A 115,343-nucleotide genomic window follows, 5' to 3' on the forward strand; every position below is an offset into this window, starting at 1 on the left:
TTGCTCGATCTGGAAGAACTGGAAGATCACGATCTCGAGCGACTGCGGAACGACTACGAGGATCTCGCCGCGGAAGCGCGGAAAGACTTGGCCGCCGGCAAGTCTGACGGCGAGATTCGCCAAATGAAATCGCGGCAAACCGACTGCGATGAGGAAGGACGTTTGAAATGACTCAACTCCCGCGTGCATTCGAGACGCTGCCGCGTCTCTCGTTGGCGAAATTGCCGACGCCGATCGACGAACTCGCCAAGCTCTCGCAAGCGCTCGGCGGGCCACGGTTGCTCGTGAAGCGGGACGATCTCACCGGTCTCGCCACCGGCGGTAACAAAACGCGGAAGCTGGAGTTCCTCATTGCCGACGCATTGAGCAAAAATGCCGACTGCGTCATCACCGCCGGCGGGCCGCAGTCGAATCACTGCCGGCAGACGGCGGCCGCGGCAGCGATCGCGGGGCTCGATTGCCACCTCGTGCTCGGCGGTTCGCCGCAGCCGCCGATTGGCAATCTGCTGCTCGATCAGTTGCTCGGCGCCACTGTCCACTGGGCTCCGCGGCCGCACCGCAACTCCCGCATGAGCGAACTCGCCGCCGCAATGGAAGCCGACAATCGACGCCCCTACGTGATCCCCGTCGGCGGATCGAACTCCGTCGGCGCCCTCGGCTACTTCGCCGCGATGTTCGAGTTTGTTGCCCAGCTGGCGGAGCAGGGGAGGCGCGTCGATCGCATCTTCTTCGCCACCAGTTCCGGCGGCACCCAGGCGGGGCTCGTGCTGGGCGCTCGGCTCGCCGGCTTCACTGGGCGCATTACCGCGATCAGCATCGACCAAACGCCCGACGAATCATCCGACGAGAAGTTTCTCGCTGAGGTCTGCCGCGTTGCGAACGGCGTCGCGGAACTGCTGGGCGTCGATGCTCGTCTCACGGTCGATGACTTCGATACCAACTACGGCTACCTCGGCGACGGCTACGGCGTCGTCGGCGAATTGGAGCGCGAGACGATCAAACTCGTGGCGCGGACGGAGGGGCTACTCGTCGGCCCCGTTTACACGGCCCGCGCGCTGGGGGCGATGCTCGATCAGATTCACCGCGCGGCGTTCGCAGCAAACGAAACGTGGCTCTTCTGGCACACCGGCGACGAAACGGCGCTCCACGCTTATGCGGAAGCGCTGACGGTCTAAACGTCTCGCCAGAATGCACTACATCGACACCACGTCGGCCGGATCGCGCAACCGGTAGCCAATGCCGCGCACTGTCTGCACCAGATCAGCGTAGCGTCCCATCTTCTTCCGCAAGGCGCGGATGTGAACGTCGATCGTCCGCTCCAATACGATGGCGTCGTCACCGAGCGCCACGTCGATCAGCTCCGCCCGGCTAAACGCCCGCCCCGGTTGCCGTACAAGCGCGGTGAGCAATCCAAACTCGCTCGGCGTGAGATCCAGCGGCCGATCGCCCGCGGTCGCCCGATGGCGGCGGCGATCGATCATGATCCCTTGGCTCACGATCACGTCGCGGTCGCCGGTTCCTTGCTCCTTACGGCGAAGCAGGGCGTTGATCCGCTGCAGGAGCACCTTCACGCTGAACGGCTTGCTGACGTAATCGTCGGCGCCGACCGAGAAGCCAATCAGTTCGTCCGACTCTTCCGAACGAGCGGTCAGCATCAGCACCAGCAATCCCGCGGTGGCGGGATCGGCGCGAAGCAGCCGACAGACCTCGAGCCCCTCGATCATCGGGAGCATCAGGTCGAGCACGACCAGGTCGGGGCAGCGAAGTCGAATCTCCCGCAGCCCTTGCTGTCCGTCGCGGGCGACCTGCACGTCGTACCCTTCCTGGCTGAGATTGTACTCCAGAACTTCCGCCAACGAGGCGTCGTCCTCGACGATCAAAATGCGAGCTTTGGCCATGCTGCGAGAGCTGTAACCTGCCGGCCGCGCAAGCGCCGTGAAGTCGGTCGGCAACGAACGTTCGTTGCTAGGCGACCAGTGGCGCGGGCGAACCGTTTCAGTAGGGAATGCCGTCATGGCGGTGTCGGGCGATGTCCCCGTCCACGAGGTAAATCACGTCCTCGGCGATGTTCGTCGCGTGATCAGCGATCCGCTCAACGTGTCGCGAGGCAGAATAAAAGTGAAACGCCGGTTCGATGTCGCTGGGATTCGACTCGATGAGCGCTTGCACGTCGGAGATGACTTGGCGGTTGAGTTCGTCGACGACGTCGTCGCGATTGCAGACGTCGCGAGCGAGCTCAACGTCTAGCCGCACGAACGAATCGAGCGCGTCGCGGACCATCGAGATCGCCGACTCGGCCATTTTGTCGAGATTGGCCGGCATCTGGAAATCGGGGTACAGCGACAGGCTGTGGGTCCGCTCGCCGATGTTCACCGCCAGGTCGGCGATCCGCTCGAGGTCGCCGTTGATCTTCAGCACCGTTGCCACGCGCCGCAGGTCGACGGCCACGGGCTGATGGAGCGCCAGAATCTTCAGGCACTCTTCTTCGATTTCGACTTCGCGGTAGTTGACCGTCTCTTCGCTGGCGAGCACCTCTTGCACGATATCGACGCGCAGTTCACGCAGCGACTGGCACGCGCGGAACACCATCTGCTCGACGACCGACGATTGATTGAGCAGATTCTGCTCAAGAGACTCAAGATCACGCTGCAGATGCATCGACATACGAACAATCCCGAAAACGCGCCGCCAGACTAGATTATGAACAACGATGCGGACATTTCAACGATCAACCAAACCGACCCGTGATATATTCTTCCGTCTGCTTCTGCCGCGGCTTCGTGAAGAGGTCGGTCGTGGCGCCTGCCTCAACGAGCCGGCCTTCGTAGAAGAAAGCCGTTTGGTCGGAGACGCGGGCCGCTTGCTGCATGTTGTGCGTGACGATGACGATCGTGTAGGTGTCTTTCAGCTCGAAGATGAGATCTTCGATGCGAGCCGTGCTCTTCGGATCGAGAGCCGACGCCGGTTCGTCCATCAGCAGCACGTCGGGATCGGTAGCGAGCGCCCGGGCAATGCAGAGACGCTGCTGCTGGCCGCCGGAGAGCCGCAAGGCCGACTGGTCAAGGCGGTCTGACACTTCTTCCCACAGCGCCGAGCGGCGCAACGACTGCTCGACGATGCCGTCCAAGATGCTGCGCTGCTTGACCCCCGCCACGCGCGGGCCGTAGGCGACGTTTTCGTAAATCGACTTGGGGAACGGGTTCGATTTTTGGAAGACCATGCCGACCCGCTTCCGCAACTCGACGACGTCGGTGCGGGGGCGATAGATGTCGATGTCTTCGAGCAGGATGGTCCCCTCGACGCGGGTCCCTTCGATCATGTCATTCATGCGATTGAGGCATCGCAAGAACGTACTCTTGCCGCAGCCTGACGGACCGATGAGGGCCGTCACGCAGTTTTGCGGCATGCGCAGCGAAATGTCGTGGAGCGCCTGGTGGCTGCCGTAGTAGAAGTTGACGTTGGTCGCGACCACCTTCTGCGGTCGCTCCAGAAAATCGTCGGCCGGGCGCATGTCTGCCACCGTGTTGAGGCGCGGCGTCACAAGACGCGTATTGCGGGCGGGAGGGCTGGCTTCCGTCATCATCGCTATCTCGCCTGAGGGCATCGGCGGGCGCGTCCTCACGCCGTCGATGATCTGTTTCGTGCGGCCGAATCCGACGGCCGACGAGATTTCAATTCCAAACTTCTAAAAACTCAACGTTACCAATGAATCCGCTTGCTGAACCGATACCGCAGATAGACCGCGGTGGCGTTCAGGCAAATCAGCAGCGCTAACAATACGATGATCCCCGCCGCGGCGACGTGGATGCGAAAGTCATCGTTGGCGTTCTCGGTCCAATTATAAATCTGCAGCGGCAAGGCGGTGAAACTGTCGTTCAGCCCCTGCGGCGTAAACATCACGAACCCGGCGGCCCCGATCGCCACCAACGGAGCAGCTTCGCCCAGGGCCCGCGACAGCGCCAGGATGACGCCGGTCATGATGCCCGGTAAAGCGGCCGGCAGCAGCTGATGCCACACGGTTTGCCACCGCGTCGCCCCCAATGCATACGACGCTTGGCGAATCGTGTTGGGCACGGCCCGCAGCGCCTCTTGGGAAGCCAGGATCACGATTGGCAGCACCACTAGCGTAAGGGTGAGCGCCCCGGCCAGGACGCCGGCGCCCATTTGCATACCGCGGACGAACAGGCCCAAGCCCAGGATGCCGTACACGATCGACGGAACGCCCGCGAGGTTGGCGATATTGGTCTGCACTATGCCCCGCCATCGACTCCGCTGGGCGTACTCCTCAAGGTAAACCGCGGCCCCCACTCCGATCGGAACGGCAAACAGCGTGGTCAATCCGATCAGATAAAGACTGCCGACCAGCGCGGCTTTGACGCCTGCTTTGTGAGGCGACAACTGCGAATCGAAACTGGTGAGAAACTGCCAGTCGAGCCAGCCCCAAGCGAAGCTCAGCATCTGCCACATCAGCAGCCCGAGGATCGCCACGCTTGAGAAAGCACACGCTGCGCACGCATAGGCGAACAGTTGCGAGGCAAGCTTGGCGTAAGGGCGGCCGTTGCGAGGAAGACTGCTCATTCGTACTGCTCCCGCATCCGCTTGAGAATCCACTGAGCGAGAACGTTGAGGGCCAGCGTCAGCAGGAACAACGTCAGGCCGACGGCGAAAATTGTTTGGTACCCGAGCGTGCCTTGCGGGTTGTCGCCCTTGCTCGTTTCGACGATGTAAGCGGTCATCGTTTGGATGCTGTCGAGCGGGTTGAGCGTCATTTGCGGACGCTTGCCGGCGGCGAGCGCTACGGCCATCGTTTCACCGACGGCGCGGGCGATCGCCAGGATGAACGACGCCATGATGCCCGAAAGAGCCGCGGGCAGAATGACGCCGATCGTCACGTCGAGCTTGGTCGCCCCCAGTGCGTAGGCTCCTTCGCGCAACGACCGCGGCACCGAACGCAGCGTATCTTCGCTCAGCGAGACAATCATCGGCAGGATCATGATCGCGACGACAATGCTCGCGTTGAGGGCGTTGAAGATGTCGGCGCTCGGGAAGATCGTGCGAACGATTGGCGAGACGAACACGATGGCCAAGTAACCGAACACGACCGACGGAATCCCGGCGAGAATCTCCAGGATCGGCTTCAAAATGTCGCGCATCCGCGGCGAGGCGTACTCGCTCAGATAGATCGCAGCGCCGAGACCGAGCGGAATCGCGATGATCGCCGAACCGCCCGCGACGAGCACCGTGCCGCAGAAAAGCGGCAAGATGCCGAACTGCGGCGGGTTTGAGTGAGGCGTCCAGGTCGTCCCGGTGAGAAATTCAACGATCGACACGTCGCCGAAAAACTGCAGCGACTCGACGAGCAGAATCAACACGATTCCAACCGTCGTGAACACCGAAGCCGCCGCGCACAGCCATAGGGCCGTGTGCATGACGAGCTCCATCCAACGACGCTGCCCCTTCGGAGCAGTCAAATCAGCGGCGTGAGTGACGACGACGGCCATGTGCTAGTCGATGGGAACTCGCGGTGGATGCGTTACTTTGCTGCGACGGCTTGGGGAGCGGCGGCGTCGAGCGTCTCGACGTTCTGCTTCATGATCTCGTCCGTCACCGGCACGTAGCCGACCTGCGGCGAAACTTTGTTCGTTTCGTCGAGGTAGTAGCGGAGGTACTTCACGACGCCGGGGTTCTCCAGCGCGTCTTTGCGAACGTAAACGTAGAGGGGGCGAGCCAGCGGCTTGTACGAGCCGTCGCGTACCGTCTCGGCCGTCGGCGCCACGGGTCCGTCGCCCGAATCAACAGGCAGCAGCTTGAGCTTGTCAGTATTGGCTGCGTAGTACCCTAGGCCAAAGTAACCGAGCGAGCCTTTGTCGCCAGTCACGCCCTGCACGAGGGCGTTATCGCTCTCACTCGGCGAGTAATCTTGCCGCGAGCTTTTCGCTTCGCCGTTGATCACTTCCGTGAAGTAGTCGTAGGTGCCCGAATCGGTGCCGGGGCCGTAGAGTTCCAACTCCACGTCGGGCCAGTCGGGGTTCACGTCGCTCCACTTCATCACCGACGTCGCCGCCTCGGCCCGCCAGATCGTCTTCAACTGTTCGGTGGTAATCGAGTCGCACCAGTCGTTTGCCGGGTTCACGACGACGGCGAGGCCGTCGAAGGCAACCTCCAGCTTGATGAACTCGATGCCGTTCTTCTTGCAGGCGGCCGCCTCGGCTTCGGTGATCGGCCGCGAGGCGTCGCAAATGTGGATCTCGCCCGCGGCGAACTTCTTGAACCCGCCGCCCGTGCCAGCCTGGCTGACCACGACCTTCACGTCAGGGTTCACTGCGTTGAACTCCTCGGCAATCGCCGCCGAGAGGAGGAAAACAGTGCTCGAGCCGTCGATGCTAACGACGTTCGTGCGGCCGCAACCGCAGGAGGCCAGCAGGGCCAAACAGAGGGGGATCAGCGGCATCCGCTTGGCCGCCGAACTGAGGGAGTTTCGAACCGTTTGATTCATGCTATCGCCGCCAGGACGCGATCGGCGAGTCGCCAATCGCAGGTCTGAGCAGTCTAACGGTCGAAAATGAAGGAAATGTGAAGATCGCGCTAACATGCCCCATCTGGAGGGTGCGGTTAGCCGTTGGCGGCGGGCAGCCTTACCGTAAAGGTGCTCCCCATACCGACTTGGCTCGACACCTCGATGCTGCCCCCCATCGCCTGGGTGAGGTGTTTGACGATCGCCAAACCCAGCCCAGTCCCCCCAAGCTCGCGTGAGCGGGCTTTGTCGACCCGGTAGAACCGCTCGAACAGCCGGCTGTGGTGCTCGGCCGGAATTCCGGGGCCTGTATCGGTGACCTCGCACAGAACCACCGCGTCGTCGACTCGTCCCGAGACGGTCACGCGGCCGCCGGCAGGCGTGTATTTCACCGCATTGTCAATCAGGTTGTTGAGGATCTGCCGCAGGGCCTCCTCGTCGGCCCGCACCATTACCGCGGAATCGGTGAACCGGTTCTCCAGGATCACCTCCTTCGAGGCGGCTTGGCGTTCGTGGTCGACGACGGTCCGCTGGACGACGCGCGCCAGCGGCACGTTCGTCAGTTCGAGGGGCGCCTGGCTCGACTCGATCCGAGCGAGGCTGAGCATGTCCATGATGAGCTGATGCAGCCGGCTCGCCTGCTCGTCGATCCGTTCCAAGAATCGCTGACCATGGACCGGGTCTTTCAGCGCCCCGCCGAGGAGCGTTTCGGTATACGCCTTGATCGAACTGAGCGGCGTCTTCAACTCGTGCGAGACGTTGGCGATGAACTGCTGCCGCATCTGCTCTAACCGCTTTACTTCGCTAACGTCGCGGAGCACGACAACGACGCCGGGCAGCGGATCGCCGGGCAGGGGGGTGGCGAGCACGTCGAAGATTCGCTGCGATTTGCCGCGCCATGTGATCTCGCCGCTGCTCGGCCGGCGGCTGCGGAGCGCTTGCTGAACCACCGCCCGCAACTCGTGGCTGCGCACTGCCTCGAGCAGTGGATGCCCTTCGACGCGGGACGCATCGAAACCAAGCGCGCGAGCCGCCGAGGCGTTCGCGAATAGCACCTTCTCGGAACGGTCGACGGCGATGACGCTCTCGGTCATCGCTTCCAATACCGTCGTCTGCGTTTGGCTTGTGCTGCGGAGCTGCACTTCGCGTTGCGCGAGACGGCGGCCGACTTCGTTCAGCGACGCCGCGAGCTTCGTCAATTCGTCATGTTTGCCCGCGGGCATCGGCATTCGCTGTTCGTAACGACCCGCCGCCAGGGACTCGGCCGTCTGTGCCAGCGAGCGCAGCGGATCGGTCAGCCGTGCGGCTACCCAGTAGGCAACGACCGCGGCGGCGACGGCGAGCAGCCCGCCAATCGTCCAAACCCAGCGGTTCAAGCCATCAACCTCGGCCAACATCGGCGCCGTCGGAATCGCAGCGCGGACGACGCCGATCGGCTCGCCGTCGCGGTCGACCCGTTTGGCGTAGTACCGATAGCGAGCGCCAATCGTGGGGCTCGTCCGCCGCGCGATCCCATCGCCATTCTTGAGCGCCGCGACGATCTCGGTCCGATCGGCGTGGTTCTCCAACGCCTCGACCGCGGGAACGTCCTTGAGTTCCGAATCGGCCAGCACGACGCCGTCGGGCGCGACGAGCGTCAGCCGCACCCCGGTCGCGGCGCCGAGGCGCCGCAATTCCGCTTGAATCGTCGCGTCGGGAGCAGTCGGCCAGCGCGGCGCCAACAGCTCGGCCGCGGCCGTGGCGGACGATTCAATCCGCTCCGATTGCTCGCGTTCGAGGAGCGCTTCGTAAGCGTTCGAGAAGAGCCACGTCAGCAGCAAGATGGCCGTGACGCTCAGCAGGGCGAAGGCGAGCAGCAGCTTCCAAAACAGCCCCGAACGCGGGAACGGCGGCTGAACTTCGCGTTGAGGGCTGGTCGGTTCCAATCGAGATGCGCGCCGGGCGGGGTCAATGTGACGAACATTCCGCGGCCCGTCGCCGCAGATTCGTGACATTGTGAATCATCGCCCCGAATAAGCAATGCCGGCTTTAGGTGTAGCGCACGTCGCGGAATTGGGGTTCGAAGAAGGCGGGCAGCAGGCCGTCGACCCGCAGCAGCCCCGCGCGGGTCAAATCGACGCGGTTCTCGCTAAGGACTGCGTAGCCGTCGCCGACGTACTCGTTCCAGGCGTCACGCCACTCGTCGAAAATGTCGACGCCGTACTTCTGCTGGAAGTACGCCCCGTCGAGGTAGCCCTTCTTCAACTGCAGAATCAGCTCACGGATGAGCGCCTGCCGCGGTGAGATCCGCAGGGCGCGATTAAGCGGCAACTTCCCTTCTTCGAGCGAACCGCAATACTGCTCCCACTCGGCGAGATTCTGATAGTGGACGCCCGAGATATGACCGAAGCTGGCGATACCCGTTGCCAGCAGATCGCTGCCGCGCCACAGGTTATCGCGGTAGCTGAAGTTCACCCGCTCGGGATGTTTGACCAGCGTGTAGGCGCTGGAGACCGAGTAGCCCGCCGCCATGAATTGGTCGAAGGCGTAATCGACCCAGCCGCGCTTCGTCGGCCAATCGGCGACCGGCGTCTCGATCTGATTGCCCAAAATGTCCTTCGAGTAAACCGTGTTGAACGGCAACTCCATCTGGTAGATCGTGACGCTGTCGGGTTCGAGTTCGAGCGCCTTGCTCACCGTCTCGCGCCACGTCTCGTCGCTATCGCCGACCATGCCGGAGATGAGGTCGATGTTTACATTCGGGAAACCGGCCGCCTTGATCCACGGCCACGCGCGGTAGATCTCATGCGACTCGTGGGCGCGCCCATTCTCGCGGAGGATCGCGTCGTCGAAATGTTCCACGCCGAGACTCAAACGCGTCACGCCGAGTTCCCGCAATGCGTGAACCTTCGGCTCGCTGAGCGTGCCGGGCTCGCACTCGAAGGTGACCTCTTCCGCTTTGTCCCAACGAATGTTCGCTTGCAGGCGATCGACCAACCGCCGGAGTTGCTTTTCACTGAGGAACGAGGGCGTGCCGCCGCCGAAGTAGACGAAGCGGAACGGCCGGTCGCCCATCGCGGGGACTTTGCTGACGAGCTCGATCTCGCGCGACAGGGCGGAGACGTAACGCTCGATTTGGTCGGCGTGCTTGTCGGTGAAGACCTTGAAGTAGCAGAACTTGCACCGCTTCCGGCAGAACGGAATGTGCAAGTAAAGTCCTAGCGGCACATCTGCCGGAGGGGCCTCAAGCGCAGCCCGCACCTCGCCCACTTGGTCGGTCGACCATTGCGAGAAGGGTGGGTAGTTGCTGATGAAGTAGCTGCCGACTTCGGTCTTGGTGGCTTCAGCGGTCATTGAATTATTGTAGCAGGGTTCGGGCGGAGGCGAGGGAGCGTCAGTTGTCAGTGGTCCGTTGTCAGTTGCTAAAAAAGTGGGAAACCGAACGAGCGGCAGCAGCAACTGACTGCTGACAACGGACCACTGACGCACTCATTCAACCCCACCAATACAGTAGAGGGTGCCGTCATCGTTGCCGATGACGAGTTTTCCATCGCTCACAGCGGGCGAGGCCGTAAAACGGCCGCCGACTTCGGCATTCCAAACTTCCTTGCCGCTCGACAGTTCGACGGCCTGCAGGCGGCCGCGAACGGTTCCGAAGAACACAACATCGCCCGCGATGATTGGCGAACTTTCGGCGCGGCTCTTCAGCGGCACGTCCCACTGCGGCTTTCCGGTGGCGGGGTCGAGCGCGACCATTCGTTTGTCGTGCGTGCCGAGGACGATCGATTTGTCGGTCGCCGCGGCCGCGTGGATCTCTTCGCCTTGCCCTTTATGGCCGTATGTCCACAGGCTTTCGAGCGGCTTGATCGTCATCCCATGAAAGACGCCGCCCGCGGTACAGAAGAAGACGCGATCGCCAACGACCGCCGGCATTCCGTCCGCTGGACCGCCGATGTCGATGTTATCCACTCCTTCACCGCTGTTGACGTCGACGAGATGGAGCTTGCCGTCGCAGCCAGCCACAAGGACGCGCTCCGCGACGACCGTTGGCCAACAGCGCAGCGGCTGGTCGATGGTAAACCGCCAACGGACTTCGCCGTTCACTGCATCGACTGCGATCAGCTCGCCCGAGTCGCCGGCAATCAGCACCAAGCCCTTATAGACATTTGGCGCCGCGTAGAGCGAGGTGTCGCTGTTGAACTCCCAGACTTGCGAGCCATCTTCGATCTTCAAACAGCGGACGATGCCGTTGTAGTCGACGCAGTAGATCTTGCCGTCGACCACCGCGGAGCCGGCCACGAAGCCGGTGTCTTCAAACTTCTTTTTCCAGACGCTGGAGCCGTCGCTCAGCTTCACCGCGTGGAACATTCCGTCGACATCGCCGACATAAACGACGCCGTCGACAATCGACGCGGTGGCTTCGAATCCCGAATCCTCAGCGTTGTAAGTCCAGGCAACGTCAAATTTAGAGGGCAGGGGAGTGGCCGATACGCCTGTGGCCTGCGCGTCGCCGCGGATGAGCGGCCAATCGGCGTGCGTCTTTTCCGCTCCCCACGTGAGCAGCGTCAGCAGTACCGCCGACATTGCCCGCCGGGTGTGCGTCACGCACTGCTGTTCAATACGCTTGCTCATACAACCGCCTAAAATCGTCGGTCGACATCGCGACGGGATTGAACGTGCCGGTCCACTGCTTCGTCGCATCGGCGGCGAGTTCGGGCAGCCGGCTGAAGTCGACGCCTTGGTCTTGCAGTCGCGTCGCCAGACCCGCCTGCGCCGCCGCATCGGCGAGGAACAGCGCGAGGCCGTCGGCCCCGGCCCGTTGGTCGGGCGTGTTCCGATCGAATGCCGTGGCCAACACGAGATCGTGATACTGCGGCTCGACCTCGGGATCGGCGCCATTGTGCCGCACCACATGCGGCAACATTAGCGCCACCGCATCGCCGTGCGTCACGCCGTACTCAGCGGTGAGCGGATTCGCGAGTGCGTGAGCGGCGCCGAGCATCGAGTTCTCGATCGCGAGTCCCGCCAGGCAGGCGCCGAGTTGCATCTCGCCGCGAGCTTCAAGGTTGTCGGGTTCTGAGATTGTGCGCAGAAAGTTGGGCGCCAAGTGCCGCCAAGCTTCACGGCTAAACGCCTGCGACAGCGGCGTGCGAACCTTGGTGACGGCCGTTTCGACGGCGTGGGCGAGGGCGTCGAAGCCGGTGAGCGCCGTCACGCGCGACGGTTGAGTCGTGGTGAGCGAAGGATCAAGCAGCGCGATCCGAAACGCCGCCCGTTTATCACCGCACGCCATCTTCACGTGCGTCTCGGCGTCGGAAATGAGGGCGAACGATTGCGTTTCGCTGCCCGTCCCCGCGGTGGTCGGCACGGCGATCATCGGCAGAAGCGGGCTGGTCGCTTTGCCGACGCCCCAATAATCTTGCATCCGCCCGCCGCACGAGTAGATGAAGTTGATCCCCTTGGCGCAGTCCATGCTGCTGCCGCCGCCGAGGCCGATGATGCAATTGGGCTTGAACTGCTGCGCGATTGCTACGCCGTCCGCAACATGGTTGGTGTTCGGGTTCTCCGCGAAACCTTCGAAGACGCACGTCTGCAAGCCGGCCGCATGGAGCGCGTCGACGCCGCGTTGGGTATGGCCGGCGCTGACGACGCCGGGATCGCTGACGACCAGCACGCGCGACGCCGCGAGCGACTTGGTCAACTCGCCCAGCTCGTCGATGCGACCAGCGCCAAAGACGATCCGCGTCGGCAGGCGGAAATCAAACGGCGTCATGAACTAACCACACGGGTGGGAGCGGACTAGCGAACTTGCAACGCGCGGTTGCGGTACAAGAACTCCACGAGGTTCCCCTCGTGAGGTTGCAGCCAGTCGACTTGCGGGGTGGGAATCGGGCCGAGGTTCAAGCGATCGATGTGCGTGGCAGCCATCAGATCGCTGCGGAATTGTTCGTTCTTCGTGATTGCGGTACAAACGAGCGTCGGCCCGATTTCGGCGAGCATCCGCTCTTGCGGGCAATCGACGACGCTAACCGCGGGGAACATATATTCCTTGTTGGCGCCGGGACACTCCGTCGATTGGCAATGCCAAACCGTGGGCCGCAAGTAGGCGCACGTTTCCTGTTCGACGAGCCGCGGGCCGTAGTCGGCAGTAGCGTGCGTAGTGCGCGAGTCGGCCAGGTCGCGTTCGATGGCGCCCCAAATCGCTGCGGCGGCGCCGGGGGTGGTGAACGCCGCGAGACCTGCTTTCGGATCGTCGGGCGGCAGCGCCTCAATAGGGCCGAGCCGTTCTGCGAGCGCCGCGGCGATCTCTTTGCCATGCCGCGGCGTGTAGATGCTTGAGGCGTTGATGCAGCTACGGCCGCCGTTGCGGTAAACGCTTTCGACCATCAGATCGAGGTACTCGCGCCAGTTATCGGCCTCGTCGTCGCCAAGCAGGATCTTGCTGTAGCCGGGCCCGTGCACTTGGACGCGCTCGTTGCCGGCGTACTGCTGAATCGTTTGCGGGCCGCCAAAGATCATTGCGCGGCGGTAGTTAGAAAGAATCGAACCGCCGATGTCGCCACCAGCGCCGGGGTAGATTGAAATTGCCTCAACGGGGATGCCGGCTTCTTTCATCGCGGCCGCCACACGATACGGCGTCCACGGCTCTTGCGAACCAGGCTTCAGCGCGAGACCGATTTGCATCGCGACCACCGGCAGCCACAGCGTGTGAACGCCAGGCGAGTTCGACGGCAGCACGGCGCCGAGGACGTCGGTCTGCGCCTGATAGCTCACCGTGACGCCGCGGCCTTCGTCGCCGTAGCCACGGGCGAGAATGTTGAGATCGAGCCCGCGGGTGAGGCAGTCGAGAATCTTGTCGATGTTCTTCAGCACGAACGCGTTCTTCACCACGTTCGCCTTGCACATCGCCACCGGCATGCCGGTGGTGGCGGAGGTTTGCTCGGCGAAATCGGTCGCTGATTGCTGCGCGTCGCCGACGGCAAGCGTCCCCGACTCGAACAACTCACCCGCCCGCTTGTAGGCGTCGATCAGTTGCGCGGGCGTCATCGACTGCAGCGCCTGCCGCGCTCGCCGCGACTTCTTCGCATCGCGAGCCACGATGCCGGAACCAACGGTGTTCACCCGCGCCACCGGCTCGCCGGTGAGGAAGTGCTTGATTTCATCAACTTCTAGCGATTCGTAAGGCTCGCCCCAACGAATGGCAGGTAATGTGATCATCGCAGTCGTCAGCTCGCAGTAATCGGTCTAGTAAACGCCCACCGTCGTCGCGTCGGCCAGTTCGTGGAATGGTCGCACGCCGCTGACGCCGTCCCAGGGGTACTTGGCAAACGGTTGCTCGCGTTCGCCTTCGTCGCGTTCGAGGAAGCCGGGGACGAAGAACTCCTTCGTCAACGTCGTCAGCTTCACGCGGCCGGTGCCGCCGTAGGGAACAACTTGGTTGTAGTCATCAAACTCCACAACTTCGACAACGGCTCGCGGCTGCGGGGCGTAATAGCTGATTTTGTAGCCGTCGTCCTTCGTGACTGGCTTCGAGCAGGCGAGCCCCATCAGCGTGTTGCCGTAGGTGGGGGTCATGTAGATGCCGCTCTTTTCGGGCGAGCCGCCGAAGAGTTCCTCAACGCAGAAGCGGGTCCACTGCGGCGTGAACTCGGTGCCGCCGGAGAAGATGCCGGTGATCCCTTGCTCGGCGAGGCTCGTGCCGCGCTCTTCGAGTTCCAGGCAGAGCGCTTCGATCAACTTCGGCGTGCCGAACATGCACTTCACGTCGTGTCCGGCGCCGAGGATCGTGATCGCCTGCTCGATGCAGTGCTTCTTGTACGCTTCGAGGTGTTCCATCCACCCCTTTTTGATGAGCTTGATCACCCAGCGGGGATCGAGGTCGATGCAGAAGCAGATGCCGCCGCGATGTTGGGCGAGGTGCTCGACCGCCAATCGCAGGCGCCGCGGGCCGCTCGGGCCGAGCATCAGCCAGTTCGAGCCCTTCGGAAAATACTTGTCGGGCAGCGTGTCGCTGAAGTTCGAATAGTCCGTGCGAAAGTCGTCGATCGCGATGCGGCTCTTCGGCACGCCCGTGGTGCCGCCGGTCTCGAAGACATAGACCGGTTGATCAGCCAAGCCCTTCGGTACCCAACGCCGCACTGGTCCGCCGCGGAGCCATTCGTCTTCGAACGCGGGGAACTTCTTGAGGTCGTCGTACGACTTGACCTCGGTGAGCGGATCGAACTTCAGCTCGCGTTTCTTATCGAGCCAGAACGGGCAACCCGTCGACTCGTGGAAGTGCCACGCCACGGTTTCGACCGTGTGGGCGTCGAGCGCCTCGCGTGCAGCGCTCGCTGCGGCCGAGAGTTCTCCGTCGGATGCCATGCTCGTCAGACTCCAAGATCGTTCGGCTGGTCACTCGCTCGCTGCACGCATCGCCCGTCGAACGGGGGCGATGTGCTAGCGGGATTCATCTGACCATACCGGAACGATGTTGGCGCGACAACCGGCTACGCATGCCGGGCGACCTGCGGAAGTCCGCGGGCGCAGCAACGAACTGCGTAAGCGCTACGCGGAATCAGGCTTAGCCCTAGTTCCCTTGCGGGCTGCTGCCCAACTGGGCCAGCACCTGGATCACGCCGTTGAGATGGGCCAGACGCGGCCCGTACTTGTCAACGAATTCGTTCATGACAAATTCGCCGTAAGCCATTTCTTCGCCCGATTCGTTGACCTCGTCGGTCAGCCGTTCGAGATACTCGACCTGCACGCGGCTGAGCGACTCGGCCGCTTCACGGCACGAGTGAGCGAGACGCGGGTTCGCCGTCTTCCACTGATGCAACTCTTGCTGACGCTGCTTGTGCGAGGTCGCGAGCAGGTTGCACAACTCTTCGAGGATCTCGTTGGTGCGATCCTGCGCGGCCAACACTTCACGCAACAGTTCGGTCTGCTCGGTCGCCGTGTGAGCTGCGGAACGCGAATGATTCGCAGCCGCAGTGACGTCAACCTGAGTATAGATCGCTGGCGCAGAAGAATGGCTGTTCGACATCGTCGAGTTGTTTCCTTTCTGGACGCCGACCTGAGACGAGCGGCGTCGAGTGAATCATCCTGACAAGACGGGGAGTTCTTGGCGCCGGCACACCCTCCGCTGCCGACGCGATCGCTCTTCCGAACGATCCCTACAGTGTAATGGGACTTAAATATTTTTCTAGCGATCGGCGCCACTTACCAGACAAAATGCGCGGCCTAAAGTCACCCCCGTGCCAATCCCGATGGGTTAGTTACCTTGATTGACCGCTTGGCCACTAGGCCACGGCCGCCGCATGGATGCCGGCCGAATTGACGCCCGCCCCCGCCTGCCCGCCCTCGGACCCGCCCGGCATGGATGCCGCTTCCACCAAAGCGTTGGCCGCTTTTGGGTTTTTGACGGTGCTGGAAAGCCCCGATCATGGACTCTTTGGCGGGTACCTCGTGCTATCGCCCCAGGGGCGACCGCTCGAGTTCCGTTGCAGCACCCCGGTGACTGCAAGTCGTGCGCAAGAGATACTGTATGGGCCGACTTTGCGGCCGTACCTTTTCGCCGAGGTAATCGGCCGCGCTTTGATTGCTGGCGCCGAGCTGCACGCTACGGCGATCCTCACCGACCAGCGCGACATGCTGCCGCTGTCGCTGCTGCGTCCTGAAGAAATTTTGCTGGTGCGATCGTTGACCTCCGAGAGCGCGTTGCCGGAGATCGCGACGACGCTGTCGATCTCGGCTAAGTATCCGCTTCCCGAGGATGGAGCCGTTTCCGTTTCGCCGAGCGCGTCGGGAGCGGCGGCGGGATTAATCATCAACGGTTGTGAGATCATTGCTTCCTCCACATCGTCGCGCACGGTAGACGAACTCGCGCGGATGTTGGAGCCGCTCGCCTGCAACGTGTTTCTCGCTGAACCGTTCCAGCGCATCCGCGCTGCATTGACGGAAGCGCAACTTGCCTCGCACGACGCCGCGGAGTATCCCCATGACCGCGCCGCTGCGTAACGTCGCCATCGAGGTCTTGCGATTCCCGCTCGACGCGATCGAGATTCCCGCGACGGCCGGCATCGAGTGCGAGCCGGCCGACGCCGATGCGTTTGCGTTGCCGCTGGCGCCGTTGAAGGTCCGCACCTTTGGCCGCGTGCTGCCGGAAGGGAGTGACGTGCGCCGGCACGGCGGAATCTTTGGCGCCGCGCGGCCGATGGCATCTGCAGCTGCAGCGACGCGATCGCCGATTGTTGGCAGCGTAGCGCCGCGACTGCCGCAACCGACTGCGACGCGAATTCGCCCGCCGCGCGACGTGGTGAAACTCGAAGACCGCCTCGCGTACCTGCTGCAACCGCCGCTGGAGAATTTGCTCGCGTCGGAAGCGCTCGACTTCCCATTCAAGCCGTTCCCCTATCAGCTCGACGGCATCGCCTACCTCTACCCGCGGCACGAAGCGGTCCTCGCGGACGAGATGGGGCTCGGCAAGACGATGCAAACCGTGGTCACGCTGCGGCTGCTAGCTCATCAGGGTCTCGTACGCCGCGCACTGCTTGTCTGCCCGAAGCCGCTGGTGACGAACTGGCGGCGGGAGTTCACGCAATGGGCGCCCGAACTGCCGGTCACGATTGTCGAGGGTTCGCAAACGCAGCGGCAGTGGATTTGGAATCGGGCGGAGCAGGGGGTGCTGATCGCGAACTACGAAGTCGTCGTGCGTGATCGCGAACTGGCGCTCAACGTACCGACGCCGTTTGACCTCATGATTGTCGACGAAGCTCAGCGGATTAAGAACCGCGCCGGCGCCACACACGAGTCGGTCTGTGCGATCCCACGCTCGCGGAGTTGGGCGCTTACCGGCACGCCGATCGAAAACAGCGCCGACGATCTGGTCGGCATCTTCGAGTTCGTTTCGCCCGGCCGGTTGCGGCCGCAAATGAAGACGGGGCAGATTCGCTCCGCCGTTGGCGATCATGTGCTGCGCCGCACCAAAGATAACGTCCTCACGCAGTTGCCGCCGAAGCTGATCCGCGACGCCGACGTGCAACTCACGCCGGAACAGTGGTCGACCTATCAACGCGCTGAGGCGGATGGCGTGGTGAGGCTCAACGACATCGGCGCCGAGCTGACGATTCAGCATGTGTTCGAGCTCGTGCTGCGACTGAAGCAGATCTGCAACTTCGACCCGGCGACCGGTTCGAGCGCGAAGCTCGATCGACTCGAGGCCGATCTCGAAGAATGCACCGCTAGCGGGCGGAAGGCGATCGTCTTCAGCCAGTGGGTCAATTCGATCGACAAGCTGCGCGAGCCGCTCAGCCGGTTTGGTCCGCTCGAATATCATGGTCGCATCCCCTCCCATCGCCGCGACGGCGTCATCGAACAGTTCCGCAACGATCCGCGTAGCAACGTCCTGCTGATGAGCTACGGCGCTGGCAGCGTCGGGCTCAACCTGCAGTTCGCGAGCTACGTGTTTCTATTCGACCGCTGGTGGAATCCGGCGGTCGAAGATCAGGCGATCAACCGCGCCCACCGCATCGGCGCCGCTGGTCCGGTGACCGTGACGCGATTCCTGGCGAGCGGCACGATCGAGGAACGGATCGACCGGGTGCTGGCCGAGAAACGCGATCTTTTCAATGCCGTGTTCGATGAAGAACACGCGACGCGCAAGCTACGGCTGTCGCGCGACGAAATCTTTGGACTGTTTAATTTGCGGTTTCCGGAGCCGAAGGCTGAATCTGCTGCGGCTTAGTTGCTGCTGTTTTCTCTTATCTGAAAAGAGAATTGAACCACGACGGCACTACGGGCACGACGATGAGGGTCGTACTGCAAAGTGAGTTGTCGCAGGTGTCGCATTTCGCGTTTTTGGCGACACTAATCGTAAGTTGTTGTTTGGCTGAGTCTTAACCAGCGACACTAGCGCAATGCAGTGTCGCCTAGCGGTGTGAATCGAACTCACATGCGTCGCTTCTTGCGACCGCGCCGTCCCAAATCGAGACCTGATACCCGTCTCGCGGCTCAGTTTGTCATTTCTGTCGCTTGTCATTTTTGTCGCGTCAACGCGTTTTTGGCGACAGAATTCGCAAGTCTCTACGTCGTTGCGACTTGAGACGCGACGCAACTGACGCTTCTCATTTCACGACGACTGGCAGGTAGTCGAGAAGCGTCGACATGGTCAATCACTGCGTAACATTTATCGCTTGCAGCATGCTCGCGCCCTCGGGCGAGAGCATGCCGCCCGACGCAATGCAGAGCGGCCCATCGCCGCGATGGCGAGCGCTCGCCATTGCGTTTTCATAAATTCAGACTAGCAAATTGAGCGGCAGTTTTGGAGTAGGGATTTTCTGCCACCTGGCGACCTGTTGCAGCCCCGACCTAGCTAGGTCGGGGCTAGAGGGTGCTTGGGAATGCAGCGCGACGGATGGCTGTTGTCGCGAAGCGTCGACTTACTCCTCTTCGCCGTCACCGTCATTGAAAACGGCGACGTAAAGAAACGTTCCTTGAGTGATGTTCACTTCCAGCGAGTGATGAAGCCGCTTGCTGGACGTGGGAAACTCCGTCATCGTGTCCCCGCTGCGTTGGAATAAATGAGGAAGACCGACGCGCTTAAGTAAGGCTTCGTCTTTGAACCAGGCGTCGTAAGCCTTATCGCTATCCGCTTGCCATGTCTCCCAATGAGGCGGGTAATGCTGCTTCGTCCAAACATCAAAAGCGGCGGGATCAACCCTCCCGGCCAACACACGCTTTCCAAACCTTAAGACATAAGTGCGGCAGGCGATCGGTCCGTTCGTCGGGAAGTCTGGAAAAGCGTTCTCCATGCCGCTGGAGTCGTCAGCGAATGACGTTAGCACTTCGTACTTGCCGACTGCACCAGCCCATAGCAGCCACGCGAGCGCGACGAAGAGTACAGCGAAGAATAAGCACCCGATTTGGCAGCCATTCCGTTTGGGCATGCAGGCACTTCGATGGGATTGCATTTTGGTCGTTGAGCAGGCGTGACTATACCAGACGGGGGCATCATTTTGGTCCAACTCAATTGAAACTCTGAGGAGAACCTAACGCACTGCACGAGCTTCGTACTTGCCAGGATCTCTGGCAATTTGGTCGGCAAGCGTACCGACGAATTCTTCTCCTTCGTCGCGATACCCTGCAACTTCCGTCGCGTTAAGTCGTACTCGCATTTCGTACATCGCGATTCCACCGACCATCACGCTTAATACGTAGGCGCCGCCATCTTCAAATAAGATGTACATTCCGCCACAATTGCGTAAGACTTCTTTCATAGTCCGATTGCCACATGCTATTATGCCCCTCCGTCAGCGGAAATTTGGGATAGAGGCTTGAAGGGCCAATATAACGAATCGGTCCTTCGTTCAACGGCGGAGCCGCTGGCCTTTATTAATCTTGCTACCACTCGCTCTTAAGGGTCGCCGCCTTCACTGAGAATCTCGAATCACCTCAATACGAAACGCTTGAGCAACGCATCGCCGCGGAACTGTGGCGGTGGCGAGCGCTGCCAGACGCCGAGCGGGCGATTGTTGGCTCTAACCAGTCGGCGCTGGCAGGCGCGATCGAGTTCTATCTTTGTCGACTGTTCGAGCTCAAGAACTCATCGGCCTCGTCGAGTTGGTGGTGCGATGGAGTCTTCGAACTCGATGTGAGCCAGCGGGCCGAGCGGCAGTTCCTTCTCTTCGGGGCGGCGTACTGGGCTGAGAAGGGCGCGGGGCCGTTCTATTTGGCGCCATTTGAGCTTGAGTTCGAATTCGCCGTAGACGAATCGCGAACCGCGACGCGGATCGTGGCGAGATTTGGGCGGTTGGACGAGCGTGATCGCATTGGGAAGACGCCGAGATCGGCGGGACCTGGGTCATTGGTCGCACGACGTCCGACTCGCGATAAAGATTGGGCGTTTGCAGTGGAGCTGTCGTAGCTCGGCAAACGGCAAGCGACGTGTCGTCGCTGGGCGAGAGCATACCGCCCTGGAGCGTCACTCGACTTTCGGCTCTCAAAACTTCTCCTGTGGCCAAATGCATCTGCTTCGGCCAGAATGCGGCCTTCTCCGCCGGAGGCGTTCGCTGCCGGCGTCTAAGGAGTCAATTCGATGTCCAAATCTTCCGCATCGCCCAATGCGCCGGGGTTCGCCAAGACGTTCGTCTACCCGGCGCTGTTGATCTTCGCCGTGCCATTGGGTTCGCTGCTGTTCTTTCTGCACGTCCAAGCAAGCTTCGACGCTGACTTGCTCGCTTCGATCACGCAGCAGATTAACCAAGACGCGGAGATGCCTGCGGCGGAGAAGGCCGAGGCGATTCAGTTCTTTACCGATCATCCGGCGTCGGAGTTGGTCGCGAGCGGGGACGCCGATCTGGGGCTCACCCCCGAGGCGACGGGCTACTACGCGATGTTCCGTTGGTTGATTCGGCTGTCGCTCTGGTCGTTGCTGGCGGGGTTGGCTGTGCTGGCGCTCGTGGGGGCTTGCATTCCGATTTCGATGCGATCGCATCACGCTCAGTATTTGTGTCTGTCGATCGGCTGGCATGTGTTGCGAATTTACGGCGCGCTGCAAACGATCGTGATCGGCGTGTTGCTCGTGGCGCTGTCGTTTTGGGTGACGGCTTTTTGGTTCGAAATCTATTTCGTCAAGCTGATCTTTATCGCTGGCGCCATGGCGCTGCTGGGGATTGCCGCCGTATTGAAGGGCATCTTCAAGAGCACGCCGAACGAGAATCATATCGTCGGCGAACCTGCCGATCCCGTCGCCAACGCTGCGCTGTTCAACCGTTTGAAGGAGATTTGCGCGAAAGTGGGGACGACTCCTCCCGACAACGTCATCCTGGGCATCGACAACAATTTCTTCGTGACCGAGATGCCGGTGATTGTGAAGGGGAAGCAGTATACGGGTCGTACGTTGTTCGTCAGCCTGTCGCTGTTGAAGCAGTTGCATGAAGAGGAGGCCGACGCGATCTTGGCGCACGAAATGGCGCATTTCAGCGGCCAAGACACGCTCTACTCAAAGAAAATTTCTCCGCTGCTCACTCGCTATGGCCATTACCTGGGGGCGTTGCAGGAGGGAGGGGCGTCGCTGCCGGTGTTCTACTTTATGAACTTCTTTCGGGCGCTGTTTGAGTTGTCGCTCTCGAAGCTGCGGCGCGAGCGGGAGTTCCGCGCCGATCAAATTGCCAAGCAGACGACCTCGACGCCGGCGATGGCGGGAGCGCTGTCGCGGGTGATCGCCTACAGCGCCTACCGCGAGGAGGTCCAGCGGCAACTATTCAGCGAAGAGGTGGCCCTGGAGCAGGCGAACGTTGCGGAGCGCGTTGAGCAAGGATTCCCGGAATATGCCGCGACGTTTTTCTCGCAACCCGACGTCGGCGAGTTGGAGTCGGCGCATCCGTTCGACTCGCACCCTCCGCTGGCGCATCGGCTGGAGGCGGTTGGCCTGCGCATTGAACTGCCGGAAATGCAGGCGCTGCTCGCCCAAACGGGCAACGGCCGGTGGTACGAGCGAATTGCCGACGCCGCCGGTTTGGAGCGGGCGCAGTGGGATGAGTTTGAAGCGGAGTTTCGCCAGTACCACGAGCAATCGCTGCCGTACCGGTATCTGCCCGCGACGGATCAGGAGCGGGAAGTGGTCGTGCGACATTTTCCCGGCGTCTCGTTCACCGGCAAAGAAGGGGAGCTGCGGATTGATTTCGAGAAGATGGCCTTCACCAAATGGGAGGAGCCGATTTACTTCCGCGAAATTTTGCAGCTGCAAATGACCGAGGGGGGCGAGTTGCAGATTAAGTTGCAGCGCGGCAGCGCGAAGCAGAAGGCTTCGATCAAGCTGCAGAAGTTTCCCAATCAGCAGGAAGTGCTCGACGCGCTGAATAGGTTTTGGGGAAGATATCAAACCGCCGTCGCTTACCAAAGCGAGCGAGCGGAGAAGACCAGCTAGAAGACGACGGCTGTTAGGTTCTCGCTGCAAGCGTGGCTGGGGTTGCTTCGCCCCAGAGAAGATACAGGCAGTCGCTCGCAAGCAGCGATCGTGACGGTTTCACCCGAGAGATGAAGCGAATCCCCTAAGACACCGACGCCTTTTGCCTCGGTTTATCGCCAATTCTCGCATGCTGCGACGTTGGCGTGTAACTTATCTCGTGCGTACCGCCGACAGCGGACCTTTGCACGCCCGTCCGTCGCTATGGACCGTTGCACGCTGTGAATTTGGAGGACTACCGCCGTGGCAGACAGCGAACCTGAATCGGAATCGTCATCTGGCAAGCCGGTGGGAATCGGCGTCCTCGTGGTCATTTTGTTGATTGGCGCGAAGGCATTTTTTAGGGCGCAGCCGCACTTGGAGAAGGCGGAGCAGAAGCGCGCAGCTAGCCAAGCACGCGCCGATGCCGCCGCGGCGTTGACGAAGCCCGATCTCGACGCCTATCTGGAGCAGCAGGAAGACTACAACGCAGTCGCCGACTTGCAGCGGGAGTTTCAGCTAAGCGACGAGGAGTTTGAAGACGTTCTTCGCACCGCGTGGTCGTCGAATCATCCCGATGCCGCGATGAATCCCTGGCAGATCCGGATCGGCAACATCAGCGATCCCTACTGGTGGCGGGCACAGCAGAAATGGGAGTTGGAGGAAATTCGCAACGCCTGCCAGCGACGCACCGCTGCGGTTGATTCAGCGGTTGATGCAACGGCAACGCCTGCGGCGCCGGAGCAGAACTGAATGGCTGCTCGCGCGGGCACTTGCAAGCCGCCGCCTATTTCCTCCGTGCAACGCGCCACGACTGTCGGTTCGCGCAGCTGGCTTGTCGATTTTTTCGCCGATCGCTTGCTTTTGGTTCTCACGACTCGCCAGAATGCATGACGGCAGCATGCGGCGCCGCATGACGGAGTCGCATCGCTTGCCTCTCTCCCCGGAACAGAACTCAAGCCACCGCCGTCGCGTGATGCGAACCAACGCAGCCGCCGTCGACTCTGCGCGCCCCGAGCGAGCCTCGGTATTTGATTTGGAGCTGGTTCCGCCGTGGTTGGCGTCGCTCGTCATCCACATGTGTCTCACACTGGTGATGGGGCTGCTCGTGCAGCGGGCGGTCACCGAACCGGGGCTCGACATTACGCTGAGCAGCGGCGGCGATTTGGGGCTGTCAGAATTTGACGCGGGCGGCGGCGGGAGCGGCGATCCGTTGGGCGATTCAACCGGCTTGCCGGCGATCGACGATCCGCTGACGACGGCAAATGCGGCCGCAGCGGCTCCACTCGAAGGGATCATTGAAGAGAGCATCGACGGCGTCGCGACTGGCGAGGCTACGGAGTATGCGTTCGCCGAGGAAGCGGCGGCGCTGTTCGCCGCGAGCACGACGACTGGCAGTTCGGCCCGCAGTGCGGGTGACGGCGGCGCCGGTTCCGGATCGGGCGGCGGCGACGGCGCTGGCGCGGGGACGGGCCGCGGCAATGGTCGCGGGCCGGGTCAGGCGATTACCAGCATGTTCGGACTGGCGGGCGAAGGGGGCGACTTCGTCTATGTGTTCGATCGCTCGGACAGCATGAACTACGTCTACACGCTGGGAGCAGACGACGGGATCACGATGACAGTGACGCCGCTTGAAGCGGCGAAGAAGGAACTGCAGCGAAGTCTCGGCGATTTGAAAGCAGACTGTCGATTTCAGGTCGTGTTTTACAACGACGGCGCGGTGGCGTTCGATAACTCTTCGGAGTTGTTCGGGGCGACGCCCGCCAACATCGGCCGCGTGCGCGACTTCATTCGCAACATGACGGCCGATTCCGGGACGAATCATCTGTCGGGGCTGGAGCAGGCGATCAAAACTAGGCCGCAGGTGATTTTCGTGCTCACCGACGCCGAACAGAAGGACGATCCGCCGATGGAGGAGATTCGCCGACTTGCCGTCGAATGCAAACGGGCGAAGATTCAGATCAATATCGTCCATTTTTGCTCGCAGGCCCGCAGCGACAGCACGCTGCGGCAGTTGGCGCGGCTCACCAAGGGGCAGCATCGGTTCATCACGTTGCGCGAACTGGCGATTGCGAAGTTAAAAGCGAACTATGGGGGCGATCGACGACGGCTGCGGCAGGCAATCTCGGCGCTCGATTAGCGAGCTAATTCCGCTTCACTGCGCGAGTGAGTTGCTTGGCGGCGGCAGCCTTGATTTTGGCGCTGGCCCCGACCTAGCTAGGTCGGGGTTATTGCGGTGCGTGCACGCAAGCGTTTCGCGCGGCGATCACTTGGGGAGCCGTTCAAAGCGGCGCAGGACGTTGTCGAGCGATTGATCGAGCGCCGACGCGAGATCTGGCGGCAGTTCCCAGACGGGCGAGCCGTCGCTGGCGTCGACAAAGCCTCCCCACTGCAGGCGGATCGGCCAGGCGGCGAGTTCGGCGGTTTGGTTGATGCGCTGCATCACGCGCAAGGCCCAAAAGGAACCCCAATGGTCTCGAAAGGCGAGCCAGCGGGCCGCCTGCGCCTCGTGCGGCGCTGAGCAGCGCGGACGACGGGCAATTTCTCCGGCGAGCCATGCGGCGTGGAACAATGCGAGAGCGATGGCGACGCTCGTCGCGGCGTCGAGTTGCTGGAACTGGTTCGTCGTCTGGCTGAAGAGGACGATCTGCCCGGCGGCGACGAGGAACGCCGAGAGGGCGAAGCGGGTCGGCAGGTAATTCAGCAGCCCCATCGCGGCGAGTCCCCACAGAAGGAGTCGCCAGGCGCCGAATAGTTCGAGCCGATGGCCGGTTGGCGCCGCGAGGGCTTGGCCTGCGGGGGCGAGCAGGACTAGCCACAAGGCGACGACGACCCATTGCCAACCGCGGTCTTGGGGCCGTTTGGCGCCTAGGACGGCGATGAGCGGGCAGAAGCTTCCGACGGCGGCCGCGTACCGCCACAGGGAACCGCCGAGCGAGGCGGGGGCGAGGCGCCCCGTGGCCACGGCGGCTTCGACTGCGGCGAGCGCAAGGGCGGCGGCAATCCACCAGAGGGTAGGGGCCGTGAGGGTTGTGCCGCGGACGCGGCGGAGGAGTGCGACGCCGGCAAGCGCGAGGGCGACGGCGAGTGCGGAGGCGAGCCACCCTGGAGAACCATCGAGCGTGGCGGCGGCAATCAGCGTCACTTGCGGCGGCTTCTTAGGGCTTGCTGGCGGGGCAACGCGCAATTTGCGTGGTGAGCGAAATCGGCGTCGGAGACGACTCCCACAATCCTAGTGGGCTCGCACCTTACTGGACGAGCCGCAAATCGCGGGGATTTTGGCCTCGGTCCGATTGTAGCGGTCGGGCAGAGCTGAAAGCATCGGCAAACTTGCCGGTTCAAGTTGCCGGCGCCGCTGGCGTAACGCATGATTCGGCAGCGAAAGATCACCGACGAATCGCCCCCAGCGACGCGGAATCTTGTTCGCTGTGACCGCACATTTGAATGCTTCGGACGCGACGGCGCCAACTGGGGAGTGAGGCGTAGCCGCGGTCGGGGCAAAAGCGAGGGTGGGCGGGGCTCGGCAACGAGCCTCGCCCGCTCTTTTTGCGTTTCTAGCCCGGGCTTCGCCCGGGGGTGGCAGTCCGCGCGACGACGCCAATCGGAATGGTTGCCGGCCCCCGGGCGGAGCCCGGGGCTAGATCAAGGCGGCGATCAGCTGTCAGCCGAACGCTGGCGGTGAAGGCGTCGATTGGCGGCTTACAATCGTTACGACGTAGCGGTCGTGAATCTCTCCCCTAGCCCGTCTCTTCGCGGGAGGGGAATCTTTCGCCAGAATCGGCTTCAGGCGATCTACCGGCTTCGCCGATACATTCAGTATCAAGAGACGGGAGGGCGAAACACTAGTTGTGTTTTGCTTCAGGATAAAGGTAGCGGCAAGTCGACGGATCGACTTGCCGCTACCTTTTTTCATTGTGCTCAGGTTACGCCGCTCAATCAACGGCGGCAAGCTTACTTAGGGGCGCTGGGCGTTGCCACGGGCAACGTCGTTCCCGTCCCGGCCGCGGGAGCGGCAGCCGGCGCCGTACCGCCGGCTGCGGGCGTCGCGGCGCCTGGAGCTCCAGCAGCCGGCAACGTGCCGCCGAGTTCTTTGACGAGCGCTTCGGCTTCTTTGCGGTACATAAACATGCCGTTGCCCGCTTGTTCCAGGACCTGCTCAAGCGCCTTCAGCGCGTTGTCCTTCTGGCCCTTCTGTACCAGGATCTTGGCGACGAGGTAGGCCGAATCGGCGTTGAGCTGACCGCCTTGCACCGCCTTTTGCAGGAACTGGTCGGCGTCGGCCGAGCGGCCGAGCTTCTGTAGGATCCACGCGAGCGTGATGTTCGCTTGCGAGTTGTTGCCGAAGCGTTCGGCGTTCATCTGAGCGTAGCGCAGAGCCTTCTCTTGCTGAGCGAGGTTCGGGCTTTCCGACAGGATGAGCGCGAGGAGGTTGATCGCACCGGCGTTCGACGGGTTGATGCTAAGGACTTGCGTGAGGGCCTCTTCGGCGCCGGCGGCGTCGTTGCGCATCTTGGCGACGAGGCCGTCGAGCATCAACGCGTTTTCCGACGTCGGGGCGTTCTTGCGCATTTCCTCGGCAACGACTTGCGCCTTGTCGAGTTGATCTTGCTGGATCAACCATTCGGCGTAGGCGCGGGCCGTGGCTTCGTTCTTGCCATCTTCCTTAAAAGCTTGCTCGAACGCCTTACGAGCTTCGTCGATCTTGTTGTCTTGGGTGAAGAGCTGACCGAGGACGATGTACGGGTGGCTCGACTGTGTGTTGAGTTCACGGGCCTTCTTGAATTCGTTGAAGGCGTCGGCCGGCTTCTTTAGGCGGAACATCGTTTCGCCGAGGCGGGTGTGAGCGGCAGCGCTATCGGGATCGAGCTCGACCCACTTCACGAGGAGCGCGTTGGCCGGCTCCCACTGCTGACGGCGTTGGTGCACCGCGGCGAGTCCGGCTAGCACGCGGATTTGGAAGTTCTGCTGACGCTTCGCGTTGTCGCTGAACTTGTCGACAAGCGACTTCGCCTTCTCGAACAGGGCATGCGACTCGGTCGTGCGGCCTTCGGCAAACGCGAGGTCGGCAAGCAGCAGGTAGGCTTCCGGGTCGTCGGGGTAGTTGGTGACGGTCGATTCAAGGGCGGCGCGGGCTTGTTCGCCGTTGCGAGCAAACACGAACAACTTCGCCAGCATCAGGTCGACCGGGGGCAGCTTCGGGTACTTTTGCTTCGCGAGCTCAAGATATTCCTTGGCGCCTTTGACGTCGCCGTTTTTGAACCGTTGCAGCGCGCTGTCGATTTCTGGGTAAGACTGGTTGGAGAGCGAAACCGAATCGCCGATCAGGTTCTCGACGGTGAAGGGATCTTGCGGAGCGGCAACGCCGCCAGGAGCGGCAGCCGGGGCGCCAGGAGCGCCGGCGGCCGGAGCCGCGGGCGTGGTTGCCTGGGCGTGAGCGTCCCCTGGCTGAATGCCGATCACCGCGGCGACCAGAGCGGCGGAGCTCAGGCCAAGAGCGCCGCGAAACGTGCGCGAAGTCATGATCAACCTTTCTGAGTAGTTGCCCTCCGACGCGCGGTCATCGCGCGTCGAAGTTTGAATTGTTGTGCTTTGCCTGGGCAGGGAGGGACGCCGCTGACGGCGCTTCCCAGCATTCTAGACGAAGTCGACGGGTCGGCGACACTAGATTCTAGGGACTCCGGGCTCCGGGACCATGGGTGAGGGACGAGTTGCAGAACTGTAGCGATCGTACTGATTGGGCGACTTTCCGCGGGAGTCGCGGGGCCAGCCGTGACGGGAGCTCGGCGGGGCTTTGAGAGGTCGTCAGGAAACGAAGCCAAGCGGCGGCGGAGGTCGCTTGCTCGACTCTGCGGGCCCCTCCGCCTATATTGAGGTTCTTCCAGGCGGTCTGCGGTGCGTTCTAGAGGACTGGAACGCAGCTCGCCCGCCGTCTCTGTCGCTTCCGCGAAGGAACCTCAAGCTTTGTTGGTCGGGCCCGTCTTTACCCGAGAGTTGGCGACGGCCCCGCGGTCTTGGCGGCTCTACCTCTCGCGAGCCATCTATATCGCCGCCCTCTTTGGGCTGGTTTGTACGGCGTGGCTGATCCTGTTCGGGTCGCAGCCGGTTCGAACGCTCGGCGATTTGTCTCGCTTCGGCGCCGCCGTGTTCGCCCTGTTGGCGCCGGTGCAGCTCGCGATGGCGATTGGCTTCTCGGCGCTGCTCACGGCGGCGGCGGTCGCCCAGGAAAAAGATCGTCGTACGCTCGACCTGCTGCTGATGACGCGGATGACCAACTCGGAATTGGTCGTGGGCAAGCTGCTGGCGAGCATGCTGACGGTGCTCGTGCTGATTCTTGCCGCCGTACCGTTGTTTATGCTGCTCGCGTTGTTGGGAGGCGTGTCGCACGCGCAGATCTTGCGCGTGATGGGCGTGACGCTCGCCGCCGCCGCAGCCGCGGGAAGTCTCGGTTCGACGATCGCGCTGTGGCGTGAGAAAACGTTCCAAACCCTCGCGATGACGGCGCTCGCGCTGATGTTGTGGCTGCTGGCGGGCGAGGGAATCGCGGCCATGGCGAGCGACGAGCCGCTGGCGCTCGGCGTTGATGCATCGCACTGGGCGATCGCCGTCAGTCCGTTGCGGGCGATCTTCGCGGCGGCGGCGCCGCGGACGGAGTTTACGCCGATGTTCGCCGACGCGCCGTGGCTGGGGGCGTCGTCCGATGTGTTCACGATCGCCGCTGCGGGGATGGCGCTCGCGCTCAACCTGCTGGCGATTCTGCTGGTGCGGGTTTGGAATCCGACGCGCGAAGCGCGTCCGCAAACGGCCGACGAAACGCACAACGAAATCGACGAGTCGGCCGCGCCGCGCGACGTGCATGCCGCGCCTGGGCGGACGAAGGAAGTGTGGGACAACCCGATTTTGTGGCGGGAGGTCTGCACCTGGGCCTACGGCAAGAAGGTCGTCGTCGTGCGGCTCGCGTACCTCGCCATCTTCGCGGCGTGCGCTTGGGGCGTGTACGGCATTTTGAAAACAGAGCCCGTGAACGCCGCCGGCGGCGCGATGCCCGACGCTTCACGGCCGCTCGTGCCGCTACTGGTGCTCGGCCTTGTGCTGGTCAACGCGCTGGCAGTGACGTCGATCACCAACGAGCGCGACTCGGGGGCGCTCGACCTGCTGTTGGTGACCGACCTCACGCCGAAGGAAATCATCTTCGGCAAGTTGTGGGGCGTGCTGTTCAACGCGAAAGAGATGATCGTGCTGCCGGCGCTATTGTGCGTCGTCTGCTGGTGGTACGAACGGATTTCGACCGAGAACCTGCTGTTCATGCTGGGCAGCCTGGCGGTGCTCAACGCGTTTGTCGCCATGCTGGGCGTGCACTCGGGGATGACTTATCCGAACTCGCGGTCGGCCGTCGGGGTGAGCATCGGCACGCTGTTGTTCTTGCTGCTGGGCGTCGCGGTGTGCATGCGGATGATGGTGGCGTTCCAGGCGAACTTTGAGAATCAGCTGCTGTCGTTTGTGGCATTCATGCTCGGCGGCGGGGCGGGGTTGTTCTTCGCGCTGGGGCGGCGGAATCCGTCGCCGGCGATTTGGTGGGCGTCGATGCTCGCGCCGTTCGCGACGTTTTACGTGATCTCGACGTTCTTACAGCTGAGCTACGGCGCTGCGGCGCTCGTGACCATTTTGATGTACGGCTTCGCGACCGCGACGCTGCTGATTCCCGCCATCTTTGAATTCGACGTCGCCACCGGGCGAACTACGGCGCGAGATATTTAGCTGCCCGCTCACGCGGCATGGCGCGCTATGATCCAAGAATTCGGCTTCCACTTTATCGCGATGCTCGTGCTGACGGCCCTCTCGGCCTTCTGCTCCTGCTCGGAGGCCGCCATCTTCTCGCTGCAGCCCGACGACCGTCGGAGGCTGCAAAAGGGAAACGCGGCGCAGCGAACTGCGGTGGAGCTACTCGGCCGGCCTGATCGGCTGCTGACGGCGATCTTGTTTTGGAATCTGCTGTTCAGCTTTGGATTCTTCGTTGTCGGCGCCGACGTCGAGCATCGCCTCAGCGCGAGCAACCGCACGACGGAAAATAGCGTGCTGATGGTCGGATCGTTGCTCGCGATGATCGTCTTCGGCGAAATGCTTCCGAAGACGATCGGCGTCCAGCAGCCGCGCGTCTTCGCGAGCCTGTGCAGTTTGCCGCTCGCGGCGATGGTCCGCGTCATCGACCCGATGATGCCGGTCTTCGCCGCCGCGAACAACCTGCTGCAGCGGGTGTTTCTGCCGAACTTCGAGCGCGAGCCGTATCTTGAAATCAGCGATCTGGAGCGTGCGATCGAACTGTCGACGAGCGACGCGCAGTTGGCGGCGCTCGAGCAATCGGCGCTGCGCAACATCGTGCTCCTCTCGGAACTACCGGCCGAGGAACTGATGCGGCCGCGGAATCAGTATCAGTCTTACGCGGCGCCGGTGCACTTGGAGCATTTGCAGGGCGAACTGCCGCCGGCGGGCTACTTGCTGATTACCGAGGATGAAAGCGACGACGTCACGGCGGCGATTCCGCTGAAGCAACTCTCGACGATCCCGCGGCATCACCTCGAAAAGTTCGCCCAACCGGTCGTCTACGTGCCATGGTGCGCGACGGTCGCGGCGATTCTGGATGAACTGCGTCGGCAGCAGCGCGACGTCGCCGTCGTCGTCAACGAGTATGGCGAAACGATTGGCATCGTCACGATCGAAGACGTGCTGGAAACGATCTTTGAAGAGCAGTCGAGCCGCAGCGCGCGGTTGCTGGCGACTTCTTCGATCGTGCCGGTGGCGCCCGATCGCTGGCACGTGACCGGCATGACGAACCTGCGGCGGTTGAGTCGCCACTTTGACGTGCCGCTGGAGGCGAGCCGCAGCGTGACGGTGGCGGGCGTCATGCAGGAGGAGTTGCAGCGCATTCCGGTGGAAGGGGACGAGCTCGTGTGGAGCGGGTTCCACTTTCGCGTCCTCGAAGCGGGCGACGCCGGCGATGTGAAGATCGAACTGCAAATCCCGCCAGCTGGAGGGCCGTTGCCATGATCGCAGCCCTCGCGCTGTTCGTCGCCGCGCTGGCGATGAACGCCTTTTTTAGCGGCACGGAAACAGGCTTTTTTCGCCTCAGCCGACTGCGGCTGGTGATGGAAGGCGTTGCCGGCGACCGGATGTCGCGGATTCTGTTGTGGTTCGCGAATCAGCCGTCGATCTTCGTCGCAACGGCGCTCGTCGGCAACAACCTGGCGAACGACCTCACCTCGCAAGCGGTGATCCTGGCGACGACGTCGTTATGGCCCGCAGGCGGAATCTTGGCGAAGCTGCTGCCGCCGCTCATCGTGACGCCGTTCATGTTCATCTGCGGCGACTTGCTGCCGAAGAACGTCTTTTTTAACGCACCGAATCGCTTGATGCGACGCTCGACGCCGCTGGTGGTCGTCGCCGCGGTGATCTTCGCGCCGATCACTTTCGTGCTGTGGCTGCTGAGCCTTGTGCTGCAGTTGTTCACGAGCGAACGGCCGGAAGAACTGCGGCTGTCGCTCGCGCGGCGCGAGCTGACGGCGATGCTCGTCGAAGGGCACGAAGCGGGGCTGCTGCGACCGGTGCAGCGGACGCTGGCCCAAGCGATGCTGGCGGTCGCGGCGCAGCCGGTGAAGAACTACGCCACGCCAGTGAGCCGCATGGTGCGGGTGACGACGACGATGAGCCGCAGCGAGATGCTACGCTTGGCTCAGCGCTACAACCGCACATTGCTGCCGGTGGAAGACTTTCACCAGAAGCGACGGCTGATCGGCTTCATTCGCACGATCGATCTGTTTCTCGATGCGCCGGCGAGCGAACTGCATCCGGAGCCGTTCGTCGAGCTCAACGAGAACGAAACATTTTTGTCGGCGCTCGGGAAGTTGAGCGTGGCCGAGGATGCGCTCGGTCACGTGACCGGCGCTGGCGGCAAGACGGTCGGGTTTGTGACCGGTCGCGAGCTGCGGCAGGCGATGCTGCGCGAGCAATGATCTCGCCCCTACATCCCTCTGGCTCCCTCCCCCTTGAGGGGAGGGCTGGGGAGGGGGTAACGAATCCTGGTACCCGCTTCAGTCACCCCTCCCTAACCCTCCCCCTCAAGGGGAGGGGACCTCAGGGGTGGTCTTATGCGTTAGCGCGAGTAGCCGAGCGACTTGAAGATCGACAGCATCTCTTCGAAGTTGATGAACCGCCGGCGGTGACTCAGCTTGTAGGTGTCGATCGCGCGAGCCAGCTCGGCGGCGTCGGGCGACAGCTCGGTGTAGCTATTGGAGAATTGCCGGCGCTCGCGTCCTGGGCCATCGGCTTCCGAGAGCGGATTGCGACGGTCGATGAATGCCGGTTGCTCGGTGACCAAGGTGCTCGACATGACGGAACTCCGGTAGGGGAGGGGGTTGGCGGGCGACGGCCGTCGCCCAGGCGGGAGGAAGCCGCCGCAGCGAACTTCCGCGTAAATTTACCTCACATGGTGCGCGCCGCGGCTGGCCGAGGGTTTCGGCCGGGGATTCCGCATAGCCGGCGGGCGGTCGGCGCCGGTCGTACCGGTTGTGCGGGGCTAGCGGCGAATCGGCACGTCCACGCCGGGTACGCCCGCGCCCTCGAGCTGGGCCAGGAGCGCCTTGCTTTCCGGGTGTTCGGCGTTGAGCGCGAGCGCTTGCCGGACGGTTGTCGTCGCTTCGCCAGCGCGGCCGGCGTTGCTTTGCGCTAACGCCAGTTGGTAGAGAAGTTCCGGCGGCGGATTACCCTTCTGGCTGGCCGCGTAGAGATTCGAAACCGCCTCGTCGGGCCGGCCAACCGTACCGTAGGCCATCCCGGCAAGCCACAAGGCTTCCCGCGGCTCTTCGCCGGGGGGAGCAGCTTCGAACAAGTGGTGCAGCGTCGTCAGACAACGCTGCGGATGACCGGTCTGGTACTGTAGCTCGGCAGTAATCTGTAGCACGTTGCCGTTGTTGGGAGCGTAACGCAACGCCTGATGCATGTCAGCGAGCGCCTGATCGAACTCGCCGCGATGGCGATAGACGCGGCCGCGGAGTTCCCAGGCGCCAGCGAGCGTCGGGTCGAGCGCGATCGCTTCTTCAGCCTTGATCAACGCGCGATCCGCAAAGCCGAGACCGAGGAGCATTTCGCCGCAGCGGACGACCGTCGGAGCATGTTGCGAATCGAGGCCGACGGCGGCCTGCATTTGGATCGCCGCCTCTTCGCGTTCGCCCTTCTTCCACAGTATTTCCGAGTACTGGCGGCGAGCGTCGATGTCGCGGGGGCTGGCGGCGACGGCGTGCTCCAGCAGGCTGATGGCTTTCTCGGTGTCGCCCTGCTCGGCGGCGGCGACCGCGTCGACAGATAGCTGGCGGCAGGTCGCGACTGAATCGGGGACGATCTTCTGGCGGCCTCGCCACGACGCACACCCCGCGGAAGTTGCGAACAATCCCCAACCAACGCACCCGATGGCAGCCCACCGAGTCGTCTGTCGCGAGATTTGCTCGAACCGTCGGGGGTTGGGTTTCATCAAGCGCAAGCGCTCTCGCCAACGATGAGTTCGGCCACGCGGACGCAAAAATTGTCATTCAGCACCAGCACTTCGCCGCGGGCGATGAGCCGCCCGTTGACGTAAATATCGGCCGGATCGCCGGCCAGCTTGTCGAGCGGCACGACGGTCCCTTGGCGGAGTTTGAGGATCTCCTCGAGGTGCATGTGCGTGCGGCCGAGTTCGATCGTGAGATCGAGCTGCACGTCGCGCATCAGTTCGAGCGTCGCCGCTTCGGCGGTCGGCGGCGCGCCGGCGAACTCGTTGAATTTGAACGTCTGGATGCCGGCCGGCATCGTGTTGACGGGCTCGTCGACCGAAGCAAGCGCCATCTCCGCCTTGCGAAGCAGCAACTCGATGTCGTCTTGCGAGATCGAGTTGTCGGCCGAGGCGGCTGCGGGTTTTGGTTTTGCGGCGGCCGGCGGTGCGGCTGCTGGAGCCGACGGAGCGGCGGCGCTCGGCGGCGGACCTGCCGCGGCCATTCCCTCTTGAGCCTGCCTCAGCAGTTGCTCAATCTCATCCTGTTCGACTTGATGAGACTCTTCGGCCATGGCATCCATCCTTGGAAAAGTTCGGCGATGCGAGCGGATCCTTCCGCCAGCGTTGTCCGCCTATGTGTATCCATCGAACGTCGCCCAGACCGCGCTTCAGCGGCATCGGGCCTATCGCTCGATAAAGGCAAACTCGCTGAACACCGCCTCGCGCACCAGCGGCTTGCCTAGAGCGCGGTTGACTTTCTCCAAAACGACCCGTTTGATCAAGCCCAACCCTGGGTCGGTGAAGTCGGCCGACTCCATACCGCGGATGGCGATCGTCACCTGCTCGTTTAACCGCTTGGAATGGAGCCCGAAGCGTTCGCTGAACTCAGCTTCGTCGGCAGCTAGCACGACGCCGAAGAGTTCGAAGTCGACGCTCATGCTGGCGCCGGTGGCAGGGTTGAAGGCGATGACATGGTACAGCCCCATGCTCTGCTCAACCGTTGGTTGGTGAGCGGCTTCGGCATGGTCGCTGGGATCGGCGTGGACGCTTTCCTCGGCGGCTTCGGCCGATTCTGCGACAGCCCCGCGAGCAGCGGCGTTGAGTTGGACGCCGGTTTGGCGCGTGTCCTCAGCCGACGGCAGCAGGGCCGTAGCGGCAGCGACTTCGATCAGCACGATCACTGAAATGAACGCCAACGCTTTGATCAGCGTCATCACCCCCGGCCCGCGCTTGACGGGGGCTTCGGCGGGAGCGGCGGCGGCGTGATTAGCGGCGGACATGGCGGCGTTTCCTGGCGAATCGTCTGCGGCAAGCCGTACGTCGGCGCCGAGAAGTCGCGCAAGTGTAGCTCACAAAGTCCGCCTGGAGCGGCCTTACAATCGGCGCAGCCGGCTTTTAGCTCCGGGCTCCGCCCGGGGGTAGCATCACGCAGGGCGTACCCTTCCGGAATAGACGCCTACCCCCGGGCGGAGCCCGGGGCTTTAAAGCGCCTTACCAAGCCGCGAACCGTCTTACCGCCGCAGGGCGAGCAATTCGTCGAGCAGTTCTTGCACCGCGGTGATCACACGGGCGCCGCCGCGGTATTGCGTCGAGGCGAGGATCAGCTCGATGAGGTTCTGCCCGATGTCTGTGTTGGAGAGCTCGACGGCGCCCGTGCTGACGGCGCCCATGCCGCCGCCGCCCGGGTTGCCTTCGATCGGCAAGCCCGAGTTGACGCCGGCCGCGAACATATTGTCGCCGACTTGCTGCAGACCGCCATTGTTGGCGAAGCGGGCCATCCGCAATTGGCCAAGGTCGCGCGAGCTACCGTTGCTGAACACGCCCTGAATGCGGCCCGACTCGGTGATGATGAAGCTGGTGAGCGTACCGGAGGGAAAGCCGTCCTGCGACGCGGCGGCGAGCGTGTTGGTGTTCTCCGCGAGACCTGTCACTTGGTTGAAGTCGAGCTTAAATTCCAACGGCGAGTTGGCGGGCGACTGGCCGCGGCCGATGGCGATGCGGTCGTCGGTCGCCGAAACGAACTTGCCGTCGCCGTCGGTGGTGATGACGCCGGTGCCGACTTCGATGCTCACGCCGCTCTCTTCGGCGTTCTGCGGCGAGCTGGCAATCCAGCGGAAGCGGGCGCCGGTGGCGTCGATTGACTCGAGCACCGTCGTCACGCGAACGTTAATCGGGGTACCCAGGCTGTCGTAGACGACGAAGTCGGCCGTAGCGCCCTCGCCGTTGGCTTCTTGGATGGTCGAGAAGGGCATTTGCACGACTTCCGCCACGCCGTTGGCGGGTTTGAATTTGAACGCCGATAAGTCGATGCTCAGGGCGTTCTCGATGCCCATGTTGGAAGTGAACTGGAGACGGCTATCGACGATCGTGCCGCCGTACGCCACGGTGTCGGGGAAGGTCGTCTCGGGCGCCGACTTCAGCACGCCCATCGACTCGTCCATGAAGGTGAGCAAGTCCTGAACAGTCGTATTGGCGGTGATGTTGAGCGTGCGTTCCGCGAGTTGCCGGCCGCCTTTGTCGCCGGAGAAGGTCAACTCGCCGATGCCGAACAAGTTGTTGTAATCGGCGCCGTTGCGCGAGACGACATCGACCAGCTTCATGCCGAAGTTGATCGACGGGCCGTCCAGGTTGATCGTCGGATTGCCGACGATGTCGGCGTCGGGAACCGAGTCGATGAACGACTCGTTCTGATTGATCTCCGCGACTTCGTAGAACTGCGTCGGATTGTTGGCGACGTTGCGGTAGATCTTGATCTTGTCGTACTCGCCGCTGCCCGACGGTTGCGGGATGTCGTCGAGCCGAATGCGCGGCTGCGTGATCGAGTCGGCCGTCACCGGGCCGAAGCGGGCGGTGGGCCGGCTTTCGGCGCCGGTCGACGAATTGACGAACGTCACATAGTAGCTGTAACTATTGTTGCCGAGGACGTCGTCTTGCAGCAGGGCCGCCGACGCATTGGCGACCGGCGTCATGTTGTCGCTGTAAGTCGCCGCCGGGCCGCCGGGATTGGATGCAAACTGGGTGACCAGGCGATACTCGTTGTTCGTCGCCGGGTTGTTGCGATAGATGCGGATCTGAGTGAAGTCGGGGTTCGAAGGCTGAGCGATGCCGCTCAAGTCGATCGAGCCGACGCCGCCGATCAACCCGATGTCGGCAAGATTCGACGCCGGACCTTCGTTGCCCGAGCTATCGACGTAGGCGATACGGTACTGGTAGGTGCCAGCCGGGATGTTGGCGCCAGCCGTCGTTCCGAAGACAAGCGCGTCGCTGGGACGAGCCAGCGAGAGCGCTTCGGGAACGCCGGTCGGATGTTCGCGCGAACCATCGCTCAAAATACCGGACTGAATCACCTCCGGAATCGTACCGACGGTGCTGTTCGGGTTGAGGGCGCCTTTGAGCGTGACGTTCTCCGTCGCCTGGGCGACTGCCGCGGCGCCGAGCGGAATCTGAATGGGCGACAAGCCCGTGGGCTGAATCGTGAAGTTCGCGTCGACGCTGTAGCCCAGCACGCGATGGCCGGTGAGCGTGACGATTTCGTTGTTGCCGTTCGTTTTGAACTGGCCGTTACGGGTGTAGAGCTGTTCGCCCTGCGAGCCTTGCACGATGAAGAAGCCGTCGCCCTGAATCGCCAGGTCGAGCGGATTCGAGCTGATTTCGATCGTGCCCGAGGTGAAGTCGGGGGTGATTTCCGCCACTTTGGAGCCAAGGCCGATCTGGCGGGGGTTGGTACCGCCGCGGCTCGTCGTCGGTGCCGAACCGATACTTTGCGTCTGCAGAAACTGCGTCGCGAAGTTGACCGACGATTCCTTGAAGCCGACGGTGTTCGCGTTGGCGACGTTGTTGCCGGCGACGTCGATCGTCGTTTCGGCGGCCGTCATGCCGGTCAACGCGGTCGCGAGTGCTGATTGAAGACCCATGGTTCACTCTCCCCTAATATGGACGTGCGTCCCGATATGCAAACTGAGTCGCGGTTGGCGTCGGTCGCCCTGGGGCGGCGTGATGACGCGTCGGCGGTAAAAATTTGATCGCGGCGTTCCTACATGCTTGGCGGACGAATCTCGCCGACGTTCTTCAAACTGACGGTGAAGCTGCGCTTCGGTTCCATCATCTGCGGCGTCCCCGAGAGGACGAGGTTGGACAAATCGTCGGTCGCCAACGAATCGACGAACGTCGACACCGAGGGATCGGTGAGCTGACCGACGAGATTGAAATCGGTGGCCCCGACTTCGCGACGGAAGATTTGCTTTGTCGTTGTGGTCTCGGGGAGGTTGCTCAGCAAGACCGAGCTCTGGTCTTCCTCGACTTTTAGCTTTTTGCCGGCGGCAGCGGCGAGCGGATCGACGGCGAAGGTGCTGCCGTTCTCCTGCCACACGACGCGGTACTCGTATTCGCCAGCCTCAACTCCGCCTTCCACGTCGGAAACCGTCGCTTTCGGATTGAGGTCGAGATGCAGCTTGGGTTGCCCGTCGGCGACGCTCACGCGCTCGACGACGCCGGTAACGCGTTGGAGGTCGTCGGAAAGTGCGTCGATTTCGGCGCCAATCAAGCTCGTCGCGCTGGAGATATTCTGCCCCAACAGCACGGAGTCGAGCGTCGTGGTCATCTTGTCGGTCGCGGCGACGGACCTCATTTGGCTGATTTGAGAGATCAGCTCTGAATTGTCCATCGGATCCATCGGATCTTGATTCTGCAACTCCGCGATCATCATGTCCATGAAGTCCGACATGTCGAGGTCGTTGTAAGCATTGCCGACCTGCGCATTTTTCGCGCTGTTGCCAACGCTGCCGGTGCTGGGGATTGATGACATGGGACGACTCGTGATTAAATGTTGCGTGGAGTGAATCCGTTAGACGCGAACGTCCAGCCCAGCGGCGGCTGAGCTTCCCGTCGACAACGCGCGAGCCACGACGGGCGTGGCCGGGACGCGGCTATTGCCGGCGGGGCGGGGGCGATTTTGCTGCCGTTCGCCCGACTGATCAGCCGTCCGATCGTCGGTTTGGTTGCTGCCGGCGTTGCCCCCTTCTTGGCGGACGTCGACGTCGAACTTTTCAATGCGAATGTCTTGCTGCGCCAATTGGTCGCGAAGGGCGGGCAGGCTGTCGAGCAAGATATTGCGAGCGGCAGGCGTTTCGGCTTCGAGCTTCGCTGACAGCACGCCGTTCTGCATCGCTAGTTCGATCTTCACCGAACCAAGTTCCGGCGGGCTGAGCCGCACATGAATCTTCCCGTCGCGCTGATGCGCGGCTTTCATGGCGCCTTCGACCCGCTGCACGAAGCGAGCGCGGTCGACGCTCGGCATGCCGTTGGAGTCATTCGACTCGTTGGCCGCCTTGAGCGACCGGCTGCCCAACAAGCGATCGATCGCCTTCGTGCTGCGCGACGCTGAGTCGGCGCCCGCCGCCGCAACGTCGGACGTTGGGGCCGGGGCGTTGGCGGCGTCGCTCGCGGATGCCTCGCTGTCGCTGGCGGCATTAGCGCTTGCTGCCGCCGCCGTCTCCTCGGCGACCGCCTCCACCTTTGCCTCCGCAGTGACGCTCTGATCCGCCGACTCCGCCTCTTCTTCCGAAGCGTCGTCGTCGGAGCGTTCTTCCTGCGGCGACTCGGCTTGTTCCACGGCGACAAGCTTCTCGCCGCCCGGCTGCTCGGCGGTCGTCGCTGGAGCGTCCTCGGCGACCAGAACGACCGGTTGCTCGGGGTTCTCCACCGCAGTAGGTTTGACTTCCGCAGTTGCGACGACTTGGGCAGTGGAAGATTCTTGTTGAGACGGTTCCGTCTGCGCGTTGTCGAGGATCGCGAATTCGATCTCGGCTGAGGCAGCTTGCTCGCCGGCCTCGGCATCGCCTTCCTCGCCGGGAGACCCGCCAGTCTTTTCCGTCGCCGGCGCCTGAGGCGCGGCGACCGCGACGACTTGTTCGACCTTTTCGCCTTCGACGGCAATTGGCGTCGTCACCGGCTCAGCGGCGGGCGCCTCTTGCAGCGCGAGCATCGCAGCGGCGGCTTCGGCGGAGATCTCGGCCGCATCTTCGTCGTCGGTCGTTTCCTCGACGGCGACCTCGGCGGCCTCGGACGCGTCGCTGGCCGGCTGGCTGTTCGCGGCGGCCTGATCGGCCGGTTGTTTGGATTCGCGTTTCTCGCCTGTCGTCGGCGACTTCTCGGCAGGCTTCCGCTCCGCTGGCGCCGGCGCTGCTGGCTTCTGGGGCGCTTCGGCCTTGTCCTTGTAGGCGTGTTCGAGCGCAGGCTGGAACGGGCTGCCGTTCTCGGTGCGGGGCGCCGCATCGGCCGTGCGTTTGGGCGCGGCTTTCGGCATGATGGCGTCGATTGGCGAAAATGGCATCCGTGCGTCTCCCGCGTCTGCTTCCGGCTAGTTTTGCTGAGCTTTCAACTGCTCAAGCGCCTGCAACTGGGCATCGATAAACGGCTTGGCCGGTTCGCCGGCGAGCATCTTTCGCTGAATCCGGTACAGCATCTCCAGGTCTTCTTCCGAGTCGAAGGTCCGCAAGATCGCTTCCTGATCTCGCGGCTTCATGCTCCCCAGCAGCATGATCACGTCGTCGATGCGTTCGTCTTGGATGTACTTGATTAGGATCGGCTTTGCTTGCTTCTTCGGGATGAGAGATTCCAGTTGCTTTCGCACTTTTTGCATCTCTTCGCTGAGGAGCAAGTTGCCTTGCTGGACAAGATACTCCTCCACCTCCGCACGTAGCCGCGAGAACTGCTCCGTCGCCGCGCTGAGCCGCTTCAGTTGGTAGTCGAAATCGACGAGCGAGTCCGACAGTTGCTTCTCTTTCACGTCGAACTGCAGCGAGATCGTTTGATACTGCTTTCGCTGCTGTTCGTAGGAAGGTTCTTCGGGCGGCGTCCCGGGCTCTTCCGCGACTTCGCTTTCCTTCTCGATCTCTTCGAGATCGACGTCTTGGAGTATCGCAGTGATCCGGAAGATCTTCTCGTCGTCCAGTTTTCCGCTTTTCAGCAGATAGCCGTAGGCGATCGCCCCCGAGATCACGGTGGCGACGCAGAAGTAGCCGATCAGCGGGAACAGGATGCGAATGAGAGCTCCCATCAGTCATTCGCCTCCCAACGCACCGACGCCACTTCGTCGAGTTGTTTTGTTTCGGCCAAGGTCGCCGCGGCGCGATGGTTGGCTCGCTGGCGTTCTTCGAGCTTATCAAGCACGCGGACTTCTCGATCGGCCTCGACGAGCGCCACGCGGCGACGTTCGACTTCTTCCGCGAGTTTGGCCGCTTGCTCCGCAAGGACTTTGGCTTGTGCTTCGAGCGCTAGCTGATAGCGCTGCGTCGTGAGGAGCCAGGTGACGTCGACCGCGCCTTCGCGCATTGCTGCGCGTTGGCTCTCTAAGTGGTGGGCCGCCTCTGATGCAAGTTCGTCACGCTGTTGCTGCAAGATTCGTTCGGCTTCGAACGCGGTCGCGAGACGCCCGCGCTGCTCGTCGCGATGAATCTCGCGGAGGCGGCGTAGCGTCTTCAGTCGGAACTTGAATCTGGCCATGCTTGTTGCGCTGCTCCCCTCCCTGCTAGGGAGGGGCTATTGGCGTGCGTGTTTTTCTTTCTACTTACTCACTTAAACACTTACTCACTTCTTAATGACCGGTCCTTGCTGCCGCGGCGGTTGCATCGGCGGCATTTGCTGCTGCCCGCCCATGGCCGGCGCCGGGGCGTTCATGCGGGCGAGGCACTTCGCGGCAAGAGCGATAAGATCCTGCCGCACCTGGGCGATCTCGACCTTTTCTTCGACCTGCTGCTTCAGGAGGCGATGGATTTCTTCGCGCATCTCCACCGCTGCATCGAGCGTCTTGTTCGCGCCTTTGCGGTAGGCGCCGATCGTGATCAGGTCCTCGTTCTCGGAGTAGGCCGCCAAGAGTTCGCGGATGATTTGCCTCGCCTTTTTTTCGTCGGGCGTCGACAGCTCGTTCGCCAATCGGCTGATGCTGCGAAGGACGTCGATCGCCGGGTAGTGCCCCTTCTCGGCAATGCGGCGCGAGAGCCAAACGTGGCCGTCGAGTAAGCCGCGGACACAGTCGGCGATCGGCTCGTTTTCGTCGTCGCCTTCGACGAGCACCGAGTAGAAAGCGGTAATGCTGCCTTGCTCGGTGCGGCCGGCACGTTCGACGAGTCGCGGCAGCAGCGCAAACGTCGACGGCGGAAAGCCGCGGGTCGTCGGCGGTTCGCCGGCGGCGAGGCCGATCTCGCGTTGCGCGAGGGCGAACCGCGTGAGCGAGTCCATGACGAGCAGCACGTTCTTGCCGGCGTCGCGGAAGTACTCGGCGATGGTCGTCGCGGTGTAGGCGGCTTGCACCCGTAGCAGGGCCGGCTCGTTGCTCGTGGCGACGACGACTACGCTCCGGGCGAGACCTGTCGGCCCCAACTCGCGGTGAATAAATTCGTTGACTTCGCGGCCACGCTCGCCGATGAGGGCGATCACCGTGACGTCGGCTTCAGTGTAACGGGCCATCATCCCCATCACGACGCTCTTGCCGACGCCCGAGCCGGCGAAGATGCCCAAGCGTTGCCCGCGGCCGCACATCAGCATGCTGTCGATGCAGCGAACGCCGGTGCCGAGCGGCAGGTCGATGCGGGGGCGCTCGGTAGCGGTAACGCCGTCGTTTTGGATGCGGAAGCGATCGCGCACCATCGGCTGCGGGCGATTGTCGATGCAACGGCCACGCGCATCGACGACTCGACCGAGAAGCGCGGGCCCGACTTTGAGCATGCGGGAGGTGCGAATCAGCCGCACCGGGCTGCCGCGGCGGACGCCGTCGAGATCGGCGAGCGGCATCACCAACGTGCGATGATCGCGGAAGCCGATCACTTCAGCTTCGACTTCGCCGCCACCTTGACGGGCAATGCCGACCACGGCGCCGACCGGCGCAGGCATGCCGGCGACGGCGACGGTAAGGCCGGTCGTCTGCACAACGCTGCCGGTGATTCCGGCAGTCATCGCTTGCTCAAGTTGGGGGGCGTACGTCGACATGAAATCCTGCGTGAAATCGCTTGCGTGCGTATCGAACTACGCGAGCTCTTCCTTAATACGGGCGAGCTGCGTTTCAATTTGCTGATCGATCACGCCGAACTCGGTCACGAGTCGGCAGCCGCCGGGGGCAATCGCGGGGCTGGCCGTGACGGTGACGTTGGCGAGCGGCGCGAACACCGCGGCAATTTGCTGAACTTGTTTCTTGAGCGTCGATTGGTCGGCCGGCGACAGCTGAATCGACATGTCGCCGGTACCGGCGGCGAGTTGCAGCGACTCGCGAACCCACTCCAGCGTGATTTCCGGGCGCCGCGCGAGTTCACCGCGGATGATCCGCTCGGCCATCGCAGCGGCGAGTTCGATCGCGGTCCGCTCCCAATGCCGCAGCCACTCTTGCTTTGCGTCTTCGACCTGCTTCGCCGCCGCCTGCAGGGCAGGGGTGAGCGACCGCATTTGCTGGGCGACTTTTTCGTCGAGGATCCGCTCGATCGCCGCTTCCGCCGCTTGCTTACCGGCGGCCTCGGCCTGTTGCTTGACGGCGGCCGCTTCCTGGCGGGCCTGCTCGACGATCTTCACCGCCTCGGCGCGAATTTGCGCGAGGTACTGGTCGGCCTGAGCCGTCATATCGGTCAGATCGTACGCAGCGCTACGCAACGTCGGGCCCGACGCGCTCTGACCGCCATGTGTTTTGATGATCGTAGCCATTCGATTCCGTTACTCGCTTACGCTGCGACCTTGTGAGCCGTTTGCGCGGCGAGGTGGAGCAATTCGTGTTGTGCCGCCCGTAGTTCGATCAGCCGCGTCGGACCGATCGAGCGAACCGCCATCCGCAACCGAGCGGCCGCGGCCCGCGGCAACTTGGCCGCAACGCGGCGGAGGAACTTTTCGCTCGAACAGGCCAGCGCGAGTTGCACGGTCCGTTCGTCGGCGGCTTGCAGGGCTCGCAGCAATGCGGCGTCGTTCAGGCGTTCCAGATCGCGGGAGCGATCTTCGAGGAGCGCAGGGTCGAACGCGACTTCGGTTTCTTCGCCGTATTCGGGGCCGTCGGTCCAGGCTTCGAAGCCGCCTTCTTCGCCTTGGAGGTCGTCTTGAGCGGCGACTAGTTCGCGGGCTTGTTGGATTGCAAGCTCCAACTCACGCGTCTGCTGGACGCTCAGTGCGGGCGTTGCTCCGTTCGCAGCTACTGCCGTGTGAGCTGCGATATTAAGTGTCGAATCGCTCGGCGAGATTCTCGCGAGCAGCGAATCGCGCTGGCCTGGCGCCGTCTTGGCGACGATGCGGCGAGCCATTTCGGCGCCCGCGGCCGCTCGGTCGCGGCGTTGACGTTGCAGTTCGATGCGTTGCTGCAGTTCCGATTCAAGCTCGGTAACGGCCGACTCGTCGGTAACCTGCAGGTTGGCGAGGCGTTCGAAGACCTCGCCTTGCAGCGTCGGCAGCAATTGTGCGAAGACGGCGGCGCCACGGTCATGGGCCATTCGCGATAAGGCGACGGCGATGGTTTGCGGATGCTCGGCGTTGAGCAACTCGGCGACCAGCGCGGCTTCGGCCGCCGCGGCCGCTTCTTCGGCTGGCGTCGGCAGCGGCGCGACAGGCGGCGCTGGTTCAACGTTCACCGATGCTTGCGGCGCGGAATAGGTAAATTCGACGCCGCTGCTCGCTTCGGCTTCACGCCGGCCCGCGCGGCGGAACTCGGCCAGCACGTCTCGCTGCTCTTCAGGATCGATTTCGCCCAGGCGATCGTACTCGGCGAGAATCTTGGTCGCTTCCGACGGCGGCAGGCTGTCGAGCATCTGTTCGGCCAACGACTCGTCGATGCTGGCGACCAGGATCGCAGCGCGGCGGATTCGTTCGTTTTGGTCGTAGTTCATAGCATTCATGCGGCGTTACGTTGAGCGGCTATCAGCCGCTTCGCGAGCGAGACCAAAATCAACCGGCGTTTCCAATCCAAGTCCGCAGAATCGCCGCGGCGCCGTCGGGATCTTCCTTCACGAGCTCCGAAAGATCTTCCTTCAGCGACGGCCCGCGCTTCAGGCGTAGCTTCGGTCGGCCCGCTTCCGTCTCGCCTCCCTTGCCGCCCGCCTTCGCCGTTTCATTCTTCTTCGGCAAGATGTCGGGAAGCGAGAAGTCGACGCCTTTGTCGTTGGTGGGGATCGACTTGATCATCGAGCGGAGCATCAAGAGGCTCATCACCGCCATGCCGGCGATGATCAGCGAGCTGGTATTTTGCTGGGCCCAAACAACGCTCTCGCTGGCGACCGAGGGCTCGGGCGTCGGCGCCGGGGTAAGCGATTGGAAGATCGTGACTTCCACCTTCGAAAGTTGATCTTCGGCGATCTCCTTTGGGAACAGCTGCCCGACCGCCGCCTTGATCTTCGTCTTCACCTGATCTTCGATGTTCTGCAGCATCGCGGTGTCGGGGCGATCTTCCGGCTTCGCATCGGGCGTCGTTTCCCGCCAAACGCGGATCAAATACTCGCTCGGCACGGCGATCGCCGCGCGGACGTGCTTCGGCAACAGGCCGCTTTGCTTGCGAACTTCTTCAACATGCGGCACGAAATTGTCGGTCTGCGTTCGCTCGCTGGTTTGCGTGTTCTCGTTGCGGGCGACGGCGGCGTCGACGTTGTTGCGGCCGGGACCTTGAGCGCGGAGGCCGACGGCGCCGCGATCTTCGGTTTGGCGATTGACGCTTTCTTCGGTGTCTTTGCTTTCGCGAATCGGCGCCAGTTCGCCGTCAGGGCGAATGCTGCGCGACTCGGCGCTGAGCGTGTCGTCGAGTTCGGCGGTCACCTGCACTTGGACGTTAGGGCGAATGTTGCTGAGGAGCTGCTCGATCCGCGCCCGGGTCTGCTGTTCGTAGAGGGTCTTCGTACGGAAGTAGGGATCGTCATAGGCGTCGGCAATCACTTCGCCGCCGTTGCCGCCGAACTGGCCGCCGTTGCTACGATCGACGACCATCACCTTGTCGGACGTGAGTCCCGCAATCGAACGGGCGACCGCTTCGCGAATCAGCCGCATCCGCTGCGGATCGAGGACGGCGCCCGGCGAGGGCATGACGCTGACCGTGGCGGTAATTTCTTCCTTGCCGAACGCTCGCGGTTCGCGGATGTCGTAGAGCACCTTGGCGTCTTCCACCCCTTCCATCTCGCTGATCATCATCGAGAGCTGGCGTTCGCGAGCCGCCTTCCAGCGTTGGTCGCGCATCTTGCCGCTTTCGAAGATGCCAGTCTCAAGCGAATCTTCCAGCAGCATGTGGAAGTTGGCGGGCAGGGCGCCGGCGTTGGCGATCGCGGCCAGGTAGACCGCCTTCTTACCGCGAGGAACCATGACGCGGCCTTGCTCGAGCGGCAGCATCTCAAGGCCGGCCTGGCCGAGGGCGGTTTCGATGCGTTGCGTTTCGTGCGGCTGGAGTAGGGCGCCGCCGAACAGAGGTTCAGCGGAAGTGTTTTGAAAGCCTTGGAACAGGTAGCCCAGGCTGCAGACGATGACGCCGAGCAGCAGCGCCGAAGTGACCCGCGCCGCGGGGGTCATCGACGCGAAGAGTTCGCGGATCTGTGCGAGAGTTTGGTTTAGAAATCCCATCCCTGGTCCTCAGCTAGACGACGCATCCTTGCGTCGACGATGGCTCAAACGCCGCCCGACTCGATCGGCCGCTAAATCCGAATGTCTTTCACTTCTTGGTAAACCTGCATCATCTTGTTCCGCATCTGCATCATCATGCGGAAGGCGAGGTCGGCCTTTTGCACTGCCGTGAGCACCGCGGCCGGATCGGCGTCGCCGCCGGTCATTAGCGTTTCGACCGCTTTGTCGGCGTCCATTTGCATCGAGTTGACGTCGTCGATCGACTTCAGCAGCGCCGATTTGAACGAACCATTGGCCTCGCCGGCAGTCGGCGAGTTCATCGACGGCGACAGCAGCGGCGTGAACGATTGCGTGGTGCTTTGGATGCTTGTCATGGGACTTACTCGCTGAAGGCAGGCTTCGCTTCAGGTTTTCTTAAATCGCTCTAGGCCACGATTTGCAACGAACGGTTCGTTAAATCTTTGGTGATTTCGAGCACGCCGATGTTGGCTTCGTAGGCTCGCGTCGCTTCGAGGGCATCGACGAATTCGGTGGTCATGTCGACGTTCGGGTAAGCGACGTAGCCGTCGGCGTTCGCATCGGGGTGGCCCGGTTCGTACTTCATTAGCGGCGCTTCGTTCGAATATTCGACCGAGCCGACCTTCACGCCCATCCCGCCGCCGTTAGTGTGCAGATCTGCATCCGCCTGGAAGGTGACGTACCGCGGCGTGTAGGCCTCGGGTTGCCCGGCTTCGTTCCGCGTCGTCGAAATATTCGCAATGTTCGAGGAGATGGCATTCAGTCGCGTCCGCTGCGCCACCAACCCGCTCGTGCTCACATCGAAGATTGGAAACATGGGAAACTCCTGTCATCACTTGTCGATTAAAAGCCACCGGCTCTGCCGGTGGACGAACTAACGACTCGCTTTGCTTGCACTTCGTCCACCGGCAGAGCCGGTGGCTTCTATGAATTTCTCTTGCCTACGCTCGTTCGGTAATGGCCGATCTCAACAACCGGAATTGGGCGTTCATCAAGCTGAGCGCCATGTTGTGGACCTGTTGATTCTTCGTGATCTCGCTGATCTGCTCTTCCATGCTCGAGTTGTTGTCATCGTGTCGCAGCATGCCGTGAAAGTCGTCGCTGATTGCTGACATTTCACGCTCATGTCGCGTGGGGGAGTTTGCCGAAGAGGTAGACATGACCGGCGGCGACGCCGGGGTATACGGATACGGCGCTGGGGCCGCGGGCCGTCTCCGCTCATCAATCGCTTCTTGCAAACGACCTTGAAACGCCTCCGATGACAGATCTCGCGTCCGATAGCCGGGGGTATCGAGGTTGGCAATGTTGCCGGCCAAGACGCCATGCCGCGCTTCGGTGAAGTTGACGACCTGCTCAAGCAGGGGCAACGTCGACGCGTCGAACATCGAAGACATCATGGCGGATCAACCTTTCCGTTAGCGCGAAGCCGTGCGTCGCTGCCCACCATGGCAAGCGACGTGCCGTTGGCAAGCTGGGCGCTTGCCGCGACGTGGTCGCCGCCAACGCGGTCGACTTCAATCGCGTGAAAACGCCGTGCTCGACCGAAACGTCGGTGCGCACGCTTTCGCGAGAGACTGATTACGCAGTCTTGAGAGATTGATCAACGGCAATATTGGCCGGACCGATCGGCGGAAACTGCCGATGACTCGTCAGTCCCCCGGTTTCGCCAAATTCGCGCGTCCGCGGGGCGAAGCCGTAAGAGCGGAGCTTGCCGCTGAGCGTACGGACGCCGATGCCGAGAGCGGCGGCCGTTTGGCCCCGATTGCCGCCGAATCGCTGGAGGGTGGCGACGATCATCGCCCGCTCCATGTCGTCGAGATTTCCTGCCGCGGGCGTGGCTTCAGGAAACGACGGGAGTGTGGTCGCTGCGACGCCGCTCGCCGCGGCGTGGAGCCGAATGCCTTCAGGCTGCTGCAGCCAGGGGCGGATATCGCAGGCCGCGATCGGCGCCCCGCCGCTCAGCACGCAGGCTCGCGTGATGATGTTCTCCAATTCCCGCACATTGCCGGGCCAGTGATACGCGGCCAGCAGGTTGCGGCAATCTTCGGTCAGCTCCAACCGCGGGCGGCCAAGTCGCTTCGCGGCGCGATCGAGAAAGTGATCGGCCAGTAGTTGCACGTCGTCGCCGCGACTCCGGAGCGGCGGTAGCTCAAGCGGCACCACCGCGAGGCGGTAGTAAAGGTCTTCGCGAAAGCGGCCGCCGGCGATCTCCACCATCAGATCGCGATTGGTGCTGGCGATCACCCGTACGTCGGCTTGCCGCGTTTCGCTGGCGCCAACGAGTTCGAACGTCCGCTCCTGCAACACGCGCAGGAGCTTCGCCTGCAGCGGCAGGTCGATTTCAGTGATTTCGTCGAGGAGGATCGCGCCACCCTTGGCAAGCTCGAATCGGCCGACGCGATCGACGTCGGCCCCGGTGAACGCGCCGCGACGGTGGCCGAAGAGTTCGCTCTCCGCGAGCTGCGGCGACAGGCTAGGGCAGTTCAGGCTCACCAGCGGGCCCGCAGCGCGGCGGCTCACCGTGTGGACTGCCCGGGCGACCAGTTCCTTACCGGTGCCGCTTTCGCCGCAGATGAGGACTGTCTCGTCGGTCGGGCCCACCTGGCGGATCCGCTCCCGCAGCAGCCGCATGGCGGGGCTGTCGCCAATCATGCCCATTGCTTCGAGCGAATCGCTGCTGGATGAACGTGACGCTGTCACTCTCGCAGGCGTTACTGGCTCGCTATCGAGTGACGCGGAGGCGTCGTCGCCGCAGATCCGGCGGCGATCCATCGCTCGCGCGACCAATTCTTCCAAGCGCGTGACGTCGAACGGCTTTTCCAAATAATCGAACGCCCCGAACCGCATCGCTTCGACCGCCGAGGCGATTGTCGCGTGAGCGGTGATCATGATCACTTGCGTCGGCAGCCGCCGCAGCGACATCTGCCGAATAAACTCGAGCCCATCCATCGCCGGCATTTGCAGGTCGGTAACGACGACGTCGAACGCCGCTCGTTCCAACAGCGGCAGCGCTTCGACGGCGCTCGCCAAACCGCTCACCTCGTAACCGGCTTGGCGCAGCACGTCGATCACCGATTCCCGCACGGCGGCGTGGTCGTCGACGACCAACACCCGTCCGCGCGACTCCGGTTCGCCCTTCGCCGATGAATCTGGCTTCGTTCGCATGCTAGGCGGCCATCCCCATCGCACGACGCGGCGGTAGTTCGATCGTGAACGCGGCGCCACCCTCAGGGCAGTTCATCGCGGTGACGCGGCCGCCGTGGGCCTCGACGATGCGATTGACGATCGAGAGACCCAGGCCAGTGCCGGTCGCCTTGGTCGTGAAGAACGGGTCGAAAATTTTCCCCTGATTGTCTTCGGGGAGCCCCGGCCCGCTGTCGGCGATTTCGAGTTCTAACCCGCCGCGACGCAAGTACGAGGTGACTACGAGATCACCGCCGCGCGGCATCGCATCGACTGAGTTGAGCACCAAATTGAGAATCGCCCGCCGCATCATCTCGCGATCGGCCGTGACCAAGGTATTCGGCGGCACGTCGACGGAAGTTTCAATCCGCTGGGCGTCGAGCTGCGGCGCCAGGGAATCGAGCACCTCTTCCACCAAATCTTGCAAGATGAAGGAGCGCCACTGCGGTTCGCGATGGGCGGTGAAACTGAGGAGATCGTTCACGGTTGAATCCAGGGCCGTAAACCCTGCCTCCACTTTGGCCAATACATCGAGGCTGCCGGAGTCGTCCGACAACCTTCTTCTGAGCAAACTCATGTACAAGTTCACGGGTACTAAGCTGTTGCGCACCTCGTGAGCGACGTGCGACGCCATCCGGCCCAAGTCGGCCAGCCTCGTCTGCCGTGCGAGCTCTTGATCTTTCTTCGCCAACTCGTCGGTCAGCCGCGCGACTTCGCCTTGTAGCGTTTCGTGGGTTTGCTGCAACCTCAACGTGGCGTCGTTCCACGCTTCGAGGATTACGGCGAGACTTGGCTCTTCGGCGGATTCGGCGGCATTGTTGCTAGGCGAATCGTAGCGAGCGGAGTCGTCCGGCTCGTCGTCTTCGATGTGGAGTTTTAGGTTTGTCATCGTTGGGCTTCGGCTTTTTTTGAGCTGCTCCGGCCGGTCGTTGACCGGCGGCTACCTGGGGCGTGTTTTTTCAGCGAGATTGGGCTTGGTAGGCGTCGCGGACGCGGCTTCCTGTCGCGGCGGTTCGCAGTTGCGCGGCGACGAGGTCGCGGCGTTCGACCATTTGCTGTTCGCCGGCTTGTTCCATCGCCATCACTTCTTGAATCAGTATGCGGCATGCCTCGGCGTCGGCCGCGCAACGGGCGCGGGCCTCGCTCGATTCCCACTGCCGGCTCTCCGGGGCTTCCGCATGAAACGGTTGCAGTTGCTGCTCGATCGCCTGCAATGCGACGATCAGCTGCTGCTTGGCCGCTACCAGCCGCAGCAAGTCGGCCATTTCGCCAGCGGCGATCATTTGCATCTGCCGCGTCCCCAACTCGCGCAACTGCGTTAAGCATTTGCGACGCTTGGAGACCAAGTCGGCCAGCAGTTTTGTGGAATTGTTATGCATTGCAGCACGTCGACCGCTTAACGGTTTTTCTGTCGTTTGTCAGTGGTCCGTAGTCAGTTGTCAGTTGCGAAAGACCAGCAACTGACAACTGACCACGGACAACTGACGCCCCCTACCACAGACTCATCTGGTTCAACAAATATTCCCACTGCGTTCGCGTGAAGTTGGTTGCCGTGCGGAAGTCGGTCGTCGGCGGCATCTCTTTCAATACGAGCTTCGCCTGGTCAAGCGTCACGCGGGCTTTCACAGGTTGATCGAGCCGACGCCAGCACGCCGCCGCTTGGAGAAAGCTCTCCATCGCGATCGGGTCGCTTTGGTACGAAGTGATCACGTTGCCGTACGCCTTCAGTGCTTCCTCGAATCGCCGCAACTCGAACAATACCGAGCCTTGCAGCATGTAGCAGTTTCGCAACAGCGTCTGCTGCATCGGGTCGCTCGCGTCGCCGCCGCCGAGGGTGAGCGTTCGCTGCACGTTCAGATAGTTTTCGTGCGCCTTGATCAGCAGTTCGGTCATCTGCGTCCTGGCGTTCAGTCGCTCATTTTCCGTCTTCGACTCCGCCAACCGCTTCGCCGGCTCTTCGGCCGCGGCGTGGTATGCGCGGCCGATCGTGTAGCGCGCGAGCAGCGTCTCCTTCGAGTCGGGATAGCGTTTCACGGCTTCGTCGAGACGCTTGATCGATTCGTCGTAGCGCTTTTGCTGGTAGAGCAGCGTGCCCAATTCGAATAGCGAGTCGCGCCACTCGGGGCTCGCTGGCGTGAGCACGTCCTCCACAAGGTTAGTCACCAGCATCTTTTCAGCTTCGGCAGGCTTGTCGAGCTTCTCGTAAGCCCGCGCCGCCTCCAGACGAGCCTGGTAGGCGACCGGGTCGAGCGGATACATCTCGACGCATTCGCTGAGCGCTTCGACGGCCAAGTCGAACTTCCGCGCCGCCAGTTCCGATTGCCCCAGCCGCAGCAACGCCAGTGGATTGCGACGACGCGACTCGTGATGGAGGTACTCCGCGTAGACCCGTGCCGCATTCGTGTAGCTTTGGCCGTTGAAGTAACTCTCGGCCGCGTTCCACAAATCATCGACGAATTGCCGCGAGGCGAACCGCAACCGAGCCAGCGCTTCGTACGCGCGGCCGGCCTCGCGGAGTTGCTTGCGGCCTTCTTGCCGCAGCGTTTCTGTGCCGAGCGGATCTGCCGCCGCTTGCTCAAGTTGCCGCTGGCCCCACTGATCGTGCGTGCGGGCCCGCATTTCGGTCGTCAGCGTTTCGCCGAACACGGCGTGGAACAAATCGACCAGCGTCAGCGCCTCGGAGTAGAGCCGCTGCTCGATGCACTGATCGAACGCTTCTTTCATCCGGTCGCGGAGGTCTTCGAGCGGCAGCAGCGAATCGTCGTACCCCTCTTGAGAGTCGATTGCGTGGAGGACGAGCTTGTAATCGACGAGCGCCTTTTCCAGGCGACCGTTGCGGCGGTGGTAGTCGGCCGCGGCGAGCGCCGCCGTCAGTCCGGCTGCGGTGTCGGGGTAAACTTTGGCGACCTTCGCATACTCGGCTGCGGCGGCGTCGTGCTCGTTGCTGAGTTCGAAGTAGCGGGCGATCCAGAGCGCCGCCTGCCGCGTGGGCACGTCGTGGCTCACATCAAGCTGCGGCACTTGTTGCAGCTGCCGCTGGGCTCGCTGCAGCAAATCATTGCGATCTTGCGAAGCGACGGGAAGATCTTCGGCGTCGTCTAAGTCGATGCGAGCGAGCGTCAGCACGCGATTCGCCTCTTCGACGCCGTTGGCTTTGAGTTTCTGCAGCAGTTCACGCGCCGCGGAGCGACGGCCGAGCCGTAACATCGCCTCGGCGCTCACGAGCGTCGCATGCTGGCGCTTCTCGTCGCTAAGTTTTGGATCGGCGAGAACCTGCTCATTGTGGCGGAGAGCTGCAGGAAAGTCAGGCTCTTTACCGTCCAGGTGCGCGGTGACCAACAATGCGTGGATCTCGACGGTCGGCTGCTTCGGATCAAGCAGCGATTCCTCCAAGATGCGAACGGCGTCTTTCGTTTGGCCGCTGCGGACGAGGCTGCGTCCCAATAAGAAGTTCGCCTGGCCGTGGCGAGATTCGTCGAGGTCAAGTTTCAACGCCTTTTTCAAATAGCGCGCGGCAATCTCGTGCATCGCACGGCGACGGCTCGCGGCCGCTTCGAGGTCGGCCTCGTTCGCCTTCACGACGCCGAGCACGAAGAGAGCTGACGCGAGTTGCCGCGGACTGGCCGGCTGTTGCTGCATTCGGCCGATCATCGACTTCGCGTCGGCATACTTGCCTTCGTCGAGCGATTTGAGCGCGAGCTGCACGTAGTCGCGTTCGACGACTTCCTCGGCCCACTGCTCGAACAGACTAAACGCCGCGACGGAGCCGCCGAGCAACGTGAAGATCGTGAGCGCGGCGATCGCCTTTCGCAACTTCGAACCGGTCGCCCAGTGAAGCATGCGCGTGAGCCGACCTTCCGACGAGGCATGCTCATCGGCCGGCGGCGGCGTTGCGGCGTGTCCGTGCGGGGCTTCCATGCCAGGCTCGTGACGTGAGCGCGAAGGCGTCGCAGCGCGCAGCAGCGACGGTCCTTCGGCGAAACTTGAACGAAAATGCCGAGGGCTTGTACAGAAATCGTCGAATCGCTGTCAACCGACGTTCCGCTAGCAACGATTTCCGCTCACGCTGCGGAGCGGGATGATCCGATCCGAATTTGAGGGGCCCGACGGAAAGGAGGTTGTCGATGCGCACCACCATCATCACTCGCCGCGAAGCGCTGCTGGCATCGCTAGCGGCGGCTAGCGCCTTGCCTTGCGCACGGGCTCTCAGCCAAGAGCTGCTGCCGCCCGCCAACGCGGCTGCCTCGACTCGGCTCCTCTTCTACAACACCCACTTGCTGCCGACGATCGCCCAGAAAGTGGCTGGCCACCGCGGGCAGGACGACTATCGCACCGCGGCAATCGCCGCGAAGCTTTATCGCTACGACCTCGTCGGCCTGTGCGAAGTGTTTGAATCGCGCCGCCGCAAGGAAATCATCGAGGTCGTGCAGAGGGACTCGCGTGACGCCTTTCAGGTGATCGAGCAGCCGAAGCCGTGGGGCCGGCACCTGATCGGCAGCGGCCTAATGCTGCTGTCACGCTACCCGATCATTGGCGAGCCCCACTTCATCACCTATCGCCATGCGTCGCGCGTGGTGACGAACGGCTGGAAGGCCGACGGATTCGCAGCGAAAGGAGCGATTCACGCCCAACTGCGGGTGCGCGAGCAGCCGACCGCGCAGATCGACTGCTTTCTCACGCACCTGGAGAGCGTCTCGGCGAAGGCCCGCGGCGAACAGATTGCGGAACTGGCTACCTTCATTGCCAAGCACGCTAGCCCTGAACGGCCTGCAATTCTCATCGGCGACCTGAACGTCGCCGCCGACGCTCCCGGGATTCCGGCCGCAGAAGACTCGGAGTATCGACTGCTGACAAGCAAGCTTGCGTTTGGCGAACACCGCTTCGTCGACCTCTGGCCGGCGTTCCACGATACTACTGGCGGAACGAGCGACGCCCTCGCAAAGGAGCATTGCCGCCGCATCGATTATGCGTTCATCTCGCCGCCGCAACCGGTCGGGCTGACGCTTGAACCCACGGCGATTCGCGTCGAACCGTTTCTCGATGCGAAGGTTGAGCAGGGGTCGCTCTCCGACCACGCGGCCCTGGAATGCAACTTCGTGTTGCGCTAGCAGCAGTAGCCGCGGCTCAACGAGTTGTTTGTCGCGAGTACGCGAGCCGCCGGAGCGGTTCACGACAGGCATTGCGACTCATCAACAGCGCTATTGGCAATGTTACAAGAACGCTGCGAGCGACTGGCTCTGCAATCGATCTGGCGGCTCCAACGCACACCGCTCCGGCGGGGGCGTTGCCCCGCGGCTACCCTTAGGAAACCTTGGCGCCGGCGGTGGAAATCCGCTCCATGATCCAGCGGTCCATGTCTGCCAGCATCGCGGTGGTCAGTTCGTCGTCGCCGGGATACTGCCGCAGCGCGAGCGAGAAGCCGGCCGAGTGGAGCAACCGCAAATCGCTCACGACTTCCGCTTGTGGATAGACGTCGCTGTCGCGGCAGCTAGCAAGCAAGATCGGCAGGCCGCGAGCTTCCTTGACGCGATTCAGCGGGGCGTTGCTGCGAGGCATGGCGCCGCCGATCGAGATCACGCCGGCGAATTGCTCTGGATAGCGGAGAGCCAACCGCAGTGCCATTGTGCCGCCGCTACCCTGGCCGGCGATGAAGACGCGATTCGAGTGGACATTGAAGCGACGCTTGGCGGCTTCGATGCATTCGGTAACGCGTTCGGCGGCTTCACAAGTCGAATCCGCACAATGTTCCCAGGTGTGACCGTGGCGACCGGTGTCGGCGCCAACGCCGCGAGCCGCTGCGGCGACGTAGTTACGCACGCTCACATGCGGCATCAACTGGCGCAGTTCACGCTCGCTGCCGCCGTCGTCGTGCAGCCAGATGAGCAACGGGTAAGCGTAGCCGCGCTCGTAATGGAGCGGGGCGAACAACGCATAATGGGGAGCCGCTGCACGATCGCGTCGCCGCGGGGCGACCTTGGTCGACGTGCTGGGCTGATTGAAGTTGAGGTGGGTCTCGAACGGAGAGGAAAGCTGAAAACTCGACGCCTTGGAGGTTTGCAGGCGATTCATAAATCTCTGTCGTCGGGGTCTGGCTGGGACCGTATCGCGGCGAGGTTCCGATGAACGTCGCGGCCACACGACCAGGGTTTGTAAACGACCGGGCGGCGCGTGTCAATTCCGCCAATATCCGGCCAACGGCAAACCACGCGTGCTAGCGTGATTGATTCGGACTCGCGCGAATAGTTACTCGCACCGATGTGGTGCGAACAGACCATTCGCCATTCGAAGTCGAATCCTTCGACAGATAAATTCGACCTGAGAATCCTGGCCATTTTTGGCCGGGAAGGTAGATCATTCCGAGCGCAGCGAGGAATCTAGCGAGCCAGCTCAAGACGCTAAATTCTTCGCTACGCTCGGAAATGACAACCGTGTCGTTGCAACCGCGCGACTACACCAAGCCCGCCATCACCGTGACGAGCTCTTTCACCGCGTCGACGCTCTTTTGGAACGCCGCCTTCTCGGTTTCTTCGAGCTTCAGCTCCACAATCTTCTCGACGCCATTGGTGCCGAGGATCACCGGCACGCCGACGTAGTAGCCGCCGACGCCGTATTCCTTGTCGCAGTAGGCGGCGCAAGGAATGAGCCGCTTCTTGTCGCGGACGATCGCTTCGACCATCTGCGTCGTCGCAGCGGCCGGTGCGTAGTAAGCGCTGCCGGTCTTCAGCAGGCTGACGATTTCAGCGCCACCCTTGGCGGTCCGCTCGATGATTTCCTTCAAACGCTCTGGCTTGATGAGCTGCGTGACGGGGATGCCGCCGACGCTCGTGCAGCTCGGCAGTGGCACCATCGTGTCGCCGTGGCCACCCATCAGCAGGGCCGAGACGTCTTCGACGCTGACGCCGAGCTCCATCGCCAAGAAGGTGCGATAGCGAGCCGTGTCGAGGACGCCGGCCTGACCGACGACGCGCGACGGCGGGAAGCCGGTCACTTGCAGCGCCCGCTGCACCATCGCGTCGAGCGGGTTGCTGACGACGATGACGACGGCGTTGGGGCTCGTCTTTTTGATTTCGTTGCAGACAGCGGTCATGATCTTGGCGTTCGTGCCAAGCAGGTCGTCGCGGCTCATGCCTGGCTTGCGCGGCAGGCCGGCGGTGATGACGACGACGTCGCTGTCTTTGGTCGCTTCGTAGCTGGTCGTGCCGACGACGTTCGCATCGAACATCATCACAGGGGACGACTGCATCAGGTCAAGAGCCTTGCCCTTGGGCATATCTTCGGTTTGCGAAACATCGACCAGGACGATGTCGCCCAGTTCGGCCGCCGCACACCAGTGAGCCGTGGTGGCGCCGACGTTTCCGGCCCCGATGATGCTGATCTTCGCCCGTCGCATGACTCGAACTCCCCCAGTTTCACTAACTTGTGATGGCAATGAGCGGGGCAGCGTCGAAACGCCAACCGCCGACGCAAAGTATCGCGCCGCCAGCGTTTAGCCGCAAGGGGGCGAGGCGGGGAGCCGCGGGGCAACAAATTTTTTGTCGCGAGTACGCGAGCCGCCGGAGCGGAGATAAGTCGAATGCTGAAGGATGAATGCGGAATGCAGAGCTGGGAATTTGGGCGTAACTTCGCCGCGAAAAATGCTCCTTCAGCATTCCTCCTTCAGCATTCAGCATTTCCGGTCTCCGCTCCGGCCGGTCGTTGACCGGCGGCTACTTGCGCGGCTACCGGCGGAGGGGCTGCTCGAGCAGGGCGTAGCGCTGGAGGGCCGCTTGCAGCGAGTGGGCCAGGGCGGGGGCTTCTTGCCAGCCGGTGAGGCGGCCTAGCGACGATCCGGCCGGCGAAATGATCTCCAGCGTCGGGTAGCCGGCCAGCTGGAGCCGCTGGCAAAGCTGCGGCTCCTCGTCGGCGTCAACCAGCACGCAAATAAATTGCGTTGCCAGCTGGGCGACCGCTGGGTCGGTGAAGGTCGTCCCCTCCATCTTCCGGCAATAGGTGCACCAGTGGGCCGTGAAGAAAACGAGGCACGGCTTGCCCCGCTCCGCCGCCACTCGGCGACCCAGACCCCAACCCTTCACGAAGGTGATGGCCCCGCGCTGCGTCAGCATGCTGGCATCGAGCTGGATCGGCGCGGGCGCCGATTCGCCGCCGCTGCCGGAGCCGCCGATCGTTTCGATGCATCCCGCCGAGGTGCAAAGAATCGCCGCGGCCAGCCACCAGTGCGAACGTTGGGAACGAATCACAGCGTGCGGGATCCACGGGGCAGGGGAGGGGGTGATAGCAACGTGTATCGCCCTGGCGGGGTGGCGGGCATCAGCGCGGTGCTGGTCGTTCGTTTTGTGACGTGATGGGTGGCGTTGGGGTTTTGCTGATTGATATATGTTCGCGCGACGACGGTTGGCCGGAATGCCGCGACCGCCGGTCGCGGCTTTTTTTGGGGAGATTGGGCAATGCGGTTGCAGTCGCGCGGAACATTAACGTTTCTCAACGATCTGGACAGTTTCTGCACAGATTTCTACTCTCCGCCCCGCGACATCGCTGTGCCAGCATGGTCGCGACTCACACTCTGCGCGAAACGTAACCCCACGCATGGCCTCCGGACCGCTCGCCGCTGTTGACTGGCTGCATCGCCGGCAAGATCTCATCTTGCCGCTCGCGATCATCGCCAGCGTGTTGGTGATCCTGGTTCCGCTCCCGCCCGCGCTGCTCGACGTGTTGCTGTCGGCCAACATCGCCCTTTCGGTGATGGTGCTGCTGACGACCATCTACGTTCGCACGCCGCTCGAATTCAGCATCTTCCCGACCGTGCTGCTCGCGACAACGCTTGCACGGCTCGTGCTTAACATCGCCACGACGCGCCTCATCCTCACCCACGCCGCGACGCAAAAAGAAGACGCAGCCGGCGAGGTAATTATGGCGTTCGCCAACTTCGTCGCCGGCGAAGGTAGCATCGTCGTCGGCATTATCATCTTCATTATCATCGTCGTTATTCAGTTCGTCGTGATCACGAAAGGCGCCACGCGTATCAGCGAAGTCGGCGCCCGATTCGCGTTGGACGGTATGCCGGGCAAACAGATGGCGATCGACGCCGATCTGAACGCCGGCACGATCGACGAAAAAGAAGCCCAACGCCGGCGCGAAGAAATCACCCAGCAAGCCGACTTTTACGGCTCGATGGACGGCGCCAGTAAGTTCGTCCGCGGCGACGCCATCGCCGGCATTCTCATCACGCTGATCAATATCTTCGGCGGTCTCGCGATCGGCGTGCTGCAGTACGGCATGCCGTTCAGCGAAGCCGCCACGCTGTTCACGCGGCTAACGATCGGCGACGGCCTCGTGAGCCAAGTGCCGGCGTTCTTGATCTCGCTCGCCGCTGGTTTGCTCACGACTCGTAGCACGCAGAAGTCGAACCTGCCTGAGCTGTTTATCACGCAGCTCTTTTCGCGACCACAGGCGCTCGCCATTACCGGCGGCTTCTTGTTGATCTTGATCGTCACCGATCTGCCGCGAATGCCGCTCCTCATTCTCGCCGGGTCGTGCATCGGCATCGCGCGGATGATGACGCAAACGGAATCTCGCAACAAAGTCGCCGCCGCCCATACCGCCGCCACCGCCCCGAAGCCTGCCGCCGAAGAGCGGATCGAAGACTATCTCACGATCGACCCGATGGAGATCGAAGTCGGCGTCGGCCTCATCCGGCTCGCCGACCCGAAGCGCGGCGGCGATTTGCTCGAACGGATCCAACGCGTCCGCCAAAGCGTCGCTAGCGAAATTGGCATCATCATGCCGAAGGTTCGCATCCGCGATAACATGCGGCTAGATCCGAACGAATACCGCATCAAGATCGCCGACATGACGGTCGCGAACGATCGCGTCGAGCCGAACCAATACCTGGCGATCGACTCCGGCCTTACCACTGGCCCGATCGAAGGGATCGCCACGCGCGATCCGGCCTTCGGCGCCGACGCCCGTTGGATTCATCCGTCGCGCAAAGACGAAGCCGAAATGCGCGGCTACACGGTCGTCGAACCAGGCGCCGTCGTCGCGACCCACATGACCGAGGTCTGCCGCCGCCACGCCGACGAAATCCTCACCCGCGACGCGACGAAGCACCTCATCGACGAACTGAAGTCAACGCACCCGACAGTCGTCAGCGAACTGATCCCGGGCGCCATGTCGCTGGCCGAAGTCCAGTCGGTGCTCCACCATCTGCTCCGCGAGCAAGTGCCGATCCGGCAGCTCGGCCTCATTCTCGAAACGCTCGGCGACTACGCGACGCGGACGAAGGATCCGATTTTGCTTTCGGAATACGTTCGCCATCGTCTGGCTCGCCAGATTTGCACCCGCTATCGCAATGCCGAAGGGAAGCTCCACGTCATCGCGCTCGACCCGGCGATGGAAGAGCGGATTCGCGCCGGCTTCGATCACAACGAACGAGGCATGTTCATTCGCATGGCGCCGCAAGCGATCGAAGCGACGTGCCAAGCGATCGGCGCCCAGCTGCAAAAGCTGACCGTCGCGGGGCACACGCCGATCGTACTCGTCAGCCCGCAAATCAGAGCCGCCTTGAAACAAATCACGGAAAACCATATTCCCCAGCTCGTCGTCCTCAGCTTCAACGAAATCACCCGCGACACGCAGGTGATGACGCTGGGCCTCGCGTCCGACCACGCATGAAAGAAGGAGTGATCGGTGATCAGTGACTGGTGATCGGAAGAAAGCGAGATGCTTCCGACACTCCATTACGCTCACTAAGCACTCCCCCGATCACCGATCCCAGATCACCGATCACTAAATCGCCATGGACATCAAAACCTTCCGCGCGAAAACGATGCCGCAAGCGCTCGACCTGGTTCGCCAAGAACTTGGTCCCGAGGCGATGGTGCTCCACACGCGCGAGCGGCATGCAAGCTTGCTCGGCCGGCTCTTCATCGGTCGCAGCTACGAGATCGCCGCGACGCACGTGGAGCGCGAAACTTCCCCTCCCTCGCAGGGAGGGGCCAGGGGAGGTATTGCCGAAGCCACCACTCTCAAAGCATTTACAACCACTCGCCGCGAAGCCTCAGACACCTACGACCGCCCGCACTCCACTTCCTTCGACGCCGGCCTCGACCTCTCCGCCGGCCCCTCGCCACTACTCCATCCGCCGACCGCATCGCCGCAAATCGCCGAGCTCGAATCGCTCCTCACGCAACTCCGCGCCCGCCAAGGCCAGGCGCCGCGGCGGCAATCGCCTCCGGCATTGTTCAACTTGTTCACCGATCTGATCGAAGCCGAAGTCGAAGAGTCGGTCGCCCGTGAATTGGTCGATGGCCTCCGCAACGAACCGGCGTTCGAGCACGCCGACTCGCGGACTGCTCGCCATCGTCTCGCTCAACTTCTGCAAAGCGATCTCCGCGTGACGGGCCCAATCGATGCGTCGAGCGGATCCGGCCGCGTCGTGGCGCTCGTCGGCCCCACTGGCGTCGGCAAGACGACGACGATCGCGAAACTGGCGGCGAACTACCGCTTGAAAGAAGGACATCGCGTCGGGCTGATCACGGTCGACACCTACCGTATCGCCGCCGTCGAGCAGCTCCGCACCTACGCTGAAATCATCGACTTGCCGATGGAGGTGGTCAGCACGCCGCGCGAGATGCGCGAAGCTGTCGCGAAGATGCGCGACTTTGACCTCGTGCTGATGGATACCGCCGGCCGCAGCCCGCGCGACGAGGTGCGCATCCGTGAACTGCGGACGATGCTTGCCGAAGCGGAGCCCGATGAAGTTCACCTCGTGCTGAGCGCCGCCTCAAGCGCCCGCAGCCTCGTTGCGGCTGCGGAGAAGTTTATTCCGGTCGGCGTCACGGCGGCGATCGTCACGAAGATCGACGAGGCAACCGCGCTCGGCAACGTGCTGTCGCTCGCCCGACGCTGTGATCTGCCGTTCAGCTACCTCACCGACGGGCAAAACGTGCCGGACGACATTAGCGTGGCGGAAGCGCGGACGCTGGCGAACTTGATTTTGAATGTGCCGGCTGCGGCGTGACGCTGGCCCCCGGTTTGAAGAACCGGGGGCTAAAAATTTTGCAACTGACGACTGACCACGGACAACTGACTCCTTCTTAAATGCCTGACCAAGCCGCTCAACTTCGCAAGCTCGTTCGCGTTGCCGCGCAGGCCGATCCGTCGCTGGCGCCGGGCGGTCCGATCGTGGCGCTCACCGGCAGTCGCGGCGAGATGGGAGTCACCACGGTCGCTTGCCAACTTGCACGTGAACTCGCGCGGCTCGGCAAGCAGGTCGTTGTCATCGACGCCAACCTCATCGCTCCGGCAGTCGCACACCACTTCGGCGCCGATCCGCGGCCCGACCGCACGATCGACGCGCTGCTACGAGGTTCGCGCCGCGCCGCCGAAATTTTGCTCGACGTCGAAGAAAATATCCGCTTACTTCCCGGCGTTGCTCTCGGCGAACTTGCCCCGCCGCTCGATCGAACAGCCGTCGACCACTTCGCGAGCGAACTGTTGGCCTTGAGCCAACAGTCCGACGCGATCCTTATCGACGCCGGCAGCGGCATGAACCCCTGGGTCGATCGCCTCTGGCAACTCGCTCGGCAAGTGCTGCTCATCGCCACCCCCGAATCCGAAGCGTTCCTCGACGCCTACGCCGCGGTGAAGCTCTCGCAACATCATCGCCACAACGACAAGGTGCGACTGCTGCTCAACCGCACGGTCGACGACTGGGAACTCGGCCCGCTAGCAACGCGGTTCGAAGATACGTGCACGAAGTTCTTGCGGATCACCCCCAAACCAGCCATCGCACTGCCCGAGTTTCTCCGCAGCCGCAAGCAGCCGCCGGTCAACGACCGGCCGGAGCGAACCGAGCAAGACCACGCCCCCGCACTTCCAGACGAACCATTCCGCCGCGCCACGCGTTTATTAGCAGCAGACTTGGCGGCCGACTTCCGCGTCGCTGCGTTGCGATTGGTACGGCCCAAGCAGCAAGCTGCTAGCTCGTCGTTGTTTACAGACGGAAAAGGTCTCTCGCAAAGGCGCTGAGACGCAAAGACACGCAAAGAAGACGAGCAAAAAGAACTCAGCGATATTCCTCTTCCACAGAATCAACCAACATCCGTATTCTTCGCGACCGCTCCGCACTTTCGCGCCCCTGCGAGAGACAACTCAGAGACGCTGAAAGCACTCATCTTAAAATTCTTTTCTCGAAAACTAAACTCGAACGCTCCCCATGCCGATAACACCTGACAGTCGTCCTGACGGCAACCGCCTGTTAATTTGGCGCGATTGCACCGGCTTTAACGCCACCAGGAGCTTATCGAGTGGCTCGCAAATACGCCTGCATCATGGCCAGCTTGGGGATGACGATCGTCCTCATCCGCTGCCTCCGAGCAGGCGGCGCCTTTGAAACGGCGATCCTGTCAGCCATGTTTTGGACATTCGTCTACGGTTTTGTCGGCTACGTCATCGGATCCATCGCTCGCAACACGATCGACGAATCGGTCCGCCAGAAACTCGAACGCGAAATTACCGCGTACAAAAAACAACATGCGAAGGCGTAACGCCATGTAATACCGCGACCGCCGGTCGCGGCTTTACCGCAAAAACACCGAAAAAAGCCGCGACCGGTGGTCGCGCACGACACAAACAGCAACACGAGAACGGATTTCTCGCCCACAAATTAAGACTGACGCGGAAGTCGCCCTATCGAGGTGCGTCCCGCCCAAGTCATCACGGAGGATGGCATGTCGACGATGATGCTGACCGCGAAGAAGTGCGCCCCTGAGGATATCGCGGATCTATGGGACCAGTTCAAGAAAGATCCGGGCCGCAAGGAACTTCGCAATCGGCTCATTGAAAACTACCTGCCCCTCGTCAAGTACAACGGCGAACGCATCTGGCAGCGCCTGCCTGACGGCGTCGAGCTCGACGACCTGATCTCCGCCGGCGTCTTCGGCCTGATGGACGCGATCAACGCGTTCGACATGGGCCGCGGCGTCAAGTTCGAAACCTACTGCGTGCCTCGTATTCGCGGCGCCATGCTCGACGAGCTCCGCAGCATGGACTGGGTGCCGCGGCTGGTTCGCTCGAAGGCCAGCAAGCTGAACGAGTGCCTGAAGACCCTCGAAGCTTCCCTCGGCCGCGCTCCGAACGAAAACGAAATCGCCGAATACATGCAGCTCTCGCTGCAAGAAGTTGAGAAGCTGATCTCCGACGCCAACGCCGTCGGCCTCATCAGCCTCAACAAGAAGTGGTACGAAACCGACAGCTACAAGGACGTCCGCGAGATCGACATTCTCGAGGACAAGAAGGGCGAAGACCCGACCCGCCGCATCCAGAAGTCCGACCTGATGCGTCTCGTCACCAAGGGCCTCAACCGCAACGAGCGGCTGATCATCATCCTCTACTACTATGAGGAGATGACGATGAAGGAAATTGGCGCCACGCTCGATCTGAGCGAAAGCCGCGTCAGCCAAATGCACAGCGCCATCGTGCAGCGTCTGCAGGGCCAACTCGGCCGTCGCCGCCCTGAATTCGGCACCTAGCAAAAAAGCCGCGACCGGCGGTCGCGGTCCCATCCGCAAGACATCAAGCGGCGTGCGGAGCAATTCCGTACGCCGCTATTCTGCGTAACGGGCTAAACCATTGACGCCAGGCAGACGGAACGTGTGCCCGGCCACCATGCCGCCGAACGAAATGCCGTACTGGTCGTAGAGCTGGCTGTTGGTCTTGTTGAGCAATTCGTTCGGGATCATTCCCGCGGCGACGCTCGACGGGAATGGCACGAAGTTGGGCAGCTGCTCTTCATAGTACAAGTCGTACGCGATGCCGCCGGTGACGAGCCGCACGGAATCGTCGTCGTACAACGAAGTCACTCGTCTTAGCAAGAAGTCGTTGAAGTCGTACTTCCCGGACATGTAGACCGCGGTCGCCGTTCGACCTTGCAATTGCGAGGCGCTCAAGGCGCCAAAGTTGACGTTCACGATGGCTACGGACCGATCCGAGTCGTGCCCCTTTTCCACGAACACGCCTTGCACGGCGGCAATATAGCCGCCGTAAATGACCGTCGAGCGGCGTACGGGCGCATCGACGCCAATCTCAAATCCCGAGATGTAATTGTTGATCAGGGTCAGGTCGTGCACCATTGAGTTGGTCTGCACGCCCACGCCCGAGGCATTCGGCAAGAAGCCGAGCAGCTTCGAGTTGCTGACGGTGATTTGTCCGCTGTAGTGGATGTCGATGCCGGCATCGATGATGTTCCAAGCAGTGAAGTCATCGATCAGCGAAACGCCGTCCGTCATCTGCGCTTGAAGATGCCAAATTTCGAGCCCCACGCGCGCTGCAAAGGCCGTGTTGCCGGAGAACAGGCGAATCGGCGCCGCTCCGACCGGGATGGCGGCGCTACCGCCGGCAAGATTCGGATCAATCAGGTGCTCAGCTTCGATCAAGGCCTTCGAGGAAGCCGTGAAGTAGACGAACGCCGCGCCGCGACTACCCGCGGAAATGTTGTCGACGACCTCCACGTTCGGGCCCTGGAACCAGAAGCCATGCCCGCCGAAACCAAAATCGTGGATCTCCTTGCGTGCGAACGTTCCGCCCAGCGCTCCCGCCGCGTTGATCGACAGGTTGCGGCGCATGGCGCCCCGTTCGTTGCCGTCTTCCGTCACAAAGGACGCACCGTAGACGCCGAACGCAACGTTGTCTTCCATCACCACGTTGCTTTGATGATTGACGAAACCCCAGCCAGGGCTACCGACGACGACGCTGCCAGTGACGACCGCGGGCGCAACGCCGCTAGCTACGCCCGTGTGATGAAAGTGGAGAGCGTAACGCGCCCGTGGGTTCGTCCCTGTGCCTGGCTGGAGGACGCCGTTGATCACGACCGGATCGTTGATCGGTACGCTCTTGTCCGTCCGCCCGAACTCGTAGACGCCGATGTTGTGCAGTTCGACGTTTGGGTTGCTGGCGAACATGAGGTGGGGACGCTCGGCGATCACCGACGGGTCTTCGGCGACGAGAGCGACGTTGCGAGTGACGTTCGCCACGTAGACCGACATCCCCGCGCCGGCAGGCGTGCGGTGATCGACCCACAGGGGCGCCACCGTGACGACCGATCCGTTGATGGCCAGGATCGTCACCTCGTCCGTGAAGAAGTTCACGTAGGTCGCATTGGTCCCCGTGATCTTCAACTGATCGCCGACGCGCCAGTTGGTCGGGGGCGCGGACAAGTACAGCTTCGTGTCGCCGGCCGAAGGCTCGATGGCGAAGGTCGTATACTCCGTCTTCGCGGCGCCGACCATCTTGACTTCGCCCATGCTGATCAGCCCGCGGCTGAGGGCGTAGGGATCCCAGACTCTGTCGATGGGGCCGTTGTCGGCGATGAGGATTCGCGCCGTGAAATTGGCGCCGATCGGCGCCGCCGTGGTGCCGACGTGCAAGACGCCGGTCCCGGAGACGACGATCGTATCAGCCTTCAACTGCGTGTTGCGATTCGTCACGAAGGTGAGCTTGCCGTCGATTCGCAGCGTTTTAATCGCTTGCGTCATCGTCGCGTCGAATTGCACCGTGGTTCCCGCGGCGATCTGCACCTTGGCGCCCGCCGTCGGCACGACGCCATTGCGCCAGATCTTCGGATCGCTCCACAGTCCGCTGGCGATGGTCGAGTGGGTCACGGTGGACAGCGGGACCAACGCGAGGGCGCGCTGCGCCTCCGTCTCCATCCCACTGTGGTTTCCGCGATCCAACCACTCGTCCACGTCGGGCGGAGTCAGCGCCCCCCCGCTGAGCGTATACTCGGCCCAGTACACGGTCGGCATGCCGAGCAACTGCTCGCGAGTGAGCGCAGCCTGAGACTCGTTCGAGAGACTCCACAAGAAGGAGCCCGACGGAATCGACTGGATCTGAGCCACCGTCAACAACGGAATCTGTTCGGGCAGCAAGTAGACGAAGCTGTTGTAAGTCAACGACTGGACTTGCGCGTCCGACAGCCACGCGAGCTGCTGCGTCGTCAAGCGGGCGATCCACGTGTTCTGGACGTTCAGCGCCCGAACCTGCGTCGGAGTCAAGGCCGCGATGTTCGCCGCGCTCCAGCGTTCCAGCGAGCCGGCGTCAGGAATGCTGGCGATCTGAGCGGCGGTGAGCAGCGGCACTTGAGCCGGCGACAGCCGCTCGAACTCGTAGAACTTCAGCAGTTGAACCTGCCCCGTCGTGAGGTACGTCACCTGCGCCGGAGTCAGCAGAGCGACGCCCATCTTGCCGACGTTCAGCCATTGGACCTGCGTTTTGTTGAGCGCCGCACGCGTGGCCGCCGGCCACATCGAGAAGTAGTTGAAGCTTCCCTCGCTGATCAACGCGATTTGAGTCGTCGACAGGTAGGGAACTTGCACCGGCTGCAAGAAGCGGAAGTCGCGATCGTTCAGCGTCAGAATTTGGGCCGGCGTCAACCAGCCGACCTGTGCGTAGGTGAGCCGATGGATCCACACGTTTCGGACGTTCAACGCCTGAACCTGCGGCTGCGTCAGCGCGGCGACGTCCGCGTCGCTCCACCGCTCCAGTGCGCCGGGGTCGGGAATCGTGGCGATCTGCGCGGGCGTGAGCCACGGCACCTGCGCGGGCGTGAGCCGCGGAAAGTCGTAGAACTTGAGTTGCTGAACTTGCGAAGGAGCCAGCCAACTCACTTGAGTTTCAGTCAGCAAAGCCACGGTGATCTTGTCGACGTTCAGCACTTGGACTTGCATACGAGTGAGCGCCGCGCGATTGGCCGCGGGCCACATCGAGAAGTAATTCGCGGAGCCTTCCTTGATCGCAGCGGCTTGCAACAAGCTCAGAAACTGAACCTGATTCGTCAGCAAGAAGCGGAAGTCCGGGTCGTTGAGCGACTGAATCTGCGGGACCGTCAACCAGCCGACCTGATTCGGCGATAGGCGATTGATCCACACGTTTCGCACGTTCAACGCCTGGACCTGCGGCACCGTCAACGCGGCGACGTTCACGGCGCTCCACCGCTCCAACGAACCGGGGTCCGGAATCGTGGCGATTTGCGCAGGAGTCAACCAGGGGACTTGGCCCGGGGTCAGCCGTTCGAATTCGTAGAATTTCAGTTGCTGGACCTGCGGCTGCGTCAGCCAACTGACTTGCGTGTTCGTCAGCAGCCCGATGCCGACCTTGCTGATGTTGAGCGCCTGAACCTGCGTCTGCGTCATCGCCGCACGGGCGGCGGCAGAGATCGCCACAAACGACGCGACGTCGGGAATCGAGGCGACTTGTGCGGTCGACAAGTACGGCATCGTCTCTGGCGTGAGCAGGCCGAATTGCTCGTAGGTCAGCGTCGGCAGCCACGGCGGGACGACCACGGCCAGCAGCGCCGGAGCGGTGGCGACCGTCTCGCTGCCGTCGTATTCGTCGGTGGGAAGGATCGACGCCGCGCTCATCACCACGCGGCTCTCAAGCTGTTCGATCGTCGACTTGCGCGAAAATCCGAACTGCTTCTTCCCGTTAAAACTACCTCTGCCCATCATCGGCCGAACCTTTAGATCTATCGCCAAGCGACGTGTTGCTATGCATAGACGGCGGAATCATTCCACAGTTGTCTCGGTGCGAGCCGATGCGGGCGCACGACGAGACCGGTAGCCCGGACCGCGCGAAACCTGAATCGACTCGAACGCGTTCCCGTGCGTTCTGTTTAAACAGCTAGACCCAACGCAACGCGGCACGATCATCCGATCGCTGCCACGAACCGTAGGCGCCTGCGAGTGAGATGGAATGGCTCCAGGCATCCCCTAGCCTGGATACGATCTGCCAAAGCGAACGTGCTGCCAGTTGCCGACGACGCAATCGCTGCCTGGGTCCGTCCGTTGGCGCGAGATGAGAAGCGTGTCTGCTGGCGAGCGTTTTTTACTCGACTGCGTAACTATTTCCAAGCAAATTCCGCGAGGCAATACCTTTTTCGCGGTTTGCGGCAATTACGCCGATTTTAACTTAGACCTCCCCCTTTTTCTGGGATCGGCCGGAGGGGGCGTGAGGCTCCAGGAAAATGCTGGGCGACGGCCGGCTGGGGGGTGTGATGGGGTGAATCTGTGGAGGGCCGCAGGTCCGTTGTCGGTGGTCAGTTGTCAGTTGTCAGTTGTCAGTTGCTGGGGAGTGCCTTGGGGCTGGAGCCTGGGATGGAGCCGATGGTTTCCGCAACTGACTACTGACCATTGACCACGGACAATCCCTCCAATTTTGCTCCGGCGGCTCGTTAAGCCGCGGCTGCGGGGCGAGCGGGAGAGCGCAGTAAGTCAGCCTCTTTCTTGACTTTTTGCGCATTTCACGGTGCAATGGTGATAGCGAAAGCCGCATTTTTCAGGGGTCCGCGGTCTGTTCGCTACCGGTACAGAGCACCCGCATGACCAATCTTTTCGATCGCTTTCCGCTCAAACTGCGCGCGCTCCTCAGCCGCGGGTCAACGACCCGCCGGAGCGGTGATCGGCACACGCCCCTCGGAAGTCGCCCCGGCGGCTCGTTGAGCCGCGGCTACTTGCGCGGTCTGACCCTCATTGAAATGCTTGTCGCCCTGGCGGTGACGCTGGTGATGATGGCGGCGGTGGTCAACCTGTTCGCCAACATCAGCGGCAGCATCCGCAACCGCCGGGCGGCGATCGAAACTGGCGCCCAGCTCCGGCAAGTCCGGCAACGGCTGGCGATGGACCTCAACGGCGCCACCTGCCGCGGCACGACCTGGCAGCGGCCGGAGGCGAACCAGGGGTATATCGAGATTATCGAGGGGCAGTGGAACGATAAGAATCCGAGCATCCTCATCGACGGCAACACAGGCAACGGCGAACTCGACTACGCCGTTTCGATGGTGCCGAGCAGCCAGGGCTTCGACTCGGATACGGGCAATTCGGCTGATGGGCGAGCCCTAGGAGTCGGCGCCATCACCGACGCTCGGGCGCTTGGCGACTGGGACGATGTCTTAGCGCTCACGACGCAAGACGAGCGCAATCCATTTACTGGCAAGATTCCCTATCTCAATCCAACGACGAACGCGTGGGAAGCGCGGTTTGACGACTCGCCTCAGGCCGAGGTCATCTGGTTTGCGGAGCAAAATGGCCTCGGCGGCGGCGGGAACGCTGAACCCGGCATGCGGCGAATCTACCGCCGGGCCCTCCTTGTGAGACCGAGCACGCAATTCCCGCCGCTCAGCGCGTTTACCGGCACAACCAATCGCCAACTCTTAAACGACTACTACACCAAATACGACGTCTCCGCTCGGATCGAAGACGGCCGTTTGGTGGGCAACACGCTGAGTGATCTCACGAAGAGAGAGTATCGTTTCAATCACGCATTCGATCCAACGGTAGCACTCAGCGACTTTCCGCACGCGATGCTGAACTTGCCGAACGGCCAGCCCGACTGGCTCGTGCTGAACAATGCGTTGGCATTCGATCTTCGCATCTTCGATCCAGGAGCGCCTTTAGTCGGGTCTGCCGGAGCCGTGCTAGAGCCAAGCGACTTAGGCTGGGAAGCAGTGGTTAACGTCACCAATCCGCCTGTCGTTGGGTACGGCGCTTACTGCGACCTGGGTTGGGGAAAGAGACTCACTGCAGCCGGCTACGCCTACCCGCAAAACGCAGTGCCGGCACTTCCTCTCGGCGTCGCGCCCGCGGCGTGGTCGCCGATTGTTCCGCAGCCGACCTTGCATATGCCTCATCGAGTCGGCTGGCACCCCAATCCCAACACCCCGGCGACGTTCGTTGATTACCCCGCAGTCTACGATACGTGGTCCTACCACTACGAGAACGACGGCCTCAATCAGGACGCCTCAGCAACCGATGCTTGGCGTGCGAACACCTTCGACCAAGGGGCCAACGGCCTGGATGACGACGGCGCCAATGGCGTCGACGATCGTGGCGAACGCGAAACCTCGCCGCCGTACGACGTGCCGTTGCGGGGCATCAAGGCGATCCTCCGCGTCTACGAGCCCGATGCCCGCCAAGTCCGCGAGTCGTCGGTAACGCACAGCTTCCAGCAGTAGCCGCGTTCCCGCCAGTAGCCGCGGCTCAACGAGCCGCCGGAGCGAGTTCGGTTTGGCGCTGGCATTCTCTTGCGCAAGTTTGTGCGCAATTGAGTTGCGGCGTCAGTTGTCGGTTGTCAGTTGTCCGTGGCAGAATGCAGCAACTGACTACTGACCACTGACATTCCTCTGATTCGCTCCGGCGGGTCGTTGACCCGCGGCTACCTCCATGTTTCTTGCCCACTCCATTCGGCTGCGCGATCCCTGGCAATGTGCGGCGACGGAGCAGGGAGGAGTTTGCTGGTCGCGGCGGTTTCATCGGCCGACGGGGCTGGAGGCGGACGACCAGTTGCTGCTCGTCGTCAGCGGGCTGCCGGCTGGCGCGGCGGTTCGGGTGAATGGTTGCACTTTTAGCGGTCAGCAGTCAGCAATCAGCGATCAGCCAGAGAAAGTTGGCGATGGGCAGTTAGTCGCACCGCAGTTTGATCTCACGTCGATTCTGGCCGATGCGAATGAGATTGAGATCGAGATTCCTCACGATCCGCTCCGGCGGCTCGTTGAGCCACGGCTGGGGAACTCCTTTCCGTACGACGCGCGGTTGGCGGTGATGGGAAATTCTTAGCCGCCGGTCAACGACCGGCCGGAGCGAATACCGTTCGACGGCGGCGTCCGTTGTCAGTTGCTGGTTTTTGCGACCGACGACGGACAACGGACGACTGACATTCTTCTGTAATCGCTCCGGCGGCTCGTTGAGCCGCGGCTGCTGTCGCTTTGTGTCGCTTTTTCGATTTTTCGCGACACTAAGCGTAAGTGGTTGTCATGGTTTTGGTTACGCGCCGTTAGTTGGCGACATAATGTCGCGACTAAACGTGTGCTTCAAGATGACCGCTTCACATGGCGCGGAGCGGGGGCGCCAATCATTGCACGTTAGCATGAGTTCGGAACCGCGCGCAGTCGCGATTTTCGGCCACCCCCTCTACGGGTGATGCTCGCGCGAGAGACCAGCGGAGGAGCCCTCTTCCCTAGCCCCGGGCTTCGCCCGGGGGTTGCACCACGCGCGATGATGCGTGGCGGAATGGTTACTCACCCCCGGGCAGAGCCCGGGGCTAGGGATGGGGGCGAGACGTTCTTGCACTTCGTCCACCGGCGGAGCCGGTGGCTTTTCTTTTGGTGCAGCATTTCCGCGCTGCTTGGCCAGCGGCCAAGTTCAACGTAGCCTAGGGCAACGCCTTGGGTCTTTGCCGGCCATTCGATCGCTTTGGCTGAAGGCCATACTCACTCTCATCCATCCCCTCCGCTGTCCACTTGGACCAGAGCTTTCGATGACCTCTCCGAATTACGCTCGCCAAATCGTCGTGCTCGTCTTGCTGCTCGTTGCTCCATCGCTGACAGCCGCGGCGGAGAACTCCAAGTCGAATCAGCTGACGCCGCAGCAGATCGCCGAGGGGTGGATCAGCCTGTTCGACGGCGAGACGCTGTTCGGGTGGACGCCGACAGGCAAGGCGGATTGGAAGGTCGACGATGGCGCGATCGCGGTGGGCGAGGGGGACGAAGGGTTCCTCATGACGAACAGCGAGTTTGGGGACTACGAACTGCATGTGGAGTTCAAGGCGCCGGCGACGACCAATAGCGGCGTGTTCTTGCGGACGCCGTTGAAGCCGACCGATCCGACGAAGGATTGCATCGAGTTGAACATTGCTCCCAAAGACAACCCATTTCCGACGGCGTCGCTGGTAGGACGCTTGAAGGTGAGCACCGAGCCCGAGAGCTACCGCGTCGACGATCCCAATCAGACGGTCAAACGCCTCGGCGGACCGGGACGGGCCGTCGATCCCTGGAGCGACGGTTGGCATGCGTTCGATTTGGTTGTTGAAGGAAACAACGTGCAAATCAAACTCGACGGTGTGCTGCTGACGACTTACATCGCCAACAACGACTCTGTGCCGCCGCGCGGCCGCATCGGCCTACAGTTCCGCGAGGGGCCGGTCGCGTTCCGCAACGTTCGGTTGAAGCCGCTCGGGCTGAAGCCGATGCTCAACGGCAAAGATCTCGCCGGGTGGAATGACGATCAGAAGAAGACTAGTAAGTTTGAAATCGTCTCAGCGCAAGCTTCCTCTGGCTCCCTCCCCCTTGAGGGGAGGGCTGGGGAGGGGGGCGAAGCTGGTACACGCTCCACTCCCCCCTCCCTAACCCTCCCCTCCGGGGGGAGGGGACCAGAAGGGAACATCGAGGGCGATTTCGAACTCCGCGTCACCAATGGCAGCGGCCAGCTTGAGAGCGACGCGACCTACGCCGACTTCACGATGCAGTTCGACACCCGCGTCGACGGCGACGGGCTCAACTCGGGCGTCTTCTTTCGCTGCATCCCGCGCGAGTACATGAACGGCTACGAATGCCAGATCAATAACGTGATGAAGGAGGGCGATCCGACGAAGCCGAGCGACTTTGGCACCGGAGCCATCTACCGCCGCATCCCGGCCCGGCGGGTGAACGCCCGCGACCACGAGTGGTTCACGACGACGATCGTCGCCACCGGCCCCCATATCGCCGTGTGGGTGAACGGCCTGCAAGTGACTGACTGGACCGACCCCCGCCCGCCGCACGACAACCCCCGCAACGGCCTGCGGACAGCCGCGGGAACCATCTCGCTCCAGGGGCATGACCCGACGACCGATATCCGCTTCCGGAACATGCGGATCGGCGAATTGCCGGGAAATACGAACCACGACGGCACGAAGGACACGACGGAAGAAAAGGCGAAATGAGGGTAATTCGTCGTGCTCGTCGTGCCGTCGTGGTTCAATTCATTAATGCGGGTGAGTAGATCAAACAGGGGTCGGGCAATTACAATCGAACCCTTGGATTTCCTCGGTGCCCCCTTAGCGCCTTGGCGCCTTCGTGGTCAGCCCCCCCTCCCGAACCCTGAACCCCATACCCTGAACCCTCCTATGCCCAGTTGCGTGTTGGCTTACTCCGGCGGTCTCGATACCTCTGTCATTCTCGGTTGGCTTCAGGACGAGGGGTACGACGTCCATGCCGTGTACGTCGATCTCGGCCAGCCGTGCGAGGATCGCGAGGCGATTCTGAAGAAGGCCCGCGACAACGGGGCGAAGTCTTCGCGGCTGATCGACGTTCGTGAGGAACTGTGCCGCGACTTTGCGTTCCCGGTGCTGCAGTGGCAGGCGAAGTACGAGGGGATTTATCTGCTTGGCACGTCGATCGCCCGGCCGCTCATCTCGAAGGTCTGCTTGCAGGTCGCTCGCGAAGTCGGCGCCGAGGCCTACGCTCACGGCGCAACCGGCAAGGGCAACGACCAGTGCCGGTTCCAACTCGCCGCTGAAGCGCTCGATCCCAACGTAAAAATCATCGCGCCGTGGCGGATCAAGAAGTTCCAGGACCTGTTCGCAGGTCGCAGCGACATGATCGCCTACTGCGAGAAGAAGGGGATCCCGGTGAAGGCGTCGATCGCCAAGCCGTACAGCAGCGACGAGAACTGCCTCCACATCAGCTACGAAGCGGGCAACCTGGAAGACCCGACGGTCGACGGCGTGTCGATCATCGACTTCGGCATGACGGTGTCGCCGCAAGAAGCCCCCGATAAGATCGAGACGGTGAAGATCGGTTTCGAGTCGGGCGTGCCGGTAACGATCAACGGCGTGAAGAAGTCGCCGCTGCAAATGGTCGAGGAGCTGAACAAGATCGCTGGCCGGAACGGCGTGGGGCGGATCGACATCGTCGAGAACCGCTTCGTTGGCATGAAGAGCCGTGGCGTGTACGAGTCGCCCGGCATGACGACGCTGTACGCGGCGCACTTGGCGCTCGAGCAACTGACGATCGACCGCGAGACGGTCCACCTCCGCGATCGCATCAGCCCCGAAGTCGCCGAGATGGTGTACTACGGCTTCTGGTACGTGCCGAAGATGGACGCGCTCATGGCGTTCATGCGTGAGGTGCAGAAGCCGGTGACGGGCGAAGTGACCGTCGGCCTCTACAAGGGCAACGTCATGATTCAAAGCCGGACGAGCCCGTATAGCCTGTACGACGCGGCGATCGCCAGCATGGACGAGGCGGGCAACTACGACCAGACCGATGCGGAAGGGTTCCTGCGGATCCAGGGGCTGCCAAGCCGGGTGATGGGGCAGGTACGGCCGCGGAAGTACTAAGAGAGATTGCGAGTAGCGGGTTTCGAGTTGCGAGTTGGGTACGGGGAAAAATGCCGTGGCTAGTTATCGCGATTTGAAAGTTTGGCAGTTGGGCGTTGATATCGCTCTGGAGGTCTACCGAATAACTGGTAACTTTCCCAAAAGCGAGCAGTACGGCCTCACTAGCCAACTCCGCCGGGCGGCTGTGTCGATTGCTTCCAACATCGCGGAAGGGCACGCGCGCAAGACGCAAAAGGAACTGCACCGGTTCTGCAACATCGCGAAGGGATCGCTTGCGGAAACTTGAAACGCAGTTGATCATTGCTCGCGAGCTCGGCTTCGCAGACGGCAAGTCGATGGAAAGTTTGTTTTCCATGACCGACCAAGAAAGCAAAATGCTGAGCGGCTTGATGCGAACAGTAAAAGACACGCTGTAGTTCTTCCCGCATTTCACTCGCAACTCGCGACCCGAAACTCGCAACTCCCCATGCTCTTCCGCGAAAACCCCGTTCTGCAACGCGAGCTGATTTCGAATCTCCGCATGACGCGGGGGTTCTTGCTGTTGTTTGCGTACGTCGCCGGGCTGGGGATGCTCGTTTACGCGGCGTGGCCGGCGAATCAGACGCTTGATTTGGCTCGGCCGGAGGAAGCGCAGAAGCTCGTCAATCTGTTCTTCTTCGGGCAGTACATTCTCGTCTCGCTAATGACTCCGAGTTTTGCCGCGGGGGCGATCACCGGCGAACGGGAGCGCGAGAGTTACGAGATGCTGCTCGCCAGCCCGCTGCGGCCGGGATCGATTGTGCTCGGCAAGCTGCTGGCGTCGCTGACGCCGCTCGCGGAGTTGATGATTTGCTCGCTGCCGATCGTGATGCTGTGCCTGCCGCTGGGGGGCGTCTCGCTTTACGAAGTCCTCGTCGCTTACGTGGCGATGATCTGCTCGGTGGGGCTGTTCGGGATGATCAGCCTCTGGTGCAGCAGTTTCTTTCAGCGGACGAGCGCGTCGCTGGTGGCGTCGTACATGCTGATCTTGCCACTGGCGATGGCGGGGGTGCTGGTATGGCGGGCGCTGCAGCAGGCAGCCGAGCTGCGGATCATGGTCGTGCTGGCGATCGTGCCGATTGCGTGCCTTTCAGTCGGGGCGCTGCTGTGGGCGGACGTTTGCCGGCGGTTGATCAAGCCGCCCGACCTGGGGAGCGGCGGCAAGCAGGCGATCGATCTAGAGACCGAAGCGAAGGAAGCGGTCGGGCTGTACATCGAACGCGATCAGTTTCCCGATAAGCTGTTCGCCCCGCCGAAGCGAACGACGTTCCTCGATGACGACGCCAATCCGATCTACGACAAGGAGATGCGGAGCGAGATCTTCAGCCAGGGAACTCTCATGCTGCGACTGGTCATCCAGATCAGCATGGGCCTGGCCCTCCCCGTGATGGCGGTCTGCCTGTTCATGCAGCGGCAGTTGGCGCCGTGGTACATCGCCTACGTGCTGCTGTTCAATCTGTTGGTGGGGCCGGTCTTCTCGGCCGATAGTCTGACGAGCGAACGCGAGCGGTCGACGCTCGACCTCTTGCTGACAACGCTCATCACGCCGTGGCAGATGCTGTGGGGCAAATTGCTCTCGGGGCTGCGAGTGTCGAGCGTGCTGACGTCGTTCTTGCTGTGGCCGGTGTTTCTCGCGTGCCTGATGCCGGTAGGCTATTGGCCGAATTTGCTGACGATGGGGGGCTACTTTCTCATCGTGGGGATCACGGCGACGACGACGGCAATCACGGCACTGTTCTGCTCGACGGTGTTCAAGAAATCGTCGAGCAGCCTGATGTGCAGCTACCTGGTGCTCGCGACGCTGTTCCTGGCGCCGGTGGCGGCAAATGTGTTCGTACAGACATTCGCGGCGGCATCGAACGCGGCGGGCGTCGTGGCGGTGGCGCAGGCGACGAGCCCCTTCGCGGCAGCGTTCAACCTGCCGCTGACGCTCGACGAGTGGACGAACGTTGAACGAATCAACACGAACATCTTCTGGGGCTATCTCGGCTTCTCGGCGCTCTACGGCGGCGTTTTGCTGCTGGCGATGACGCAGTTGTTCAAGGTTCGTTGGCGGGTTTCTGAGTAACCAATTTTGGCCAAGCGATTTGGGACGAGGGTTCGAGGGAGAGAACGACGACGCGATGCTGATTTTGATTTCGCCGGCTAAGACGCTCGATTTTTCGCCGCAGCCCGCCCACGCCGCCACGAAGCCGCAGTTTCTCACGCAGGCCAATCGGCTCGCCAAGCACGCCCAGTCGCTCACGCCGGCGAAACTCGGCCGGTTGATGAGCATCAGCCCGAAGCTGGCCGAGACGGCCCGCGGTTACTTCGCCGCCTGGAAGGCGAAGTACGACGCCAAGGGAACCAAGGAGGCGGTGTTCGCGTTTCACGGCGACGTCTATATCGGACTCGACGCCGATACGCTCTCGACGGACGACCTCCAGTTCGCGCAGGAGCATCTCCGCATTCTGTCGGGCTTGTATGGCGTGCTGCGGCCGCTGGATCTCATTCAACCCTACCGACTGGAGATGAGCATCCGGCTCGCCGGCGACTACGGCAAGGATTTGTACGCTCACTGGGGCGATGCGGTCGCGAAGTCGCTGACGAAGGAAGCGAAGCAGGCGGGGGAGGGGGTGATCGTCAACTTGGCGTCGCAGGAGTATTTCGCCGTCGCCGATCGGCCGACGCTGAAGGGGCGGGTAATTACGCCAACGTTCCGCGAAAAGCACAACGGCAAGTATTCGGTGATCAGCTTTTTCGCCAAGAAAGCCCGCGGGATGATGGCCCGGCATCTCATCGAATCGCGGGCCGATTCGCCGGCGGCGATTCTCAAGTTTCGCGCAGGCGGGTATCGGTTCAACGCGGAGCTTTCTACCGAGGATGAACCAGTGTTCACGCGCGACAAACCGCCGGCAATGAAGGGGTGAGTTTTGTCGTCGAAACAAAACGCTACTTGTGTGGGAGGGGTCTCCGACCCCGACGCCGCGCTGCAAGGTGAAGCGGCCTGGAATGGTAAGCGAAATCGGCGTCGGAGACGCCTCCCACAATTGTCACTCGTGAGTCATTCAATCGACGGGCGCAGGGAGTCGCTTGACGCTCCTCCGATCGGTATGCGATGATCGTCGTTTATGCCCGACGACGCACCGATGACGCCCCCGCCGACGCAGGACGAACTCGACCTGCTTCATTACCAATCTCGCTTCGACCGGCCCATTCCGATGAAGGCGCCGGAGTTCAGCCGCGACGAGCGGCTGCGGCATGTCCTGTTCAGTCGGCAATTCTCCGTCGACATGCTGGAAGACCTCGCCGGCACGGCCGACATGATCCGCGATCTGTCGAAGGCCCGCTCGGGACAGGACTTCCTGATCAACCTACTGCATCACAAGCGGGCGATGCTGTACTTCACGCAGCCGTCGACGCGGACGTTCCTCAGCTTCATGGCCGCGTGCCAGATTCTGGGGATCACCTGCAACGAAGTGCGCGACGCCTCGACCTCGTCGGAAACGAAGGGCGAGACGCGGTTCGATTCAATCCGCATGTTTAGCAGCTACTTCGACCTGATCATCATGCGGAGCCCGGTCGCGCGGCTGGCTGAAGCGTGCGCCTACGTGATGAACGACTTGGCGGCGACGGGGAACCGGAGCGTACCGATCATCAACGCCGGATCGGGCGCCGACCAGCATCCGACGCAGGCGCTGCTCGACATTTACACGCTGCAGCGGTCGTTTCAGTTCGTCAGCCCTAAGGATTCGCCGCTCGGGACGCGCTACGAAGAAATCCGCCGCGAACATCCGTCGCTCACGCGCGGGCTGTCGCACAAAGTGTACGGATTCTGCGGAGACATCGGTCGCGGCCGCACGGTGCGTTCGCTGGCGGAGTTGCTGGCCGGGTACGAAGGCGTGACGCTGGCGTTTGTTGCGCCCGATCATCCAACGCTTTCCCTTGGCGACGACTTGCGCGAACGGCTGCTGGCCCGCGGCGTGCGGATCTTTGAAGTCGATTCGCTCGAGGCGCCGATCGACGGCAAGCCGCTCATCGAGCAAGTCGACGCGCTCTACATGACGCGGATTCAAAAAGAGCACAACGTCGCGGCCGACGTCGAGTCGTTCGCCAAGATCGACTTTGATCGGTACAAGCTCAACCGCGGCCTCGTCGCGCGGATGAAGAGCTACGCGCCGATTTTGCACCCATTCCCGCGCGATCAGCACTTTGGCGAGATTCCGCCGGAGATCGACGCCGACCCGCGGGCGATGTACTTCCGCCAGGCTCGCAACGGGATGTGGATTCGGGCGGCGCTGCTCGCGCATGTGTTCAACGTCGATCACCAGATCTCACGGTTTTATCACGAGCAGTTTGGGGCTTGGAAGCCGACTGGGCTGCAGCGGGTCTAACGTGGCTCCGTGGAATTGCACCACGACGACACGAAGGACGCGACGAAGGGTTCAGGTGTTAGGGTTCAGGGTTCAGAAGAATTGCTGAACCCCGAACCCTGAACCCTTTTTGCCTTACCCAGCGTTCATCGGCGGTTCCTTCTGTTTTCGTCGTGATCGTTGTGTCGTCGTGGTTCAATTCCTAGTACAGTAGCCGTCATGGCCCTGCTCATTGACGGCTACAACCTGCTCCATGTGACCGCGATTGTCGGGCATGGGGGGTTGCGCGGCTCGCGGGAGGGGTTGCTGCGGTTTTTGGCGTCTGCGATCGATCCACGGGAACGGCCGCAGACGACGATCGTGTTCGATGCGGCCGAAGCCCCGCCGAATTTGCCGCGGACGATCGTCTTCGAAGAAATGACGATTCACTTCTCGTCGGAGTACGACAACGCCGACGAGTTGATCGAAGAGTTGATCGAAGCCCACAGCGTGCCCAAGTCGCTGCTGGTGGTTTCGAGCGATCACCGCCTGCAGCGGGCGGCGCGGCGGCGGAAGGCGCCGTTCGTCGATAGCGACGTGTGGTTCGCCGAGGCGCTGCGGCGTCGCGCGGCGATGAAGGCGCCGGCGCCGATCATTGCGAAGCCGGCCGGGCCGTTGAGTAGTGATGAGATTTCCTACTGGCTCGCGGAGTTCGGCGACGTCGAAGAGCTGGAGATTTTACCACCTCCCGCGCGAAGACGACCGGTTCCCAAACCGCGTGCGACCGGCGATGCGAAACGAACGCCGGCTCAGCTGGCCGGGGAAGCAAAGCCGGCGAAGAAGAAGGCCACCCCGAAGCGGAAACGGCCGTCGCGCAAGCCGCCGCATGAGAAGGGGAATCTCGCGAATCCTTTCCCGCCGGGGTATGGGGAGGATTTGTTGGAGGGTGGTTCGTGACTGGCGCTCACGAGATGGGAACAGGTTCGGGTTTCGCTCCGGCGGGTCGTTGACCCGCGGCTACTGGGGGAGCGTCATCGTGAACGTCGCTCCGCCTGTCGGGGGAGAGTCGGCTGCGAGCGTGCCGTTGTGGAGTGCGACGATTCGCCAGGCTTTCGAGAGGCCGAAGCCGAGGCCGCGGCCCGCTTCTCGGCCCGAGTAAAACGGGTCGAAGATGTGGGGGCGGATTTCCGGCGCGATGCCGGGGCCGGTGTCGGCGATTACTAGTTGCGTGGCTCCTTCAGTCGAAGACCACGTCACAACGATCGCGCCGTCGCGGCCGATCGCATCGAGGGCGTTGTCGAGGAGTGCGCGAACGGCGACCTGCAAGTGCGTGGCGTCGGCTTCCACCACAGGCAGGGAAGTTGCGCTGTCGAAGCGGAGGGCGACGTTGCGGCGTGCAAGTTCGGGCGCTAAGCCGCGAGCTGCTTCGCTGACGACTTCGGCGAGATTCGTAAGTGCGAGCACCAACTGCGGCGGCCGCGCGAAGAGCATGAGATCAGAGATCATTTCATGCGCACGAAGCGCTTGCTGATTGATCGCCTCGATCGTCCGCCGCCGCTCGGGATCTCGCTCGTCGCGCAGCAGCGACTGCGCACGAGCGGAGATATTGGCGAGCGGGTTGTTGATCTCGTGGCTGGCGCCATAGGCCAGTTCCTTCATCGCATCGAGCTTCGCTTGCTCGAGGCGTGAATCAAAACTGGCGTCGGATGCGGTCATACGTACCTAGCCCCTGGCTCCGCCAGGGGGTGGCGTTACGCGCGACGACGCCAACCGGCATGGAAGCCCACCCCCGGGCAGAGCCCGAGGCTATAAACGCGGCGACGCCGTGAGCGCAACCTACTTCACGCCGATCGATTCCACGTCCAGCAACTGGCAAACGCGGGTCACGAGTTGATCCACGTCGAACGGCTTCTTCATGAACTCGTCGGCGCCAGCGTCGCGGAGTTCTTGAATCTTCTCCTGCTCGACCATGCCCGAGATGCAGATGATCCGGACGTCGTCCATCGTCGCGTCGCTGCGGACGAGGTTGCAGACTTCCTTGCCGTTGATATCTGGCAGCATCACGTCGAGAACGACCAGATCGGGGCGGAACTCCTTGATCAACATGCCGGCGCCGAAGCCGTTGTTGACGCTGCGGACGTCGAAGCGGCCGTCGGCGTTCAGGGCGTCGACGATCAGTTCGACCAACGATTCGTCGTCGTCGACGACCAAGATCTTCCGCTTGCCGCTATCGAGGGCGTCGGTCGGAATGCCATTGTCCCGCATGAAGGCGTACAGCTGGTCGCGCGGAATGCGGCGGAAGCGGCTGCCGGGGACGCGGAAGCCTTTGAGCTGTCCTGAGTCGAAGCAGCGGATGATCGTCTGCTGGCTGACCTTACAAATCTTCGCGGCTTCGCCGGTCGTGAATACGGTCTTCATGGTCGAACCACCTCTCTCCTTAGCCGTGGTTGTGCCGCGACCCGAGGGCCGTGACTTTATTGAAGGCGAGCGCGAACGGACGGTTACGCTTGAGTTAGCTCCGTCGAGCGTCCTTGCCGGTCCTTGTGTGTCTGGTAGGAAACCCTCTGCGATGCCCCCCGAAGTCCCCGTGTGCCCGGAGTCCCCAGTGATGCGTAGTCGCCTGAAGTTCCGGCCACCTACTTAAAGGTGCAAGGCTGTTTAGACGGCAACGTCATCCATGCCTGCCGAAGCTTCCTGGTTTGCCAACTGGGGGAATTATAACGGTCCGGCAAACTGAGTCAACATTGATTGAATTGACGCAAAATAAATTGGCACAACAACTTACGTCGTTGTGGCCGGAAACGAGGTTTCGTCCGTTGCCAGTAGTCCGTGGTCAGTTGCGGGACGATGGAGAGCCGTTTTCAACGACTGGCGACTGACTTTTAGACCACAGATAACCTCGCTAGCGGCTCCCTTTGCCTTCGAGGTGAACCATCACCAGCGCGATGTCGGCGGGGGTGATGCCGCTCACACGGCTCGCTTGCGAGAGATCGACCGGACGGATGCGTCCGAGCTTCTCGCGAGCTTCCGCTCGCAGTTGCGAAATGCGGCCGTAGTCGAAGCTGGCGGGGATCCGCTTCGCGGCGAGGCGGCGTTGCCGATCGACTTCGACTTCCTGCCGCGCGACATAGCCCGCGTACTTCAAGTCGACGAGCACCTGGCTGGCGACGTCTTCAGAAGTCGCGGCAAGTTCGGGCAGCCGCGCGACAATGTCTGGCCACTCGACTTCCGGCCGCCGCAACCGCTGGGCGAGCGATTGCCCCTCCTGCCGCGTCGTTTCGAGGAGTTGGGTAATCCGCGAAATCTCGGCGTACTTCGTTTCGAGCCGTGCGAAGCGATCGCCATCGGCAAGGCCGACCTCATGCGCGAGCGGCGTGAGCCGGCGGTCGGCGTTGTCTTGCCGCAGCAAGAGGCGGTATTCAGCGCGACTGGTGAACATGCGGTAAGGCTCATCGACGCCACGAGTGACGAGGTCGTCGATCAGCACGCCGATGTAGGCCTGGTCGCGGGTGAGGATGAGCGGCTCGCGCCCGGCGACGCCGAGCGCCGCGTTCGCCCCCGCCATCAGCCCCTGAGCCGCCGCCTCCTCGTAACCGGTGGTGCCGTTGATCTGCCCGGCTAAGAACAGCCCAGCCACCTGCTTCGATTCGAGCGTCGGCCGCAGCTGATCGGGCGGGGCGTAGTCATATTCCACCGCGTAGCCGTAACGCATGATCTCGGCCCGTTCGAGGCCGGGAATCAGCCGGAACATCGCGTCCTGCACGTCGCGCGGCAAGCTGGTGGAAACACCGTTCACGTAGACTTCGCGGGTGTTCCGACCCTCGGGTTCGAGGAACAGCTGATGCTGCGTCTTGTCGGCGAAGCGCACGATCTTGTCTTCGATCGACGGGCAGTAACGCGGCCCGCTGGTGGTGATCTGCCCGCTGTACATCGGCGCCCGCGAGAGGTTCGCGCGGATGATGTCGTGCACCTGCTCGTTCGTGTAGGTGATGTAGCAGGGAAGCTGCTCGACCTCGAGCCGATCGGTGAGGTACGAAAAGGGCTGCGGATGTTCGTCGCCCGGCTGCAGTTCGGTGCGCGAGTAGTCGATCGTACGGCCGTTCAGCCGCGGCGGCGTGCCGGTCTTGAAGCGTTCGAGTTTGACGCCGAGCCGATTGAGCGCGGCGCTAATGCCTGAGGAAGTTCCTTCGCCACCGCGTCCGCCGGGCGTCTTCGCCTCGCCGGTGTGCATCAGCGCTTGCAGAAAGGTGCCGGTGGTTAGCACCACCGCACGGGCGCGGTAGATTGCGTCGCCGCGAACGCGGACACCCACGATGCGGGGAGGGTTCAGGTGGCAGGGTTCAGGGTTCAGCGAAGAGGAATCTGTATTCCCTGAACCCTGAACCCCAACCTCTGAACCCTCCACGAGGATGTCTTCGACCACTTCCTGCCGCAGCGACAGGTTCTCCTGCTCCTCGCAAAGCCGTTTCACTTCGGCCTGGTAAAGCCGTTTGTCGGCCTGGGCCCGCGGGCTGTGCATCGCGGGGCCCTTGCGGAGATTGAGCATCCGGAACTGGATGCCAGTGGCGTCGATCACCCGCCCCATGGCCCCGCCGAGGGCGTCGATCTCGCGGACGATTTGCCCCTTGCCGACGCCGCCGATCGCCGGGTTGCAGCTCATTTGGCCGACGGTGTCGCAGTTGGTCGTCAGCAGGGCGGTGCGGGCCCCCAGCCTGGCGGCCGCGAGGGCGGCTTCGGTCCCCGCGTGGCCGGCGCCGATCACCAGAACGTCGAATTCGTACTCACTGTTTGCCATTCCTCCAAATTAGCCCAGGGCCGGCAGCTAGCCTAGCGGCGAGGCTTTTGCGGGCGCCGGCGGGGAATGCTGGTGCAGCTGTAACGAAACGGCCCGGAAAACGCTACAGCTTCCAGAACCGGCAGGCCGCCGGGGCCGTATGCAGGTTGGGCTGGCCCCGACCTGCGGTTAGAATCCGGCCGTACCTTTGGGCGGCGCCGACCGCGCTCCGGAGTCAGGGAGATTTTCGCATGCCACGTTCCATGAGCAGCCTCGCCATCGCCATCCTCGCGTTCATCGTCGTCGCTGCCGGCGCCTACGCGGCTCGCGCCCAAGAACGGGGCGGACTGTTCGCCAACGGCACGCCGACGCTCGGCGGCATCGCCGTTTGGTCGGACGAAGTCGTCGACCACAACTGGCGCATTCAAAAGCACGCGGTGATCGGTCACTACCGCCTGATCGATCCAAGCGACCGCCGGCAAGCCTTCGGCACATTCGATACGTGCCTCGCCAAGCTTAATGAAGTGAAGAAGGCGGAAAACTTTCCGCCGAATCCGAAGGAAGTCGTCATCGTCCTCCACGGTCTGGGCGCGAGCCGGCAGTTCATGGAAGGCTTGGCTCAGTACATCGAAGAGAACGGAAACCTCGCAACAATTAACGTCGGCTATCCGTCAACGATGGAAGACATCGACGCCTACGCGGCTTCGCTCGACAGCGTGATCCGCCATTTGGATGGCGTTGAGCAGGTGAGCTTCGTCGCGCACAGCATGGGCAATATTGTCATCCGTCGCCTGCTGGCCAACTACGAGCGTCTCGAACCCGCCATGCGGCCGCCGGTAGAGTTCAAACGAATGGTGATGATCTCGCCGCCGAATCATGGCGCTGAAATCGCCGACCAGTTTGCCGACAGCAAACTCGTGCAGATGGTGGCGGGCAAGCCGCTTGAGCAATTGGCGCCGTCGAAAGGTTGGCCTGAACTGGAAAAGCAGCTGGTGACGCCGAACTTTGAGTTTGGCATTATCGCCGGCGGCCAGGGCGACGGCGAAGGCTATCTCGACGCCATCCCCGGCGACGACGACGGGCTGCTCAGCATCGACACGATGAAGCTCGCGGGTGCGACCGACTTCATTCAGACCAACGGCATTCACCAGATGATGCCGAAGTTCAAAGAAGTACGGGCGGCGACGCTCAACTTCTTGCTGCATGGCTACTTCGTGTCGCCGCAGGCGATGCACCCGGTCGTCGCGGCGAAGTAGCTTCGCACCGCGTCAACTTTCGTAAACGCCAATAGCCCCGGGCAAGCTTGCCCGGGGCTATTTTTGGTTGCGATCGATTCGTTGTGATTACGCCGCCGGCTTCAGCTCGAGCTTCGCCGCTTGTGGCGGAACCGGCTTGGTCTGCTCGGCCTTCGCACACTCCGCACAGGCGGGGAACGCGACGCAGCAGAGGGCGTTCATGAACCGGCGGCTGCCGAGGTGGGGCTCGATGTAGTGGCTGCTGCCGACGTCGCTGGTGAGCGTTTGTTGGCAGAGCTTGTGGGCATTCTCGCCGAGGCAGTTCGCGTTGACGCCGGTCACGCCGACCGCTGGCTTGCAGCGATACGAAATGTTCGGCCAGCGACGCAGGGTGCTATCGGTGCGGTTGCGGGTGACGTAAATCTTCTCCGCCGCGACGAACGCCTGGCCGTAGCGACCGCCGACGTCGAGCGAGTCGTTGTCGAACGCCGCCGATACCAGGGCGACGCGGAAGTTCGGACGTTCGACGGCTTCGGCGCCAGCGAGCTTCAAGCCGCGGAGTTCGCCGCCGCCGATGAAGTGAGCGGACACGGCGCCGATGATGCCGCCGTAACTGTGACCGCCGACGGTAACGCGTTGGGTCATGCTCATCCGTTGGACAAGCTTCGCCATATAGTAGCCTTGGTATTCGGCGTAGGTGAACTTCGTGCGGAGGTTGCTGAGGATCAGCTGACGCGGACGGAGCAGCGGGCGGAGGTGATCAATCTGAGCTGGCCACGACCAGAACACGAGCCGCTTCTTGCCGGGACAGCAGCGCATCTTGCGGTAGACGTCCCAGCATTGGTCCATGGCGCCCTTGTGCTGCAGGGTGTTGCCATGCGCGAAGATCAGCGTCGGCATGCTCGCCTCTTCAGCAAGCAACTCTTCCCACGACGACTTCACAAACCGACGGCAGCTGGCGTCGTAGCGTTGGACGCTGATCCGCTCGAAGCCGGCGTCGAGGTTGTTGCACTTCGGCGCGCAGCGGGTGTTCACCAGCCACAGCTCCGGCAGTTCGTGGCAGCAATCGAGCTGGCAGTTGTTCAGGTCGCAGCCGTCGCATTGATCGGGCGTGCAGTATTGGGCCGACGCGGCGACGGCCATCGCAGCGACGATGATCGCCGCAGCGGCGATGCGCCAGAAGGCCCAGAGAGCGGTTTCGCGAACCAAAGCGGCGTTCATGGGGGAGTCGCTTTCTTGCTAGCAGAGGGAGTGGATCGGGCCGCGGAAGCGACCGGCTAGTTTTCGATGACCAGCGAAGATGCGGAACTTACGCAAACTTTGCGGCAACGCGAAAATTTACCCTCTGCGGCGGGAAAACAACGCCCCCTGTCGAAAAATGTGGCGAAAAAACCACACCCCAGGCCGGTCCCCGTCGCCCGACCCGCACGACCGCTCCGGCTACAGCAGGCCCCACACTACCGCCAAACGCCGGGAGAAAAAGGGTAGACTAGGGGGACTCTCCGCCTGGGGGAAACTGGACTTCGGATTCCCACGGTAACGGGTCGATGCTACCCGCATTGCCGGAACAATCGTCTCTGTCGTTCCAACCCGACCCGCTCGCCGACCGACCCAGCCGGCGCCGCGGGGGTGCGACACGCGACCTCAGGAATAGCCGCATGCGATCGCTTTTCACTCGTCCAGCCTCGGCGCGACTGCTGATAGCCGCGGCGTCGTTTTCCGTCGCCGCGCCCGCGCTCGGCCAAACGCCGCCGTCGCTTTCGGACACCATCCATCTCGCCAGCGGCGACATATGGTCGGAGAAGTCGACGCCGACGATCCTGGGAACGCCCGCCAATGCGGTGAAAACGGCGGCGAGTGAAGTCGCTATCTTGCCGGTCGCCGAGGAAGAGGACGGATTGCTTTCCGCCGGGGCGATCGACTCGACCTGCAACACGTGCAATGGCGGCGGCGGGGGCGGAGCGGGCAGTTTCTACAACCGCTGCGGCTGCGACCAGCCGCTGTTTCCGTACCTCACCGGTCCCGGCAGCTGCGACAACTGGTGCGTCGGCCCCCATTGGAACGTCGAAGTCGACGGCATGGCGCTGCGGCGCACCGGCGCCGATTGGGCCCGCGTGGTCGACTCAGTCGCGCTCAATCCAGAACTGCTCGACCAGTTCGATTACGGCCCTGGCGGACGAATCTTCGTCACCGGCTACAACGATTCCGACTTCGGCATCCAGGTCGGCTACGAGGGGATCAACAACTACAACGCCACAGCGATGTTCATCGACCCCAATGTCGACCCCAATGACCCTGGCGACGATAGCGTCCGCTCGTTCGACTACCAGACGACGTTCAACTCGATTGAACTGAACTTCATGCGGCGGACGACGGCGCCGACGAAAATCTTCGCCGGCTTCCGTTACGTGCAGGCCGACGAAGACTTTACGGACGCGCTCACCGTCGCGAAGATCGTGCCCGGGGCGTCTAACCCTGCGACCACCGACGTGTTCACCGACACCGATAACGTCTGGAAGCTTGAAAACCGGATGATCGGCTTTCAGCTGGGCGCCCTCCGCGACGCCTGGTCGCTCAACAAGTGGCTCACTGTCGAGCCGTACGGCAACGGCGGCGTCTACTACAACAACTTCAAACGCGAGCAGTTGCAAAATACGATCAATACGCTCGTCACCGGTCCTGACAACGTGACGCTCGCCCCCGCGACGAGCTCGTCGAGCTACACGCAGTTCGGCACGTCGCAAACCTTCTCCGAAATTGCTTACATCGGCGAAGTCGGCGTGACGGCCGTGTTCCGCATTAACCAGTGCGTCGCCATCCGCGGCGGCTATCAGGCGCTAGTGATGGACGGCGTGGGCACTGGTCTCGACGCGTACTTCGAACCGGGCCTCAACGGCACGACCGTGCTTTACCACGGGGCGCGGTTTGGGTTTGAGTACCAGCGGTAGGCCCGCAAATGACGAATGACGAAATCCGAGTGACGAATGGGAGACGCAAGCGTTCTTCCATTCGTCATTCGTCATTCGTCATTCTGGCTTCGTCATTTCTCCTAGATCGCTTCCAACGTTTCTTTCTCTTCGGTTACGTGCCGCCGGGCTCGCAGGTTGAGCATTTCAACCATCAGCGCGAAGGCCATCGAGAAGTAGATGTAGCCGCGCGGGACGTGCGTGTGGAGGCCTTCGGCCACGAGCACGACGCCGATCAAAATCAGGAACGCCAGCGCCAGCATTTTCACGCTCGGGTGCCGGTTCACGAAGTTCGCGATTGGCCCGCTGAAGGCGATCATCACCGCGATCGCCAACACGACGGCGGTGATCATGATCGCCAGTGCGACCCAGTGGTGCTGGTAATCTTCCGGCCGCACCATGCCGACGGCGGTCAGTACCGAATCGAGCGAGAAAACCATATCGATCGCGATGATCTGCACGAGCACCGCGGTGAGCGACGAGTAGACCTTCGTCCCGCCGCTGGCGTGGTGTGGTTCGAGTTGATGGCCAATCTCCCAGGTTGCTTTGCCGAGCAAAAACAACCCGCCGAGGATCAGCACGAGATCCTTCGCGGTGATCGGGGTGCCTCCCTCTTCGAGCGTCTCAACGACGGCGGGACTGTCGACTTCCGACGGATCGTCCGCCTTGATCGGCCTGACGTCGTCTTTCGCATCCTTCGGCTCCACTTCTGCCACCACGGGATGCGAGCCCGGCATGTGAAACGGCAGGTCGAAGAGCACCGTCTTATCGAGTGTGATCACCCACGAAATCGCGAACAGCAGCGTGATTCGTCCGACCGCGGCGAGTAGCAGGCCCAGCGTCCGGGCCTTCGGCTGATGCTCCGCCGGCAACTTGCCGGTGAGGATCGCGAGGAAGACGACGTTATCGATGCCGAGCACGATCTCCAAGATCGCGAGCGTCGCGAGGGCGGCCATCGAATTCAACGTGAACAACTCTTCCATGACTCTCTCTTTAATCCCGGACGTTGCCGGTTATTCGCGTTTAAAAATTGCACCACAACGGCACGGCGGACACAACGTAGGGAATGAATCCTCCCCCGTCGTGTCCGTTGTGCCGTCGTGGTAAATCCTGTTTTGGGCTCTGAGTGGCGGTTAATTCCTAAACCATCCCGCCCAATTTCGCAAGCAGAAGATCGCACTGTTCGTCGCTGCCGACGCTAATGCGGAGGCCTTCGCCCCACCCGGCGTAGTTCATGTAGCGAACCAGGACGCCGGCGTCCTTCAACTGCTGGTAGAGGTCGCGCGACTCCCGCTTGCCGTGCCGGCACCAGACAAAATTCGCCTGCGAGTCGATGCACTCGAAGCCGAGACCGCGCAGGGCCCCCGTCATTCGCTCGCGGGTGGCGATAATTGCGTCGCGCGTTTTGGCAAAGTACGCCTGATCGTCAATCGCCGCCGTCGCCCCGGCGATCGAGAGCGAATCGCAGTTGTAGGAGTCCTTCACCTTGATCAACTGCTCGATGATCTGCGGCTGGGCGACCGCGAAGCCGAACCGCAGCCCGGCGAGGCTGTACGACTTGCTGAGCGTCCGCGTCACGATTACCCGCTCGTTCTCGGCGACCAGGCCAAGGCAGTTCGTCGTCGCGAAGTCGGCGTACGCCTCGTCGACGATGAGTGGGCAGGGGAGAGCGGCAGCCAGTTTCGCCACCTTGTCGGGCGCGATCACCGTGCCGGTCGGGCTGTTGGGGTTCGGCAAGAAGGCGAGTTGCAGTCGCTCGTTCGCCGCGGTGAAGGCAGAACCGAGCGTCCAGTCGCTTTTAAAGTCGACCGTCTCTGACTCTGCCCCCTGAATCGCCGCCAGCGTGTTGTAGAGGATGTAGCTCGGGCGTGGAAAGCGAATCAGCCCCCCCGGCGCTACGAAGCTACGGGTGACGATCGTGAGAATGTCGTCGCTGCCGTTGCCGCACAAAATCCAGTCGGGCGTGATGCCGGGCACCTCGTGCTTGAACAGCTCCGCCGCCCGTTCGCGAAACGCGGTCGCCATCGGATCGGGATAGCGCTGCAATCCGCTCTGGCAGACACGACCAATCGCCGCCTTCACCGCCGGCGAGCAGGGGAAGGGATTTTCGTTCGTGTTGAGTTTGACAAACTCCATCCCCCGCGGCTGCTCGCCGGGAACGTAGCCTTGCATCGCGGTGATGTTGGGTCGGAACATTTGTTTTTAGCTTTTGTTGACTGCTGAAGCTTTACCACGACGGCACAAAGAGCACGACGGAAGAAGAGAAACAAGACTTCGAAGAATCCATCTTTTGAATTTTCGTCGTGTCCTTCGTGTCGTCGTGGTTCAATTCTTTTGAAGACGGATCGCCACGCTGTTTGCATGCCCGGTAAGGCCTTCCTTCGCGGCGAGGGTGAGGACGTCGTCGGCGATCGCGGCGAGGCCGGTCTCGGTGAAGTGGATCATGCTGTTGGTGCGGAGGAAGTCGTTCGCCGAGAGGCCGCTCGCGAAGCGGGCCGTCGCCCCGGTTGGCAAGACGTGCGACGGCCCGGCCGCGTAGTCGCCCACCGGCACCGGCGTGTAGGCGCCGAGGAAAATGGCGCCGGCGTAGCGAATGCGATCGGCCAGCTTTTCGGCAGCTGGTCCCGCGAGGTGGAGGTGCTCGGTGGCGAGTTCGTTCGCGAGCTTCACCGCTTCGTCGGCGTTCTTCACCAGCACTAGCGCGCCGAACGCCTCAAGCGACGGCCGCGTGAGCTCGCCCCGCTCGAGCGTCGCGAGCTGCTTTTCAAGTTCCGCCGCCACGGCGTCGATGAGCGGCGCGTGCCAGGTAATGAGAATCGCCGAGCCGGGCGAATGCTCCGCCTGGGCAATGAGGTCGGCCGCAGTGAAATCGGCCCGCGTCGTCTCGTCGGCGATGACGATCACCTCGCTCGGCCCGGCAATCGAATCGATGTCGACTTCGCCAAAGACATGCTTCTTGGCGAGGGCCACAAACAGGTTCCCCGGGCCAACAATCTTGTCGACTTTTTCAATTCCCCCTCCCTCGCAGGGAGGGGCTAGGAGAGGGATTCCCGACGCATCAGTCTTCGCCGTGTTGCCATTAGTCCCGTAAGCGAGCGCCGCCACCGCCTGCGCCCCGCCCGCGCGATAGACCTCGGTGACGCCCAGCTCATGGCAAGTCGCCAGCAAATCCTGGTTGTAAGACCCAAACGCCGTCGGCGGCGCCACCACGGCGATTTGCTCCACACCCGCCGCCTGCGCGGGGACGACCGTCATGAGCACCGTCGACGGATACGCCGCCGCGCCGCCCGGCACGCACACGCCGATTCGCCGCAGCGGCAAGTACCGCTGCGTGAGATAGCCGCCGTGCTCCGTCGGCACGGTCACCGTCTGATGGAGAATAGCCTGCTGGAACTTCAAAATGCGTTCGCGAATCCGCCGCACCGCATCGAGTAGCTTGGGATTGGCCGCCGCGTGGGCCGCCGCCAGTTCCGCCGCTGGCACGCGCAGGTCGCTCGCCGTGAGTTGCTTGCCATCAAGCTTGGCCGTGTACTCCAGCAGCGCGGGCAGCCCGCGCTCGCGGACGTCGCCGCAAATCCGCTCGACCACTTGCACCGGCGTCAGCGGTTCGCCAAATACCTCGATCGTCTTCCGCCGTCCCGCCTCGCTGACGACGTTCCCCTCGGGGGCCAGCTTCGCCCGCAGCGCGGCAATTTGCGCCGCCGAACCAGGATCGCGAGTGTCGATGCGTGGAATGGCGAGCGGCATGGCGGAGAAGCTTGAAGCTGGCTACGGGATGCAGGATAGTGAGGAACGCTCCAAGGTACCCCGCGGAGGCGGGCGTTTCACCCCCCGTTGAAAACGACGTGCTGTAAAAGCCACCGGCTCCGCCGGTGGACGAAGGAAACGTAAAGTCAGCCCCTGTAGAAGCTCGTCCACCGGCAGAGCCGGTGGCTTTCATTTCGAATTCCTGAACCCCGACACCTGAACCCTCTCCACTCCCTCATGATCGACCTCCGCAGCGACACGCTCACCCGCCCCACCCCCGCCATGCGGGCCGCCATCGCCGCCGCCGAGGTGGGTGACGACGTCTTCGGCGAGGATCCGACCGTCCGCCGCCTCGAGGAACAAACGGCCGACCTGCTGGGCAAGGAAGCGGCCCTGTTCGTCCCCAGCGGCACCATGGGGAACCAAATCGGCGTGCGGCTCCACTGCGGCGCCGGCGACGAATTCCTCTGCGAGGCCGAGTGCCACATCCTCAACCAGGAGCAGGCCGCCTCGGCCCAGTTCTTCGGCGTCTTCGGCCGCGGCATCGCCGCCGAAGGGCACCTGCTCACGCTCGGCCACCTCGAAGACAAGATCCGGCCTGACGACGTTCACTACGCCCGCACGCGGATGGTCTGCCTCGAAAACACCCACAACCGCGGCGGCGGGCGCGTGCTGCCGTTCGCCGAAGTCGAACAGATTTCCGCCTGGGCCGCCGCGAATGGTTTGGCCCGCCACCTCGACGGCGCCCGCCTCTTCAACGCCGTCGTCGCCAGTGGCATCGCGGCGAGGGAATGGGGCCGACTGTTCGATACCGTGAGCGTCTGCTTTAGCAAAGGCCTCGGCGCCCCGGTCGGCTCGGCGCTCGTCGGCACGCGCGACCACATCAAGGAGGTCCGCCGCCTACGCAAAGCCCTCGGCGGCGGCTGGCGGCAAGCCGGCCTCCTCGCCGCCGCGGCGAGCTTCGCCCTCGACCACCATGTCGACCGGCTCGCCGACGATCACGCGAATGCCCAAATCCTCGCCGACGCCGTACGGCAATCGCACACGCTGCGGCTCGCGCCGGCGCAAGTCGAGACGAACATCGTCATCTTCGATCTAGACCAACGCCTCGGCACGGCGGCCGACTTCTGCAAGCGGCTCGCCGAGCACGGGGTCGGCATGTATCCCTTCGGCAAATACCGCGTCCGCGCGGTAACGCATCTCGACGTGACGACGGAGCAGATCACCCAGGCGGCGGAAATCTTGCTAGAATTATCCGAGTAACCGAGCAAAGTAGCCGCCGGTCAACGACCGGCCGGAGCGGAGAGATCTATGATTGCTGATTGCTGATTGCTGATTTGGAAGGGTAACAGGTAGCTCGTCAGCACATCAGAAATCATCAATCCTAAATCATAAATTCTTTCGTCGCGATCCGGCGGCTCGTTGAGCCGCGGCTGCTGCAGTTGCGAGTCGCTACGCGACGCCAATCAGCGCCGTCGCCTTCGCGACGCGTTCGATGCCGACCATAAACGCTGCGGTCCGCAGACTCACCTTACGCTCACGGGACAGATTCCACACCGATTCAAACGCCTGCGACATCACTCGTTCGAGTTCTTGCCGCACGCGGTCGAGATTCCAGTGGTAGAACTGGCGGTTCTGCGCCCATTCGAAATAACTGACCGTCACGCCGCCCGCGTTGGCGAGCACGTCGGGCAGTAGCAGCGTCCCCTTTTTCGCGAGGACTTCGTCCGCTTCGGGGCGGACCGGCTCGTTGGCTGCTTCGATGATGATCGGCGCCTTGATGCGGTCGACGTTCGATTCGTTGATCACGCCGCCGAGCGCCGCGGGAATCAGCACGTCGACGTCGAGCTCCAACAGCTGATCGCCAGGAATCTTTTCGGCTTCCTTGTAACCGGCGAGGGAATTCTTGTTCTGGTTCGAGTAGCGAATGGCGCCAAGGATATCGATCCCTTCCGCGCGATAGTAGGCGCCGCTCACGTCGCTCACGGCCACCACTTTGCATTCAGCGTCGGCGAGGTATTTCGCCGCATGCGAACCGACGTTGCCGAAGCCTTGAATCGCAATTCGCGTCTGCTGAGGTTTGCGGCCCAAGCGGCCGAGGACCTTCAACGTGAGAATGCCGACGCCGCGACCCGTCGCCTCTTCGCGGCCGGGGATGCCGTAATACTCCACTGGCTTGCCGGTAACGACGCCGGGATTAAAGCCGTGGTACTTGTTGTACTGGCTCATGATCCACGCCATCGTCTCGGCGTCGGTGCCCATGTCGGGCGCCGGGATGTCGATATCCGGCCCAATGACGTCGTGAATCTGATCGATGAACTTGCGGGTGATCCGTTCCTTCTCGGTACGGCTCAGCGTCCGCGGGTCGACAGCGATACCACCTTTGGCGCCGCCGTAGGGAATGTTCACCACCGCGGTCTTCAGCGTCATCAGCGCGGCGAGGCTGCGGATCTCGTCGAGATCGACCTGCGGATGATAGCGGAAGCCCCCCTTCATGGGGCCGCGGGCGTTGTTGTGCTGCACGCGATAGCCAACATAGGTAGCGACTTCGCCCTTGTCGGTCTCGAAGGAGACCTGCACCTGGATTTCGCGGCGGGGAATGATCAGCCGCCGCCGCATGCTCTCTTTGAGCTCCAACTGGTCGGCCGCGCGGCTGAAATAGAACTGGGCCGCCTCAGAAGATTTCATCGTAAGTCCCGGTTGCGGTGCCTGGGTGGTGGGAACGTCGCCTGGGTGGATAATAAAGCGATTGCCGCGAGCGGGGAAGGCAAATGGGAAATGCGAAAGTGGAAAGGGGAGGGCGGTCAGCGTTTATTCCACTTTCCACTTTCCACTTTCGCATTTCACCTTTGGCGTTGCCCGGCGGCTCGTTGTGCCGCGGCTACTAATACTCGCCGCGGCTACGTGACTGCTACTCAAGTTTACGTTATTTAACATTACGAGCGGGCGGCCGCGACTGTTCTGCCGCCACGTACCAATATGCCGCCGGACGATCCGAACCACCTCGACGACATCCCCCGCAGTAGCCTGCGGCCCCGTCGCCCCAAACCCGATCGCCGCCGACTCTGGCTCGCAAGCAGCGTCGTTTCGGCCGTTGTAGCGGTCGCGTTCATCGCGTACCTGCTGATCAGTTCCTTCAGCGCAAACAATCCCCCTCTGCAACCGAGCGAGCCGGGGCGTCCCGCCCCCGGCGCTACAATTCCGAAAGCCTCGCCCGCCACGGCCCCCGCGGACGCAATTCCCCCCGCATCGGCAGCCCCTCTCGCCGCAGAACTCGTCGACGATCCGACCGGCCAACTCCTGTGGGGCGAGCCAACCAGCGGCCCGCCGATCTCGCTCGCCTACGTCCCCGCCGGCACGCAATGCCTCCTCTACTTCCGTCCGGCCGACATCGCACAGCACGCCGAAGGCGAGCGACTCCGCGCCGCGCTCGGCCCGTGGGGACAGGGCGCCGTCGCGGAACTCGAGTCGCTGCTCGGCGGAAAAGTGAGTGAAGTCACCGCGTTGCTCGTCGCCGTGACCGTGAGCGACGACAACAAGCTCGAAACGACGCTGCGCGTGGAGTTCGCGGAGCCGCTCGATAACGCGGCGCTTGTTGAGCGCACGGCGAAAGCAACTAATTCCCAAATTGACGGCGTCGCCGTTCGCACACAGAACGGTCGCACCTACTTTCTCGCGAACGAACCTACGCCCGCACTGATTGTCGCGCCCGCCGCGCTCGCCCAGGACCTCGTCGAATCCGCCGGCGAAGCGCCGCCGCTCGTGCGAGACATCGAAGCCCTCGCCGCACACTCCGATGCCGAGCGTGCGGCCACGCTCCTCGTCGCGCCGAAGTTCTTGCAAGCGAGCGGCAACGACCTGCTCACCGCCGAAGCGGCGCCGCTCCACGACGTCCTGCAGCGGCTGCTCGGCAACGAAGCGACCGCCGTCATGCTGAGCGCCGACTTGCGGGACGACTTGTTCCTCGAACTCCGCGCGACGCCGACGCTCAACGTGCCGGCGATTCGCCTCGCCGCGAAAATGCGCGAGCGGATCGCCGCGGCGCCGGCGGAGGTCGAGAACCTGATTGCGGACGCCACCTGGCATCCTTACGGCCGCAAGGTGATCGCCCGGCTCCCCGGCATGCTGCGGATTCTCGCCCGCTTTGCCCGCAGCGGCGTCGACGATCGGCAAGCCGTCGTCAATGCGTATCTGCCGGCAAGGGCAGGGCACAACCTGCTCACCGCGAGCGAGTTGCTGCTGACGCTGCCGCACGGCGACGACGGAGCAATCGCTAGCGCCGCACCGGCAGCTAAAGCGCCGACGACCACTGCCGACAAACTCGCCGCGAAAACTTCGCTCAGCTTCACGAAGGAGTCGCTCGAGCAAGCCGTCGCACTGCTTGCCGAAGACACGGGCCTGGAAATCACCATCGCCGGCGGCGATCTGCAGCTCGACGGCATCACGAAAAATCAGTCGCTGGGGCTCGATCTGCGCGATCGGCCAGCCGGCGAAATCTTGCTCGAAATCCTCCTCCGGGCGAATCCCGACCGCCAGGCAACCGGCCCCGCCGACCCGCGGCAGAAGCTGGTCTACGTCATCGAACCGACGACAACAGGCGCTGCGGAACGGATTATCGTCACGACGCGAACTGCCGCCGAAAAACGTGGCGATCGGCTGCCCGCAGCATTTCTTTCCCAGACCCGCTAACTGGGCACGGTTCGGGTACAATAAAAACCTGAGGGGAACTCGCTGATGACCGCTTGTGGGAGGGGTCTCCGACCCCGATGACGGTTCGTAGACCGCTCATCGATTGTAGTGGAGAGCGGTGTCGGCGTCGAAGACGCCTCCCACAGTTGCAGCGTCAAAGCTAAGCGAGAACCGGGAACAGAGTCGTTCGAGAGCACGCGTGGATCCATTCAAAGTCACCTGCGTCAGTTGCCGTGCCGTGCTGACGGTGCGCAAGGAGTCGATGATCGGCCAGATCATCGCCTGCCCGCGCTGCAACATGATGGTGCAGGTGATGGCTCCGGCGGGGTATGTGCCGTCGGCGCCCGCCGCGGCCGCGCCGAGTCCTGCTGCTACTGCTCCTACCACTACCCCGACGATCGCTACTCATACGGCCGACGCGCCAACCGCGACGCCGCCAACGGCGAGCCCCACCGCTCGCCCCGCAAAGACCGCCGCCGCTGCAGCCGCGGTGGCGACGACAATGTTCGATGCGAGCGACGCGCTCGCCGACGTTCCCGCCGCGACGCCTGCAGTGCAAACCGCGCCGCCGGCGACTTCGACCGTGGTGGCCTCGACGTTCGACGACGCCGTCGATGCGTTCAGCGATCCGCCGAGCGCAGGCGCTACTAGCTCCATCATTGAGAGCGCCGCGAACATCCCCTCCGCCAGCGCTACCGCGCCGCCGCCAGCGCCGACGACGCTGCCGCCCACGCCATCGTTGTGGAGCCATGTCAAGTTTCCGGCAATGGTTGCCGGCGGCGGACTTGCCGGAGCGGCCGTGATGGTCGGTGCGCTGTCGCTGATCATGGGAAGCGCTGACGATCCAACGCGGACGCTCGCTCCGCCCGCGCCGGTCGCCACGACTCAACCGAACGGCATCCCCGCGAATCCGACGGCGATTGCCGCGACCGAACCGGTGGCGCCTGCCGATCCCGCCACGGTCGAGCCAGCGCCCATAACCGACGAGCAGCAACCACCTGTCGAACCTGCGGCTGCAGCGCAAACTGAAGTTGCGCTCGCCGACGATCCCTTCGCCGCGTCGCCAGCAGCGCCAGCCGACAATCAACTCGCCGCGAACGTGCCGGCCGTTCCCGCCCCCGCCGAGTCAGCGGAACCCGCCGCGGCGCCTGCCGACGAAGCCGCAACCGCCGAGCCGGAAGCCGAGAAAGAAAAGGACGAGCCGCGGTTGCGGATCGATCCGCTCGACATCGATCCCGAGGGGCTCAGCCTCTCGACGCTCCGCAGCGGCCCGCCGAAGAACCCGATCGAGGAGAGCCAACTCCCTGAACAGGAGTCGGCCGCGCTCAGCGTCAACTCGGACGACGCCGCCGGCGCCGATCAACCCGCCGCCGAAGCGCCACCCGCCCCAGACGCCGTCCGCCGTGATCAGCAGGCGGGCGCCCCCACGGCCGAAAGCGTCGCCGTGCTGCTTGAGCGGAAGACGCCGCAGCTGAAGATTAACAACATGCCGCTCTGCCGGCTGCTCGACCTGTCGGTCCAGATGAGCGGCATTCCGATCAGCGTCGCGCCGGAGCAACTCCAACTTGCCGCCGTCTCCGCCGGCCAACCGGCGACCGCCGCCGTCGAAGACGCCACGATTCTCGACTTCCTCGCCGCCGCGCTGAAGCCGCTCCGCTTGCAGCCGGTGGTGGTCAATGACCAGATTATCCTTATTCGCGGCGGCAACAATCCGCGCCGCGACGTCACCTACGCCGTCGACGATCTCGCCGGCGACGAACAAGCGATCGCGCAGCTTGCCGAGAACATTCAAAAGCTGGTGGCGCCCGACACGTGGCAAGCCGCCGGCGGAACCGGAACGCTCGCCGTCGACGGCAAGCAACTGAAAGTCTCCGCGGGCGAAGCGGTGCAGTACGACATTCTCCTGCTGCTCGAACGGAGCCGCGCCGCCCTTGAAAAGCCAGCCCGCAGCAAGTATCCCTCCGCCCTCATCGGCGGCGTCGCCCCGGCGGTCGCCCTGCAAGAACGGCTTGGCGCCCCCGCAACGTTCACCTTCTCGCAGTACACGCCGCTGCGAGAAATCTTCCGCCACTGGCAGGAAGAGATGCAAGTCGCCGTGCTCGTCGATTGGCCGGCGCTCGCCGACGTGCGACTCTGGCCAAACACGCGCATTGCCTGCAGTTCGAGCGGTACCCCGTGGGAAGCGGCCCTCGACAAGGTGCTCGAACCGCTTGGCCTCGCCTGGCGACCGGTCGACAAGCGGACGATCGAAATCACGTCGCTCGACAAGGCGGCTGCGGAGCCGATGATTGCGGTCTATCGTTTGACTGCCGACCAACTTGGGACGGTCGAAGAGCTTGAGCAGCACCTCAAGACGTTCGCCGAATCGGCCGGCGTCAATGCGCCGGGAGTCGCGAACGTCGTCGATAGCGAGCACTCGCTGTTGCTCGCGCGGCAGCCGGCGCTTGTTCAACGCGAAATCGCTGCTTGGCTGGCGAATCACTAATTCGCCCGCACCTTGCTCGCCCGTATGAAACTCGCCTGTGTGGTCCCCTCCCCTTGAGGGGGAGGGTTAGGGAGGGATGAAGGCAGCGGGTACCATGGTTCATTACCCCCTCCCCAGCCGGTGCTGCGCACGGACTACCGCCTCCGCTCGATCGCCGCTGGCGACCGTGCTCGTTGCTCCCTCAAGGGGGAGGGAGCCAGACAGTTTTGTGGTGGAGTTGGTTAGTAACTCGGCGAATTCGCCAACCGCTCGAGCAACGCCTCCAGCTCCGCCCCCTCCGGCAAGCGAATCTGCATCAAGTCGCGCAGCGCCTCGCGCACTTCGTCCGCCGTCCGTAGCGTCCGCCGCTCCGTGTTCCCGCCGAGATGGTGAATCGCGAGCTCGTTGTTCCGCAGCGCATACCGCACGCCCGGCGCCGGCCGCGACGCCATGAGGTGGTTCACGAACAGCGACTCGGGATACGTCGACACATACCAGTTGCCGACCTCGTAGTCCGACGGCGCCTGCGGGTCGAGCGTGAAGCGATAGAGCGGAACCCATCCGCCGCGGATGCTCGCCTGCATGAGGTAATCGTTCTCCCAGCGAATCATGCGGAACGGTTCGTGCGGCGTCGACTGCTCGACGTCGACCGCCAACCGCAACGGTCCCGTTTGCACCATGCCGCCGAACCCAACGTCGGCGAGATACGACTCGTCGCCGAGGTCGACGCGGATGAGCATGTGCGTCCGCGGCGGAAACGCGTGCGGATCGCCGGTGTAAACCACCCGTGCCGCGAGCCGCGTGAGCCGAAAGCCGATCGCCTCGAGCACCGCGCTGAACAATCCGTTCTGCTCGAAGCAATACCCGCCGCGCTGCTCCTCGACCAACTTCCGCTGAATTGAATCGAGATCAATCCGCACCGGGCGGCGCAACAGCGAGTCGAGATTCTCAAACGGAATCGACTCGGCATGCCGCCGGTGCAACTCGCGCAGCGTTTCCAACGTCGGCGTCCGCTCGCCGGCATAGCCGATGCGGTGGAAGTAACGGTCGAGGTTGAGGTCAGGCATCGTGTCACTCCAGTGGACCGTGTGGGAGGCGTCTCCGACGCCGATTCCGGTGCGCCGACCGATGCACGTACGGATTGCAAAACGTTATCGGCGTCGGAGACGCCTCCCACAAGTCCGAAATCGGCGGTGCAACGCTACCCCAGCTTCCGATCCATCGCCTCGGCAATCCGCCCGCACTGCTTCATCATCTCGGCGAACTGATCGAAGTTCATCGACTGGTAGCCGTCGCTCATCGCCTTGTCGGGGTTCGGATGGACCTCGACGATAATCCCGTCGGCGCCCGCCGCGATCGCCGCCCGCGACATCGCCGTCACCAAGTGCGTGTGGCCGGTGCCGTGGCTCGGGTCGATCACGATCGGCAGGTGCGTCTTCGCCTGCACGTACGGCACTGAGGCGAGCGGCAGCGTGAACCGCGTGTGCGTTTCGAACGTGCGGATGCCCCGCTCACAGAGCATGACGTTCGGGTTGCCGGCGTCGAGAATGTATTCCGCGGCCAACAACCATTCATCGACGGTCGCGCTCGGGCCGCGCTTCAGCAGCACCGGCCGCGGCGATTTGCCGGCCGCCTCAAGCAACCGGTAGTTCTGCATGTTGCGCGCGCCAATCTGCAGCACATCGGCGTATTTGGAAACGAGATCGACGTCTTCGCTGGCGACGACTTCCGTCACCACAGCCAGCCCCGTCACGTCGCGGGCCGCGGCCATCAGCTTGAGGCCCTCTTCCTTCATCCCTTGGAAGCTGTACGGACTGGTGCGCGGCTTGAACGCCCCGCCGCGGAGGGCCGTCGCCCCCGCCGCCTTCACCGCCTTCGCCGAGGCGATGATCTGCTCCTCGCTCTCGACCGAGCAAGGCCCGGCCATGACGCCGATGTTGACGCCGCCGACCTTCATGCCGAGGGCCTGCACTACGGTCGGCTCCGACTTGAGCTCCCGGCTGGCAAGCTTGTAAGGCGCCAGAATCGGCAGCACTTCGTCGACCCCGGGCCCGCTTTCCAGCGACCCGATCCCAGCGATCCGCTCGTCGCCGACGACGGCGATGACGGTCCGCTCAGAACCACGAATAACGTTGGGCTTCAGCCCTTTCGATTCAACATGAGCAATCATGGCATTGATATCCGCTTCACTGGCTGAACGTTTCATCACAACAATCATCGGGATGAGCTCCAATACATGGTTTTTCTGCTTTCTGAATGCGAGCCCCCTGGTTCATCCAGGGGGGAATTTTGAATTGGCTACGCCCTTTTTCACCCCACCAACGAAAAAAGCCCCGGGCGTCCTAGGGCGCCCGGGGCTTCGGTTGGTTTGGTGCTTAGCGATGATTCGTCTACGCACAACCTCCGGCCACGACGCCCGTTCTAAAAAAGAACGCGTCGGTAAAGCTAAACCAGAAGTAGTACAGATACGTGGTCATCACGGTTGTATTGTCGGCAGGAGATCCGGTTCTAGCAAGAGATTTTTTGCCGGGATTTTTTCGATGAAGACCGAGAGACTTGTTCCAGCAGCAACGCCGCGTTAGTGACAGCACCAAAAATCTTCACGAAAACTCGCCCGAAATGCCACTACAGCGTTCGCGAAAACCGACGGTAGATCGCGACCGTCATCACGCCCGTGATCGCCAAGAATCCCGCCAGAATCCACCAGACTCCGCTGGAGAGTTCCACCGGTTGCGATTCGTTGGCCTTCACCACTAGCAGTTGCAACCCCAGGAAGTTGAGCGAGACCAGCCCGGCCATCACCAAGCCGTAGCTGCCGAGCGCCCGGCTCGTTTCGTCGCGTCGCTCGGGAGCGAGCCAATAGTCGCGGTTCGGCAAATTGACCATGCCCTTTGGCAAGTAACGGACCAGCGCGAACATCCCGGCGAGCAGCGCCGTGGTGAACGTCACGATGCCGACCATCGTCCACACGTACGAGTCGCGCGGCATCCACCCATTGGGAACGCCGTTGGCGTTGAAGTGCGATGCGACGACTTCCGGCAACCGGCTGTAAGTGGCGGCCATCGCAGCGAGGAATCCAAAATAGCCGACGACGGCGATGACTGGCGGGGCGAGTTTTCCCATGGCTGGCTTACCTGATTAGCGAAAAACTTCAGCGATCAAGTAGATGATTCGCTGCGTAGTGCATGATCTTGGAAGGCTGCAATCGCTGCAATATGGGAGAGAGTTTCAGCAGCGGAAGCCCGCTCGACTCACGCCGACATGGCCACGCCGCAGTGCCGTCGAGGCCATGCCACCTACCGCCGCCCGCAGCGCACGATCTCAATAGACCTACGTCCACCCAAACTTCAACAACTCGCGTCCGCACTGCGGGCAAGGGGTTCGCAACTTCGCGAGATCGACGCTAGCGATATGGCAGATCGGGCAGTAGACGCCGTCGTCGGGCAGCGGGATCGATTCTCTAATCGCCGACATCACTAACGCCGCACGATAAACCTCGTCTGCGTCGGCGCCCGGCGCGGGGAGCCCTGCCGCTTCGGGATTAGGAATTCTCGAGTTCAGCTGCGTCGTGGCAATCCACTCGTCCTTCCCGAGATTCTGATTGTCGTCGATGTTCTCGGTGATATCGAGCTGACTGAACGCGATCTCGTCCGTCGGCATCGTCTCGATTTTCCGCAGCCGCAGCGTCAGGGCGCCAGATTTCGCACACTCCGCGCGCGTCCGCGGTTCCGCATGCACGACCGACCAATCGGAATCGACCAAACGCAACGACGTCCTGATCGCAAACGTTTCGGGAAGATCGGCAGCCTCCATGCCGGCCGAGGCGAACGCCCCGCCGGTGGCGTCGTCGACGAACGTTACCTCGACTTTGTGATTAAACAAATCCATCAACGACCATCCCCCAGCCACGCAAAAAAACAAAGCCGCTCGTCGGCGAGCCAGCGACGTCGCAAATTTTAGCCGCCGCGCACGAGTACCGCAAAGAACGCCTGCAACGCTGTCGCCGCGCTAACGACCGCCGCAGAGCTGCGCATTCACCCGCGCAAGATCGCCTCGCCGGTCCGCGGGTTTGTCAGGGTCACGTTTTCGAGTGCGCGAATACGCCACGTTTCGCCCTGCTTGATCAGCACAGCAAGGATCAGCGTATCGACCTGCTGCGGCCCAGCCGGGTGAGCGACGCCCGCCGTGAGGCGACTCCAGAAATGGACGACCGCCGCTCCGTCAGCAATGTGCGCGACGTCGAGCAATTCGTTCGCAAGCGTCGAGTCGCGATAGATCGTTTCGTGGATCGGAGCGTGCAGCGCCACGATCGCATCGCTGCCCCGGACGAAGTGCCCAAAACGATTCACGAACGTCGCGTCCTCGGCAAACAGGCCGCCGAGCGCGGCCATGTCGTGAGCATTCCAAGCCGCTTGAAATGCAACGGGGGCGTCTTCTGGTCTATTCATGTTGGTCAGAGTTTGTGGCGCAGGTTACGCACGATCTCAATCGGGGGCGGCGCAGCCGCAGGACATCGTCGAGACGAATCTGAATCTCGGCGGCTGTCGAACGCAAGATGGATCCGCTTGTTGCTCCAACACGCCAGTTTGAGCCCTAGCGCCACCAGTTCATAAAAAAAGCGAGGCGCCCATTCGGACGCCTCGCTCGTTGATCTTTTTTAAATCCTGCGGAAACGCTCGCCGCTTTACGCCCGAGCCTTCGGGATATCCCGCACCCGCACCACGTCCCACGCCAGGCCGACCTTTTCCATCATCCAGATCGACCAGTAGGTGACGTCGACTTCCCACCAGCGGTGGCCCTGACGAGCGACGCGTTGGTAGGCGTGGTGGTTGTTGTGCCAGCCTTCGCCGAAGGCGAGGATGCCGACCCACCACAGGTTGCGGCTGTTGTCGGTCGTTTCGTAGTTACGGTAGCCCCACAGGTGCGTTGCCGAGTTGACGAACCAGGTGACGTGCAGGACGTAGACCATCCGCACGCCGAGGCCCCAGAGGACCATCGACCAGCCGGCCCAGTTGCCGCCGAGGCCCCAGCTTTCGGGACCGAAGTATCCCATCGCGTAGAGGATACCGGCGCAGACCGCATGCGATGGGAGGAAGAGGTAATGGAGCGCGACCATCACCTTGTCCTTCATCATGTCGGGGGCGTAGCGATTGAGAACTTCCGCGTGCCACTTGCGGCCAAAGTTCGGCATGAACCAGAACGCATGGCTCCACCACGCGCCGTCGGTCGGCGAGTGGGGGTCGCCTTCGTGATCGCTGAAGGCGTGATGCTTGCGGTGATTGGCGACCCAAGTGAGCGCCGAGCCTTCGCCCGACAGGCCGCCGAGGAAGGCGAGCAACCAGCGGACGGGGCGATACGTTTGAAAGCTCTTGTGCGTCAGCAACCGGTGGTAGCCCATGCAAACGCCGAAGCTACCGGTGATGAACGCCAGGACGACGCAAGTGATGAACGCCGGCCAGCTGAAGAAGAACAGCGCGGCGACGGCCATTACGTGGACCATGCCGATCCAAGAGACGATCGGCCAATTGAAGCCGAATTCCTTGAAGGGGCGCCGAGCGCGAATGTAAGAGGAAACCATTTTCAGCAGCGCGGCGTTGCTCATCGCCTCGCTGACGTCGATCGCCGTGCCGTTAGGGTCGACTGGCTCGCGCTTCGAGCGTTTCTGTAAACCCTTGGGGGTGACCGTGGACATCGGCTGTGATTCCTTTCGTATCGTGAATCAGGTGAGTTCGGCGCGACGCCAAGTCACCGATGGTCGAGGTGTGAAGCGGGCGATGCGGGCGGGACGAATTGGAAATTGGCGGGGAATGAAGCAGGGCGCTCGCCGAAGTTTTTCACGCCGCCATGGATTGCGCGATTGAGCGCGACGGCGCGCCCATTTTGGGCACGGCTGAACTACCTAATTTCGATTCCCTCCACAGATTCCGACTCCGTAAAGATAGGGAATTGCTCGCAACGACGCTAGAGCGTGCCAGAGATCTTGTTGCGACAGCGTCTCAATTACAGTTCATGAGCAACATGTTGCAGGGCGGGAACTTACTGCGAGCGGTAGGTCGAGACATCGAGTGCGGCTTGCCGCCGGACGACGCAACTGATGGCGCCATCCACGGCCGTGTGGCGCACGACGGCCCCCGCATGCTGATACGACTGCTGCGACAGCATGGTTCGGTCGCGTTCGCCGCCGCTGAAGATTACCCACTCGGGCGAGCACCACGCCGCGAAGCCGGGCGGGTCGCTGAGCGGGCTGCCGTGGTGGGGCGCCAGCAGAATGTCGCAGTCATACGCGGGGTCGGCGATCACCTGCTCGATGCCGGGCGACTCGAGATCGCCCGGCAGCAAAATGCGGCGGCCGTCGAACTCAATCGCCAGCAGCAAGCTGTTCGCATTGTCGCGGGCCATCAGCCCCTCGCGCGGAGGATGGTGGACTTCGATCGCGACATCGGCGTCGGCCGTTCGCAAGCGGTCGCCCATCCACACCTCGCGCAGCGGGATGCCGGCAGCGACGAGGCAATCGCGCAGGTAGTTCGGCGCCGTGAGATCGCCGCCGGTCGCGACCGGGTCGAACATCATCGGCGAGACGTAAACGACGTCGATCGGAAAGCGTTCGAGCAGTCCCGGCAGCGCGTTGTAGTGATCGATGTCGGCATGCGACAGGACGATGGCGTCGATCCGGTTGATGCCACGCGACCACAGAAAGGCGGCGATCGACTTGGTCGCCGCCTCAGGCGAACCGAGACTCCCCGCGTCGTAGAGCACCGTCTGCCCGCTCGGCAATTCGAGCACCGTACACGTGCCGTGTCCCATTGCCAGGAACGTGCACCGCAGCGTGTCGGGCGCCACGCGGCCGAAGCCAATCGCCGCGTAACCGATGGCGACCCACACGAGCGCGGCGAAAGTTTGCACCGGCCACTGCGGCCGCCAGCGGGGCAGGGCGATCCACAACCCAGCGACGCCATAAAACACGAGCGACCACCACCCCGGAAAGCCCGCCGTGTAGAAAAAGCTGCCGGGAATCTCGGCGGCGAATTGCACCAGCCACTCCGCCAAGTGCAGCGAGGTTCCGCACACCCACCCGAGCCCCCACGCCACCGGCGGCACGAACCAGCCGATCGTCACGACTCCTAGTCCCGCCCCCAGCGCGACCGCAATGAGCGGCCCCGCGAGCGGCGTCAGCAAAATCCCCGCCGGCGTCACGATGTGAAAGTGGTACGCCACCAGCGGAGCCATCGCGACGCCGACCACCAGCGACGACACGGTCATCGCCACCACCGCTTGCCGCGCACGCCGCACTACGCGCCGCGGCCAGGAGTAGTAAGAAACGATCATCCGTCGCAACGGATCGCGCGGCTCGCCCCGCCACTCCCAACGCGACAGGACGAACAATATCGCCACGGCCAGAAAACTAAACTGCGTCCCCGCGCGAAAGAGCTCGCACGGGTTGAGCGCGAGCACCGCGAGCGCCGCGAGCCCCAAAATGTTCCCCATCGACGGCGTCCGCCCGCTCACTAGTGCCACGACGGTCATCAGAGTGAGAATCGTCGCCCGCGTCACCGACGGCTGCAGCCCCACGACGAGCGCGTAAATCGCCACGGTGGCGAGCATCAGCGTCAGCCGCGACGCGTTGCCGAGCGGCACGCCTTGCACGATCCACCACACCATCCCGGCCAGCAGCGCCACATGGGCGCCCGACACGACGAGCAGGTGAATCGCCCCCGTGTTGAGAAACGCATCCTTCGTCGACTCGCTCAATCGCTCCTGATCGCCGAGTAACGTTGCGAGCACCAGCGGGGCGTCGCGCGTCGGCACGTTCGCCGTGAGCTGCTGCTCGCACCAATCGCGCACCGCGGCGAGCGGCGCATCGCGGCCGACCTGCGGGGCTGCGCTCGTCACCGTGACGCAGCGGGGATACTCGCAGTAAAGTTCGCTGTTCCGGCGGAAGCGACGTTCGTGGGCGGCCCAGTCGTACTCGCCCGGGTTGAGCGGCGGCGCCGGCCGCGCGAGCTGCGCGAACACGACGACGCGATCACCCGCACCAACGCCATGCAATTCGCCCGCCACCCGCAACCGCGTCAGCCCGCCCGCCGTCCGCCACCCGACGCCGTCTCGAATCTGCTCAACCTCCAGCGTCGTCTCGCTGATTAGCGGCGCGGGCATCGCCCGCAGCGGACTCCGATCCCCCGGCGGCGACACCTTTACTCTGTCGGCGAGTACACCGACAACGCACGCCGGAGCCGATTCTTCCCGCGCGAAGCGGCCGAGATCGCCGGCAGGGAACTCGTTCCAACACGCATGGTGCCAAGCCCCGCCGATCCAGCCGACCGCCACGAGCAGCGCCGCAGCAGCCGCACGCTCGCCCCCGCGGCGACCCGCGCAGACGGCACAAACGAGCGCGATCACGGCCCCAATCCACCACACGCCGAACAAACTCGCCTCGAGCCGCGAATGAAGTGCATGATCGGCGGCCACGCCGAGACCGCCCGCGACGGCCAGCCACGCCAACGGACGATAAGGCGTCCGCGGCAACGGCGATTCGGCTGTCGCGTCGAGTGATTCCAACCGCTTTTCAACACCGCTAAAGGCCACCTGCCAACTTGGCGTCAGTCTACTCGAAGCGCACCCACGATGCGAAATCTCGTTCGTGGGTTGCTGACCGCCCCGCTTGGCGGAACAATACGGGCGCACTGATCCCCATATCCAGCAAGGCTTTAGCATCGGAGGCGCGAGTTTGATGGGTCTTTTTCACCCGCACCAGTTCTCAGGAAAATTGACGAGCCGCCTATTGGCGGTCGTCGCCCTTGCCGCAGTCGTTGGCTGCAATCCCCCGCCGCGCGTCGAGGAATCGAAGGCAGCCGCCGACGAAGCCGCGACGCCTGCCGAAGGCGAAAAGGCCGCCGAGGCAACTCCCGCGGCGACCACCACCGACGCCCCGGCCGATCAGGGCGCCTCAGCGAAGGAGCAAAAGTTGATCCCCCGCAGCGTGTTGTTTGGCAATCCGCAGAAGGCCTCCGCTCGCATTAGCCCGAACGGCCAGTGGATGAGCTACCTCGCCCCCGTCGACGGCATTCTCAATGTCTTCGTCGCCCCGATCGACGATATGTCGGCCGCCAAGCAAGTGACCGACGACAAGACCCGCGACATCCGCGGCTACAGCTGGGCCTACACCGGCGAACACATCCTCTACACGCAAGACAAGGGCGGCGACGAAGATTGGCATCTGTACGCCACCGACGTTGCCACCGGCAAAACGACCGACCTCACGCCGCTCGACAACATCCACGCCACGATCGAAGGCGTGAGCGAGAAGTTCCCCGATGAAATCCTCGTCGGCCTGAACGATCGCAACCCGCAGCTCCACGACATCTACCGCGTCAACCTGAAGACCGGCGATCGCAAACTGATCCAAGAAAACCCTGGCTACGCCGCGTTCATTACCGACGACGACTACAACGTTCGCTTCGCCTTTACCTACACGGCCGACGGCGGCAACGAAGTCCTCGAACCGGCCGAGGGCGACGCCGGCAAGCCGGGCGACAAGGGCATCACCGACTGGGTCACCTTCATGAAGGTCGGCCCCGAAGACGCGATGTCGACCTCGCCCGCCGGCTTCAACAAGGACGGCACGGTGCTCTACCTGCTCGATAGCCGCGATCGCAACACGAGCGCCCTCTTCTCGATCGATCTCAAGACCGACGAGAAGAAGCTGATTGCCGAGAACCCCAAGGCCGACATCGGCGAGGTGCTGGTCCACCCGACTGAAAAGACGATCCAAGCGGTCGCCTTCACCTACGAGAAGACCGAGTGGGACATCCTCGACGAGTCGATCAAGAAAGATCTCGACTACCTGAAGACGGTCGAAGACGGCGAAGTGATCGTCACCAGCCGCACGCTCGACGATAAGCAATGGACCGTCGCGTTCATGCTCGACGACGGGCCGGTGAAGTTCTATCGCTACGATCGCGGCGAGGGGAAGGCCCACTTCCTCTTCAACAGCCGCGACGATCTCGAAGGCTACCCGCTCGTGAAGATGCACCCGGTGCTGATTCCAACGCGCGACGGCAAAGAGCTCGTTTCGTACCTCACGCTGCCGGCCGGCAGCGACCCTGACGGCGACGGCGTACCGAACACGCCGGTGCCGCTGGTGCTGAACGTCCACGGCGGCCCGTGGGCCCGCGATGCGTGGGGCTTTGATCCCGAGCATCAATGGCTCGCCGATCGTGGCTACGCCGTGCTCGCCGTGAATTACCGCGGTTCGACCGGCTTCGGCAAGTCATTCGTCAACGCGGCGAACGGCGAATGGGCCGGCAAGATGCACGACGACCTGATCGACGCCGTCAACTGGGCCGTCAAGAAGGGGATCGCTCAAAAGGACAAGGTCGCCATCATGGGCGGCAGCTACGGTGGTTACGCAACCCTGGTTGGTCTGACGTACACCCCCGACGTCTTCGCCGCCGGCGTCGACATCGTCGGCCCGTCGAGCCTCGTGACGCTGTTAGAAAACGTGCCGCCCTACTGGGCCTCGTTCATGCCCGTCATGAAGATCCGCGTCGGCGACGTCGACACGGAAGAAGGCAAGGCGGAGTTGCTCAAGCGGTCGCCGATGACGAAGGTCGACCAAATCAAGAAGCCGCTCCTCATCGGCCAAGGCGCCAACGACCCGCGGGTCACGCAGCTCGAGGCCGATCAAATCGTCAAATCGATGGAAGACAAGAAAATTCCGGTCACCTACGTCCTCTATCCCGACGAGGGCCACGGCTTCGCCCGCGAGCCGAACCGCAAGTCGTTCAACGCCGTCACCGAAGCGTTCCTCGCGGAACACCTCGGCGGCAAGTATGAGCCGGTTGGCAAAGATTTTGAAGGGGCGTCGATCCACGTCCCGAGCGGAGCGGCCCAAGTGCCGGGGCTCGATAAGGAGCTAAAGGCCGATCGGAAGCAAATGCCGCCGAAGCCAGAGGCGAAGGAAACTGAGAAGTAGAGTCGCGTCCGAAGGGGTCGGGGGCCTTTGGCCACTGGCGACTCGCTTCTGAATTGACGACTACCAGTGGCAAAAGGCCCCCGACCCCGTCAATCTCACCATCCCGCAGCGGCCCTCTCGAACCTTTCGAGAGGGCCGTTTTTTTGTTACCACGTGAGTCTTTGGCGCTGCGCATTGCGGAACGCTCTTTGGAATCGACACACGTGCGCAACGCGCCTACTTCTCGATTCAAAAGACGTTAACAGCAAATATGATCGCATTTAACGCGAAGCGTCGCTCTTGCCTCGCAGGCGTCACAGACTTAAGCACGCGTGAACACTCTGCCAATTCATCCCGCAGGCGCCGAATGAACGACAATGAAGCAGCCTGGTGGTCGGCCACTCGCGCCAAGGGCCAAAAACGCTACGTCATCTCGCGTAGCGTGCTGTTCTGCGGAGTCGCCATGGTTTTGGTAGCCGTCATGGACTTCCTCGGCTGGCAGCAACAACCGTCCGATTGGATTTGGTACCTCATTGGCTTTCTAGTCGGCGGCTATCTATTTAGCGTTTGGACGTGGAAAGGCTCAGAGCAGCAGTATCGCGCATGGCAGACGAGTCGCCTGCCAACGCCGACCTCCGCTCCTACGAAGCCTGCCGCCAGCGTTCGCCAGCCCACGACTCAATCCGGCAGCCCCGCAACGATTCCCCCGAGCGTAACCGACTTATTGCAGACTCCCTCGGAAGCACACGTTGCGGCGTTACTTGATGACGACGACGCCATCTTCCTCGTCGACTGGCGTGAAGAAGACGACGTCATTATCGAGTACTGCGAATCGATCCTCCGCACCGGCTCTCTCTCGGCCGCGATTATCGACGTCGACGCCGATCCCGGATTTGAACTCTACATCGAGTATTCGGGCAAACGGTCGAAAGTACCGCTTGTCGTCGGGCACGAAGATCGCCACATCACTCTCTATTCGCTCAATCAAGCCCTTGCTCCCGACTACGAGATCCGCGTCTGCGTCGACTCGCAAGGCAGCGACACGCTGGCATTTTTGCCGCTCCGCTCCGCACATTGGTCTACGCTCGAACAGACCTACGGTCGGCTGGTGGATAAGCATTTCCGCAAGATTACGCAGCAACCCAATCTCTTCACGGATCGGTGGTGATCGCCGAAGGCTCGCAACCCCGTCAATCTCACCACCACCGCGGCCCTCTCGAACCTTTCGAGAGGGCCGTTTTTCGTTGGCGGCCGCCACCCCAAGTGGCCGAAAATAGGGGTTCGGCAGCCAAGCGAATCGCCGCTAAAATGAAGAGAACCGGCTAGAGAAAGAGCCCGTTGCTCCCAGCGGTAAACGGCTCAGCGTCAACCGCAAGGCGGTCCCGAAGGGACCTCGCGACAATAGCCCAGCACTTCCAGTGCTGGGAACAGGCGACGCAACAGAATCGCTAGCCCCAGCGGGGCGACTGATGAGTTGACCGAAACGGACCGTGTCGCCTGAGACATACAAACCACGCGACACGACACCACTTAAAACGTTACCCACAAACAACTAACGATTAATGTCGCCAAAAACGCGAAACGCGACACAAAGCGACAGCAGCTCGGCCGCCAGGCCGCCGCAGCCAACCAAAATTCGTCCCAACTCCCCGCTACAGGTGCGGTTGCGTTCCCCGCAAGCATCTGTACATTAGTGGGGATCGTTACCAGTTTTTATCACAGTGTCTTGTTGTAGGAAGAGTTGTAGCAGTCTCGCCAGCATGAGTTTTGTGCTCGCGTCGCCGGAGGCGTCGCGAGAGGGGTCGCCTCCCGTCACCGGGGCAGCTGCGACCAACTCGGCCCAGGCCAGCGCTAGAGCGACAGAACACGCGGAAAGAACAGATGTCAGTCACGAAAGAACGCAAGAGCGAGTTGATCCAGGATTTTGGCCGTACGGGAAGCGACACCGGGTCGCCGGAGGTCCAGATTTCGATCCTGACCACCCGCATTGCGGAAATGACGACCCATCTGCAGCTTCACAAGAAAGACTTCGCCAGCCGTCGCGGCTTGCTCGGCATGGTCAGCCGGCGTCGTCGTCTGCTCGATTACGTGAAGCGGACCAATCCGCAAAAGTATCTCGATCTGTTGCAGCGTCTGGATATCCGCAAGTAACGCCTTCGCCGAACCAGTGAGCATCGCCCCCGGCAAGCTCGCCGGTCGGCCTCGCGAACTTCTCTGCGAACGCTCCCGCTGCGGGGGGCGCCGAGTCGGTACGTCGCCAACTTTGCGTGGCGCCGCGTCCCCTGCCGTCTTCATTCGGCCGCGCCGCTCATCATCGCGCTCAAGGCGCGGGTATGCTTGCGTGTTCGCGTCTCGCCCGCCGGCTGCCTGAGATTCTCAGGCCCTCGACGGGACACGGCGCTTCTGCGAACGACTCGCAACGACAAAAGTAGGAACCAAGAAATTGAAGCGTATCAAAGTTGAAAAGCAAATCGGTCAGTACACCTTCTCGATCGAAACGGGCGCCCTCGCCAAGCAAGCCGCCGGCGCCGTCACCGTTCAATATGGGGACACCGTCGTCCTCGTCGCCGCCGCGACCGACAAGCCTCGTCCCGGCATCGACTTCTTCCCGCTGACCTGCGACTACCGCGAGCGCGTCGCCGCCGCCGGTAAGTTCCCGGGCGGGTTCATCAAGCGTGAAGGTCGCCCCACGACCAAAGAAACCCTCACCGCCCGGTTGATGGATCGCCCGATCCGTCCGCTGTTCCCGGAAGGGTTCAACGACGAAGTTCAGATTCAAGCCTTCGTGATGTCGAGCGACCGTCAAACCGACGGCGACGTTCTCGCGATGAACGGCGCCGCCGCGGCCCTCGGCATTTCCGAACTGCCGTTCGAAGGCCCGCTCGGCTCGGTCCGCCTCGGCCAGATCGACGGCAAGTTCGTGCCGTTCCCGACGCAAGATGAACTTGAGGCGAGCACGCTCGACCTGATCATCTCCGGCACCAAAGACGCCGTGCTGATGATCGAAGGCTTCGGCCGTGAATTGCCCGAAGAAGAGATGACCCAGGCGATCCTCGTCGCCCACGGGTACGTCAAAGAACTCTGCGACTTGCAGCAAGAGCTGATCGACAAGATCGGCAAGCCGAAGAAGGCCTTCAGCCTGCCGGCGAACGACGGCTGCTACGACGCCCTGAAGAACGCCTTCTACGACCAAGCCCGCAAGGCGAAGCAAACGCCCGGCAAGCATGATCGCGCCGACGCGATGAAGGTCGTCAAGGAACAAGCCAAGGCCGCCCTTATTCCCGACGCTTCCGCCGAAGGCGCCTACAGCGACGCCTCGTTCTCGAAGGCTTGGCACGACCTCGAAGCGAAGATCGTCCGCGATCTGATCCTCGACGGCACCCGCGCCGACGGCCGCGATTACAAGACGCTGCGCGCCATCGAGTGCGAAGTCGATCTGCTCCCCCGCGTTCATGGTTCGGCCATGTTCCAACGCGGCGAAACGCAGGCCCTGATCACGATCACGCTCGGCACCGGCCGCGACGAGCAACGGGTCGACGGCCTGTTCGACGAGTTCTCGAAGCGGTTCATGCTCGACTACAACTTCCCGTCGTTCTCGGTCGGCGAATGCCGCCCGATTCGCGGCCCGGGTCGTCGTGAAATCGGCCACGGCGCCCTCGCCGAGCGGAGCGTCAATCCGATTCTCCCCGACCACGACGCGTTCCCCTACACGATCCGCGTGATCTCCGACATCCTCGAGTCGAACGGCTCGAGCTCGATGGCTTCGGTCTGCGGCGCCACCCTCGGCCTGATGGCTGCGGGCGTCCCGATCACGAACCCGGTCGCCGGCATCTCGGTCGGCTTGGTGAAGGACGGAGACAAGTGGGTCCTCCTCACCGACATCATCGGCGACGAAGATCACTACGGCGATATGGACTTCAAGATTGCCGGCACGCAAAACGGCATTACGGGCATCCAGCTCGACCTGAAGATCAACGGCATCAGCGAAGAAATCATCCGCGCCACGCTCGCCCAGTCGCGCGAGGCTCGGATTGAAATCCTCCGCAGCATGCTTTCAGCGATCCCGCGGCCTCGCGCCGGCGTCGCCGAGTCGGCCCCGCGTCTGTTCCGCACGCAGATCAACCCCGACAAGATCGGTCTGCTCATCGGTCCGGGCGGCAAGACGATCCGCGGCATTCAGGAAGACACGGGCGTCACGATCGACGTCGAAGAAGACGGCACCGTCACGATTGCCGGCGGCGACGAAGCCTCGGCCAAGGCTGGTCTCGCCCGCGTTGAAGCCCTCACCGCGAGCGTCCAAGTCGGCCGCATTTACGACGGCGTCGTCACCAGCGTTAAGGACTTCGGCGCCTTCGTCGAAATCCTGCCGGGCCGCGACGGCCTCTGCCACATCAGCGAACTGGCCGACGGTTACGTCGCGTCAGTCGGCGACGTTTGCAAGGTCGGCGATCACATGAAGGTGAAGGTGATCGCGGTCGACGAGCAAGACCGCGTCAAGCTGAGCCGCAAGGTCGCCATGCGTGAGCTGGCCGAGTCGGAAACCGAGACCGTCGAAGCCTAAGCTTCGCGGACTCGCTACAGTTGATGAAAAACACCTGCGGGGTCCCATTGGGACCCCGCAGCTTTGCGCTGACCAATCGCCATGACGACGCCACTCTCCACCGATGACGCCTACGAGCGGCTCATCGCCCAGTACGCCGAAATGGCGCAACTGGCCGGCGCGCTGGCCCACGAGATCAAGAACCCCCTCTCGACCATCCGGCTCAACATGGAGTTGCTCGCCGAGGATCTGGCCGAGGCCCAAACGCCCGCCCAGCGCCGCGCCGCGAAGCGGATCGACGTGATGCAGCGCGAATGCCAGCGACTGCAGGATCTGCTCGACGACTTCCTGAACTTCGCGAAGATCCGCCGACTCCATCGGCAGCCGACCGACCTGAACGCCGAGATCAACGAGACGCTCGACTTCTTCGCTCCCGAGGCCGAGGCGGCCCACGTCGAGATCGTTCGCTATCTCGATCCCGATCTGCCGCGGGTGATGCTCGACGCCGAGTCGTTTCGCAGCGCGCTGATCAACCTGCTGCTCAACGCGAAGCAAGCGATGCCGAAAGGGGGGCAGCTCGTCGTCCGCACAACGTCGGCCGGGGACTATGTCACGCTCCACCTGATCGACACCGGCGTCGGCATCGACGACAACACGGCCGCCCACATGTTCGAGGCGTTTTACTCGACGAAGCCTGGCGGCTCGGGCCTCGGCCTGCCGACGACGCTCAAGATCATCGAAGCCCACGGCGGCCGCGTGAACGTCCAAAGCCAAGTCGGCCGCGGCA

93 protein-coding genes (2 of these 93 cut by a window edge) are annotated in these 115,343 nt (G+C 62.7%); 37 read left to right on the top strand and 56 right to left on the bottom strand.

Going from position 1 to position 115,343, the window contains the following annotated elements; genetic code table 11:
* Both PLANPX_RS15660 and PLANPX_RS15665 read left to right on the top strand, forming a co-directional pair.
* Positions 1-171, top strand: the end of a protein-coding gene (locus PLANPX_RS15660; protein WP_152099635.1) for a low affinity iron permease family protein. 285 nt of this gene lie to the left of the window's left edge; 171 of the gene's 456 nt are visible here — the last part of the coding sequence; its start codon lies off the left edge, out of view; it ends in the stop codon at positions 169-171.
* Positions 168-1,175, top strand: coding sequence for a D-cysteine desulfhydrase family protein (locus tag PLANPX_RS15665; protein WP_152099636.1), 1,008 nt, complete (start codon positions 168-170; stop codon positions 1,173-1,175). The genes PLANPX_RS15660 and PLANPX_RS15665 overlap by 4 nt, the downstream gene beginning before the upstream one ends.
* 18 nt (positions 1,176-1,193) lie before the next feature.
* Here the strand turns inward: PLANPX_RS15665 and PLANPX_RS15670 are convergent, their stop codons facing one another.
* The 13 genes from PLANPX_RS15670 to PLANPX_RS15730 form a co-directional block, all read right to left on the bottom strand.
* The gene (locus tag PLANPX_RS15670; RefSeq protein WP_338034232.1) at positions 1,194-2,015 is read right to left on the bottom strand and encodes a response regulator; all 822 of its coding nucleotides are present in this window, start codon (positions 2,013-2,015) and stop codon (positions 1,194-1,196) included.
* The gene (gene phoU, locus PLANPX_RS15675; RefSeq protein ID WP_152099637.1) at positions 1,996-2,664 is read right to left on the bottom strand and encodes a phosphate signaling complex protein PhoU; all 669 of its coding nucleotides are present in this window, start codon (positions 2,662-2,664) and stop codon (positions 1,996-1,998) included. The genes PLANPX_RS15670 and phoU overlap by 20 nt, the downstream gene beginning before the upstream one ends.
* Before the next feature lie 64 nt (positions 2,665-2,728).
* Positions 2,729-3,511 (bottom strand): phosphate ABC transporter ATP-binding protein PstB, encoded by a 783-nt coding sequence (pstB, locus tag PLANPX_RS15680; RefSeq protein WP_152101899.1) that lies wholly within the window; start codon positions 3,509-3,511, stop codon positions 2,729-2,731.
* A gap of 188 nt (positions 3,512-3,699) precedes the next feature.
* On the bottom strand, positions 3,700-4,578 hold the full coding sequence (gene pstA, locus PLANPX_RS15685; protein WP_152099638.1) for a phosphate ABC transporter permease PstA: 879 nt from the start codon (positions 4,576-4,578) through the stop codon (positions 3,700-3,702).
* Positions 4,575-5,501: a phosphate ABC transporter permease subunit PstC gene (pstC, locus tag PLANPX_RS15690; protein WP_152099639.1), complete on the bottom strand. Its 927-nt coding sequence runs from the start codon at positions 5,499-5,501 to the stop codon at positions 4,575-4,577. Before pstC ends, pstA begins: the two co-directional genes overlap by 4 nt.
* 32 nt (positions 5,502-5,533) lie before the next feature.
* Positions 5,534-6,496, bottom strand: coding sequence for a PstS family phosphate ABC transporter substrate-binding protein (locus PLANPX_RS15695; RefSeq protein ID WP_152099640.1), 963 nt, complete (start codon positions 6,494-6,496; stop codon positions 5,534-5,536).
* Positions 6,497-6,612: 116 nt separating this feature from the next.
* A complete protein-coding gene (pnpS, locus tag PLANPX_RS15700) occupies positions 6,613-8,508 on the bottom strand; it encodes a two-component system histidine kinase PnpS (RefSeq protein ID WP_152099641.1) in 1,896 nt (631 codons plus the stop codon).
* A 34-nt stretch (positions 8,509-8,542) separates the two neighbouring features.
* Positions 8,543-9,847: a coproporphyrinogen-III oxidase family protein gene (locus PLANPX_RS15705; protein WP_152099642.1), complete on the bottom strand. Its 1,305-nt coding sequence runs from the start codon at positions 9,845-9,847 to the stop codon at positions 8,543-8,545.
* A gap of 135 nt (positions 9,848-9,982) precedes the next feature.
* Positions 9,983-11,125: a PQQ-binding-like beta-propeller repeat protein gene (locus PLANPX_RS15710; RefSeq protein WP_172992101.1), complete on the bottom strand. Its 1,143-nt coding sequence runs from the start codon at positions 11,123-11,125 to the stop codon at positions 9,983-9,985.
* Entirely contained in the window at positions 11,109-12,266 is a 1,158-nt protein-coding gene (locus PLANPX_RS15715; RefSeq protein WP_152099644.1) for an iron-containing alcohol dehydrogenase family protein, read from the bottom strand. The genes PLANPX_RS15710 and PLANPX_RS15715 overlap by 17 nt, the downstream gene beginning before the upstream one ends.
* A gap of 26 nt (positions 12,267-12,292) precedes the next feature.
* On the bottom strand, positions 12,293-13,711 hold the full coding sequence (locus PLANPX_RS15720; protein WP_152099645.1) for an aldehyde dehydrogenase family protein: 1,419 nt from the start codon (positions 13,709-13,711) through the stop codon (positions 12,293-12,295).
* Between the two features lie 27 nt (positions 13,712-13,738).
* A complete protein-coding gene (locus tag PLANPX_RS15725; RefSeq protein ID WP_152099646.1) occupies positions 13,739-14,857 on the bottom strand; it encodes a hypothetical protein in 1,119 nt (372 codons plus the stop codon).
* A gap of 205 nt (positions 14,858-15,062) precedes the next feature.
* A complete protein-coding gene (locus tag PLANPX_RS15730) occupies positions 15,063-15,518 on the bottom strand; it encodes a hypothetical protein (protein WP_232536134.1) in 456 nt (151 codons plus the stop codon).
* Between the two features lie 332 nt (positions 15,519-15,850).
* On the opposite strand from PLANPX_RS15730, the gene PLANPX_RS15735 reads away from it, so the two are divergent.
* Positions 15,851-16,492 carry a hypothetical protein gene (locus PLANPX_RS15735; protein WP_152099647.1) on the top strand — a complete coding sequence of 214 codons (642 nt, stop codon included), beginning with the start codon at positions 15,851-15,853 and terminating at the stop codon, positions 16,490-16,492.
* A complete protein-coding gene (locus tag PLANPX_RS15740) occupies positions 16,473-18,218 on the top strand; it encodes a DEAD/DEAH box helicase (protein ID WP_152099648.1) in 1,746 nt (581 codons plus the stop codon). Before PLANPX_RS15735 ends, PLANPX_RS15740 begins: the two co-directional genes overlap by 20 nt.
* 694 nt (positions 18,219-18,912) lie before the next feature.
* Here PLANPX_RS15740 and PLANPX_RS15745 read toward each other — a convergent pair.
* Both PLANPX_RS15745 and PLANPX_RS15750 read right to left on the bottom strand, forming a co-directional pair.
* On the bottom strand, positions 18,913-19,419 hold the full coding sequence (locus PLANPX_RS15745) for a hypothetical protein (RefSeq protein ID WP_152099649.1): 507 nt from the start codon (positions 19,417-19,419) through the stop codon (positions 18,913-18,915).
* Positions 19,420-19,521: 102 nt separating this feature from the next.
* Positions 19,522-19,749, bottom strand: coding sequence for a hypothetical protein (locus PLANPX_RS15750; RefSeq protein ID WP_152099650.1), 228 nt, complete (start codon positions 19,747-19,749; stop codon positions 19,522-19,524).
* Between the two features lie 818 nt (positions 19,750-20,567).
* On the opposite strand from PLANPX_RS15750, the gene PLANPX_RS15755 reads away from it, so the two are divergent.
* From PLANPX_RS15755 to PLANPX_RS15765, 3 genes are all read left to right on the top strand, one after another.
* Positions 20,568-22,400, top strand: a complete 1,833-nt coding sequence (locus PLANPX_RS15755) for a M48 family metallopeptidase (protein ID WP_152099651.1) — start codon at positions 20,568-20,570, stop codon at positions 22,398-22,400.
* Between the two features lie 282 nt (positions 22,401-22,682).
* Positions 22,683-23,171, top strand: a complete 489-nt coding sequence (locus PLANPX_RS15760) for a hypothetical protein (protein ID WP_152099652.1) — start codon at positions 22,683-22,685, stop codon at positions 23,169-23,171.
* 133 nt (positions 23,172-23,304) lie between these two features.
* Complete coding sequence (locus PLANPX_RS15765; protein ID WP_232536135.1) at positions 23,305-24,558, top strand: VWA domain-containing protein; 1,254 nt, start codon at positions 23,305-23,307, stop codon at positions 24,556-24,558.
* 126 nt (positions 24,559-24,684) lie between these two features.
* On the opposite strand, the gene PLANPX_RS15770 is transcribed toward PLANPX_RS15765, so the two are convergent.
* Together PLANPX_RS15770 and PLANPX_RS15775 are read right to left on the bottom strand one after the other, a co-directional pair.
* Positions 24,685-25,563: a hypothetical protein gene (locus PLANPX_RS15770; protein WP_152099654.1), complete on the bottom strand. Its 879-nt coding sequence runs from the start codon at positions 25,561-25,563 to the stop codon at positions 24,685-24,687.
* A gap of 806 nt (positions 25,564-26,369) precedes the next feature.
* Positions 26,370-27,938, bottom strand: coding sequence for a tetratricopeptide repeat protein (locus tag PLANPX_RS15775; RefSeq protein WP_152099655.1), 1,569 nt, complete (start codon positions 27,936-27,938; stop codon positions 26,370-26,372).
* A 372-nt stretch (positions 27,939-28,310) separates the two neighbouring features.
* Here PLANPX_RS15775 and PLANPX_RS15780 point away from each other — a divergent pair, with 372 nt between their 5' ends.
* The 3 genes from PLANPX_RS15780 to PLANPX_RS15790 are packed head-to-tail and all read left to right on the top strand — an operon-like array spanning position 28,311 to position 32,422.
* A complete protein-coding gene (locus PLANPX_RS15780; protein WP_232536137.1) occupies positions 28,311-30,173 on the top strand; it encodes an ABC transporter permease in 1,863 nt (620 codons plus the stop codon).
* A gap of 27 nt (positions 30,174-30,200) precedes the next feature.
* Complete coding sequence (locus tag PLANPX_RS15785) at positions 30,201-31,460, top strand: CNNM domain-containing protein (RefSeq protein WP_152099656.1); 1,260 nt, start codon at positions 30,201-30,203, stop codon at positions 31,458-31,460.
* Positions 31,457-32,422, top strand: a complete 966-nt coding sequence (locus tag PLANPX_RS15790; protein WP_152099657.1) for a CNNM domain-containing protein — start codon at positions 31,457-31,459, stop codon at positions 32,420-32,422. Before PLANPX_RS15785 ends, PLANPX_RS15790 begins: the two co-directional genes overlap by 4 nt.
* Before the next feature lie 140 nt (positions 32,423-32,562).
* Here the strand turns inward: PLANPX_RS15790 and PLANPX_RS15795 are convergent, their stop codons facing one another.
* The 20 genes from PLANPX_RS15795 to PLANPX_RS15890 form a co-directional block, all read right to left on the bottom strand.
* Positions 32,563-32,799 carry a hypothetical protein gene (locus PLANPX_RS15795; RefSeq protein ID WP_152099658.1) on the bottom strand — a complete coding sequence of 79 codons (237 nt, stop codon included), beginning with the start codon at positions 32,797-32,799 and terminating at the stop codon, positions 32,563-32,565.
* Between the two features lie 186 nt (positions 32,800-32,985).
* Positions 32,986-33,936 carry a tetratricopeptide repeat protein gene (locus tag PLANPX_RS15800; RefSeq protein WP_152099659.1) on the bottom strand — a complete coding sequence of 317 codons (951 nt, stop codon included), beginning with the start codon at positions 33,934-33,936 and terminating at the stop codon, positions 32,986-32,988.
* A complete protein-coding gene (fliN, locus tag PLANPX_RS15805) occupies positions 33,936-34,505 on the bottom strand; it encodes a flagellar motor switch protein FliN (protein WP_152099660.1) in 570 nt (189 codons plus the stop codon). Before fliN ends, PLANPX_RS15800 begins: the two co-directional genes overlap by 1 nt.
* A gap of 111 nt (positions 34,506-34,616) precedes the next feature.
* Entirely contained in the window at positions 34,617-35,213 is a 597-nt protein-coding gene (locus PLANPX_RS15810) for a hypothetical protein (RefSeq protein WP_152099661.1), read from the bottom strand.
* Between the two features lie 231 nt (positions 35,214-35,444).
* Positions 35,445-37,847 carry a flagellar hook-basal body complex protein gene (locus tag PLANPX_RS15815; RefSeq protein WP_152099662.1) on the bottom strand — a complete coding sequence of 801 codons (2,403 nt, stop codon included), beginning with the start codon at positions 37,845-37,847 and terminating at the stop codon, positions 35,445-35,447.
* Positions 37,848-37,966: 119 nt separating this feature from the next.
* Complete coding sequence (locus PLANPX_RS15820) at positions 37,967-38,737, bottom strand: flagellar hook assembly protein FlgD (protein ID WP_152099663.1); 771 nt, start codon at positions 38,735-38,737, stop codon at positions 37,967-37,969.
* A gap of 39 nt (positions 38,738-38,776) precedes the next feature.
* Positions 38,777-40,264, bottom strand: coding sequence for a flagellar hook-length control protein FliK (locus tag PLANPX_RS15825; RefSeq protein ID WP_152099664.1), 1,488 nt, complete (start codon positions 40,262-40,264; stop codon positions 38,777-38,779).
* A 27-nt stretch (positions 40,265-40,291) separates the two neighbouring features.
* Positions 40,292-40,990, bottom strand: coding sequence for a hypothetical protein (locus PLANPX_RS15830; RefSeq protein ID WP_152099665.1), 699 nt, complete (start codon positions 40,988-40,990; stop codon positions 40,292-40,294).
* Positions 40,990-41,436, bottom strand: a complete 447-nt coding sequence (fliJ, locus tag PLANPX_RS15835) for a flagellar export protein FliJ (protein WP_152099666.1) — start codon at positions 41,434-41,436, stop codon at positions 40,990-40,992. The genes PLANPX_RS15830 and fliJ overlap by 1 nt, the downstream gene beginning before the upstream one ends.
* Before the next feature lie 84 nt (positions 41,437-41,520).
* Entirely contained in the window at positions 41,521-42,918 is a 1,398-nt protein-coding gene (locus PLANPX_RS15840) for a FliI/YscN family ATPase (RefSeq protein WP_152099667.1), read from the bottom strand.
* Between the two features lie 36 nt (positions 42,919-42,954).
* Positions 42,955-43,620, bottom strand: a complete 666-nt coding sequence (locus tag PLANPX_RS15845; RefSeq protein WP_152099668.1) for a FliH/SctL family protein — start codon at positions 43,618-43,620, stop codon at positions 42,955-42,957.
* 17 nt (positions 43,621-43,637) lie between these two features.
* Positions 43,638-44,783 carry a FliG C-terminal domain-containing protein gene (locus tag PLANPX_RS15850; protein WP_172992103.1) on the bottom strand — a complete coding sequence of 382 codons (1,146 nt, stop codon included), beginning with the start codon at positions 44,781-44,783 and terminating at the stop codon, positions 43,638-43,640.
* A gap of 58 nt (positions 44,784-44,841) precedes the next feature.
* Positions 44,842-46,494, bottom strand: a complete 1,653-nt coding sequence (locus PLANPX_RS15855; protein WP_152099670.1) for a hypothetical protein — start codon at positions 46,492-46,494, stop codon at positions 44,842-44,844.
* 71 nt (positions 46,495-46,565) lie between these two features.
* Positions 46,566-46,868, bottom strand: a complete 303-nt coding sequence (fliE, locus tag PLANPX_RS15860; protein WP_152099671.1) for a flagellar hook-basal body complex protein FliE — start codon at positions 46,866-46,868, stop codon at positions 46,566-46,568.
* Positions 46,869-46,918: 50 nt separating this feature from the next.
* Positions 46,919-47,329, bottom strand: a complete 411-nt coding sequence (flgC, locus tag PLANPX_RS15865; RefSeq protein WP_152099672.1) for a flagellar basal body rod protein FlgC — start codon at positions 47,327-47,329, stop codon at positions 46,919-46,921.
* Between the two features lie 124 nt (positions 47,330-47,453).
* Positions 47,454-47,909, bottom strand: a complete 456-nt coding sequence (locus PLANPX_RS15870; protein ID WP_152099673.1) for a flagellar basal body rod protein FlgB — start codon at positions 47,907-47,909, stop codon at positions 47,454-47,456.
* A 181-nt stretch (positions 47,910-48,090) separates the two neighbouring features.
* Positions 48,091-49,677, bottom strand: a complete 1,587-nt coding sequence (locus tag PLANPX_RS15875; RefSeq protein WP_152099674.1) for a sigma-54-dependent transcriptional regulator — start codon at positions 49,675-49,677, stop codon at positions 48,091-48,093.
* Position 49,678: 1 nt separating this feature from the next.
* Complete coding sequence (locus PLANPX_RS15880; protein WP_152099675.1) at positions 49,679-50,584, bottom strand: sensor histidine kinase; 906 nt, start codon at positions 50,582-50,584, stop codon at positions 49,679-49,681.
* A gap of 70 nt (positions 50,585-50,654) precedes the next feature.
* Positions 50,655-51,074 (bottom strand): flagellar export chaperone FlgN, encoded by a 420-nt coding sequence (locus PLANPX_RS15885; RefSeq protein ID WP_152099676.1) that lies wholly within the window; start codon positions 51,072-51,074, stop codon positions 50,655-50,657.
* 112 nt (positions 51,075-51,186) lie between these two features.
* Positions 51,187-53,613, bottom strand: a complete 2,427-nt coding sequence (locus tag PLANPX_RS15890; RefSeq protein WP_152099677.1) for a tetratricopeptide repeat protein — start codon at positions 53,611-53,613, stop codon at positions 51,187-51,189.
* A 206-nt stretch (positions 53,614-53,819) separates the two neighbouring features.
* Between PLANPX_RS15890 and PLANPX_RS15895 the strand changes: the two genes are divergently transcribed.
* Positions 53,820-54,803, top strand: coding sequence for an endonuclease/exonuclease/phosphatase family protein (locus PLANPX_RS15895; protein WP_152099678.1), 984 nt, complete (start codon positions 53,820-53,822; stop codon positions 54,801-54,803).
* 193 nt (positions 54,804-54,996) lie between these two features.
* Here PLANPX_RS15895 and PLANPX_RS15900 read toward each other — a convergent pair whose 3' ends face one another.
* The 3 genes from PLANPX_RS15900 to PLANPX_RS15910 all read right to left on the bottom strand — a co-directional run bounded on the left by PLANPX_RS15900 (position 54,997) and on the right by PLANPX_RS15910 (position 57,932).
* Complete coding sequence (locus PLANPX_RS15900) at positions 54,997-55,764, bottom strand: alpha/beta hydrolase (RefSeq protein WP_152099679.1); 768 nt, start codon at positions 55,762-55,764, stop codon at positions 54,997-54,999.
* Between the two features lie 379 nt (positions 55,765-56,143).
* On the bottom strand, positions 56,144-57,178 hold the full coding sequence (gene mdh / locus PLANPX_RS15905; protein ID WP_152099680.1) for a malate dehydrogenase: 1,035 nt from the start codon (positions 57,176-57,178) through the stop codon (positions 56,144-56,146).
* A gap of 235 nt (positions 57,179-57,413) precedes the next feature.
* Positions 57,414-57,932: a thioredoxin family protein gene (locus tag PLANPX_RS15910; protein WP_152099681.1), complete on the bottom strand. Its 519-nt coding sequence runs from the start codon at positions 57,930-57,932 to the stop codon at positions 57,414-57,416.
* 346 nt (positions 57,933-58,278) lie between these two features.
* Here PLANPX_RS15910 and flhA point away from each other — a divergent pair, with 346 nt between their 5' ends.
* From flhA to PLANPX_RS15935, 5 genes are all read left to right on the top strand, one after another.
* Entirely contained in the window at positions 58,279-60,366 is a 2,088-nt protein-coding gene (gene flhA, locus PLANPX_RS15915) for a flagellar biosynthesis protein FlhA (protein WP_152099682.1), read from the top strand.
* A 124-nt stretch (positions 60,367-60,490) separates the two neighbouring features.
* A complete protein-coding gene (flhF, locus tag PLANPX_RS15920; protein WP_152099683.1) occupies positions 60,491-61,714 on the top strand; it encodes a flagellar biosynthesis protein FlhF in 1,224 nt (407 codons plus the stop codon).
* Positions 61,715-61,794: 80 nt separating this feature from the next.
* The gene (locus PLANPX_RS15925) at positions 61,795-62,724 is read left to right on the top strand and encodes a MinD/ParA family ATP-binding protein (protein WP_152099684.1); all 930 of its coding nucleotides are present in this window, start codon (positions 61,795-61,797) and stop codon (positions 62,722-62,724) included.
* A 278-nt stretch (positions 62,725-63,002) separates the two neighbouring features.
* Positions 63,003-63,242: a hypothetical protein gene (locus PLANPX_RS15930; protein ID WP_152099685.1), complete on the top strand. Its 240-nt coding sequence runs from the start codon at positions 63,003-63,005 to the stop codon at positions 63,240-63,242.
* A 192-nt stretch (positions 63,243-63,434) separates the two neighbouring features.
* The gene (locus PLANPX_RS15935; RefSeq protein ID WP_152101902.1) at positions 63,435-64,226 is read left to right on the top strand and encodes a FliA/WhiG family RNA polymerase sigma factor; all 792 of its coding nucleotides are present in this window, start codon (positions 63,435-63,437) and stop codon (positions 64,224-64,226) included.
* Between the two features lie 75 nt (positions 64,227-64,301).
* On the opposite strand, the gene PLANPX_RS15940 is transcribed toward PLANPX_RS15935, so the two are convergent.
* A complete protein-coding gene (locus tag PLANPX_RS15940; protein WP_152099686.1) occupies positions 64,302-68,198 on the bottom strand; it encodes a G8 domain-containing protein in 3,897 nt (1,298 codons plus the stop codon).
* Between the two features lie 869 nt (positions 68,199-69,067).
* Between PLANPX_RS15940 and PLANPX_RS15945 the strand changes: the two genes are divergently transcribed.
* From PLANPX_RS15945 to PLANPX_RS15985, 10 genes are all read left to right on the top strand, one after another.
* The gene (locus PLANPX_RS15945) at positions 69,068-70,699 is read left to right on the top strand and encodes a PilW family protein (RefSeq protein ID WP_152099687.1); all 1,632 of its coding nucleotides are present in this window, start codon (positions 69,068-69,070) and stop codon (positions 70,697-70,699) included.
* A 208-nt stretch (positions 70,700-70,907) separates the two neighbouring features.
* Positions 70,908-71,300, top strand: a complete 393-nt coding sequence (locus PLANPX_RS15950; protein WP_152099688.1) for a hypothetical protein — start codon at positions 70,908-70,910, stop codon at positions 71,298-71,300.
* Positions 71,301-72,000: 700 nt separating this feature from the next.
* Positions 72,001-73,443 (top strand): 3-keto-disaccharide hydrolase, encoded by a 1,443-nt coding sequence (locus PLANPX_RS15955; protein WP_172992104.1) that lies wholly within the window; start codon positions 72,001-72,003, stop codon positions 73,441-73,443.
* A 183-nt stretch (positions 73,444-73,626) separates the two neighbouring features.
* Positions 73,627-74,841: an argininosuccinate synthase gene (locus PLANPX_RS15960; RefSeq protein WP_152099690.1), complete on the top strand. Its 1,215-nt coding sequence runs from the start codon at positions 73,627-73,629 to the stop codon at positions 74,839-74,841.
* 55 nt (positions 74,842-74,896) lie between these two features.
* Positions 74,897-75,127, top strand: a complete 231-nt coding sequence (locus PLANPX_RS27785) for a four helix bundle protein (protein ID WP_198421742.1) — start codon at positions 74,897-74,899, stop codon at positions 75,125-75,127.
* The gene (locus PLANPX_RS28055; RefSeq protein ID WP_232536141.1) at positions 75,114-75,257 is read left to right on the top strand and encodes a hypothetical protein; all 144 of its coding nucleotides are present in this window, start codon (positions 75,114-75,116) and stop codon (positions 75,255-75,257) included. The genes PLANPX_RS27785 and PLANPX_RS28055 overlap by 14 nt, the downstream gene beginning before the upstream one ends.
* A 50-nt stretch (positions 75,258-75,307) precedes the next feature.
* A complete protein-coding gene (locus PLANPX_RS15970; RefSeq protein ID WP_152099691.1) occupies positions 75,308-76,927 on the top strand; it encodes an ABC transporter permease in 1,620 nt (539 codons plus the stop codon).
* A gap of 55 nt (positions 76,928-76,982) precedes the next feature.
* Positions 76,983-77,768: a peroxide stress protein YaaA gene (yaaA, locus tag PLANPX_RS15975; protein WP_152099692.1), complete on the top strand. Its 786-nt coding sequence runs from the start codon at positions 76,983-76,985 to the stop codon at positions 77,766-77,768.
* Between the two features lie 201 nt (positions 77,769-77,969).
* Positions 77,970-79,232, top strand: coding sequence for an aspartate/ornithine carbamoyltransferase family protein (locus PLANPX_RS15980; protein ID WP_198421743.1), 1,263 nt, complete (start codon positions 77,970-77,972; stop codon positions 79,230-79,232).
* Between the two features lie 198 nt (positions 79,233-79,430).
* Positions 79,431-80,147, top strand: coding sequence for an NYN domain-containing protein (locus tag PLANPX_RS15985; RefSeq protein ID WP_152099693.1), 717 nt, complete (start codon positions 79,431-79,433; stop codon positions 80,145-80,147).
* Positions 80,148-80,207: 60 nt separating this feature from the next.
* Here the strand turns inward: PLANPX_RS15985 and PLANPX_RS15990 are convergent, their stop codons facing one another.
* The 3 genes from PLANPX_RS15990 to mnmG form a co-directional block, all read right to left on the bottom strand.
* On the bottom strand, positions 80,208-80,906 hold the full coding sequence (locus tag PLANPX_RS15990; protein WP_152099694.1) for a sensor histidine kinase: 699 nt from the start codon (positions 80,904-80,906) through the stop codon (positions 80,208-80,210).
* 120 nt (positions 80,907-81,026) lie between these two features.
* Positions 81,027-81,608, bottom strand: coding sequence for a response regulator (locus PLANPX_RS15995; RefSeq protein ID WP_152099695.1), 582 nt, complete (start codon positions 81,606-81,608; stop codon positions 81,027-81,029).
* Between the two features lie 484 nt (positions 81,609-82,092).
* Complete coding sequence (gene mnmG / locus PLANPX_RS16000; RefSeq protein ID WP_152099696.1) at positions 82,093-83,985, bottom strand: tRNA uridine-5-carboxymethylaminomethyl(34) synthesis enzyme MnmG; 1,893 nt, start codon at positions 83,983-83,985, stop codon at positions 82,093-82,095.
* Positions 83,986-84,215: 230 nt separating this feature from the next.
* Between mnmG and PLANPX_RS16005 the strand changes: the two genes are divergently transcribed.
* A complete protein-coding gene (locus tag PLANPX_RS16005) occupies positions 84,216-85,220 on the top strand; it encodes a hypothetical protein (protein ID WP_152099697.1) in 1,005 nt (334 codons plus the stop codon).
* Between the two features lie 87 nt (positions 85,221-85,307).
* Here PLANPX_RS16005 and PLANPX_RS16010 read toward each other — a convergent pair whose 3' ends face one another.
* Positions 85,308-86,420: a hypothetical protein gene (locus tag PLANPX_RS16010; protein ID WP_152099698.1), complete on the bottom strand. Its 1,113-nt coding sequence runs from the start codon at positions 86,418-86,420 to the stop codon at positions 85,308-85,310.
* 437 nt (positions 86,421-86,857) lie between these two features.
* On the opposite strand from PLANPX_RS16010, the gene PLANPX_RS16015 reads away from it, so the two are divergent.
* Positions 86,858-88,147 (top strand): hypothetical protein, encoded by a 1,290-nt coding sequence (locus PLANPX_RS16015; protein ID WP_152099699.1) that lies wholly within the window; start codon positions 86,858-86,860, stop codon positions 88,145-88,147.
* A 101-nt stretch (positions 88,148-88,248) separates the two neighbouring features.
* Here PLANPX_RS16015 and PLANPX_RS16020 read toward each other — a convergent pair whose 3' ends face one another.
* The 3 genes from PLANPX_RS16020 to hisD form a co-directional block, all read right to left on the bottom strand.
* Complete coding sequence (locus tag PLANPX_RS16020) at positions 88,249-89,148, bottom strand: TerC family protein (protein WP_152099700.1); 900 nt, start codon at positions 89,146-89,148, stop codon at positions 88,249-88,251.
* A gap of 157 nt (positions 89,149-89,305) precedes the next feature.
* The gene (gene hisC / locus PLANPX_RS16025) at positions 89,306-90,361 is read right to left on the bottom strand and encodes a histidinol-phosphate transaminase (protein WP_152099701.1); all 1,056 of its coding nucleotides are present in this window, start codon (positions 90,359-90,361) and stop codon (positions 89,306-89,308) included.
* A 129-nt stretch (positions 90,362-90,490) separates the two neighbouring features.
* The gene (hisD, locus tag PLANPX_RS16030; protein ID WP_152099702.1) at positions 90,491-91,912 is read right to left on the bottom strand and encodes a histidinol dehydrogenase; all 1,422 of its coding nucleotides are present in this window, start codon (positions 91,910-91,912) and stop codon (positions 90,491-90,493) included.
* 237 nt (positions 91,913-92,149) lie between these two features.
* Here hisD and PLANPX_RS16035 point away from each other — a divergent pair, with 237 nt between their 5' ends.
* Positions 92,150-93,175 carry a threonine aldolase family protein gene (locus PLANPX_RS16035; RefSeq protein ID WP_152099703.1) on the top strand — a complete coding sequence of 342 codons (1,026 nt, stop codon included), beginning with the start codon at positions 92,150-92,152 and terminating at the stop codon, positions 93,173-93,175.
* A gap of 189 nt (positions 93,176-93,364) precedes the next feature.
* Here PLANPX_RS16035 and PLANPX_RS16040 read toward each other — a convergent pair whose 3' ends face one another.
* Entirely contained in the window at positions 93,365-94,600 is a 1,236-nt protein-coding gene (locus PLANPX_RS16040) for a Glu/Leu/Phe/Val family dehydrogenase (RefSeq protein WP_152099704.1), read from the bottom strand.
* A 291-nt stretch (positions 94,601-94,891) separates the two neighbouring features.
* Between PLANPX_RS16040 and PLANPX_RS16045 the strand changes: the two genes are divergently transcribed.
* Together PLANPX_RS16045 and PLANPX_RS16050 are read left to right on the top strand one after the other, a co-directional pair.
* On the top strand, positions 94,892-96,601 hold the full coding sequence (locus PLANPX_RS16045; protein WP_152099705.1) for a hypothetical protein: 1,710 nt from the start codon (positions 94,892-94,894) through the stop codon (positions 96,599-96,601).
* A 199-nt stretch (positions 96,602-96,800) separates the two neighbouring features.
* Positions 96,801-99,086: a hypothetical protein gene (locus PLANPX_RS16050; RefSeq protein ID WP_152099706.1), complete on the top strand. Its 2,286-nt coding sequence runs from the start codon at positions 96,801-96,803 to the stop codon at positions 99,084-99,086.
* A 221-nt stretch (positions 99,087-99,307) separates the two neighbouring features.
* On the opposite strand, the gene PLANPX_RS16055 is transcribed toward PLANPX_RS16050, so the two are convergent.
* Entirely contained in the window at positions 99,308-100,132 is an 825-nt protein-coding gene (locus PLANPX_RS16055) for an arylamine N-acetyltransferase family protein (RefSeq protein ID WP_152099707.1), read from the bottom strand.
* Between the two features lie 134 nt (positions 100,133-100,266).
* The gene (aroF, locus tag PLANPX_RS16060) at positions 100,267-101,235 is read right to left on the bottom strand and encodes a 3-deoxy-7-phosphoheptulonate synthase (protein ID WP_232536142.1); all 969 of its coding nucleotides are present in this window, start codon (positions 101,233-101,235) and stop codon (positions 100,267-100,269) included.
* Between aroF and PLANPX_RS27420 the strand changes: the two genes are divergently transcribed.
* A complete protein-coding gene (locus tag PLANPX_RS27420) occupies positions 101,234-101,647 on the top strand; it encodes a hypothetical protein (RefSeq protein ID WP_172991747.1) in 414 nt (137 codons plus the stop codon). The two genes, aroF and PLANPX_RS27420, sit on opposite strands and share 2 nt — an antisense overlap.
* Before the next feature lie 43 nt (positions 101,648-101,690).
* Here the strand turns inward: PLANPX_RS27420 and PLANPX_RS16065 are convergent, their stop codons facing one another.
* The 5 genes from PLANPX_RS16065 to PLANPX_RS16085 form a co-directional block, all read right to left on the bottom strand.
* The gene (locus PLANPX_RS16065) at positions 101,691-102,188 is read right to left on the bottom strand and encodes a DUF1648 domain-containing protein (RefSeq protein ID WP_152099709.1); all 498 of its coding nucleotides are present in this window, start codon (positions 102,186-102,188) and stop codon (positions 101,691-101,693) included.
* A gap of 207 nt (positions 102,189-102,395) precedes the next feature.
* Positions 102,396-102,953: a hypothetical protein gene (locus PLANPX_RS16070; RefSeq protein WP_152099710.1), complete on the bottom strand. Its 558-nt coding sequence runs from the start codon at positions 102,951-102,953 to the stop codon at positions 102,396-102,398.
* Positions 102,954-103,099: 146 nt separating this feature from the next.
* Positions 103,100-103,513, bottom strand: coding sequence for an SgcJ/EcaC family oxidoreductase (locus tag PLANPX_RS16075; protein ID WP_152099711.1), 414 nt, complete (start codon positions 103,511-103,513; stop codon positions 103,100-103,102).
* A gap of 236 nt (positions 103,514-103,749) precedes the next feature.
* Complete coding sequence (locus tag PLANPX_RS16080; RefSeq protein ID WP_152099712.1) at positions 103,750-104,757, bottom strand: acyl-CoA desaturase; 1,008 nt, start codon at positions 104,755-104,757, stop codon at positions 103,750-103,752.
* A 344-nt stretch (positions 104,758-105,101) separates the two neighbouring features.
* The gene (locus tag PLANPX_RS16085) at positions 105,102-107,648 is read right to left on the bottom strand and encodes a ComEC/Rec2 family competence protein (RefSeq protein ID WP_172992105.1); all 2,547 of its coding nucleotides are present in this window, start codon (positions 107,646-107,648) and stop codon (positions 105,102-105,104) included.
* A 145-nt stretch (positions 107,649-107,793) separates the two neighbouring features.
* On the opposite strand from PLANPX_RS16085, the gene PLANPX_RS16090 reads away from it, so the two are divergent.
* The 5 genes from PLANPX_RS16090 to PLANPX_RS16110 form a co-directional block, all read left to right on the top strand.
* On the top strand, positions 107,794-110,037 hold the full coding sequence (locus tag PLANPX_RS16090) for a S9 family peptidase (RefSeq protein ID WP_152099714.1): 2,244 nt from the start codon (positions 107,794-107,796) through the stop codon (positions 110,035-110,037).
* Positions 110,038-110,383: 346 nt separating this feature from the next.
* Positions 110,384-111,184 (top strand): hypothetical protein, encoded by an 801-nt coding sequence (locus PLANPX_RS16095; protein ID WP_152099715.1) that lies wholly within the window; start codon positions 110,384-110,386, stop codon positions 111,182-111,184.
* Between the two features lie 713 nt (positions 111,185-111,897).
* Complete coding sequence (gene rpsO, locus PLANPX_RS16100) at positions 111,898-112,167, top strand: 30S ribosomal protein S15 (RefSeq protein ID WP_152099716.1); 270 nt, start codon at positions 111,898-111,900, stop codon at positions 112,165-112,167.
* 292 nt (positions 112,168-112,459) lie between these two features.
* Complete coding sequence (gene pnp, locus PLANPX_RS16105; RefSeq protein WP_152099717.1) at positions 112,460-114,577, top strand: polyribonucleotide nucleotidyltransferase; 2,118 nt, start codon at positions 112,460-112,462, stop codon at positions 114,575-114,577.
* Between the two features lie 81 nt (positions 114,578-114,658).
* On the top strand, positions 114,659-115,343 hold the 5' portion of the coding sequence (locus tag PLANPX_RS16110; protein ID WP_152099718.1) for a two-component system sensor histidine kinase NtrB. The gene runs 47 nt beyond the window's last position; only the first 685 of its 732 coding nucleotides appear in the window; it begins with the start codon at positions 114,659-114,661; the stop codon falls past the right edge of the window.

Origin of the sequence: Lacipirellula parvula (genome assembly GCF_009177095.1) — a bacterium.
GTDB lineage: Bacteria > Planctomycetota > Planctomycetia > Pirellulales > Lacipirellulaceae > Lacipirellula > Lacipirellula parvula.

Excerpts from the sequence above, each read along its gene's own strand:
- PLANPX_RS15960 (WP_152099690.1), top strand. The coding sequence starts at position 73,627 with ATGCCCAGTTGCGTGTTGGCTTACTCCGGCGGTCTCGATACCTCTGTC.
- PLANPX_RS15885 (WP_152099676.1), bottom strand. The coding sequence starts at position 51,074 with ATGCATAACAATTCCACAAAACTGCTGGCCGACTTGGTCTCCAAGCGT.
- PLANPX_RS15925 (WP_152099684.1), top strand. The coding sequence starts at position 61,795 with ATGCCTGACCAAGCCGCTCAACTTCGCAAGCTCGTTCGCGTTGCCGCG.
- PLANPX_RS15775 (WP_152099655.1), bottom strand. The coding sequence starts at position 27,938 with ATGACTTCGCGCACGTTTCGCGGCGCTCTTGGCCTGAGCTCCGCCGCT.
- PLANPX_RS15745 (WP_152099649.1), bottom strand. The coding sequence starts at position 19,419 with ATGCCCAAACGGAATGGCTGCCAAATCGGGTGCTTATTCTTCGCTGTA.
- PLANPX_RS16035 (WP_152099703.1), top strand. The coding sequence starts at position 92,150 with ATGATCGACCTCCGCAGCGACACGCTCACCCGCCCCACCCCCGCCATG.
- PLANPX_RS15950 (WP_152099688.1), top strand. The coding sequence starts at position 70,908 with ATGTTTCTTGCCCACTCCATTCGGCTGCGCGATCCCTGGCAATGTGCG.
- PLANPX_RS15935 (WP_152101902.1), top strand. The coding sequence starts at position 63,435 with ATGATGCTGACCGCGAAGAAGTGCGCCCCTGAGGATATCGCGGATCTA.
- PLANPX_RS16095 (WP_152099715.1), top strand. The coding sequence starts at position 110,384 with ATGAACGACAATGAAGCAGCCTGGTGGTCGGCCACTCGCGCCAAGGGC.
- PLANPX_RS15970 (WP_152099691.1), top strand. The coding sequence starts at position 75,308 with ATGCTCTTCCGCGAAAACCCCGTTCTGCAACGCGAGCTGATTTCGAAT.
- phoU (WP_152099637.1), bottom strand. The coding sequence starts at position 2,664 with ATGTCGATGCATCTGCAGCGTGATCTTGAGTCTCTTGAGCAGAATCTG.
- PLANPX_RS15740 (WP_152099648.1), top strand. The coding sequence starts at position 16,473 with ATGACCGCGCCGCTGCGTAACGTCGCCATCGAGGTCTTGCGATTCCCG.
- PLANPX_RS15995 (WP_152099695.1), bottom strand. The coding sequence starts at position 81,608 with ATGAAGACCGTATTCACGACCGGCGAAGCCGCGAAGATTTGTAAGGTC.
- flhA (WP_152099682.1), top strand. The coding sequence starts at position 58,279 with ATGGCCTCCGGACCGCTCGCCGCTGTTGACTGGCTGCATCGCCGGCAA.
- PLANPX_RS15765 (WP_232536135.1), top strand. The coding sequence starts at position 23,305 with ATGCATGACGGCAGCATGCGGCGCCGCATGACGGAGTCGCATCGCTTG.
- PLANPX_RS15940 (WP_152099686.1), bottom strand. The coding sequence starts at position 68,198 with ATGATGGGCAGAGGTAGTTTTAACGGGAAGAAGCAGTTCGGATTTTCG.
- hisD (WP_152099702.1), bottom strand. The coding sequence starts at position 91,912 with ATGCCGCTCGCCATTCCACGCATCGACACTCGCGATCCTGGTTCGGCG.
- PLANPX_RS15735 (WP_152099647.1), top strand. The coding sequence starts at position 15,851 with ATGGATGCCGCTTCCACCAAAGCGTTGGCCGCTTTTGGGTTTTTGACG.
- PLANPX_RS15980 (WP_198421743.1), top strand. The coding sequence starts at position 77,970 with ATGCCCGACGACGCACCGATGACGCCCCCGCCGACGCAGGACGAACTC.
- PLANPX_RS16055 (WP_152099707.1), bottom strand. The coding sequence starts at position 100,132 with ATGCCTGACCTCAACCTCGACCGTTACTTCCACCGCATCGGCTATGCC.
- PLANPX_RS15670 (WP_338034232.1), bottom strand. The coding sequence starts at position 2,015 with ATGACGGCATTCCCTACTGAAACGGTTCGCCCGCGCCACTGGTCGCCT.
- PLANPX_RS16090 (WP_152099714.1), top strand. The coding sequence starts at position 107,794 with ATGGGTCTTTTTCACCCGCACCAGTTCTCAGGAAAATTGACGAGCCGC.
- PLANPX_RS15665 (WP_152099636.1), top strand. The coding sequence starts at position 168 with ATGACTCAACTCCCGCGTGCATTCGAGACGCTGCCGCGTCTCTCGTTG.
- fliJ (WP_152099666.1), bottom strand. The coding sequence starts at position 41,436 with ATGGCCAGATTCAAGTTCCGACTGAAGACGCTACGCCGCCTCCGCGAG.
- PLANPX_RS15870 (WP_152099673.1), bottom strand. The coding sequence starts at position 47,909 with ATGATGTCTTCGATGTTCGACGCGTCGACGTTGCCCCTGCTTGAGCAG.
- PLANPX_RS15710 (WP_172992101.1), bottom strand. The coding sequence starts at position 11,125 with ATGAGCAAGCGTATTGAACAGCAGTGCGTGACGCACACCCGGCGGGCA.
- PLANPX_RS15900 (WP_152099679.1), bottom strand. The coding sequence starts at position 55,764 with ATGAATCGCCTGCAAACCTCCAAGGCGTCGAGTTTTCAGCTTTCCTCT.
- pnpS (WP_152099641.1), bottom strand. The coding sequence starts at position 8,508 with ATGTCACGAATCTGCGGCGACGGGCCGCGGAATGTTCGTCACATTGAC.
- PLANPX_RS15845 (WP_152099668.1), bottom strand. The coding sequence starts at position 43,620 with ATGGCTACGATCATCAAAACACATGGCGGTCAGAGCGCGTCGGGCCCG.
- PLANPX_RS16075 (WP_152099711.1), bottom strand. The coding sequence starts at position 103,513 with ATGAATAGACCAGAAGACGCCCCCGTTGCATTTCAAGCGGCTTGGAAT.
- PLANPX_RS15850 (WP_172992103.1), bottom strand. The coding sequence starts at position 44,783 with ATGAACTACGACCAAAACGAACGAATCCGCCGCGCTGCGATCCTGGTC.
- PLANPX_RS15705 (WP_152099642.1), bottom strand. The coding sequence starts at position 9,847 with ATGACCGCTGAAGCCACCAAGACCGAAGTCGGCAGCTACTTCATCAGC.
- PLANPX_RS15855 (WP_152099670.1), bottom strand. The coding sequence starts at position 46,494 with ATGGGATTTCTAAACCAAACTCTCGCACAGATCCGCGAACTCTTCGCG.
- PLANPX_RS15880 (WP_152099675.1), bottom strand. The coding sequence starts at position 50,584 with ATGACAAACCTAAAACTCCACATCGAAGACGACGAGCCGGACGACTCC.
- PLANPX_RS15825 (WP_152099664.1), bottom strand. The coding sequence starts at position 40,264 with ATGCCATTTTCGCCAATCGACGCCATCATGCCGAAAGCCGCGCCCAAA.
- PLANPX_RS16040 (WP_152099704.1), bottom strand. The coding sequence starts at position 94,600 with ATGAAATCTTCTGAGGCGGCCCAGTTCTATTTCAGCCGCGCGGCCGAC.
- PLANPX_RS15990 (WP_152099694.1), bottom strand. The coding sequence starts at position 80,906 with ATGACCGCATCCGACGCCAGTTTTGATTCACGCCTCGAGCAAGCGAAG.
- PLANPX_RS15985 (WP_152099693.1), top strand. The coding sequence starts at position 79,431 with ATGGCCCTGCTCATTGACGGCTACAACCTGCTCCATGTGACCGCGATT.
- flgC (WP_152099672.1), bottom strand. The coding sequence starts at position 47,329 with ATGTTTCCAATCTTCGATGTGAGCACGAGCGGGTTGGTGGCGCAGCGG.
- PLANPX_RS27420 (WP_172991747.1), top strand. The coding sequence starts at position 101,234 with ATGGCATTGATATCCGCTTCACTGGCTGAACGTTTCATCACAACAATC.
- yaaA (WP_152099692.1), top strand. The coding sequence starts at position 76,983 with ATGCTGATTTTGATTTCGCCGGCTAAGACGCTCGATTTTTCGCCGCAG.
- PLANPX_RS15800 (WP_152099659.1), bottom strand. The coding sequence starts at position 33,936 with ATGAAACCCAACCCCCGACGGTTCGAGCAAATCTCGCGACAGACGACT.
- mnmG (WP_152099696.1), bottom strand. The coding sequence starts at position 83,985 with ATGGCAAACAGTGAGTACGAATTCGACGTTCTGGTGATCGGCGCCGGC.
- PLANPX_RS15945 (WP_152099687.1), top strand. The coding sequence starts at position 69,068 with ATGACCAATCTTTTCGATCGCTTTCCGCTCAAACTGCGCGCGCTCCTC.
- PLANPX_RS15895 (WP_152099678.1), top strand. The coding sequence starts at position 53,820 with ATGCGCACCACCATCATCACTCGCCGCGAAGCGCTGCTGGCATCGCTA.
- rpsO (WP_152099716.1), top strand. The coding sequence starts at position 111,898 with ATGTCAGTCACGAAAGAACGCAAGAGCGAGTTGATCCAGGATTTTGGC.
- PLANPX_RS16045 (WP_152099705.1), top strand. The coding sequence starts at position 94,892 with ATGCCGCCGGACGATCCGAACCACCTCGACGACATCCCCCGCAGTAGC.
- PLANPX_RS15720 (WP_152099645.1), bottom strand. The coding sequence starts at position 13,711 with ATGATCACATTACCTGCCATTCGTTGGGGCGAGCCTTACGAATCGCTA.
- flhF (WP_152099683.1), top strand. The coding sequence starts at position 60,491 with ATGGACATCAAAACCTTCCGCGCGAAAACGATGCCGCAAGCGCTCGAC.
- PLANPX_RS15755 (WP_152099651.1), top strand. The coding sequence starts at position 20,568 with ATGTCCAAATCTTCCGCATCGCCCAATGCGCCGGGGTTCGCCAAGACG.
- PLANPX_RS15695 (WP_152099640.1), bottom strand. The coding sequence starts at position 6,496 with ATGAATCAAACGGTTCGAAACTCCCTCAGTTCGGCGGCCAAGCGGATG.
- PLANPX_RS15810 (WP_152099661.1), bottom strand. The coding sequence starts at position 35,213 with ATGTCCGCCGCTAATCACGCCGCCGCCGCTCCCGCCGAAGCCCCCGTC.
- PLANPX_RS15750 (WP_152099650.1), bottom strand. The coding sequence starts at position 19,749 with ATGAAAGAAGTCTTACGCAATTGTGGCGGAATGTACATCTTATTTGAA.
- PLANPX_RS15815 (WP_152099662.1), bottom strand. The coding sequence starts at position 37,847 with ATGGGTCTTCAATCAGCACTCGCGACCGCGTTGACCGGCATGACGGCC.
- PLANPX_RS15715 (WP_152099644.1), bottom strand. The coding sequence starts at position 12,266 with ATGACGCCGTTTGATTTCCGCCTGCCGACGCGGATCGTCTTTGGCGCT.
- pstC (WP_152099639.1), bottom strand. The coding sequence starts at position 5,501 with ATGGCCGTCGTCGTCACTCACGCCGCTGATTTGACTGCTCCGAAGGGG.
- aroF (WP_232536142.1), bottom strand. The coding sequence starts at position 101,235 with ATGATTGCTCATGTTGAATCGAAAGGGCTGAAGCCCAACGTTATTCGT.
- PLANPX_RS16080 (WP_152099712.1), bottom strand. The coding sequence starts at position 104,757 with ATGTCCACGGTCACCCCCAAGGGTTTACAGAAACGCTCGAAGCGCGAG.
- PLANPX_RS16005 (WP_152099697.1), top strand. The coding sequence starts at position 84,216 with ATGCCACGTTCCATGAGCAGCCTCGCCATCGCCATCCTCGCGTTCATC.
- pstB (WP_152101899.1), bottom strand. The coding sequence starts at position 3,511 with ATGCGCCCGGCCGACGATTTTCTGGAGCGACCGCAGAAGGTGGTCGCG.
- PLANPX_RS15820 (WP_152099663.1), bottom strand. The coding sequence starts at position 38,737 with ATGTCATCAATCCCCAGCACCGGCAGCGTTGGCAACAGCGCGAAAAAT.
- PLANPX_RS16065 (WP_152099709.1), bottom strand. The coding sequence starts at position 102,188 with ATGGGAAAACTCGCCCCGCCAGTCATCGCCGTCGTCGGCTATTTTGGA.
- PLANPX_RS15830 (WP_152099665.1), bottom strand. The coding sequence starts at position 40,990 with ATGGGAGCTCTCATTCGCATCCTGTTCCCGCTGATCGGCTACTTCTGC.
- PLANPX_RS16015 (WP_152099699.1), top strand. The coding sequence starts at position 86,858 with ATGCGATCGCTTTTCACTCGTCCAGCCTCGGCGCGACTGCTGATAGCC.
- fliE (WP_152099671.1), bottom strand. The coding sequence starts at position 46,868 with ATGACAAGCATCCAAAGCACCACGCAATCGTTCACGCCGCTGCTGTCG.
- PLANPX_RS15730 (WP_232536134.1), bottom strand. The coding sequence starts at position 15,518 with ATGTCGAACAGCCATTCTTCTGCGCCAGCGATCTATACTCAGGTTGAC.
- PLANPX_RS15840 (WP_152099667.1), bottom strand. The coding sequence starts at position 42,918 with ATGTCGACGTACGCCCCCCAACTTGAGCAAGCGATGACTGCCGGAATC.
- PLANPX_RS15890 (WP_152099677.1), bottom strand. The coding sequence starts at position 53,613 with ATGGAAGCCCCGCACGGACACGCCGCAACGCCGCCGCCGGCCGATGAG.
- PLANPX_RS15790 (WP_152099657.1), top strand. The coding sequence starts at position 31,457 with ATGATCGCAGCCCTCGCGCTGTTCGTCGCCGCGCTGGCGATGAACGCC.
- PLANPX_RS15795 (WP_152099658.1), bottom strand. The coding sequence starts at position 32,799 with ATGTCGAGCACCTTGGTCACCGAGCAACCGGCATTCATCGACCGTCGC.
- PLANPX_RS16010 (WP_152099698.1), bottom strand. The coding sequence starts at position 86,420 with ATGAACGCCGCTTTGGTTCGCGAAACCGCTCTCTGGGCCTTCTGGCGC.
- fliN (WP_152099660.1), bottom strand. The coding sequence starts at position 34,505 with ATGGCCGAAGAGTCTCATCAAGTCGAACAGGATGAGATTGAGCAACTG.
- hisC (WP_152099701.1), bottom strand. The coding sequence starts at position 90,361 with ATGTTCCGACCCAACATCACCGCGATGCAAGGCTACGTTCCCGGCGAG.
- PLANPX_RS15725 (WP_152099646.1), bottom strand. The coding sequence starts at position 14,857 with ATGGCATCCGACGGAGAACTCTCGGCCGCAGCGAGCGCTGCACGCGAG.
- PLANPX_RS16020 (WP_152099700.1), bottom strand. The coding sequence starts at position 89,148 with ATGGAAGAGTTGTTCACGTTGAATTCGATGGCCGCCCTCGCGACGCTC.
- PLANPX_RS15785 (WP_152099656.1), top strand. The coding sequence starts at position 30,201 with ATGATCCAAGAATTCGGCTTCCACTTTATCGCGATGCTCGTGCTGACG.
- PLANPX_RS16070 (WP_152099710.1), bottom strand. The coding sequence starts at position 102,953 with ATGGATTTGTTTAATCACAAAGTCGAGGTAACGTTCGTCGACGACGCC.
- PLANPX_RS15875 (WP_152099674.1), bottom strand. The coding sequence starts at position 49,677 with ATGCGAACGAAGCCAGATTCATCGGCGAAGGGCGAACCGGAGTCGCGC.
- PLANPX_RS15955 (WP_172992104.1), top strand. The coding sequence starts at position 72,001 with ATGACCTCTCCGAATTACGCTCGCCAAATCGTCGTGCTCGTCTTGCTG.
- pstA (WP_152099638.1), bottom strand. The coding sequence starts at position 4,578 with ATGAGCAGTCTTCCTCGCAACGGCCGCCCTTACGCCAAGCTTGCCTCG.